This is a genomic window from Wenzhouxiangella indolica, from assembly GCF_042310355.1.
GTDB lineage: Bacteria > Pseudomonadota > Gammaproteobacteria > Xanthomonadales > Wenzhouxiangellaceae > Wenzhouxiangella.
The window spans coordinates 115,344-230,686 of the sequence record NZ_JBHJMR010000003.1 but is presented as its reverse complement, the minus strand read 5'-3'; the positions used below and the strand labels follow the sequence as shown (position 1 = coordinate 230,686).

General features: G+C 64.9%; 99 protein-coding genes and 2 tRNA genes (2 of these 101 cut by a window edge). 41 read left to right on the top strand and 60 right to left on the bottom strand.

Annotated features, from left to right (window positions below; all coding sequences use genetic code 11):
* From ACDC67_RS06110 to ACDC67_RS06100, 3 genes are all read right to left on the bottom strand, one after another.
* Positions 1-905, bottom strand: the 5' portion of a protein-coding gene (locus ACDC67_RS06110) for a vWA domain-containing protein (protein ID WP_376691485.1). It extends 883 nt beyond the left edge of the window; the window shows 905 of its 1,788 coding nt (coding positions 1-905); it begins with the start codon at positions 903-905; the stop codon falls past the left edge of the window.
* A 69-nt stretch (positions 906-974) separates the two neighbouring features.
* Entirely contained in the window at positions 975-1,487 is a 513-nt protein-coding gene (locus ACDC67_RS06105; protein WP_376691484.1) for a class IV adenylate cyclase, read from the bottom strand.
* A gap of 5 nt (positions 1,488-1,492) precedes the next feature.
* Entirely contained in the window at positions 1,493-2,440 is a 948-nt protein-coding gene (locus tag ACDC67_RS06100; RefSeq protein WP_376691482.1) for a YihY/virulence factor BrkB family protein, read from the bottom strand.
* A 162-nt stretch (positions 2,441-2,602) separates the two neighbouring features.
* On the opposite strand from ACDC67_RS06100, the gene ACDC67_RS06095 reads away from it, so the two are divergent.
* Positions 2,603-3,040, top strand: a complete 438-nt coding sequence (locus tag ACDC67_RS06095) for a hypothetical protein (RefSeq protein ID WP_376691481.1) — start codon at positions 2,603-2,605, stop codon at positions 3,038-3,040.
* A gap of 175 nt (positions 3,041-3,215) precedes the next feature.
* On the opposite strand, the gene ACDC67_RS06090 is transcribed toward ACDC67_RS06095, so the two are convergent.
* Positions 3,216-5,009 carry a 3-hydroxybutyrate oligomer hydrolase family protein gene (locus tag ACDC67_RS06090; protein WP_376691479.1) on the bottom strand — a complete coding sequence of 598 codons (1,794 nt, stop codon included), beginning with the start codon at positions 5,007-5,009 and terminating at the stop codon, positions 3,216-3,218.
* Positions 5,010-5,161: 152 nt separating this feature from the next.
* Here ACDC67_RS06090 and ACDC67_RS06085 point away from each other — a divergent pair, with 152 nt between their 5' ends.
* The 4 genes from ACDC67_RS06085 (at position 5,162) to ACDC67_RS06070 (ending at position 9,872) form a co-directional block, all read left to right on the top strand.
* A complete protein-coding gene (locus ACDC67_RS06085) occupies positions 5,162-5,932 on the top strand; it encodes a 3-hydroxybutyrate dehydrogenase (RefSeq protein ID WP_376691478.1) in 771 nt (256 codons plus the stop codon).
* 134 nt (positions 5,933-6,066) lie between these two features.
* Entirely contained in the window at positions 6,067-6,732 is a 666-nt protein-coding gene (locus tag ACDC67_RS06080; RefSeq protein ID WP_376691477.1) for a response regulator, read from the top strand.
* Positions 6,733-6,822: 90 nt separating this feature from the next.
* On the top strand, positions 6,823-7,383 hold the full coding sequence (locus ACDC67_RS06075) for an ECF-type sigma factor (protein WP_376691475.1): 561 nt from the start codon (positions 6,823-6,825) through the stop codon (positions 7,381-7,383).
* Between the two features lie 8 nt (positions 7,384-7,391).
* Positions 7,392-9,872, top strand: a complete 2,481-nt coding sequence (locus ACDC67_RS06070; RefSeq protein WP_376691473.1) for a protein kinase domain-containing protein — start codon at positions 7,392-7,394, stop codon at positions 9,870-9,872.
* A gap of 17 nt (positions 9,873-9,889) precedes the next feature.
* On the opposite strand, the gene ACDC67_RS06065 is transcribed toward ACDC67_RS06070, so the two are convergent.
* The 3 genes from ACDC67_RS06065 to ACDC67_RS06055 all read right to left on the bottom strand — a co-directional run bounded on the left by ACDC67_RS06065 (position 9,890) and on the right by ACDC67_RS06055 (position 12,415).
* On the bottom strand, positions 9,890-11,014 hold the full coding sequence (locus ACDC67_RS06065; protein ID WP_376691472.1) for a M14 family metallopeptidase: 1,125 nt from the start codon (positions 11,012-11,014) through the stop codon (positions 9,890-9,892).
* Between the two features lie 212 nt (positions 11,015-11,226).
* A complete protein-coding gene (locus ACDC67_RS06060) occupies positions 11,227-11,931 on the bottom strand; it encodes a pseudouridine synthase (protein WP_376691471.1) in 705 nt (234 codons plus the stop codon).
* A gap of 10 nt (positions 11,932-11,941) precedes the next feature.
* Positions 11,942-12,415, bottom strand: a complete 474-nt coding sequence (locus tag ACDC67_RS06055; protein ID WP_376691470.1) for a MarR family winged helix-turn-helix transcriptional regulator — start codon at positions 12,413-12,415, stop codon at positions 11,942-11,944.
* Positions 12,416-12,506: 91 nt separating this feature from the next.
* Between ACDC67_RS06055 and hppD the strand changes: the two genes are divergently transcribed.
* The 10 genes from hppD to ACDC67_RS06005 all read left to right on the top strand — a co-directional run bounded on the left by hppD (position 12,507) and on the right by ACDC67_RS06005 (position 22,306).
* Entirely contained in the window at positions 12,507-13,553 is a 1,047-nt protein-coding gene (gene hppD, locus ACDC67_RS06050; protein ID WP_376691468.1) for a 4-hydroxyphenylpyruvate dioxygenase, read from the top strand.
* A gap of 119 nt (positions 13,554-13,672) precedes the next feature.
* Complete coding sequence (locus tag ACDC67_RS06045; RefSeq protein ID WP_376691466.1) at positions 13,673-14,800, top strand: homogentisate 1,2-dioxygenase; 1,128 nt, start codon at positions 13,673-13,675, stop codon at positions 14,798-14,800.
* 263 nt (positions 14,801-15,063) lie between these two features.
* The gene (locus ACDC67_RS06040) at positions 15,064-16,050 is read left to right on the top strand and encodes a fumarylacetoacetate hydrolase family protein (protein WP_376691464.1); all 987 of its coding nucleotides are present in this window, start codon (positions 15,064-15,066) and stop codon (positions 16,048-16,050) included.
* Between the two features lie 246 nt (positions 16,051-16,296).
* Positions 16,297-16,938: a maleylacetoacetate isomerase gene (gene maiA, locus ACDC67_RS06035; protein ID WP_376691462.1), complete on the top strand. Its 642-nt coding sequence runs from the start codon at positions 16,297-16,299 to the stop codon at positions 16,936-16,938.
* A gap of 30 nt (positions 16,939-16,968) precedes the next feature.
* Positions 16,969-17,364 carry a DUF4398 domain-containing protein gene (locus ACDC67_RS06030; protein ID WP_376691461.1) on the top strand — a complete coding sequence of 132 codons (396 nt, stop codon included), beginning with the start codon at positions 16,969-16,971 and terminating at the stop codon, positions 17,362-17,364.
* A complete protein-coding gene (locus tag ACDC67_RS06025) occupies positions 17,361-18,359 on the top strand; it encodes an OmpA family protein (RefSeq protein WP_376691459.1) in 999 nt (332 codons plus the stop codon). Before ACDC67_RS06030 ends, ACDC67_RS06025 begins: the two co-directional genes overlap by 4 nt.
* Positions 18,360-18,602: 243 nt before the next feature.
* A complete protein-coding gene (locus ACDC67_RS06020; RefSeq protein WP_376691457.1) occupies positions 18,603-18,821 on the top strand; it encodes a YdcH family protein in 219 nt (72 codons plus the stop codon).
* A gap of 145 nt (positions 18,822-18,966) precedes the next feature.
* The gene (locus ACDC67_RS06015) at positions 18,967-20,340 is read left to right on the top strand and encodes a pyridoxal-phosphate dependent enzyme (RefSeq protein ID WP_376691456.1); all 1,374 of its coding nucleotides are present in this window, start codon (positions 18,967-18,969) and stop codon (positions 20,338-20,340) included.
* 13 nt (positions 20,341-20,353) lie between these two features.
* Positions 20,354-21,604 carry a cystathionine gamma-synthase gene (locus tag ACDC67_RS06010; RefSeq protein WP_376691454.1) on the top strand — a complete coding sequence of 417 codons (1,251 nt, stop codon included), beginning with the start codon at positions 20,354-20,356 and terminating at the stop codon, positions 21,602-21,604.
* Positions 21,605-21,901: 297 nt separating this feature from the next.
* Positions 21,902-22,306, top strand: a complete 405-nt coding sequence (locus ACDC67_RS06005; protein WP_376691452.1) for an FHA domain-containing protein — start codon at positions 21,902-21,904, stop codon at positions 22,304-22,306.
* A gap of 106 nt (positions 22,307-22,412) precedes the next feature.
* Here the strand turns inward: ACDC67_RS06005 and truD are convergent, their stop codons facing one another.
* The 5 genes from truD to dapE all read right to left on the bottom strand — a co-directional run bounded on the left by truD (position 22,413) and on the right by dapE (position 26,336).
* Positions 22,413-23,441, bottom strand: coding sequence for a tRNA pseudouridine(13) synthase TruD (gene truD, locus ACDC67_RS06000; protein ID WP_376691451.1), 1,029 nt, complete (start codon positions 23,439-23,441; stop codon positions 22,413-22,415).
* A complete protein-coding gene (locus ACDC67_RS05995) occupies positions 23,438-23,866 on the bottom strand; it encodes a hypothetical protein (RefSeq protein ID WP_376691449.1) in 429 nt (142 codons plus the stop codon). The genes truD and ACDC67_RS05995 overlap by 4 nt, the downstream gene beginning before the upstream one ends.
* Positions 23,867-23,993: 127 nt before the next feature.
* Positions 23,994-24,869: a winged helix-turn-helix domain-containing protein gene (locus ACDC67_RS05990; protein ID WP_376691448.1), complete on the bottom strand. Its 876-nt coding sequence runs from the start codon at positions 24,867-24,869 to the stop codon at positions 23,994-23,996.
* Between the two features lie 13 nt (positions 24,870-24,882).
* Complete coding sequence (locus tag ACDC67_RS05985) at positions 24,883-25,167, bottom strand: septum formation initiator family protein (protein ID WP_376691446.1); 285 nt, start codon at positions 25,165-25,167, stop codon at positions 24,883-24,885.
* Positions 25,152-26,336 (bottom strand): succinyl-diaminopimelate desuccinylase, encoded by a 1,185-nt coding sequence (gene dapE, locus ACDC67_RS05980; protein WP_376691641.1) that lies wholly within the window; start codon positions 26,334-26,336, stop codon positions 25,152-25,154. The genes ACDC67_RS05985 and dapE overlap by 16 nt, the downstream gene beginning before the upstream one ends.
* Positions 26,337-26,708: 372 nt before the next feature.
* Between dapE and ACDC67_RS05975 the strand changes: the two genes are divergently transcribed.
* On the top strand, positions 26,709-27,464 hold the full coding sequence (locus ACDC67_RS05975; RefSeq protein WP_376691444.1) for a M90 family metallopeptidase: 756 nt from the start codon (positions 26,709-26,711) through the stop codon (positions 27,462-27,464).
* A 36-nt stretch (positions 27,465-27,500) separates the two neighbouring features.
* On the opposite strand, the gene ACDC67_RS05970 is transcribed toward ACDC67_RS05975, so the two are convergent.
* The gene (locus ACDC67_RS05970) at positions 27,501-27,881 is read right to left on the bottom strand and encodes an MGMT family protein (RefSeq protein WP_376691443.1); all 381 of its coding nucleotides are present in this window, start codon (positions 27,879-27,881) and stop codon (positions 27,501-27,503) included.
* The gene (locus ACDC67_RS05965; protein WP_376691441.1) at positions 27,853-28,617 is read right to left on the bottom strand and encodes an RNA methyltransferase; all 765 of its coding nucleotides are present in this window, start codon (positions 28,615-28,617) and stop codon (positions 27,853-27,855) included. The genes ACDC67_RS05970 and ACDC67_RS05965 overlap by 29 nt, the downstream gene beginning before the upstream one ends.
* Positions 28,618-28,732: 115 nt before the next feature.
* Between ACDC67_RS05965 and ACDC67_RS05960 the strand changes: the two genes are divergently transcribed.
* Complete coding sequence (locus ACDC67_RS05960) at positions 28,733-29,560, top strand: inositol monophosphatase family protein (RefSeq protein WP_376691439.1); 828 nt, start codon at positions 28,733-28,735, stop codon at positions 29,558-29,560.
* A gap of 16 nt (positions 29,561-29,576) precedes the next feature.
* On the opposite strand, the gene ACDC67_RS05955 is transcribed toward ACDC67_RS05960, so the two are convergent.
* From ACDC67_RS05955 to ACDC67_RS05920, 8 genes are all read right to left on the bottom strand, one after another.
* Positions 29,577-31,004: a hypothetical protein gene (locus ACDC67_RS05955; RefSeq protein WP_376691437.1), complete on the bottom strand. Its 1,428-nt coding sequence runs from the start codon at positions 31,002-31,004 to the stop codon at positions 29,577-29,579.
* 95 nt (positions 31,005-31,099) lie between these two features.
* Positions 31,100-32,296, bottom strand: coding sequence for a BaiN/RdsA family NAD(P)/FAD-dependent oxidoreductase (locus ACDC67_RS05950; RefSeq protein WP_376691640.1), 1,197 nt, complete (start codon positions 32,294-32,296; stop codon positions 31,100-31,102).
* 10 nt (positions 32,297-32,306) lie between these two features.
* Positions 32,307-33,194, bottom strand: coding sequence for a tRNA pseudouridine(55) synthase TruB (gene truB / locus ACDC67_RS05945; RefSeq protein ID WP_376691435.1), 888 nt, complete (start codon positions 33,192-33,194; stop codon positions 32,307-32,309).
* A 104-nt stretch (positions 33,195-33,298) separates the two neighbouring features.
* Positions 33,299-33,649, bottom strand: coding sequence for a 30S ribosome-binding factor RbfA (gene rbfA, locus ACDC67_RS05940; RefSeq protein ID WP_376691433.1), 351 nt, complete (start codon positions 33,647-33,649; stop codon positions 33,299-33,301).
* Positions 33,649-36,222: a translation initiation factor IF-2 gene (gene infB / locus ACDC67_RS05935; protein ID WP_376691431.1), complete on the bottom strand. Its 2,574-nt coding sequence runs from the start codon at positions 36,220-36,222 to the stop codon at positions 33,649-33,651. The genes rbfA and infB overlap by 1 nt, the downstream gene beginning before the upstream one ends.
* A gap of 20 nt (positions 36,223-36,242) precedes the next feature.
* Complete coding sequence (nusA, locus tag ACDC67_RS05930) at positions 36,243-37,748, bottom strand: transcription termination factor NusA (protein WP_376691429.1); 1,506 nt, start codon at positions 37,746-37,748, stop codon at positions 36,243-36,245.
* Between the two features lie 38 nt (positions 37,749-37,786).
* Entirely contained in the window at positions 37,787-38,269 is a 483-nt protein-coding gene (gene rimP / locus ACDC67_RS05925) for a ribosome maturation factor RimP (RefSeq protein WP_376691428.1), read from the bottom strand.
* A 68-nt stretch (positions 38,270-38,337) separates the two neighbouring features.
* Positions 38,338-38,414: transfer RNA gene (locus tag ACDC67_RS05920), tRNA-Met, on the bottom strand.
* A gap of 390 nt (positions 38,415-38,804) precedes the next feature.
* Here ACDC67_RS05920 and ACDC67_RS05915 point away from each other — a divergent pair.
* The 4 genes from ACDC67_RS05915 to ACDC67_RS05900 all read left to right on the top strand — a co-directional run bounded on the left by ACDC67_RS05915 (position 38,805) and on the right by ACDC67_RS05900 (position 44,867).
* The gene (locus tag ACDC67_RS05915) at positions 38,805-40,457 is read left to right on the top strand and encodes a hypothetical protein (RefSeq protein WP_376691426.1); all 1,653 of its coding nucleotides are present in this window, start codon (positions 38,805-38,807) and stop codon (positions 40,455-40,457) included.
* A gap of 84 nt (positions 40,458-40,541) precedes the next feature.
* Positions 40,542-42,908 (top strand): S9 family peptidase, encoded by a 2,367-nt coding sequence (locus ACDC67_RS05910; RefSeq protein WP_376691425.1) that lies wholly within the window; start codon positions 40,542-40,544, stop codon positions 42,906-42,908.
* A gap of 6 nt (positions 42,909-42,914) precedes the next feature.
* Positions 42,915-43,628, top strand: a complete 714-nt coding sequence (locus tag ACDC67_RS05905; protein WP_376691423.1) for an SDR family NAD(P)-dependent oxidoreductase — start codon at positions 42,915-42,917, stop codon at positions 43,626-43,628.
* 228 nt (positions 43,629-43,856) lie between these two features.
* Positions 43,857-44,867, top strand: a complete 1,011-nt coding sequence (locus ACDC67_RS05900) for a hypothetical protein (protein ID WP_376691422.1) — start codon at positions 43,857-43,859, stop codon at positions 44,865-44,867.
* A 96-nt stretch (positions 44,868-44,963) separates the two neighbouring features.
* On the opposite strand, the gene ACDC67_RS05895 is transcribed toward ACDC67_RS05900, so the two are convergent.
* The 9 genes from ACDC67_RS05895 to ACDC67_RS05855 form a co-directional block, all read right to left on the bottom strand.
* Positions 44,964-46,298, bottom strand: coding sequence for a sensor domain-containing protein (locus ACDC67_RS05895; protein ID WP_376691420.1), 1,335 nt, complete (start codon positions 46,296-46,298; stop codon positions 44,964-44,966).
* 129 nt (positions 46,299-46,427) lie between these two features.
* On the bottom strand, positions 46,428-47,351 hold the full coding sequence (locus tag ACDC67_RS05890; protein WP_376691418.1) for a hypothetical protein: 924 nt from the start codon (positions 47,349-47,351) through the stop codon (positions 46,428-46,430).
* Positions 47,352-47,787: 436 nt separating this feature from the next.
* Positions 47,788-48,207 carry a Fe-S cluster assembly sulfur transfer protein SufU gene (gene sufU / locus ACDC67_RS05885; protein WP_376691416.1) on the bottom strand — a complete coding sequence of 140 codons (420 nt, stop codon included), beginning with the start codon at positions 48,205-48,207 and terminating at the stop codon, positions 47,788-47,790.
* A gap of 34 nt (positions 48,208-48,241) precedes the next feature.
* On the bottom strand, positions 48,242-49,702 hold the full coding sequence (locus tag ACDC67_RS05880; protein WP_376691414.1) for a multicopper oxidase family protein: 1,461 nt from the start codon (positions 49,700-49,702) through the stop codon (positions 48,242-48,244).
* Positions 49,703-49,846: 144 nt separating this feature from the next.
* Complete coding sequence (locus tag ACDC67_RS05875) at positions 49,847-51,094, bottom strand: aminotransferase class V-fold PLP-dependent enzyme (protein WP_376691412.1); 1,248 nt, start codon at positions 51,092-51,094, stop codon at positions 49,847-49,849.
* A 113-nt stretch (positions 51,095-51,207) separates the two neighbouring features.
* On the bottom strand, positions 51,208-52,425 hold the full coding sequence (locus ACDC67_RS05870; protein WP_376691410.1) for a SufB/SufD family protein: 1,218 nt from the start codon (positions 52,423-52,425) through the stop codon (positions 51,208-51,210).
* Positions 52,426-52,707: 282 nt separating this feature from the next.
* Positions 52,708-53,463, bottom strand: coding sequence for a Fe-S cluster assembly ATPase SufC (gene sufC, locus ACDC67_RS05865; protein WP_376691408.1), 756 nt, complete (start codon positions 53,461-53,463; stop codon positions 52,708-52,710).
* A 125-nt stretch (positions 53,464-53,588) separates the two neighbouring features.
* Positions 53,589-55,034, bottom strand: coding sequence for a Fe-S cluster assembly protein SufB (gene sufB / locus ACDC67_RS05860; RefSeq protein WP_376691406.1), 1,446 nt, complete (start codon positions 55,032-55,034; stop codon positions 53,589-53,591).
* Complete coding sequence (locus ACDC67_RS05855; protein WP_376691405.1) at positions 55,031-55,495, bottom strand: SUF system Fe-S cluster assembly regulator; 465 nt, start codon at positions 55,493-55,495, stop codon at positions 55,031-55,033. Before ACDC67_RS05855 ends, sufB begins: the two co-directional genes overlap by 4 nt.
* Before the next feature lie 205 nt (positions 55,496-55,700).
* Between ACDC67_RS05855 and ACDC67_RS05850 the strand changes: the two genes are divergently transcribed.
* Positions 55,701-56,693, top strand: a complete 993-nt coding sequence (locus ACDC67_RS05850) for an aminoglycoside phosphotransferase family protein (RefSeq protein ID WP_376691403.1) — start codon at positions 55,701-55,703, stop codon at positions 56,691-56,693.
* 36 nt (positions 56,694-56,729) lie between these two features.
* Here ACDC67_RS05850 and ACDC67_RS05845 read toward each other — a convergent pair whose 3' ends face one another.
* The gene (locus ACDC67_RS05845; RefSeq protein WP_376691401.1) at positions 56,730-57,926 is read right to left on the bottom strand and encodes a GGDEF domain-containing protein; all 1,197 of its coding nucleotides are present in this window, start codon (positions 57,924-57,926) and stop codon (positions 56,730-56,732) included.
* A 337-nt stretch (positions 57,927-58,263) separates the two neighbouring features.
* On the opposite strand from ACDC67_RS05845, the gene murU reads away from it, so the two are divergent.
* Entirely contained in the window at positions 58,264-58,926 is a 663-nt protein-coding gene (gene murU, locus ACDC67_RS05840) for an N-acetylmuramate alpha-1-phosphate uridylyltransferase MurU (RefSeq protein ID WP_376691638.1), read from the top strand.
* On the opposite strand, the gene ACDC67_RS05835 is transcribed toward murU, so the two are convergent.
* Positions 58,899-60,470, bottom strand: coding sequence for an alkaline phosphatase (locus tag ACDC67_RS05835; RefSeq protein ID WP_376691399.1), 1,572 nt, complete (start codon positions 60,468-60,470; stop codon positions 58,899-58,901). The genes murU and ACDC67_RS05835 overlap by 28 nt on opposite strands.
* A 77-nt stretch (positions 60,471-60,547) precedes the next feature.
* Between ACDC67_RS05835 and ACDC67_RS05830 the strand changes: the two genes are divergently transcribed.
* Together ACDC67_RS05830 and ACDC67_RS05825 are read left to right on the top strand one after the other, a co-directional pair.
* The gene (locus ACDC67_RS05830; protein ID WP_376691397.1) at positions 60,548-60,673 is read left to right on the top strand and encodes a hypothetical protein; all 126 of its coding nucleotides are present in this window, start codon (positions 60,548-60,550) and stop codon (positions 60,671-60,673) included.
* Between the two features lie 188 nt (positions 60,674-60,861).
* Complete coding sequence (locus ACDC67_RS05825) at positions 60,862-62,577, top strand: hypothetical protein (RefSeq protein ID WP_376691395.1); 1,716 nt, start codon at positions 60,862-60,864, stop codon at positions 62,575-62,577.
* A gap of 465 nt (positions 62,578-63,042) precedes the next feature.
* Here the strand turns inward: ACDC67_RS05825 and ACDC67_RS05820 are convergent, their stop codons facing one another.
* Genes ACDC67_RS05820 through ACDC67_RS05800 form a run of 5 tightly spaced genes read right to left on the bottom strand, consistent with a single transcriptional unit; the run spans position 63,043 to position 67,653 of the window.
* Complete coding sequence (locus tag ACDC67_RS05820) at positions 63,043-63,738, bottom strand: HdaA/DnaA family protein (protein WP_376691394.1); 696 nt, start codon at positions 63,736-63,738, stop codon at positions 63,043-63,045.
* A 10-nt stretch (positions 63,739-63,748) separates the two neighbouring features.
* The gene (locus ACDC67_RS05815; protein WP_376691392.1) at positions 63,749-64,324 is read right to left on the bottom strand and encodes a CDP-alcohol phosphatidyltransferase family protein; all 576 of its coding nucleotides are present in this window, start codon (positions 64,322-64,324) and stop codon (positions 63,749-63,751) included.
* A complete protein-coding gene (locus tag ACDC67_RS05810) occupies positions 64,321-65,361 on the bottom strand; it encodes a DUF2066 domain-containing protein (protein WP_376691390.1) in 1,041 nt (346 codons plus the stop codon). Before ACDC67_RS05810 ends, ACDC67_RS05815 begins: the two co-directional genes overlap by 4 nt.
* A 34-nt stretch (positions 65,362-65,395) precedes the next feature.
* Positions 65,396-65,926 carry a hypothetical protein gene (locus ACDC67_RS05805; protein ID WP_376691389.1) on the bottom strand — a complete coding sequence of 177 codons (531 nt, stop codon included), beginning with the start codon at positions 65,924-65,926 and terminating at the stop codon, positions 65,396-65,398.
* Positions 65,923-67,653, bottom strand: coding sequence for an OPT family oligopeptide transporter (locus ACDC67_RS05800; RefSeq protein WP_376691387.1), 1,731 nt, complete (start codon positions 67,651-67,653; stop codon positions 65,923-65,925). The genes ACDC67_RS05805 and ACDC67_RS05800 overlap by 4 nt, the downstream gene beginning before the upstream one ends.
* Positions 67,654-67,846: 193 nt before the next feature.
* Between ACDC67_RS05800 and purM the strand changes: the two genes are divergently transcribed.
* The 4 genes from purM (at position 67,847) to ACDC67_RS05780 (ending at position 71,626) form a co-directional block, all read left to right on the top strand.
* Positions 67,847-68,878, top strand: a complete 1,032-nt coding sequence (gene purM / locus ACDC67_RS05795; protein ID WP_376691385.1) for a phosphoribosylformylglycinamidine cyclo-ligase — start codon at positions 67,847-67,849, stop codon at positions 68,876-68,878.
* 1 nt (position 68,879) lies between these two features.
* Positions 68,880-69,578: a phosphoribosylglycinamide formyltransferase gene (gene purN, locus ACDC67_RS05790; RefSeq protein WP_376691384.1), complete on the top strand. Its 699-nt coding sequence runs from the start codon at positions 68,880-68,882 to the stop codon at positions 69,576-69,578.
* Positions 69,568-70,254, top strand: coding sequence for a DUF3108 domain-containing protein (locus ACDC67_RS05785; protein WP_376691383.1), 687 nt, complete (start codon positions 69,568-69,570; stop codon positions 70,252-70,254). Before purN ends, ACDC67_RS05785 begins: the two co-directional genes overlap by 11 nt.
* Positions 70,255-70,342: 88 nt before the next feature.
* Positions 70,343-71,626 (top strand): M48 family metalloprotease, encoded by a 1,284-nt coding sequence (locus ACDC67_RS05780; protein ID WP_376691382.1) that lies wholly within the window; start codon positions 70,343-70,345, stop codon positions 71,624-71,626.
* Positions 71,627-71,868: 242 nt separating this feature from the next.
* Here the strand turns inward: ACDC67_RS05780 and ACDC67_RS05775 are convergent, their stop codons facing one another.
* On the bottom strand, positions 71,869-72,744 hold the full coding sequence (locus ACDC67_RS05775; RefSeq protein WP_376691380.1) for a DMT family transporter: 876 nt from the start codon (positions 72,742-72,744) through the stop codon (positions 71,869-71,871).
* Positions 72,737-73,228 carry a queuosine precursor transporter gene (locus ACDC67_RS05770; RefSeq protein WP_376691379.1) on the bottom strand — a complete coding sequence of 164 codons (492 nt, stop codon included), beginning with the start codon at positions 73,226-73,228 and terminating at the stop codon, positions 72,737-72,739. Before ACDC67_RS05770 ends, ACDC67_RS05775 begins: the two co-directional genes overlap by 8 nt.
* A gap of 128 nt (positions 73,229-73,356) precedes the next feature.
* Here ACDC67_RS05770 and ACDC67_RS05765 point away from each other — a divergent pair, with 128 nt between their 5' ends.
* Both ACDC67_RS05765 and ACDC67_RS05760 read left to right on the top strand, forming a co-directional pair.
* Positions 73,357-74,310 carry an alpha/beta fold hydrolase gene (locus ACDC67_RS05765; RefSeq protein WP_376691377.1) on the top strand — a complete coding sequence of 318 codons (954 nt, stop codon included), beginning with the start codon at positions 73,357-73,359 and terminating at the stop codon, positions 74,308-74,310.
* A gap of 68 nt (positions 74,311-74,378) precedes the next feature.
* The gene (locus ACDC67_RS05760; protein WP_376691376.1) at positions 74,379-76,703 is read left to right on the top strand and encodes an AAA family ATPase; all 2,325 of its coding nucleotides are present in this window, start codon (positions 74,379-74,381) and stop codon (positions 76,701-76,703) included.
* A 97-nt stretch (positions 76,704-76,800) separates the two neighbouring features.
* Here ACDC67_RS05760 and ACDC67_RS05755 read toward each other — a convergent pair whose 3' ends face one another.
* On the bottom strand, positions 76,801-77,484 hold the full coding sequence (locus ACDC67_RS05755; protein ID WP_376691374.1) for a 3-deoxy-D-manno-octulosonic acid kinase: 684 nt from the start codon (positions 77,482-77,484) through the stop codon (positions 76,801-76,803).
* 36 nt (positions 77,485-77,520) lie between these two features.
* Between ACDC67_RS05755 and ACDC67_RS05750 the strand changes: the two genes are divergently transcribed.
* A complete protein-coding gene (locus ACDC67_RS05750; RefSeq protein ID WP_376691373.1) occupies positions 77,521-78,567 on the top strand; it encodes a glycosyltransferase family 9 protein in 1,047 nt (348 codons plus the stop codon).
* Here the strand turns inward: ACDC67_RS05750 and ACDC67_RS05745 are convergent, their stop codons facing one another.
* The 4 genes from ACDC67_RS05745 to rpsO form a co-directional block, all read right to left on the bottom strand.
* Positions 78,568-80,910 (bottom strand): OmpA family protein, encoded by a 2,343-nt coding sequence (locus tag ACDC67_RS05745; protein WP_376691372.1) that lies wholly within the window; start codon positions 80,908-80,910, stop codon positions 78,568-78,570.
* A gap of 100 nt (positions 80,911-81,010) precedes the next feature.
* Complete coding sequence (locus tag ACDC67_RS05740) at positions 81,011-81,400, bottom strand: DUF6165 family protein (protein WP_376691370.1); 390 nt, start codon at positions 81,398-81,400, stop codon at positions 81,011-81,013.
* Between the two features lie 192 nt (positions 81,401-81,592).
* Positions 81,593-83,704, bottom strand: a complete 2,112-nt coding sequence (gene pnp, locus ACDC67_RS05735; RefSeq protein ID WP_376691369.1) for a polyribonucleotide nucleotidyltransferase — start codon at positions 83,702-83,704, stop codon at positions 81,593-81,595.
* A 94-nt stretch (positions 83,705-83,798) separates the two neighbouring features.
* Positions 83,799-84,068: a 30S ribosomal protein S15 gene (gene rpsO, locus ACDC67_RS05730; protein ID WP_376691367.1), complete on the bottom strand. Its 270-nt coding sequence runs from the start codon at positions 84,066-84,068 to the stop codon at positions 83,799-83,801.
* A gap of 341 nt (positions 84,069-84,409) precedes the next feature.
* On the opposite strand from rpsO, the gene ACDC67_RS05725 reads away from it, so the two are divergent.
* The 4 genes from ACDC67_RS05725 to ACDC67_RS05710 all read left to right on the top strand — a co-directional run bounded on the left by ACDC67_RS05725 (position 84,410) and on the right by ACDC67_RS05710 (position 90,604).
* Positions 84,410-86,017 (top strand): carboxyl transferase domain-containing protein, encoded by a 1,608-nt coding sequence (locus ACDC67_RS05725; protein WP_376691365.1) that lies wholly within the window; start codon positions 84,410-84,412, stop codon positions 86,015-86,017.
* An 83-nt stretch (positions 86,018-86,100) separates the two neighbouring features.
* The gene (locus ACDC67_RS05720; RefSeq protein ID WP_376691363.1) at positions 86,101-86,895 is read left to right on the top strand and encodes an enoyl-CoA hydratase-related protein; all 795 of its coding nucleotides are present in this window, start codon (positions 86,101-86,103) and stop codon (positions 86,893-86,895) included.
* A 326-nt stretch (positions 86,896-87,221) separates the two neighbouring features.
* Positions 87,222-88,556 carry an MBG domain-containing protein gene (locus ACDC67_RS05715; protein ID WP_376691361.1) on the top strand — a complete coding sequence of 445 codons (1,335 nt, stop codon included), beginning with the start codon at positions 87,222-87,224 and terminating at the stop codon, positions 88,554-88,556.
* A gap of 74 nt (positions 88,557-88,630) precedes the next feature.
* A complete protein-coding gene (locus ACDC67_RS05710; protein WP_376691360.1) occupies positions 88,631-90,604 on the top strand; it encodes an ATP-binding protein in 1,974 nt (657 codons plus the stop codon).
* 61 nt (positions 90,605-90,665) lie between these two features.
* On the opposite strand, the gene ACDC67_RS05705 is transcribed toward ACDC67_RS05710, so the two are convergent.
* Entirely contained in the window at positions 90,666-90,842 is a 177-nt protein-coding gene (locus ACDC67_RS05705) for a hypothetical protein (RefSeq protein ID WP_376691359.1), read from the bottom strand.
* A gap of 147 nt (positions 90,843-90,989) precedes the next feature.
* Between ACDC67_RS05705 and ACDC67_RS05700 the strand changes: the two genes are divergently transcribed.
* The 3 genes from ACDC67_RS05700 to ACDC67_RS05690 all read left to right on the top strand — a co-directional run bounded on the left by ACDC67_RS05700 (position 90,990) and on the right by ACDC67_RS05690 (position 95,229).
* Positions 90,990-93,317 (top strand): Tex family protein, encoded by a 2,328-nt coding sequence (locus ACDC67_RS05700; protein ID WP_376691358.1) that lies wholly within the window; start codon positions 90,990-90,992, stop codon positions 93,315-93,317.
* A gap of 114 nt (positions 93,318-93,431) precedes the next feature.
* On the top strand, positions 93,432-94,298 hold the full coding sequence (locus ACDC67_RS05695) for a DUF3014 domain-containing protein (protein ID WP_376691357.1): 867 nt from the start codon (positions 93,432-93,434) through the stop codon (positions 94,296-94,298).
* 85 nt (positions 94,299-94,383) lie between these two features.
* Positions 94,384-95,229, top strand: a complete 846-nt coding sequence (locus tag ACDC67_RS05690) for a DUF6279 family lipoprotein (RefSeq protein ID WP_376691356.1) — start codon at positions 94,384-94,386, stop codon at positions 95,227-95,229.
* Between the two features lie 437 nt (positions 95,230-95,666).
* On the opposite strand, the gene ACDC67_RS05685 is transcribed toward ACDC67_RS05690, so the two are convergent.
* Positions 95,667-96,899, bottom strand: coding sequence for a helix-turn-helix transcriptional regulator (locus ACDC67_RS05685; protein WP_376691354.1), 1,233 nt, complete (start codon positions 96,897-96,899; stop codon positions 95,667-95,669).
* 106 nt (positions 96,900-97,005) lie between these two features.
* Here ACDC67_RS05685 and ACDC67_RS05680 point away from each other — a divergent pair, with 106 nt between their 5' ends.
* On the top strand, positions 97,006-99,276 hold the full coding sequence (locus ACDC67_RS05680) for a C25 family cysteine peptidase (RefSeq protein ID WP_376691352.1): 2,271 nt from the start codon (positions 97,006-97,008) through the stop codon (positions 99,274-99,276).
* A 52-nt stretch (positions 99,277-99,328) separates the two neighbouring features.
* On the opposite strand, the gene ACDC67_RS05675 is transcribed toward ACDC67_RS05680, so the two are convergent.
* The 4 genes from ACDC67_RS05675 to ACDC67_RS05660 all read right to left on the bottom strand — a co-directional run bounded on the left by ACDC67_RS05675 (position 99,329) and on the right by ACDC67_RS05660 (position 106,645).
* Positions 99,329-101,353 (bottom strand): IPTL-CTERM sorting domain-containing protein, encoded by a 2,025-nt coding sequence (locus ACDC67_RS05675; RefSeq protein ID WP_376691351.1) that lies wholly within the window; start codon positions 101,351-101,353, stop codon positions 99,329-99,331.
* A 568-nt stretch (positions 101,354-101,921) separates the two neighbouring features.
* Entirely contained in the window at positions 101,922-104,081 is a 2,160-nt protein-coding gene (locus ACDC67_RS05670) for a sulfatase-like hydrolase/transferase (RefSeq protein WP_376691636.1), read from the bottom strand.
* A gap of 2 nt (positions 104,082-104,083) precedes the next feature.
* Positions 104,084-105,859, bottom strand: a complete 1,776-nt coding sequence (locus ACDC67_RS05665) for a peptidylprolyl isomerase (protein WP_376691349.1) — start codon at positions 105,857-105,859, stop codon at positions 104,084-104,086.
* A gap of 24 nt (positions 105,860-105,883) precedes the next feature.
* Entirely contained in the window at positions 105,884-106,645 is a 762-nt protein-coding gene (locus ACDC67_RS05660) for a hypothetical protein (protein WP_376691347.1), read from the bottom strand.
* A gap of 269 nt (positions 106,646-106,914) precedes the next feature.
* Here ACDC67_RS05660 and ACDC67_RS05655 point away from each other — a divergent pair, with 269 nt between their 5' ends.
* A complete protein-coding gene (locus tag ACDC67_RS05655; RefSeq protein WP_376691345.1) occupies positions 106,915-108,639 on the top strand; it encodes a peptidylprolyl isomerase in 1,725 nt (574 codons plus the stop codon).
* Here ACDC67_RS05655 and ACDC67_RS05650 read toward each other — a convergent pair.
* The 9 genes from ACDC67_RS05650 to ACDC67_RS05610 all read right to left on the bottom strand — a co-directional run.
* Positions 108,633-109,001 carry a hypothetical protein gene (locus tag ACDC67_RS05650; RefSeq protein WP_376691344.1) on the bottom strand — a complete coding sequence of 123 codons (369 nt, stop codon included), beginning with the start codon at positions 108,999-109,001 and terminating at the stop codon, positions 108,633-108,635. The two genes, ACDC67_RS05655 and ACDC67_RS05650, sit on opposite strands and share 7 nt — an antisense overlap.
* Before the next feature lie 21 nt (positions 109,002-109,022).
* Complete coding sequence (gene parC, locus ACDC67_RS05645) at positions 109,023-111,272, bottom strand: DNA topoisomerase IV subunit A (RefSeq protein WP_376691343.1); 2,250 nt, start codon at positions 111,270-111,272, stop codon at positions 109,023-109,025.
* Positions 111,273-111,382: 110 nt separating this feature from the next.
* On the bottom strand, positions 111,383-111,940 hold the full coding sequence (locus ACDC67_RS05640) for a BLUF domain-containing protein (protein ID WP_376691342.1): 558 nt from the start codon (positions 111,938-111,940) through the stop codon (positions 111,383-111,385).
* A 76-nt stretch (positions 111,941-112,016) separates the two neighbouring features.
* A complete protein-coding gene (locus ACDC67_RS05635) occupies positions 112,017-113,099 on the bottom strand; it encodes a helix-turn-helix domain-containing protein (RefSeq protein WP_376691341.1) in 1,083 nt (360 codons plus the stop codon).
* Positions 113,100-113,235: 136 nt separating this feature from the next.
* Complete coding sequence (locus ACDC67_RS05630; RefSeq protein ID WP_376691340.1) at positions 113,236-114,036, bottom strand: class I SAM-dependent methyltransferase; 801 nt, start codon at positions 114,034-114,036, stop codon at positions 113,236-113,238.
* Positions 114,037-114,040: 4 nt separating this feature from the next.
* Positions 114,041-114,688 carry a tRNA (guanine(46)-N(7))-methyltransferase TrmB gene (gene trmB, locus ACDC67_RS05625; protein WP_376691339.1) on the bottom strand — a complete coding sequence of 216 codons (648 nt, stop codon included), beginning with the start codon at positions 114,686-114,688 and terminating at the stop codon, positions 114,041-114,043.
* A 22-nt stretch (positions 114,689-114,710) separates the two neighbouring features.
* Positions 114,711-114,785 (bottom strand) — tRNA-Lys (locus ACDC67_RS05620).
* Between the two features lie 41 nt (positions 114,786-114,826).
* Positions 114,827-115,207, bottom strand: coding sequence for a hypothetical protein (locus ACDC67_RS05615; RefSeq protein ID WP_376691338.1), 381 nt, complete (start codon positions 115,205-115,207; stop codon positions 114,827-114,829).
* 28 nt (positions 115,208-115,235) lie between these two features.
* Positions 115,236-115,343, bottom strand: partial view of a bifunctional acetate--CoA ligase family protein/GNAT family N-acetyltransferase gene (locus ACDC67_RS05610; RefSeq protein ID WP_376691337.1) — the end only. Its footprint extends 2,562 nt past the window's final position; 108 of the gene's 2,670 nt are visible here — the last part of the coding sequence; the start codon falls outside the window, past its right edge — the gene reads right to left on this strand; the stop codon is at positions 115,236-115,238.

Genomic DNA, 115,343 nt, shown 5'->3' with positions numbered 1-115,343 from the left:
CCGTTGGTGCGCCCGCCGGCCTTGAGCTGGTCCAGCGCGCTGCGAATCTTGACCGACTCGTTACCCGGCGTGGATTCCAGCACCACGCCGGTGGCTCCGGCATAGACCACCATGGCCACGCGATCGTCGCCGTCGAGCTGGCCGGTGAGCATCTTCAGCGCGTTCTTGAGCAAGTCCAGCTTGTCGGGCGAATGCATCGAGCCGGATACGTCGACCAGGAAGACCAGGTTGGCCGGCGGAACATCTTCGGGCGCGGGCTCGTAGCCCTTGATGCCGATCTGCAGCAGGCGCGTGTTGGCGTTCCAGGGCGTGGCTGCCTGGTCAACCACCACGTTGAACGGCCGCGAGCTGTCTTCCGGCGGCGGGTAGTCGTAGTCGAAGTAGTTGATCATCTCCTCGATGCGCACCGCAGCCTCCGGCGGCAAGCGCCCGGCATTGAGCAGGCGCCGGACGTTGGCATAGCTGCCGGTGTCGACATCGACGCTGAAGGTCGAAACGGGCTGTTCTTCGACTCGGTGGATCGGGTTGGGGTCGAGTCCGGCGTAGTTCTCGCGGTCGATCGGGCGATCGGGATGGCGCAGCTGCGCCAGCGGGTCGCTCGAAGGCGACGCAGGCCGGGACGTGAGGCCCATTGCCTCGCCGGCAACGGCTCGATCACCGGCGACCTGCCCGGCGACTTGTTCGACGATCGCCGGCCTCATGCGCTGCCGGCGTTCGGGCTCGGGTGCCGTCTCGATGGCCACCCTGTCCAGGTCCAGTTCCGTCCGGGTCGCCGGATCGGCCCGAGTGGCGCGTTCGTCTTCCGTTTCCGGGGACGGTGAAACGCAGCCGACCGTCAGCGCAAGCGCGCCGATCACGGCGGCGGCCAGGGTGTGTTGACTCGAATTGCGGGTAGCGATATTCATCGTGCTCTCCATGTGTAGGGCTTGCATGGAAAACAACGAGCGAACTCGCCCGACGGGGTTAAAGGTGATTCATGAATCGGCCAGCAGGTCGACGTAGGCCACCTCGACCAGGTCCGCGTCGGCGATGCGCAGTCGCTCCATCAGGTACTGTGCTTCGGCTTCGCCTGTGGCCGATCGTTCACCATCGGCCAGCACGACTTCGAGCTCGACAAAGTCGCCCAGGCCCTCGACCCGGTCGAGGTGGATACGCGTGCGCCCGGTGAGAAAGAGGGTGCGCTGCTTGCGGACCCGTCCGCTAATCCCCAGCGCATCGGCCAGTACCGCACGCAGGCCCTCGGGATCTTCGGTCGGCGTGATGCGATATTCCGACTGACCCGGGCCAGCCTGGTCGGGTCGGCGATAGAAAATCAGCTCGGCATTGCCGTTGCCGAAATCGCGCAGCTTCAGGCGGCCGTCGGCGCAGCCGAAAAAGGTGTCGTCCTGTTCAATCGTCCAGGGCCCCTCTTCGGCGATCCGGGATGCACGCTCGGCCATGTTCTCGGGGTCGGCCACGCGGGCCTTGATCTCGATGTTTCTCGCCATGCCGGTCAGGCCCCTTTCTGCGGGCTCGCGTCCTCGATCAACTCACGATGCACCCGCACGGCCGTGTTGCGCGGGCGAATCTCTCGCTCATCGGCTTCCAGTCGAGCGCGACAGATGGACGCGCCAAACAGCAGGATCAGCGACGAGTAGTTGACCCAGAGCAACAGCAGCACGAGCGAACCGGCCGCGCCGTAGGCCGAGGCCGCCGCCGTGTTGGCAAGGTACCAGGCGATCAGGGAGCGCCCGAGCGTGAACAGCAAGGCGGTGATGAACGCACCGGCCAGTACATCGGACCAGCGCAGCACGACGTCCGGCAGAATCCGGAATATCGCCGCGAACAGCATCGTGACCACGGTCAGGGAAAGCAGGATCTCGATGCCGACCATCGACCAGCCGGGAATCGGCAGCCACTGCTCGGCATGTGCCATCACCCCACGCACCAATACGCTGAGCAGCAGCGAGACGAGCAGGACGAAGCCGATCGCCAACACGATGGTCAACGACAGCACGCGTGTCTTGATGAACAGCCAGATGCTGTTGCGCGACGGCCGCGGCGCCACATCCCAGATCTGGTTGAGCGACTTCTGCATCTGGGCGAAGACCGTCGTCGCACCCACCGCGGTGGCCGCGATGCCCGCCAGGGTCGGCCACATTCCGCTGCCCTCGATCTGGGAGTTCTGGATGGCGGTCTCGACCGCGCCCGTGGCCTGGGCACCGAGCACCGCTTCGACCTGGCTCATCAGTTCGATCCTCGCGGTTTCCTCGCCCAGGACCACGCCCACCAGGGCGACGATCACGATCATCACCGGCGCGATGGAAAAAACCGTAAAGAACGCCAGGGCCGCGGCGTAGATGAAGGCATGGCTGTCGAGCCAGTTCTTGCCCGAAGCCTTGAGAATGGCGGCCCAGCGGCGCAGAAAACCAGATGCGTTTTCAAGCAGATTGGACATCATTCGATGATCATACCGGACAGTGCGTGTGGACACGCTGTCCAGGCCACAGGATCCGGAAGCCCGCCCTTTGGGCAAGGGCAAGAACGGGCTTGCCGTGGGCGACTCCCGGGCGCAATAATGCGACCGATAATGAAAACAACCAATTCGAGGGAGGGAACCACCATGAACGACACACCCGCTTCCCGGCCACCACTTCACTTCTGGATCATCGCCGTGGTCGCCGTGCTATGGAACGCGGTCGGCGCCTTTGATTTCCTGGCGACCCAGATTCGGCTGGAACCTTACATGTCGGCCTTCAGCGAAGAACAACTCGCCTTTTTCTATGGCATCCCGGCCTGGGCGGTGATTACCTGGGGCTTTGCCACCTGGGGCGCACTGCTCGGCTCGCTGGCCATGCTGGGCCGCCTGCGCTGGGCCTACCACCTGTTCATCATTTCCTTCGTGGCCATGCTGGCGACCTCGTTCGAGAATTTCGTGCTCTCCAACGGCGCCGAAATCATGGGCGCCGCCGGCCTGATATTTTCCGGCGTGATCGTCGCCATCGGAATTTTCCTGATTCTCTATAGCAGGGCGATGCTTCAACGTGGCGTTCTAAGATAAGCAACCACGGAAGGACAGACAGTCAGTTGCGCGGGCGCCGACGTATAGCGCCCTCGATTGACCGTTTGGGCAATTCGAATTTCGATCATTCGAATTTGTTTGGTACTTGGTGCTTGAGATTTGAAAATTTACCAGCTCCGCCCTTCTTCCGAAGTCGACGCGTAAGCAGATCGCCTTAAAGCCCCAAGTCACTCCACCGCAGCGGTTCACCAGCCGGGGCGGGGTCGGGGTCGATCACCCGGTCTTCGCCCAGGGCGCCGCTGCCGTCGAGCAGCTCGCCCAGTTGTTCCAGGGCGCGCCAGCCATAAGGCAGCAGCGGCACGTATTGCCCGGCCACGCCGGGCGCTCCGAGCAGCGCATCGAAGTGCTGGGCACGCTCGATTTCCCAGAACACCACGTTGCCACCAGCTGATTGGGCCTGTTCGACCCAGGGGCGGCTGCTGAGTGCGACGGGAATGAGACCGTCGTCGCGGCCGTGAATCACGATCACCGGCTTGTCGTCCGGGAGCTCGGCCGTGGCCCGCGTCGCTTCGACTGCTTGGCGCAGCTGCCGGGCGTCTTCGCTGTCTCCGCTCCACAATTCGCGCAGGCACATCAAACCGTCGAACTGGCGATCCTGGCCGCTGCCGGCGGCATCGCCCAGCTCGATCCCCTCCGCCGGCCCGACGCCGGAGTGCATGGCCCACCACCCGTGACGCTGGGCCGCGGTCGCTTCGCTCGCGCGGTAGGCATACCCGCACGGCATGTCGAAAGATCCTCGCTGCAGGTAGGCCGAGGCATAGCTGGCGGCGATCGCTCGCCACAGTCCAAGCGCGACGTTCACAGCCGACTGGCTCAACGCCGCGTCCTCGAAACCGGACTCGACGAGACGCGCGCGCGCCGCATCGGCCTCGGGTTCGTCGATCAGGCCGGCCCGCACCAGCGAGGCGCAGCGCACCCGCCCCATGGCGGCGAGCGCCGGATTGCCCAGCGGCATGTCGCCAACCGCGTCCAGGTCCGCCAGCAGGCAGGGCTGGTAGAGGGCGGCGGCCGTGGCATAGTCGAACAGCGGCCGGGCTTCGGGTGCGGACACGTTGGGCGAAACGGCCACCACGGCGTCAAGCAGCCCGGCGTCGTCGAGCTCGGCGGCACGCAGTACGGCACCGCCCCCGTTGGAGAGGCCGGCCGCGAGGATCCGGGTATTGGCCTGGGAATAGTCACCGTCGAGCGTCATGGAGAGGACTTGCAGCCCGAACTCCGCGGCCCTCAGGACGTGCCGACCCCAGTCGGCCTCCGGGTGATCCCCCGAATGCACGTGCCGCAGCGCGACCGCATCCGAATCGCCATCCTCGGGCATTGCTTCGGGCTCGAAACCGAGGGGCCCGGCGCCGCGCGCTTCGCGCGTGCCGTCGAGGGCGACGCCGGTGTCGGTCGCGTAGTCAAAGAAATCCGTCCCTGCACCCTTGTCGGTGTAGGCGACCGCGCAACCGGCCGGCAGTGCCCAGGGACCCACCAGGGCGATGGCGCCATAGACGCCGCGCGATCCCGAGGCGGGGGCGACAACCAGGCACGGCCGTTCGGCGTCGAAGTCATCGGGCAACTGCACCAGCATGCGGCTGGGGTGGACCGCATCGCCGACGGTCACGAAAGCGTGGAATTCCCGGCCGGGCACGGACGGCACATCGCTCAGCAAGCCGCCGAGGCCGCCGGCCGGCGTGAAGGATTGGATGCCGGTCCAGGACTTGTAGATGGCCAGCCGACGCAACTCCGCAGCGGTCGGCTCGGCCGGGTCCGAAGGCTCGGGTGCCGCCGAGGACAGCCCTTCGATGCCGAGTCCGGCGCTCAGCAGATCGTCCTCGGCGCGGTGCTCGGTGGTCCGGATGGTCAGGTCCAGCCCGGACAGACTGGTCTCCTGCTGCGGCGATTCGCTCTGTTGGCAGCCGGCGAGAAGCGCTCCGGCAAGCCCGACGGCAAGAATGAACTTGAACATGGGGTCGGTTTTCACGCTGACTTGGAGAGGTCGACACTTTATCAGGGCCCAGGCGGCCGATCACCATGGACTTTGGTACAGCAGCCGCCTTGTCGAGGCTTTGCTAGTCTTACCATCGTTTCCCTCGAACCGTCCGGGAGCTCCACGCGACCATGAACGACCGTCCCCTGCGTATCCTGATTACCGGCGCCGGCAGCGGCATCGGTGCCGGCATTGCGGCCGACCTGGCGAAGGCCGGCCACAGCATCCTGGCCACCGACCTGAACGCCGACGCCGCCGATGCCACCGCCGCATCGATCAACGAGGCCGGCGGCAAGGCCCGGGGAATCGCCCTGGACGTTACCAGTGACGAAGACGTCGCCGGACTGGTGGCCGGGCTGGACGGCCCGGTCGATGTGCTGGTCAACAACGCCGGGCTGCAGCACGTCTCGCGCCTGGAGGATTTTCCCATGGACAAGTGGGATCAGCTGGTGCAGGTGATGCTCACCGGCACCGCCCGCCTGACCCGCGCCCTGCTGCCCGGCATGCGCGAGCAGGGATTCGGACGGATCGTCAATATCGGGTCGATCCATGCCCTGGTCGCCAGCCCGTTCAAGAGCGCTTACGTCGCCGCCAAGCACGGCCTGACCGGTTTTTCCAAGGTGCTGGCGCTGGAAACCGCCGACACCGACATCACCATCAACACGGTCTGCCCGACCTACGTCAGGACCCCGCTGGTCGACAAACAGATCGCCGCCCAGGCAGAGACGCACGGCATCTCCGAAGATCGCGTGGTCGAAGAGATCATGCTCAAGCCGATGCCCAAGGGCGTGTTCATCTCGTTCGAGGAACTGGCCGGGATCTGCGCGTTTCTGATGGGCCCGGCGGCGCGTAATGTCACCGGGCAGTGTATCGTTGTCGACGGTGGTTGGACGGTTCAGTGAAGAACGGTTTACGGTTTACGGTCAACGGTTAACGGAAGATCCGAACAATTCCCGCCGGAAACCGGAAACCGGAAACCGGAAATCCGTAATCCGTAATCCGTAATCCGTAATCCGTAAAGCGTAACCCGTATCCCATGCCTATCCGTGTTCTCATCGCCGACGACCACCCGCTCTTCCGGGCCGCCCTTGTGCAGGCCCTGGGCGCGTGCCTTGACGATGTGGAGATTCTCGAGGCTCGCGACTTGCCCGAGACAACCGCGCTGCTGGAGGAAGACGAAACCGTCGACCTGGTCCTGCTCGACCTGCACATGCCCGGCAGCCACGGCCTGGCCGGGCTGGCATCGATTCGCTGCAACCATCCGGCCGTCGCGGTCGTCGTGGTATCGGCCAACGAAGACCCGCGCGTGATCCGCCGGGTGATCGACCACGGGGCGGCGGGCTTCATTCCCAAAAGCTCGGGCCTCGAAGACATGACCGCCGCGCTCGATGCCGTACTCGACTGCCGCGAATGGGTTCCGCCGCATCTGGAGCGGGCGGTGGCCGAACTCGACTCCGACGACGAGGACCTGATCCTGGCCGAGCGCATCGCAGCGCTCACGCCGCAGCAGTTTCGCGTGCTGGCCCTGGTTGCCGACGGCTGGCTCAACAAGCAGATCGCCGGGGAGCTCGGCATCCAGGAGCGCACCGTCAAGGCGCACATGAGCGAGATTCTTCAGAAGCTCGACGTACGCAACCGCACCCAGGCCGGCGTGGCCCTGCGCCGACTGGAACTGGTCGACCCGGCCACCCGGATCGCCTGAATCGAAGTGCCGTGCCGAAGGACGGGCTGACAACGCCCCCGCGATCGGACAGAATGTTCGCCTTAGACAATCGAGGGAGCGGCTCGGGCCATGGTCGAGGGATCCGACTCGAAGCTGGGGTTTGAATCGCTCGCGGACACGAACGCGGGCGGCGAAGATCTCGAACGCTTACGTCAGCTCTACCAGGAGCTGCGCCGGATCGCCCGACGCGAGCGGCAGCTCATTCCCTCGGCCACGCTCAATACGACCGCGCTGGTCCATGAAGTCTGGCTGCGGCTGGCTGCGGGAGACAGCGACTTCCGCGACCGGCGGCACTTCCTGGGCGTGGCGTCGGTGGCCATGCGCCGCATGGTCGTGGACTACGCCCGCTATCGTCTTGCTCAGAAGCGCGGCGGCGACGTCGTCCAGGTCTCGCTCGGCGATGACGACGCCGCCACCTTGACCGATATCGACCGCATCCTCGACATCGACCAGGCGATCGGAGCGCTCGAGCAGTTGGACCCCAGGCTGGGTCGCCTGGTCGAGCTTCGCTTCTTTACCGGGCTGTCGAACGAAGACGCCGCCGAGGTGCTCGATATTTCTCCCCGCACGGCGGCACGCGACTGGAAGCGGGCGCGCGCCCTGCTCGCGGCCACCCTCGAGGCGCGCTGAGCAAGGCGATGAAAATCAGCGCATCGGACTGGGCGGCCATTGCACAACACTTCGACCGCCTGGCCGAGCTTGCTCCCGATGATCGATCGCAGGCACTGAACGCCCTCGCTCTCGACGACCGGCAACGACGACAGCTCGAACACCTCCTCGGTCAGCACGACCGGGCCGACGCACTGGGCCTGGACACCGGCGCGCCCGAACGCCTGGGTCTCGATCGCGACGCCGGCCAGGAGAACGACGAGCCGCTCGCTCACTGGCAGGGTCAGCGGCTGGGCCCCTGGCAAGTCGACGAGATCATCGGCACTGGCGGCATGAGCGTCATCTATCGCGGGCATCGCGCCGACGGTCGCTTCGACAAGAACGTGGCCATCAAGGTGCTCAACCGCGCCAACCTGATCGGCGACAGCAAGCGGCTGGACGAAGAAGTTCGCATCCTCGCGCGCCTCGAGCATCCCGGCATCGCGCGGCTGATCGACAGCGGCACCAGCGAGGCCGGGCACAGCTACCTGGTCATGGAACTGGTGCACGGCCGGCCGGTCGATGCGCACTGTCTCGAACGAAGCGCCCCGCCGACCGAAGCGGTGGACCTGGCGATCGAGGCGGCACGCGCACTCGAGTACGCGCACCAGCGCCAGGTGGTGCATTGCGACATCAAGCCCGCCAACCTGCTCGTGCGGGACAACGGCCGATTGTGCGTCGTGGATTTCGGCATCGCCGCCTTGCTCCAGCGCCAGTCCGACGCCGGCGGACGCTTGTACTGCTCTCCCGCCTACACCGCTCCGGAACGATTCCAGCGCGCACCGCCGGATACCAGCCAGGACGTTTTTTCCCTGGGCGCCGTCTTGCGGCAACTGCTCGGCGAGCGCGCCGACCGCGACCTGTCGGCCATCTGCGACAAGGCAAGCGCGCGCGATCCCGATCAGCGCTACCCGGCCATGACGGCGCTTCGCACGGAACTGGAGGCCTGGCGGGCGAAGCGTCCGGTGGAAGCACGCAACGGCGGGCGCATCTACAAGACAAGCCGATGGCTTCAGCGGCATGCCGTGGCCGCCACCCTGGGCGTCCTGCTGCTGACCAGCCTGGCCACCGGCGTGGCCGCGGCGTTGTGGCAGGCCAGCGAGGCGCGCAGCGAGGCGGCTCGTGCTGTCGCCGCGCGCGACTTCCTCATCGGTATCTTCGAGGCCGCCGACCCGGTGCTCTCCCGGGGCGAGGATCCACCGGCCTCCGAACTGCTCCGCCGAGGCGCCGAGCGCGTTCGCTCGGCCATGGCTGAGCAGCCGCGACTGCTGTCGGAAATGCTCCATGTCATCGGCCGGACCCAGCTCGAGCGTGGCTTGATTGCCGATGCCGCCAGTTCGCTCGACGAAGTGCTGTCGCTCGAGGCGACCCGTGGCATGCCCGCTCTGCATATCGCCGCGTTGTCGGATCGCGGCTTGACCGCCTACGAACAGGGCCGCTTCGGATCGTCCGTGCAGTTTCTCGAGGCGGCGCGGGAACTTGCCCTCGACCAGGGTCTGGACGGCGCCGAGCTCGATCGCATCGAGGTGCGCCTGGCGGACATGCTCCTGATCGACGAACAGGCGGAGCGCTCGCTGGCGCTCATCGAGACCGTGCTCGCCCGGTTGCCGGATGACGACCCGGGCCGGATCGACGCCATGCGGGTTTACGGCGCGGCCCTGCACGAGAACGGCCGCCTCGACGAAGCCCGACGGGTGCTCGAAAGGGCGCTGGCGCTGCAGGAGGCCCTGGACGACGACGACATCCTGCTCGCCAAGATCGAAAACGACCTGGGCGTCCTTCACTGGGACCTGCGGAACCTGGATGCCGCCGCGGCTGCTTTTGAACGATCCCTGGTTCACAAGCAGGCCGTATTCGGCGATCACCACCCGCAGACCATCTCCACGCTCGGCAATCTCGCCGGCGTCAACATGGCGCGCGGCGACCCCGCCGGCGCGGAGTCCGCCTGGCTGCGATCACTGGAGGCGCTGCGCGTCGTATACCAGGGCCCGCACCCGGACTTCGCCTACACGCGGGGAATGCTCGCCTGGTCGCACTACATGCGCGAGGATTTCTCCGGCGCCCTCGACCACGTCGAAGCGGCCATGGCCCACCGGGACGCCCTGCCCGACTCCGGGCTGTCCATGCTGGCCTGGCTGACCCCGCTGCGCGCACTGCTGCAACTGGAGCTCAACCGGCCGGTGAAGCTCGGGGAACTGGTGCAGCCCGGCCAGCCGTGCACTGAACTGGCCGACCTGAGCCAGCTGCAGCAGCGCTTCTGCATCGCCCGGCGGCTGATCGAAACCGATCCGCCGGCGGAATGCGACGCGGAATCCGTCCCTTCAGCCCCCGAGGGGGTAATGAACCAGCTGCCCGCCCGATGGCAGATGGCGCACGGGCTCCTGCGGCAGCGCTGCGCCGGCATCGAGCCCGGCCCGGTCGACGACGCCCTGCCGGGGTGGCTCGAGGACCGAGCCTCGCCCGCATCCTGAACGCACGGGGTTCCCGTTCAGAGCTCCGGCAGGATCCGCCAGAAGGCGTCGACGCAGGCGCTTCCCAGGTGTTTGCTGCGCTCCGGCGACCAGCCCACTTCCGGCATCGGCAGGTCGGCGTTGTCCTTGAACGGCATTTCCAGGGTCATCGCCAGGCAGTCGAAGGTTTCGGCCGTGTAGTCGGTGTTCTTCTTGAGATCCGAGCTGTTGGGCGCGTCAACCTCGTAGCCGACTTTCGTCTGGAAGTCCGGGCTGATCCGTGCAAGCAGATCCTCGAAGTTGTCGAGCTGCAGCTGTTTCTTCTCGTTCCACGACGGAGTGCCCTCGGCGCCGGCGATGAAGTTGTACGGCAGGGCCTCGTCGCCGTGGACGTCGAAGGCCATGTCGACGCCGGTGGCGTGCATTTTCTGGCGCGTGTAGTAGACCTCGGGCGAGTCTTCCTCCGACGGCTCGGCCCATTCGCGGTTGAGGTTGCGACCCTTCGCGTTGCAGCGCAGGTGCCCGCGCACCGCGCCGTCGAGGCACATGTTGGGCACCAGGTAGACGACGGCCTGTTCGAGCAGCTTGCGGGAGACCGGCTCCTCGGTGTCGAGCAGGCGTTCGAGGAAGCCCTCGACCCACCATTCCGCCATGGTTTCACCCGGGTGCTGCCGAGCGATGACCCAGATCTTCTTGCGGCCCTCGTCCGGGTCGCCGATGCGCAGCATGGTGTGCGCGCGTCCATCCGGGGTGGAACACAGTACCTCGGCGCGCACCCTCGGATCGACCAGCGCGGCGGCGATCAGGTTCTCGTGCTCGAGCTGGGAATACGGCGCGAAATAGGCGTAATAGACGATGTCGCTGTCGGGCCGGTGCTTGATCACCAGCTGCTTGCCGTCGAACTCGGTCGGCACGCGGAACCAGTTGACGCGGTCGGTGCTGGCCACGGCGTGGTAGTCCTCGAAACCGTCGGGATACGAGACGTCGCCGGCGTTCTCGATCGTCATCCGACAATCCGCGTCCCGCGCGCCCGAGAGCTGAAAGTGGAACCACTGCATGTGCTCGCCCCCGGCGTCGGGGCGGATCTTGAGGCGGATATTGTCGGGGCTGTCGGCCTCGAGGACTTCGATGTTGCCGCTGTCGAACTTGGAATGGATGTGCATGGGGGCTCCGGGGGTCAGGTTTAAGGTTTAAGGTTTAAGGCGGCATCGTGCGGGCGTTGCGGGGCGGCTTTGCCGCGTTGTCGTATCGACGCCCGCGTAGGTCGCGGTCGCATCCGCGACGGACGACCTGGCCGGTTTGATCACGCATCGCTCATGTGTGTAGAGATCCGAATCGTCGACCGTCGGCGATGCACGGAAGTCTATCGCAGACGTCAATCCGACACCCCCTCCTCATTCCAGCCGAAAGCTTCCGCGGCTACGCGCGCAAACTCCGCTTCCAGCGGCGCCGTCAGCTTGAGCCGGCGGCCTTCCCACGGATGATCCAGCGACAGCCGGCTGGCGTGCAGCAGCATTCGGTGGCAGCGCAGGTGTTGCCGGAACAGGCGGTTGTGGCGGCCGTCGCCGTAGGTGGTGTCGCCGATGAGGTGGTGGGATATGTGCTTGAAGTGCCGGCGAATCTGGTGGCGACGGCCGGTTTCGGGCATCGCCTCGATCAGCGCATAGCGTGCCGCTTCGAAGCCACCCACCGGAATCGGCAGCTCGCAGCTCGCCAGTCGCCTGTAGCGTGTCCTGGCCTCGCGCGGCTCGGCTTGCTTGTGCCGGGCCAGGGGATGATCAATCACGCCGTCTTCGTCGGTCCAGCCGCGCACGACGGCGCGATAAGCCTTGTCGACGCGCCGATCCATGAACGCCTGGCCGAGTTCCCTGGCGGTGTCGGAATCGAGCGCGAACAGCAGCACGCCCGAAGTCGCCCGGTCGAGGCGGTGGACCGGCCAGACGTGACGGCCGAGCTGGTCGCGCAGCCTGTGCATGACGAACACCCGGTCGGTGCCGATGCTGCTGCGGTGGACCATGATGCCCGGCGGCTTGTTGATCGCGCACAGCCATTCGTCCTGGAAGAGGATTTCGAAGGGCACCCTGCGATGCTCAGGCGTGTCGCTCGGCGGCTTCGGCGAGGCGCTCGAGGCTTTCGAGGAAGCGGCGCCGCTCTTCGGGTTCCAGGGCCTCGAGCAGGTCGCGCTCGTAGGCCAGGGCCGCCGGCACGATGGCGTCGTGAATGGCCTCGCCCTCGCCGCTCAGGTAAAGACGCTTGGCGCGACGATCCGCGTGGTTGTCGTGGCGCTCCAGCAGCCCGGAATCGAGCAGGCGGCTGACCGCACGGCTGACGGCCACCTTGTCCATGGCGGCCCGCTCGGCCACTTCGGTGGCGGTCACGCCTGGGTAGCGGCCGACGATCGCGATCACGCGCCATTCGGTCACGCTCAGCCCGAAGCGCTCCTCGTAGGTGCGCGCGATGCCGTTGCTGATGCGATTCGACAGCACCGACAGGCGATAGGGAAGGAATTGTTCGAGATCGAGCATGGTCGAATGAGGCGTGGGCCGGCTTGAAAACAGTTTCAAATGTAACTAATATCAGGGGTCTCAGGCAAGCCCGTTGCCGAATGACCACCGTATAGCCTTTTCGTTTGCAAGTCTGAAAGGAGACCGAATCATGAGCCAGTTACATCCCAATCCACTCGGTGTCGAGCAGTTCGAGTTCATCGAATACGCTGCGCCGGAGCCTGCCCTGCTGCACGACCTGTTCCAGCAGCTCGGTTTCACCGCCGTGGCGCGCCACAAGTCGCAGCCGGTCACCCTGTACCGTCAGGGCGGCATCAGCTTCCTGGTCAATGAATCGACCGACTCCTTTGCCAGCGATTTCGCGGCCGCCCACGGTCCCTGCTGCACCGGCTTCGCCATGCGCGTGTCCGACCCCGAGGCCGCCTACGAAGCCGTTCGCGCCAAGGGCGCCAAGGATGTGGAGAACAAGGCCGACACGCTGCCCATTGAAACCCCCTGCATCGAGGGCATCGGCGGTTCGGTGCTGTACCTGACCGGCGGCGAGGAAGACCTCGACAAGCATTTCGATTTCGACCCGGCGGTGGACCGTCACCCGAAAGGGGTGGACATGACCTTCATCGACCACCTCACCCACAATGTCTACAACGGCAACATGAAGCAGTGGTCGGATTTCTACGAAGACCTGTTCGGTTTCTTCCAGGTCAAGTACTTTGACATCAAGGGCAAGGCCACCGGCCTGAAGTCCAAGGCCATGAACGCCCCGAACGGCAAGATTGCCATTCCGATCAACGAGTCGGAAGACCCCAAGAGCCAGATCAACGAGTACCTCGACGAGTACAAGGGTGAAGGCGTTCAGCACATCGCGCTCTACACCGACAGCATCTACGAAACCGTCGAGTCGCTGCGCGAGAAGGGCGTCGAGTTTCTCGACACCCCGGAGACCTACTACGACGTCATCGACGAGCGCATTCCCAATCACGGCGAAGACGTCGAGCGCATGCGCAAGAACAAGATCCTGATCGACGCCGATCCCAACGACCCGGACAAGCAGCTTCTGCAGATCTTCACCAAGACCAATATCGGTCCGATCTTCTTCGAGATCATCCAGCGCAAGGGCAACGAAGGCTTTGGCGAGGGCAACTTCACGGCCCTGTTCGAAGCGATCGAACGCGACCAGGAAAAGCGCGGAGTTCTTTAGGAAAAGGTTTCAGGGTTCAGGGTTCAGGTTTCAGGGGCGGGCCTCGCCGGCTCCCGGAGCCTGGCCCGGACCTGGAGTCTTCGACGAGGAAGCATCAAGACAGCCGATCGGAGGCAAGTATGAAGAAATGGATCAGTCATTCGAAAGTCGAGGGCAAGGCGAGTCGGCAGGCGCATACCAACCTGCCCGAAGGCACCTACGAGCGCGAGATGGGCAAGGAAGGGTTCTTCGGCCCGGCCACGCACTTCTACCACGCGCACATGCCCACCGGCTGGAGCGACTTCGAGGGGCCGCTGCAGCCGCGCGCCTTCGACACCACGAAGCTCGAAGACCAGGTCGGCTCGCCGTGGCAGGCCGCGGAGTTGCTGAGCAATGCCCACTGCAAGTTCCGCTGCTGGCACTCGGACGGCAGGATGGATCACCTGGTACGCAACGGTGACGGTGACGAACTGCTGTTCATCCACGACGGCGCCGGTGAGCTGTTCTGCGACTTCGGTCACCTGAGCTTCCGCGACGGCGACTACATCATGCTGCCGCGCGGCACCATGTGGCGCATCGAGTCCGACTCACCCGTCGAGATGCTGCTGATCGAGGCGACCAACTCCAGCTACATGCTGCCCGAAAAAGGAATGGTCGGCCCGCACGCCATCTTCGACCCGGCCATGCTCGACACGCCCGAGATCGACGAGGCATTCCGCGCCCAGCAGGGCGAGGACGAGTGGAAAGTGCAGGTCAAGCGCCGCCAGCGGATCTCGACCATCACCTATCCGTTCAACCCGCTCGACGCGGTGGGCTGGAAAGGCGACCTGATGCCGGTGCGCATCAACTGGCGCGACATCCGGCCGCTGATGAGCCACCGCTACCACCTGCCGCCGTCGGCGCACACCACCTTCGTGGCGCACCGCTTCGTCATCTGCACCTTCACGCCGCGCCCGTTCGAATCCAGCGACGACGCGCTGAAGGTACCGTTCTTCCACAACAACGACGACTACGACGAAGTGCTGTTCTACCACGCCGGCAACTTCTTCTCGCGCGACAACATCCACCCCGGCATGATGACCCACCATCCCTGTGGCTTCACCCACGGCCCGCATCCGAAGGCGATGAACAACGCCTTCACGCCCAAGACCGACAAGACCGAGGAAGTGGCCGTCATGCTCGACACGCGCGATGCGCTCGATGTCACCGACGAGGCACAGAAGATCGAGTGGACGGGGTATGTGGATAGCTGGAAGCCGAAAAACTGACGTTCTCTTTTAGGTTTCAGGTTTCAGGGTTCAGGTTTCAGGCGGCAACCGCCGAAATTGCGGGGCGGCTTCGCCGCGATTGGCTTGTGCCAAACAGTCAGTGTGCTGAACTGTCGGGTCGCAATATCGTGTCGCGGCGAAGCCGCCCACCATTGCCTTGCGGTCGCCGACCTGAAACCTGAAACCTGAACCCTGAAACCTTTTTTACCATCCGAAGCCGTTACCCTGAACGCAAAACCCAAATCATCGAAAGTGATAAAACCATGAAACTAGCAACCCTGAAACAAGGCGGACGCGACGGGACGCTGGTCGTCGTCAACCGCGACCTGACCCGCGCGGTCGCCGCCACCGACATTGCCCCGACGCTCCAGGCCGCCCTAGACGACTGGGATGCGGCGGCGCCGCGCCTGGCCAGCCTGTTCGAAGACCTGATGGACGGCAAGGCCGAGGGCAGCTTCGACCTGGACGTCCAGGAACTCGCCTCGCCCCTGCAGCGCTGTTACCAGTTTGTCGATGGCTCGGCCTACCTGCCGCACGTCGAACGCGTGCGAAAGGCGCGCGGCGCCGAGGTGCCGGAGAGCTTCTTTACCGACCCGCTGATGTACCAGGCCGTGTCCGACGGCTTCCTCGCCCCCTATGACCCCATCGCCATGGCGTCGACCGAGTGGGGCATCGACTTCGAATCCGAGATCGGCGTGATCACCGACGATGTACCGATGGGCGCCTCGCCCGATGAGTGCGCCGACCACATTCAGCTGGTCACGATTCTCAACGACGTGTCGCTGCGCGGCCTGATCCCGGGTGAACTGGCCAAGGGTTTCGGCTTTCTGCAGTCCAAGCCGCGCTCGGCGCTGGCCCCGGTGGTCGTCACGCCGGACGAACTGGGCGACGCCTGGCAGGACACCAAGCTGCACCTGCCGCTCCTGACTCACTACAACGGCGACCTGTTCGGCGAACCCGAAGCCGGCGAGGACATGCAGTTCTCCTTTGCCGAACTCGTGGCCCACGCCGCCAAGTCCCGCCCGCTGGCAGCCGGTTCGCTCGTCGGCTCGGGCACCATCGCCAACCAGGACACCAGCCGCGGCGCCTCCTGCCTGGCCGAGAAACGCATGCTCGAGATCATCGCCGACGGCGAGGCCAAAACACCCTTCATGCAGTTCGGCGACGTGGTTCGCATCGAGATGAAGACGCGTGAAGGCGAGTCCATCTTCGGGGCTATCGAGCAGAAGGTGGTTCAGTACGAAAGATGAAGGAAGGTTTCAGGTTTCAGGGTTCAGGTTTCAGGTCATGACCGGGGCGCAATGGTGGGCGGCTTCGCCGCGATCCGGTATTGCCACCCGAGAATCAGCACGCTGTCTGTTTGGCACAGGCGAATCGCGGCGAAGCCGCCCCGCAATGTCGGCAGTTGCCGCCTGAAACCTGAAACCTGAAACCTGAAACCTAATTCCCAAATCCCCAAGAGCCCGAGAGCGAACAGAATGCCCCAACCCCGAAAGATGATCCTATATTCGTATTGGCGCTCCTCCACCAGCTACCGGGTGCGCGTGGCGCTCAACCTCAAGGGGCTGGATTACGAGATCCGGCCGGTGCACCTGGTGCGCGACGGGGGCGAGCAGTACGCCGAGGACTACACCGCGCTCAATCCCCAGCAGCTTGTGCCGACGCTGGTCGACGGCGAGACCGTCATCACCCAGTCAATGGCCATGCTCGAGTACCTCGAAGAACGTCATTCCGAGCCGGCCTTGCTGCCAACCGACCCTGTGGAACGTGCCCGCGTGCGCGCCATCTCGCAGGCCATCGCCTGCGAGATTCACCCGCTCAACAACCTGCGGGTGCTCAAGTACCTCACCGGCACCGCCGGCCTCGACGACAAGGCCAAGCTGGCCTGGTACCGGCACTGGGCGGAAGCCGGCCTGGCGGCGGTCGAGCGGATGCTCGACAGCCCGGAAACCGGTCACTTCTGCCATGGCGATGAACCGACGCTCGCCGATTGCTGTCTGTTACCACAGGTCTATAATGCCGAGAGGTTCGATTGCGAAATCGAGCCGTTCGAACGTATTCGCGGCATTTGCGACGCGCTCCGGGTTCTGGAGCCCGTTCGCGAGGCCGCCCCGGAAAACCAGCCGGACGCGGACTGACGCGCGTCCCTACCCGACAACAGGATGCCCGTGACCGACCCGACAAGCACCAGGACTCGCCTGATCGCCGGCGCCGCGCTGCTGGCACTGCTCTCCGCCTGCGCGACGACGCCGCCCGACCCGTCGATCCTCGACAACGCCCGCAACGCCATCGAACAGGCCGAATCCGCCCAGGCCGAGGAGTACGCGCCGATCGAGCTGCGCTACGCCAACGAACGCCTGGCCAGCGCCAGACAGGCACTCGAGAACGAGCGCCCCGACGATGCGCGCCGCCTGGCCGACCAGGCCGAGATCGAGGCCCAGCTGGCCGTGGCCCGCACGCGCGCCGCGCTGGCGCGGGCGGACCTGCAGCGCAAGCAGGAGGATCTCGATCAGATTCGCGCCGACCTGGTCGAGATCTTCGGCGAGGAGGCGATCGAGCGATGAAGGCGATACAACGACTGACCCGCAACATCGGCTGGGTGGTTCTGCTCGCAGCACTGACCGGCTGTGCCGTCCAGCAGCCGCGCGACAACGCCGCCCTGCGCAACCTTCAAAGCGACCTGGAAGAATTCCGCGCCAACACCGAGCTGTCCGACCGCGTGCCGCTGGCCCTGTCCGACGCCGAGCGCGCGGTTCGCGCCGCCGGCGCCGAAGGCCTGTCCGAATCCGAGCTGTCGCATCGCATCAACCTGGCAGCCAAGCGCATCGAGATCGCCCGGGCGGAGGCTTTTCGCGCCCAGGCCCGTGAACAGATCGACGAGGTCGAGGCCGAGCGCACCCGGCTGTTGCTGCGAGCCAGTCGCCTGGAAGTTCAACAGGCCCGCCGCGAGGCCGAGCGGGCCATGTTGCAGAGCGAGGCCGCGCGCGAAGAGGCCGACCGGACCCGCATGGAGGCGATGACGGCCGAGGAACTGCGCGAGGAGGCCGCCAGGCGCGAGGCCGACGCGCGCGAAGAAGCCCAGGCAGCGCGACGCCTGGCCGAGGCGCAGGCCAGCGAGATCGAGCTGGCGCGCCGCGAAGCCGACCTGGCCACGGAAGCCGCCGAGTCGATGCGACGCCGACTGGAGTACCTGGAGTTGCGCGAAACCGACCGCGGCGTAGTCGTCACGCTCGGCGACGTTCTGTTCGAAAGCGGCGACACTTCCCTGGAGCCTGAAGCCCGCGACCAGCTCGACGACGTCGTCAGGCTCGTCGAGGGCGAACCCGACAAGCAGATTCGAATCGAAGGGCATACGGACTCGACCGGCTCCTCAAGCGCCAACATGCGCATTTCGCGACTGCGAGCCGAGTCGGTGCGTGACGCGCTCGTCGAGCAGGGTATCGACGTCGACCGAATCCAGGCCCTGGGCATGGGCGAGGACTTCCCGATTGCCAGCAACGACTCGGCCGACGGAAGGCGCAAGAACCGCCGCGTCGACGTGATTCTGCTCAACGACTGATCGTTTTCCCGCCGACTCTTGAAGTGCGAAGGGGTCGGCGCTATAAAGTAGGTGTGATGGTTGAATTCTCGAGCGCTTCGCTCGCAGCACTTGGCCGATGCAGGCACGACGCTGACCAGCGCGTCCCGCAGGGCCGCAATTCCACCCCGAGTACACACGGGCCGCCCAAGTGCGGCCCGTTGTTCTATGCGCGGGCCGAACACCCGCGCGTATTCATGGACCCAACCCAAAAGGAGCCTGCCCATGTTCGAGAAACAGAAGGATCAGATGGAAATCCTGCTCAAGAGCAACGATGACTTCCGTCGCCTTTACAACCACCATCAGCAACTCGAGAAACGGGTCATCGCCGCCGAGAACGGCACCGCACCGATGGAAGATATGGCGCTCAACCAGCTCAAACGTGAGAAACTCCAGACCAAGGACCAGCTTACGCGAATGATGGAACAGGCACAGGCCGCCTGAGTTCCGCGTTCTTTCGTTTCCACAGACGCCCGGCTCCGCTGCCGGGCGTTTGCTTTTGCGTCCCAGAGGCTGCCACGCCTTGCTCCGAACCTTCCATTTGAGCTATCGTGGCCGGCTGGCAATCCAACCCGACCAGAGCCCCGCGATGAGCGTTTTCAACAACACCCTCGAGCTGATCGGCAATACGCCGGTCGTGCGCGTGAACAAGCTCGACACCGGCCCCTGCGAGCTCTACCTGAAGCTCGAGAGCCAGAACCCGGCCGGCTCCATCAAGGACCGCATCGCCCTGAAGATGATCGAGGCGGCGGAGCAGCGCGGTGACCTGCAACCCGGTGCGACCATTATCGAGGGCACCGCCGGAAACACCGGCCTGGGCCTGGCCCTGGTCGCGGCTCAGAAAGGCTACCGCCTGGTCCTGGTCATTCCCGACAAGATGAGCCGGGAGAAGATTTCCAACCTCAAGGCCATGGGCGCCGAGGTGGTCATCACGCGATCCGACGTCGGCAAGGGCCATCCCGAGTACTACCAGGACCTGGCCGAAAAGCTGGCCGAAGAGACCGAGAACAGCTACTTCATCAACCAGTTCGGCAATCCCGACAACCCGAAAGCGCACGAAGAGGACACCGGCCCGGAAATCCTCCGACAGATGGACGGCGATCTCGACGCCATGGTCATCGGCGTCGGCTCGAGCGGCACGATCACCGGCCTGTCGCGCTACTTCTCGAAGGCCGCGCCCGAGCTGGAGCTGGTGCTGGCCGATCCGGAAGGTTCGATCCTGGCCGACTACATCGCCACCGGCCATGTCCGCGACGACGCCGGCGGCTGGCTGGTCGAGGGCATCGGCGAGGACTTCCTGCCGAGCATCAGCGATTTCTCGCGCGTGAAGAAGGCCTACTCGATCTCCGACAAGGAAAGCTTCCTGACCGCACGGCTGCTGCTCGAGAAGGAAGGACTGTTCGGCGGTTCGTCGACCGGCACCCTGCTGGCCGCCGCGCTCAAGTACTGCCGCGAGCAGACCGAGCCGAAGAAGGTGCTCACCTTCGTCTGCGACACCGGCAACAAGTACTTGTCGAAGATGTACAACGACACCTGGATGCGCGAGCACGGCTTCCTCGACATCGACGAGCGCGGCGACCTGCGCGACCTGATCGCGCGCCCGGCCGCCACCCGCGACGCCATCACCGTGGGCCCGAACGAGCCGCTGTCGAACGCGTACAAGCGCATGAAGCTCTATGACGTGTCGCAGCTGCCGGTCGTCGACGGCAAGCGCATCGTCGGCATCATCGACGAGTCCGACCTGTTGATGGCCGTCTACGACAGCGAGGCGCGCTTCGCCGACCCGGTTTCCAGCGCCATGGTGAGCAAGCTCGAATCCGTGCAGGTCGACGGCAGCATCGACGACCTGCTGCCGATCTTCAACCGCGACCTGGTCGCCATCGTCCTCGACGGCGAGGAATTCATGGGCCTGATCACGCGCGTCGACCTGCTGAACTACCTGCGCCGACGCGCGGATCGGTAATTGTGTTCGCTGGTTGGCTTGTTCGCTGGTTAAAAGATGCCGGAACCAGGCGCACGAGCCAACCAGCCAACCAGCCAAAGAACCAACGAGCCAACGAGCCAACGAGCCAACGAACATGAAAAAACTCGCAACCCGCGTCATCCACGCCGGCCAGGCGCCGGATCCGTCGAACGGGGCCATCATGACCCCGATCTACCAGACTTCCACCTACGTGCAGGCAAGCCCGGGCGATCACCAGGGCTTTGAGTACTCACGCACGCACAACCCCACCCGCAAGGCCTGGGAAGCCTGCATCGCCGACCTCGAGGGCGGCAGCCACGGCTTTGCCTTCGCCTCGGGCATGGCCGCGGTCGATACGCTCATGCACCTGCTCGAGCCGGGTGACCATGTGCTGGCCATGCACGACCTATACGGCGGCACCTGGCGGCTGTTCGAGCGCGTGCGCCGTCGCTCCTCGGGGCTGGAATTCAGCTTCGCCGACCTGGCCGACGTCGACGCCGCGCGCGCGGCGCTGACCGACAGGACGAAGATCATCTGGGTCGAAACCCCGACCAACCCGATGCTGCAGCTGGTCGACATCGCCGCCATGGCCGAGCTCGCCCGCGAAGTCGGCGCGATGCTGGTCGTCGACAACACTTTCGCCACACCGATGCTGCAGCTTCCCATCGAGCTCGGCGCCGATATCGTGCTGCACTCGGTCACCAAGTACCTCAACGGCCATTCCGACATGGTCGGCGGCGCGCTGGTCGTCAACGACGACAAGCTGGCAGCAGACATCCACTTCATCCAGAACTCCGCCGGCGGCGTCCAGGGCCCGTTCGATTCCTTCCTGGTGATGCGCGGGGTCAAGACCCTGGCGCTGCGCATGAAGGCCCACTGCGAGAATGCCGGGCGCATCGCCGAGTGGTTGGACGAGCACCCCAAGGTCGAGAAGGTCATCTACCCCGGGCTGGACAGCCACCCGCAGAAGGCCCTGGCCGAAAAGCAGATGAGCGGCTTCGGCGGCATGGTCAGCTTCGACATCGGCGGCGACCTCGACCGCGCCCGGCGCTTCCTGGAAAACACCCACCTGTTCGCCCTGGCCGAGTCGCTGGGCGGCGTGGAATCGCTGGTCAACCACCCGGCCATCATGACCCACGGCTCGGTGCCGAAGGAAAACCGCGACAAGCTCGGCATCACCGACACCCTGATTCGCCTGTCGGTCGGCATCGAGGACGTCGACGACCTGATCGAAGACCTCTCGACCGCGCTCGACCACGTCTAGTCGGGCGCGTGCTCTTCAGAGATCTCGTCAGGCCTCTCGCAAAGGCGCTAAGGTCGCCAAGGGAATCAATACGGAAGATAGGAAGTGCCTCGGAGAACCTCGCTACTGGCAACTTGCTTTCGTCTGTTTTCTTTTCATCCTTTCATTGCGACCTTTGCGCCATAGCACAGGCTGTAGTTCAAGTGCGGCTTGCCGAAGGCAAGAAGCGCTTGAATGGAAGCCGGCCGTGCGTGCCTTTGCGAGAAGCTCTTCCCGGAGCGCTAGAATACCCACCGGATCCCGAAACCCGAGGCACCCATGCAATTTCGCCTTAAAGCCGCCTCCGGCCCGCATACCGGCCAGAACTTCCCGCTCGAGGACGAGGACACGTCGATCGGCTCGGCCGACGACGCCGACATTTCTCTCGACGGCCTGATGGAGCGTCACGCGCGCATCGTCTTCGACGGCGAGACCCTGATGCTCGAACCGGCCGGCAAGGCCTGGGTCAACGGTGAGCCGGTGCAGCGCCGACCGCTGAAGTCCGGCGACGAGATCCGCCTGGGCGAACACCGCTTCGTGCTGCAGGCGCCGGGGCTGAGGCCGCCCAGCGTACTCAAGGAGGCCGGGCCGCAAAAGAGCCGGGCCTGGTTGTGGATCTCGCTGGGCGTCATCGCCGCCGGCGGCTTAGCGGCCACGGCCTACTACTACTGGCCGCTGTCGTAAGTTCGCCGAACAGAAAACATGAAACCACCGAAAACACCGAACTCACCGAAGAATGCTCTCGTTTCGGTGTATTCAGTGTCTTCGGTGGTTACATGGGTTTGACCGCTCACCGATAGTCGATGAGCTCGCGCAACACCGACGTGGCGTAGCTGCCGGTTCCCAGTGAAAACGCCAGCTTCAGGGTTTGATCGTCGGGGAAGGCCCACTCGAGCTCGCCCACGCGCATGCGCAAGGGCCGGCGCTCCTGCTTCATGCCGAACTTGGCCAGGCCGTCGACCAGCTCGCGATGCGCCTCGAACTGCCGGTTCTCGATCGCGGCGGCTTCGCCCCCGGCCGGGCTATCGCCCTGCCCCGGCAACGGGCCGCTGGGATGGATGTCCTGCTCGTCGCAGCGGCGCAGCTGATCGGCATCGCCCGGATCGGCGGCAAAGAACGAACGGCTGCCGTCGAGTATGACCAGGTCGCCGTCGATCAGCCGGTTCCAGTCGCCGCGGGCGATCCGCTCGGCCAGCACGTGGTTGAACACCAGGCTGCGCGCGGCCGACAGGTAGAAGCCGCGCTTGGTCTTCGAGGGCTTGCGCCGCATTTCGCCGCGAAAAAGGGCATGCGCCCGGGCAATATTGTTGCCTCCGAAGCGCTGCTCACCGAAGCCGTTCGGCACCCCGTGATCGCGCACGGCGGCAAGTCGTTGCTCGAGCGCGGCAAGGTCGCCCGTCAGGTCGCGCACGAGAAGCTCGAATCGATTGCCGCGCAGCCGCCCGCGCCTGATCTTCCTGGAACTGCGCTCGGCCGACTCCACGGTAACGCCGTCGATCGACCAGGCCGACCAGTCCGGCGACTCCGTGCCGGGCAGGTGGATGGAGAAATACTGGCGAGTCACGGCGTTGCGATCCTTCAAGCCGGCGAAACCCACCTGGCGGATATGCACCTCGGCCGCACGCGCCAGGTCGGCGGCCACATCCACGGTATTGCGCTCGCGCTTGGTAACCCATAACCACAGATGCTCGCCCTCGCCATCCGGTTCGTGCCCGAGGTCTTCCTCGACCACGAAATCCTCCGGCTCGACACGGATTCGCCCGGCGACGGGCGGCCCGCCCCAGGCGAATCCGGGTTGCAAGGCCTTCTCGTCGGTCACTTGCGATCCTCGACGCGATAGACCACGGTGTTGTAGGGCCGGCGACGGTCCTTGCCGGTGAAGTGGGCGCCGATGTAATAGGTCTTGCCCGCCTCGACCACGACTTCGATTTCATTGATGTCGTCGTCCTCGCGCAGGCGACCGCGCATCGAACTCAGGCCGCCGGGATTGGTGATCTCGGCCGAGACCGTGAGCACGTACTTGCCCGGCTCGATCCAGAAAACCTCGCGCGGAATGATCTGCTCGCCGTCGATGGCGACGATCTTGACCGGGTAGATATCCCGGGCAGGCTGACCCGGCGTGCCGACGATGGAGCCGGCATCCTCGCCGGGGTTGGCGAACGGCTGACCGGCCGCGGCCGGCAGCGCCATCAGGCCGATCGCGAGACCGGACACCAGGCCGAATAACGTCTTTCTTGCTTGCATGACAACCTCCTTGGGCTTTGTCCTGTTCATCGATCCACCGTCAGGATGGGCTCGCACGGGCATCCACACCATGGAACTTGCCTGAAATTCTTCTGAAATTGCCCTGAAAGCGGCCAAAGCGCCGAACTCAATCCTCGGCCCGCACCCCGTCGTCGAACAGGGTCGGCCAGGCTTCGACCAGATCGGCCGCCATGGCGTCGGCCACGGCGCGCACTTCGAGCGACGTTCCGGGCTCGCCCCGCACCGTCGTCGACCACAGGATCCGTCCCGGCGGCACGGAAAGCAGTCGCAGCTCCGCCCGCCAGCCTTCCTCGGCGTTCCCGGTGACGGCCCCTTCGATCAGAAGCTCGACACCGAGATCGGCCGCCACCGAGGACACGACATCCTCACGATCGACATAGGGGCGCAGGCTGGTCCGCCCGATCAATTCCAGGCCGGCGACCGGCCGGGTCAGAAGCTCGGCCAGCAGGGTATCGGCCATGAGCAGCCCGACGTGTTCGGGCAAGTCGGCGCTCTCACCGTAAGTCTCGAAGGGCAGGATGGCAAGGCTGTAGTCGCCCGCTCGTTCGGGTGGGGCATCCTCCTGCGCCGCCAGCCAGACGCCGTAGCCGACCGCGATGAACAGCGGCAGCAGGGCGGCGAGGATAACCCCGACCAGCCAGCCGGGACCACGGCGACTCGCGCGAATCGGCGCGGCGTCGATGCGGTAGCCCCGCCGCGGCACGGTTTCGATCAGGCCGTCAGGGCCTCCGGCCGAGCGGATGGCCTGCCTAAGCTCGCGCATCAGCGCGGCCAGGCCGGCCTCGAAGTCGACCACCGCGTCCTCGCCCCAGACAGCGTCGTGCAGCTGCTCACGCGGCACGACCTCGCCGGCGTGGTCGAGCAGTTGCCGCAGCAGCCGGGCCGCCTGCGGCCGCAGGCTGACCGCCTGCCCGCCGCGCTCGGGACGCAAGCGCCCGTCGTCGAAGCTGAACACCAGGTTGGCAAAGCGATAGGTATGCATTCGGCCGCCGCGATCAGCCCTGGGGCTCGGCGTCCTCGGGATCGACGATCAGAAAGAATGCCTCGCCCTCCCGGATCAGGCCCAGCTCGGAGCGGGCCCGCTCCTCGATCGCATCCAGTCCGGCGCGCAGGTCCTCGACCTCGGCGGCAAGTGCCTCGTTGCGCTTCTCGAGCTCCGCGTTCTCGGCCCGCTGATCCTCGACCAGTTCCCGCAGGCTGCGCATTTCGCTGAACTGGCGCCACAACTGAACCTGGAAGAACAGCAGGATCACCAGCAGGGCAATCAGGATGATGCGCATGCGCCCTCCGCGGCAGTCAGCATGCCTTCGATGATGCGCCGGTAGAGTCCGGGCAGCAAGACCAGATCGTCGACGGCGATACATTCGTCGACCTGGTGAATCGTGGCGTTGACCGGGCCGAGCTCCACCACGGGAATGCCGCGCGGACCGAAGAAACGGCCGTCGGAGGTGCCGCCACCCGTATCGGCCAGTGCGTCGATGTCGAGTAATTCACGGCAGGCTTCCGCGACCACGCCCGGCAACGGCCCGGTTGCCGGCCCGAATGGCTCGCCCGAGACGCGCCACTCGAGTTCCCAGCGCCCGGGGTCGTGGCGCTCGACCAGCTCGCGCAGCTGCGATTCGAGTTCGTCCGAGCGGCTGTTGGGGTTGTTGCGCAGGTTGAACCAGACCTCGAGCACCCCGGGCGTGACGTTGTCGGCACCGGTTCCGGCGCGAACATTGGAGATCTGCAGCCGCGTCGGCGGAAAGTAATCGTCGCCGTCGTCGAATTCGAGCCGACCCAGCGCGGCCAGCAGGGGACCGGCCCGGTGCACCGGATTCTCGCGCGGATCGGCGTAGGCGGTGTGGCCCTGTATGCCGTGGACATGCAAGCGCCCCTGAATGGAGCCGCGACGACCGATCCGGATCACGTCGCCCAGGCGCTCGCGGCTGGACGGCTCGCCGACCAGGCAGGCGTCGGGCATCAGGCCACGATTCTCGAGCTTGGGAACCACCGCCCGCACGCCGTGGCGAGCCGGACCTTCCTCGTCGGAAGTCAGCAGCAGGGAGATCGTCCCGGCGTGGTCCGGATACTCGGCCAGGAAGGCCTCCAGCGCCAGCACGAAGGCCGCCACCGAGGACTTCATGTCCGCCGCACCCCGGCCGTAGAGCGCGCGGTCGCGGATTGTCGGCTCGAAGGGCGGCGAGGCCCAGTTCGCTTCCGGCCCCGGCGGCACGACGTCGGTATGCCCGACCAGCATCAGGTGCGGCGCGCCGTCGCCGTGGCGCGCGAACAGGTTTCGAACCTCCTCGACATCGATCGACTCGACCGTCATTCCGGCGCGCTCGAGCCGGTCCGCGATCAGCGGCTGGCAGCCGGCGTCCTCGGGGGTGACCGACGCGCGCGCGATCAGCTCGCGTGCCAGGTCCAGTACGGCATCGTGTTCAGCTTGTGAGGAGGCAGTCGCCATGGGGGTGAAGCTTACCGTATTCACCGACATTCATCGGAAGCACCAAATCCGAAATCTCAAATCCGAAACAAATTCGAAATTCAAATGTTCAAATGATCGAAACAACATCGTTCTGGCCCAGGTGACCTCTGCCCCGCCCGGAATGCAGGCATAGACGACACTATTTCGACCGCCATTCGGTGCATATGTATGCCCCACGTTCGGACCGTGAACACGCATAGTGCCCGGCGGAGGAATTTTGGTCATTTGAACATTTCGATTTTGAATTTGTTTCGGATTTGAGATTTCGGATTTGGTACTTCTTGCATTGGAGCCTGCCACTGCCCGAAAAATGGCCGATAATCCCCGCAATCTCCCGCAGTTTTCTACCGCATGCTCAATAAATGGCGCCAACGACGCTGGCAGCGCAAGGTCGAGGCCGCGATGCCTTCGCACGAGGATGTTGCGGTTGTTGCAGGGCATTTTCCGATCCTGGCGGCGATCAAGGGTGAGGGCGCCGAACGGCTGCGTTGCCGCGCCGCCGAGATCCTGGCCGGCAAGACCTTTCTCGGCGCCGGCGGGATGGAGCCGGAGTACCTCGACTGCCTCGCCATCGCCTTGCTCGCCGCCCGACCGATCCTCAACCTGGGCATCGGTGCCTACGGCGACTTTCACACCTTTATCCTCTACCCCGACGAGTTCATCGCCGAGGAAGAATACGAGGACGAGGCCGGCGTGGTCAGCCACGGCCGCGACCTGCGCGCGGGCGAGGCCTGGGCGCGCGGCCCGGTGGTGCTGTCGATGGCCGACGTGATGGACTCCGCCCAGGGCCAGGGTTTCGACGTGGTCGTCCACGAACTCGCCCACCAGATCGACCAGCTCAACGGCGACATGGACGGGTTTCCGCCCCTGCACCCGGGCATGGATGCCCAGGAGTGGTCGCGCACCTTTTCCGAAGGCTTCGAACGGCTCAGCAGTTCACTCGACCGCGACGAGGAACCGGCCATCGACCCGTATGCTGCGGAGTCGCCCGCGGAGTATTTTGCCGTCACCAGCGAGTACTTCTTCGATGCGCCACAGTGGCTCGAGCGTCACGAAAGCGGAGTCTTCAGGCTTTTGCAGGCGTTTTACCGGGGTGGGAGCGTCTGAGAAGGCGCCCTGAGTGTGGAAATTCGAAATTCGAAGTCACTCCACCCCCGGCCCCCACAGCATCCGATCCAGCGCCCGCTCGGGACTGAATCGTTCCAGGTCGATTGCATCGCCCTCGAACTCGACGCCCTCCTCTTCCAGCCGTCGGCGCTGTTCTGCGGCCTTGGCACTTTCTTCGGGAAAGGAGATCTTCCCCTGCGCATTGACCACGCGGTGCCAGGGCAGCGCCATTCTCTTCGGCGCGCGGCCGAGCGCCATACCGACCAGGCGTGCCCGCCCGGGCAGGCCGGCCAGGCGCGCGACCGCGCCGTAGTTGAGCACGCAGCCGCTGGGGATACCGGCCACCGCGTCCCAGATGCGCTGGTAGCGGTCGGCATCGGAGACCGGGTCAGTCGTCTTTTTCTTCTGGTCGTTCATTCGAACGCTCTCGAACGATTCCGAGTGTGTGCGAGACGATGCCATTGAGGATATTGAGCTCGTTCTCGTCCGGTCTCGCGCGCAGGTACAGACGCCGCAGGCGCTGCATCAGGCGCTTGGGCTGGCGCGGGTTGAGGAAGCGGATGGCCAGCAGGGATTCCTCCAGGCGCTGGAAGAAAAACTCCAGGCGCTCGGGCTCGACCGGCTCCCAGTCCGGCGGCGGCGTCTCGCCCGGCCCGCCACCGAGCAGGGCCAGGTGCACCTCGTAGGCCAGTATCTGCACCGCCTGGGCGAGGTTGAGCGAGGAGTACTGCTCGCTCGTCGGGATATTGACCAGCCAGTGGCAGTGGCGCACCTCCTCGTTGTTGAGCCCGCTCTTCTCGCGCCCGAACACCAGCGCGACCTCGTGCTTGCCGGCCTCGACCACGGCCTTCCCGGCGGCTGTGCGCGGGTCGAACAGCGGCTGCGGCAAGGAACGCAGGCGCGCGGTGGTGCCCAGTACCAGGGGGCAGCCGGCGATGGCGTCCATGAAGTCATCGACCACCACGGCATCGGCCAGGACGTCGTCGGCGCTGGACGCCATGGCGGTGGCCTCGCCGGACGGGAACTTTGACGGCGAGACCAGGTAGAGGCGCTCGAGCCCCATCACCTTCATCGCCCGCGCCGTCGCGCCGATATTGCCCGGATGCGTCGTGCCGACCAGCACGACCCGGATGTTGCTCGCTGGATTCGTCATGGGCCAGATTCTACCGCCTGAGCTTCATCGCGCATGCAGCAAGTGGCTTCTCGAATCGGCAGAACCTGGGATAATCCTTTATCCTTACGGGTTTGGCACTTCAGTTGCTCCCGCGATGAATAACCCCTATCTCAATATTGCTTCCGAGGCCGCGCGGCGCGCCGGTGATATCGCGCTGCGATACCGCTCGCGCCTGGAAGGGATTCCAGTCGAGCGCAAGGCCCGGCACGACTACGTCAGCGACGTGGATCGCGCCTGCGAACAGGTCATCCGCGAGCACATTCTCAAGCTCCATCGCGATCACGCGATCCTGGGTGAGGAAGGCGGTCATACCGGCGACAGCGACCACGTCTGGATCGTCGACCCCATCGACGGAACCAGCAACTACCTGCGGGGCATTCCGCACTTCGCCATCTCGATCGCCCTGCAGATCAAGGGCCGCCTCGAGGCCGGCGTGGTCTACGATCCGATGCGCGAGGAATTGTTTACCGCCAGCCGCGGCCAGGGCGCCTTCCTCAACAGCCAGCGCATACGAGTTTCCGGGCGCAAGGAATTGGCTTCGGCCGTGGTGGCCACCGCCTTCCCGTTTCGCCAGCGACGCCTGATGGACGCCTACCAGGGCATGTTCAACGCCATGTTCGACAAGGTGGAGGATTTCCGCCGCGCCGGCACGGCCTCGCTGGACCTGGCCTACGTCGCCTGCGGCCGCCTGGACGGCTACTGGGAGCTCAACCTCAAGCCCTGGGACATCGCCGCCGGGGCCCTGCTCGTCCAGGAAGCCGGCGGCGTGGTCATGGACGTTGCCGGCGGCGACCAGTGGTTGCATTCCGGCCATATCCTGGCCGCCCCCTTCAAGCTGATCACGCCGATGCGCGCGGCGATCGAGCCGCACGTCACCGAAGGCATCAGGGCGCGGGTCAACAAGAAGGCCGCCGAGGAATAATCCTCCCCGCTTCCGATCAACCGTCGCAACTGCCCGGCACGATCTTTTCGACATCCAGGGTCTGGTCTTCGAAGCCGGGCAGCGCCGACTCGACCTGGATCGTGGCGTTGTTGCAGTCCTCGATCGTCACCTCGATGGCGCCGAAAAACTCGCTGTCGACGTCTCCGGGCCGGAAGCGCCCGCCGAAGTCCGCGCCCCCGGTGATGTTGACTTCGGGGAAGACCAGGGTGTCGCCGAAACGATCGCCGAGCCCGAGCAGCCAGGCCTGCTTGCCGCCCTGGTAGGTGTAGTAGGTCAGCACGAACTGCCCTTCTTCCCAGGCCAGCTGGAAGCCTTCACCGCTGCGCGCGGGGTCGTACCAGTTGCCGGTGATCGCGCGGTTGTTCGCCGACGGGCCGCCGTTCCCGCATTGCGTGGGCACGATGCGCTGCATCTCCACGACGAACGGTTCGAAGCCATCGACGACCGGCTCGATGTCGAGAACCGCTCGGTCGCAGTCGATGAACACCATTTCGATCGAGCCCCAGTCGGTGTATTCGACGTTGTCGGGGTCGAAGGCGCTGCCGTAGTCCGCGCCCTGCGTGATCGACATTTCGTCGAAGAGGATGCGCCCGTCGGACAACGAGCCGATGCCGATCAGCCAGACCTGTTCGCCGTCGATGTAGGTGTAGTAGGTCAGAACGAAAGTCTCGCCGTCGTTCTCCAGGGTTAGCTGGATGCCCTCACCCGAACGCGCGGGATTGAAGAAGTTGCCATAGGCCTCTTCGCGAAGCTGCGCATCCGTCGGCACCTCGTCGCCCGGACCGTCACCCGGCTCGGCTTCACCATTGGCAATCGGGCCGTCGGTGGAGAAGCGGTTCAGGGTGACATGGCCGCTGGCGCCGTTGATGCTCCCAATCGTGATGAGGATGTTGTCGACCCGATCCCATTCCAGCGGCGTCGGCGTCATTGAAATGAACTGGTCGAATGGAATGACGAGCTCCCCCGGGGTCGGTGACTCGACGAACGCAATCGCGTTGTTCGTGTCCGGCCCGGTGACCGACACCTGCATTACAGCGCCGCCACCGACCGACTCGACATCAATCTCGAATGCACTCGAGCCGGTCAGGTCGAACAGCGGACCGTCACTGCGATCATAGCCGCTTCCGCATCCACCACCGCTATCGGAGCCGCCCTCGGGCAGGTTGATCTGGCAGGTGAACTCGCCCCCGGCCACGCCCGCCGTCACGGTAGAGCCCGACGGCGCCTCGTCGTCCAGCGCCGGGACGAGGATCCGGAAACCACCCAGCACGCTGGCGGTCACCAGGATCCCGTCGTCCTCGGAAGTTTCTTCTCCCGGTCCGACCGTAAACGGCCCCTGGCCGACGGAGAAATCATCGATCAACTCGGCGCTGGCCGCCTGGACCGCGCACAGGAGCATGGCTGCGAGGATAGTTCGTGACATGGGAGCCTCTCGTTTGGTTTGTCGGATCAACCGGCGATGACTTCCTATACGAGAAACGTTCATAAACCTGGACAGGGGCGGGTCAACCAATCAACTCAGGCGACCGTCCCGGCCGCGTGTCCGGACGCCCAGGCCCACTGGAAATTGTGCCCGCCGAGATGGCCCGTCACGTCGACCACTTCACCGATGAAGTACAGCCCCGGATGATTCCGACACGCCATCGTCTTCGAGGACAACGCGCCGGTGTCGACGCCACCGAAGGTGACTTCCGCCGTGCGGTAGCCCTCGGTACCCGATGGCCACACGCGCCAGGGCTTGACGTGACGCTCCACCTGCTCGATATCGGCATTCGAGAGTTCCGCGATGGGCTTGTCGGCCAGCCACAGCTCGCACCAACGTTCAGAGACGCGGCGCGGCAGGAGCTCGGCGAGGGCATTCTTGAGGTTGAGCTTCGGTCGCGTACGACGCAGTTCGCGAAGATGTTCAGCCAGGTCGATCCCGGGCAGCAGGTCGATCGCAACCGGTTCGCCGGGATGCCAGTACGAAGAGGTCTGCAGCATGGCCGGTCCGCTCAGGCCGTGGTGGGTGAACAGGATGTTCTCTCGGAAGCCCGTGCCGCCGGCTTCGCTGTAGGTATCGATCGACACGCCGGCCAGGTCGTGAATCTGCTCGAGCTTGCGGCCTTCGAACACGAAGGGCACCAGGGCCGCGCGCGTCGGCTGTACTTCCAGTCCCAGTTCCCGCGCCAGGTCGAAGCCGAACCCGGTCGCCCCCATTCTGGGAATGGAATAGCCGCCGGTGGCAATCACCAGGGATTCGCATCGAATCCCACCACCCGGACCGGTCAGGAGATGCGGCGGGCCGAGTTGGTCGATGCTGACCGGCGAGTGGGTGCGCACTTGCGCGCCAACCGCTTCGCACTCGTCCAGCAGCAAGCGCACGATGTCCTTCGAGGAACGATCGCAGAACAACTGTCCGAGCTTCTTCTCGTGGTAGGGAATCTCGTGTTTCTCGACCAGGGCGATGAACTCCCAGGGCGTGTAGCGGCTGAGCGCGGATTTGCAGAAATGCGGGTTGGCCGAAAGAAAGTTCTCGGGCCCGGAGTACATGTTGGTGAAGTTGCAGCGCCCGCCGCCGGACATCAGGATCTTCTTGCCCACCTTGTTGGCATGATCGACCACGAGCACGCTGCGCCCGCGCCGACCGGCCGTGATGGCGCACATCAGGCCCGCAGCACCGGCGCCGATGACCACCACGTCTGAATATTCACTCGATGCGCGAGACGACGGCACCTCGGACAATCTACATCACGCCCGTAGCGAACAGCCGAACGGGCTTGAGATGGCCCGCGCCATCCATTTCGCCCACGCCCATGAAGGCAGCGGGACCGTAGATGCGCACCTGTCCCGAATGCGACGCGCGCAGGCCGGCAAGGCGCTGGCCCTGGGCCATCCGCGAGGCCTGTTGCTCGTCGAGCTCGACGGCGGGAAGGTGCTGCAGGGCGTGGTCGGGCGGCGCCAGCAGTGCGCGCGCCTGTTCGCGCGTCAATGATTCCAGCGCCTCGAGTTCCACCGAGTCGCGAATGTCGAAGGGTGCGCTGGCCGTCCGGCGCAGGCCGGAAAGATGCGCCCCGCAACCCAGCGCCTCGCCGATGTCGCGGGCCAGGGACCGGATGTAGGTTCCCTTCGAGCAGGTGACTTTCAGCCGCAAGGTTTGCTCGTCACGATCAATCAGTTCGAGCTCGTGTATTTCGACTGCGCGCGGCGGGCGCTCGACGACTTCGCCCTTGCGCGCAAGATCGTAGAGCCGCTGCCCCTTGTGCTTGAGCGCCGAGTGCATGGGCGGGACCTGCTCGATGGGGCCCCGAAAGCGTTCGAGGACTGCTTCGATCCGCGCGTCGTCGAGCGCCGGCACCGGCTTGCGTTCGAGCACCTCGCCCTCGGCATCTTCGCTGTCGGTCGTCACGCCCAGCCGGACTTCGGCCTCGTAGGCCTTGTCGGCATCGAGCAGGAAGCCGGCCACCTTGGTGGCCTGGCCGAAGCACAGCACCAGCAGGCCGGAGGCCATCGGATCGAGCGTGCCCGTATGCCCGGCCTTCTTGATCCCGATGGTGCGCTTGACCCTGCCCAGGGCCGCATTGGAGGTGATACCGCGGGGCTTGTCGAGAAGGAGGATGCCGTCGGTGCTCATCTATTCAAAGGCTTCGTAAATGGTGAATCGCAAATCGTGAATCGAGGGGAACCGTGCCCTAGCACCGTTCCCTGGAACAGCACGTTCGATTTACGATTCACGATTCACGATTTACCTCTTTTGGCCGCAGCCAAAAGTTTCTCGATGCGATCGCCGGTCTCGGATGAAGTATCGTGCAGAAACTTCAGGCCGGGCGTCAGGCGCAGGCGAATGCGCTTGCCCAGCTCGTGGCGAACCCGGCCGGCGTGCTCGTTGAGGAATTCGATGATCTCGGGCGCCTGCTCGATCTCGAGCACGGCCACGTAGACCTTCGCATGCGACAGGTCGCGCGCGACCTCGACGTCCGTGAGGCTGATCAGCCCGCGCGGAATGTCGTACTCGAACTCGCTATGCAGGATGTCTGCCAGCTCGCGCCGCAGGAGTCCGGCGACACGTTCTGAACGCGGCGTACTCACTAGTCTTCCAGGGTACGCTGCACTTCGAATCGCTCGAAGCACTCGATCTGGTCGCCCGGCTTGACGTCGTTGTACTGCTTGACGCCGATGCCGCACTCGGTACCGGCCTGAACTTCGCTGGCATCGTCCTTGAACCGCCGCAGCGATTCGAGTTCACCTTCGAAGATGACCACGTTGTCGCGCAGCACGCGGATCGGGTTGGCGCGCTTGACCACCCCCTCGACAACCAGGCAGCCGGCGATCGCGCCCAGCTTGGACGAGCGGAATACATCCTTGACCTCGGCCAGGCCGATGATCTCTTCCTTGGTCTCGGTACCCAGCAGGCCGGAGATGGCCTTCTTGACGTCGTCGATGGCGTTGTAGATGACGCTGTAGTAGTTCAGATCAAGGTCGGCTTCCTGGATGATCTTGCGGGCCGAGGCGTCGGCGCGCACGTTGAAGCCGATGATGATCGCACCGGAGGCCTGCGCCAGGCTGGCATCGGACTCGGTGATACCACCCACGCCCGAGGCAATGACGTTGACCTTGACCTCGTCATTGGACAGGCGGGTCAGGGAGTCCTTGAGCGCCTCGACCGAGCCCTGGACATCCGCCTTGATGACCAGGTTGACGTTCTGCTGTTCCTCGCTGCCCTCGCCCATCTGATCGAACAGGCTCTGCAGCTTGGCGGCCTGCTTCTCGGCGAGTCGACCTTCGCGCGCGGACTGTTTGCGCTGCTCGGCAGCCTCGCGCGCCTTCTTCTCATCGGCCACGGCCAGGACATCGTCCCCGGCATTGGGCACGCCCGACAAGCCCAGCACTTCGGCCGGGATCGAGGGCCCGGCTTCGTCGATCGCCTTGCCGGTTTCGTCGAACATGGCGCGAACACGGCCAAATTCTTCGCCCGCCAGGATGGTGTCGCCGCGACGCAGCGTGCCGTCCTGAACCAGGATGGTCGCGACCGGGCCGCGGCCCTTGTCGAGCGAAGACTCGACCACGACACCGCGGCAGCGCTTGTTCGGATTGGCCTTGAGTTCGAGCACTTCCGACTGCAGCAGGATGGACTCGAGCAGGCGGTCGATACCGTCGCCGGAGATCGCCGAGACGGGCACGAAGATCTCCTCCCCGCCCCAGTCTTCGGCAACGACTTCCTCGGCCGCCAGCTCCGACTTGACGCGGTCGGGGTCGGCCTCGGGCTTGTCCATCTTGTTGACGGCCACGATCAGCGGCACCCCGGCGGCGCGGGCATGCTGAATGGCTTCCTTCGTCTGGGGCATCACGCCGTCATCGGCGGCCACGACCAGGATGACGATATCGGTGGCCTGGGCACCGCGGGCACGCATGGAGGTAAACGCCGCGTGGCCGGGCGTATCCAGGAAGGTAACCACGCCGTTGTCGGTTTCGACATGGTAGGCGCCGATGTGCTGGGTAATACCGCCTTCCTCGCCGGACGCCACCTTGGCGCGGCGAATGTAGTCGAGCAGGGAGGTCTTGCCGTGGTCGACATGACCCATGACGGTTACCACCGGCGGACGTGAAACCATCTCGGATTCGTCGCCCGCTTGCTCTTCTTCGGCGACCAGCTCCTGCTCGATATCCTTGTCCTCGGCCGGCTTGGCCGTGTGACCCATCTCCTCGACCACGAGAATGGCGGTGTCCTGGTCCAGCGGCTGGTTGATGGTGACCATGGTGCCCATGTTCATCAGCACCTTGATCAGCTCGCCGGCCTTGACGGCCATCGACTTGGCCAGCTCGCCGACGGTAATCGTGTCGGGCACCTCGATCTCGCGCTTGACCGGCGCGGTCGGGCGCTGGAAACCGTGCTCGCCGCTGGCGCTGCTGGCCACGCGAGCGGCGCGGGCGCCGCCCTTGCGCTTGGGCTTGCGGCGCTTGGACTTCGGCGCAATGTGAAGCTCCTCGCGGCCGTAGCGCGTGCTGGCATCGGCCTTGCCCTTGGAAGCCTTGCGCTCGGCTTCTTTCTGCGCGGCCTGGCGGGCGACCTTTTCCTCGACCTTCTTGAGCGACTCGGCCTCGGCGCGCAGACGCGCCTCTTCCTTGAGCCGTTCGGCTTCCTCGGCTTCGGTCTTCTTGCGCGCTTCCTCTTCCTGGCGCGCCTGCTCCTCGGCTTCGCGCTGGCGCCGCTCGGCTTCTTCGCGCTCGGCCTGCTCGGCTTCCTCGCGCTGACGCTTGGCCTCTTCGAGGGCCTTGGCGGCTGCTTCGCGTTCGGGATCGGTTTGATCCTGTTCGGCGATCTCGCCGCGCTTGACGTAGGTGCGGCGCTTGCGCACTTCCACGTTCACCGTGCGCGAAGGCACGGCACCGCGCGAACGCGTCCGGCCGGCACCGCCGGTGGGCACCTTCAGTTCGCTGACGCTCTTGCGGGTCAGCGTGACCTTGCGCGGCTGCGTGCTGTCGTCGGTTTCACCCTTGCCGTGGCTCGAGCGGAGGTAGGTGAGCAGCTTGATCTTGTCCTCATTGGTCACCGCGGCATCGGGGTCGCTGACCTCGATACCGGCCTCGTTGAGCTGGATGATCAGGCGCTTGACGTCAACGCCCAATACGTCAGCGAGTTGTGTAACAGTGACCTGAGACATGTATATTCCTTGTACCTCGATTATTCCTCGGCAAACCAGTGCGCGCGCGCCGTCATGATCAACTCGGCGGCCAGCTCGGGAGCGAGATCCTCGATCTCCTCGAGTTCATCGACCGCGCACTCGGCGAGATCGTCGCGCGTACGGATGCCCTTCTCGGCCAGGCGATAGGCAATCGTATCGGTCATGCCTTCCAGATCAAGCAGATCCTGCTCCGGCTTGTGCTCCTCGAGCTGTTCCTCGGAAGCGATCATCTGCGTCAGCAGGGCATCGCGGGCGCGCTGGCGCAGTTCGGCGACAACGCCCTCGTCGAACTCCTCGACCTCGAGCAGCTCGCTCTCCGGCACGTAGGCGACTTCCTCGATGTTGGTGAAGCCTTCCTGCACCAGGATATTGGCGACTTCCTCGTCGACGTCGAGCTTGGTCTTGAACATCTCGAGGACGGTGCGGGCCTCCGTTTCGCTTTTCTGCTCGGCTTCCTCGATCGTCATGACGTTGAGGTTCCAGCCGGTCAGCTCGGAGGCCAGGCGCACGTTCTGTCCGCCGCGACCGATCGCCTGCGAGAGATTCTCCTCCTCGACGGCGATATCCATGCTGTTGGTGTCCTCGTCGACCACGATCGAGTGGACTTCGGCCGGCGCCATCGCGTTGATCACGAACTGGGCCGGGTTTTCGTCCCACAGGATGATGTCGATGCGCTCGCCGGCCAGCTCGTTCGAAACGGCCTGGACGCGCGAACCGCGCATGCCGACACAGGCGCCGATCGGATCCGTGCGCGAATCCAGCGCGTGGACGGCGATCTTGGCGCGCCGACCCGGGTCGCGGGCCGCGCCCTTGAGCTCGAGCAGGTCCTGGCCGATCTCGGGCACCTCGAGCTTGAACAGCTCGATGAGAAATTCGTTCATGGTGCGGCTGACAAACAGCTGCGGACCGCGAACCTCCGGGCGTACCTCGTAGAGGTAGCCGCGCACACGGTCGTTGATGCGCGCGGTCTCGCCGGGGATGGTGTGGCGCGACGGGATGAAGGCCTCGGCGTTTTCACCGAGGTCGAGCATGATGCCGCCCTTCTCCATGCGCTTGATCTGGCCGCTGATCAGTTCACCCACGCGCTCCTCGAAGGCTTCGACCACCTGGGCGCGCTCGGCCTGGCGCACGCGCTGGACGATGACCTGCTTGGCGGCCTGGGCGGCGATGCGACCGAACTCGGGCGGCTCCATCTGCTCTTCGATGAAATCGCCGACCTCCAGGTCCGCATCGTGCTCCTTCGCGTCGGTCAGCCGAATCTGCCTGTCCTCGGACTCAAGCTCGGCTTCTTCCTCGTCGTCGGAAATCACTTCCCAGCGGCGGAAGGCCTCGTAGTCGCCCGTGTCGCGGTCGATCGCCACGCGCACTTCGATATCCTCGGGGTGACGGCGTCGCGCAGCCGAAGCCAGCGCGGCCTCGATCGCCTCGAAGATCGTCTCGTGCGTCAGGCCCTTCTCGTTCGAGACGGCCTCGACCACCTGCAGGATTTCCTTGCCCTTGCTCATGATTGCCAAGTTCCGCAATAAGTCATAAGAATCCGTTCCTAATGTCGCTTCTCCGCCAGCAAGGCGTCCACGTCCGGCGCCAGATGGGCGCGCTGGATATCGGCGACGGTCAGCGTGAAATGCTCGCCATCAACATCCAGAACCACTTGTTCATCGTCGGCACCGACGATCAGGCCCTTGAACTTGCGGCGCCCGTCCATCGGCACGGCCAGCATCACCTTTGCCATCTCGCCGACAAACCGGGCGAAATGCGCGCCGGTAAACAGCGGCCGCTCGATTCCGGGGGAAGAGACTTCCAGCGTGTACTGGCCACTGACCGGGTCTTCGACGTCCAGCAGGGCCGACACTTCGCGGCTGACGCGCTCGCAGTCCTCGATTCCGATGCCGACTTCCGGCCGGTCGATGTAGAGCCGGATCAGCCGATTCTTGGGGTTGGACTGGTACTCGATGCCGACGAACTCGTAATCGAGATCTTCGACCAGCGGTGCCAGCAACGCTTGCAACTTGTCGCTTACTGCCACGACTGAGACTCCGGCCCTGTAACAAAAAAAGCCCCTTTGACCAGGGGCTTTTTTCATCTCCAAAAACCTGGTAGCGGGGGCAGGATTCGAACCTGCGACCTTCGGGTTATGAGCCCGACGAGCTGCCAGACTGCTCCACCCCGCAATCGAATTCGCAATTATAGGATCGACTCCGATTTTATGCAAGCCCGATCCCGAAAAATCGCTTTCCGGCCGGAGATCAGCCGTCCCGATCCCGCCTCTGGCGCGACCGGGGACGAGAGACTATCACGAAGACCACCCACGATGTAAAGACTCCCGGTTGTGGCAACGGCGAGTGGAATCACCCACCCTCGAATCGACACGGCCCTCGAGTACCCGGAGAATCCTACACAGTCGGGAACCGGGCTTGAATTATCGGCCAACCGAGGCGAACATTCGGCGGTGCTCGTACAGCGCGGCGTGGGGACGGCCGCGCGAGCCGAAGCCGCGCGACGCGCGATGTGCGCGCGCTCATGAAACAAGGGGTCCACCAGCACGACCGGAGCCCGAAACAATGATCCGAACGCTCGTCAGCATCTCACTTTTCTCAATCGCCTTTTCGGCGATGCTCGGCACGCCGCTCATTACATCTTCCGCGGCCGGCGAAATGCCCGGGGACTGGCGCCTTCCTGGGGACTACCGCGCCGAGGCGAGGATGCCGATGCACCTGGTCCACCCGCGCAACGCCGAATCAGCCGAATGGGCCATCGGCAAGAACGCCCACCCCGGCGTGCGCTGGGAGATTCCCGTCGTCGTCCAGGGCGGCGCCTGGCCGTTTCGCTACGAGATCATCGACAACGGCGGCGCCGAAGGCCTGGCCATCGGTGGCGAACTCGAGCGCGTGCGTGACGACGGTTTCATTCTTCACCGCGTGACCGACGACTACGGCCGCGTGTGGTGGAACGATCCGCAGGCCGGGCAGTACGAGATCCTGCTGCGGGTGACCGACCAGGCGCTGAACACCATCGACGTGCCGATTTCGTTGACGGTGGGCACCGATGGCTGGGTATTCGTCGACGCCGACACCGGCGACGACGCCAACGACGGCTCGGTCGACGCGCCGTTCCGGACGGTCCAGCGCATTCACGACGGCGGCGCGCAGTTCGAAGACCATCGCGTCTACCTGGCCGGGACGGTCGGCATGGACGGCAACCGAACCAACGGCAACCTGCGCATCGCCGCGGGCAGTGGCGACGACACACCCGCACCCGCGGTGTGGGTGGGCTGGCCCGGTCGCGGGGGCGTGCTCGAAGCCTACGAGGGCAACCTGGTGATCGACCACGAGGACTTCTACCTGGGCAACCTCGAGCATCGCCACCGTGCCGACTTCTTCCAGGACGAGGGCGAGCCCATCCACATGATGACCGCCTGGAGCGGCACCGACCGCCTGACCCTGCACGATGTCCACTTCAGCCGATTCCAGGGCAACGCCAGCAACGTCGGCCTGGGCAACTCCTCGATCATCATGTTCACCGATCCCGACTTCTTCCGGGACAACGTCGCGGTCGTCAACAACCGCATGAGCGGCGACAACGGGATATTCACCAGCGCCTACCGGCTACGCCATGCGGTGTTCGAGAACAACCGCGCCGCAGGCGCCCATTTCAACACCGGCGACAGCGCCACCTGGGCACTGTTCTGGATGAAACGCTACAACGAGAACATCACGCTTCGGGCCAACCACTTCGGCGCCGACAACCAGTGGGGCGGCCAGGGCAACCTCGCCGGCGCGCTCGGCCTGAGTGCCTCGCGCAGCATCGAGTTCGCCTTCAACACCCTGCATAGCCCCTACGACCCCGAAAGCAGCCGCGGCGGCGCGCTCAAGATGTTCACCAACGGCTCCTTGTCGTACTTCACCTGGACCGAGGAGACGCCCGTCTGGCTGTACCGCAATTCACTGCGACAGGGCGTCGACTACGAGGGCGGCAACCTCGCCAACATGCCCGGGGGCAACATCTTCACCCAGCGCAACGTATCCTCGCCCGCGCCCTGGCCGCAGCACGTTTACCTGTCCAACAGTGACAACCTGGACGGGGACGACTACTTCGACGCCGGGATGAACCTGAAACCGCCCCACCGCGAACCCTACCTGGGCCGTTACGGGGCGGAAATCGCCGAGCCCGACATCGGGCAGGTCTTCCGGGATCGATTCGAGTCGGGCTGGTAGCCGTGATGGGCTTACCACCGAGCCGAAGCACCGCGCCATCCGTGTAGAATCCGGGGTCGGAAATCAAGACAGCGCAAGGATCCGATGAAGCGATTTTTCTGTGCAGCCGCCGTGCTGCTGGCCGGCAGTGCATCGGCCCAGACGCCCGACCTCGATCAGATCATGGCCGACCCGCAGTGGATTGGCCCGCCAGTCGAGGAAGCCTGGTGGCAGCTCGACGGCGAGGCCGTCTACTACCGCGTCGAGCGCGACGATAGCGAGCTCCAGGACATTCACCGCATCGACCTGGACAGCGGCGAGGACAGCGTGGTCGAGTATGCCGCCCAGGCCGACATCGACGGCGCCGACCCGGTCGTCCACCATCAGACGGGGCGCGTCGTGTTCGTGCGCGACGGCAACCTGTTTGCCCGACTACCCGAGCGCGACGAACTGGTGCAGCTCACGCGCAGTACGGAGTCCGACGCACAGCCGGCCTTCGGCCCCGAAGGCGAACGCGTTGTCTTCCGCCGCGGCAGCCAGTGGTGGGTCCATGACCTGGCCGATCGCCTGAGCTGGCCGGTGACCGACCTGCGCTTCGAGGACAAACCCGCCGCCGAACCCGAAGACGATCTGGCCCGGATGCAGCTACGCTTGTTCGAGAGCCTGCGCGACCAGCGCGAGGACCAGCTCGAGGCCCACAGCGAAGCCGAGAAGGCGGCTGCCGAGGATCCCAGCCGATCGGTCGCGCCCTGGTACCTGGGCAAGGGCATGGAGCCGGGCGCTTCAAGCCTCTCACCCGACGGCCGCTGGCTGCTGCTGGCCGTCCAGCCGGCCGGCCACGCCGAGGGTCAGGACGGCCGGATGCCGCAGTACGTGACCCAGTCGGGCTACATTGACGTCAAGGATGTGCGCACGCGCGTCGGCCGCAATGCGCCGGCGCCGAGCAAGCTGTGGCTGCTGGACCTCGAGAAACGCGAAAAGCATGAGCTCGGCTTCGAGGGCCTGCCGGGCATCGACACCGATCCCCTGGCCGAGCTCAAGCAGGAACAGGATATCGAGCCGCTGGGCGAGGACGAACTGCGCGAAGTCAGCGTCAACGGCCTCGAATGGCACCCGGACGGCGAGCTGGCCGCGGTGCAGCTTCGCGCCATCGACAACAAGGATCGCTGGCTGGCCGTGGTCGACACGGCCGCCGAAGAGCCGGCCCTGGACAACCGCCACCGCCTGACCGACGAAGCCTGGATCAACTGGTACTTCAACGATTTCGGCTGGCTGCCGGAATCCGAAAGGCTGTGGCTGCTGTCGGAGGAATCGGGCTACAGCCACTTCTACACCGTCGGCGCGCGCTCGGGTGAGCGGGAGCAACACACCCGCGGTGATTTCGAAGTCTTCGAACCATCGGTCCGGCAGGACGGCGAATCGGTGCTGATGCTTACCAACCGCTCGCACCCGAGCGAGTATGACCTATTCCGCCTGACGCTCGCCGACGGCGAACTCGAGCGCATCACCCAACACCGGGGCGTCGAGTCATTCACCGCCCGCCCGGGCGACGACGAGCGCGTGCTGGTCCGTTTCTCCGAGTCCTACCTGCCGCCGCAGGTCGGGCTCGTGGATCTCGACTCCGGCGAACTCGAACCGCTGACCGACACCCGCTCCGATCAATTCAGGGCCGTCGAGTGGCAACAGCCCGAGATCGTCGGCGTGCCCTCGAGCCACGTCGACCGCCCGGTCTGGTCCAAGTTCTACCCGGCCCGCGCCGAGCCGCCTCACGGCGGCGAGAAACACCCGGTGGTGCTGTTCGTCCACGGCGCCGGCTACCTGCAGAACACCTGGCTGCGCTATCCCAACTACTTCCGTGAGCAGATGTTCCACAACCTGCTGACAGAGCGCGGCTATCACGTGCTCGACATGGACTTTCGCGCCAGCGCCGGCTACGGCCGCGACTGGCGCACCGCCATCTACCGGCAGATGGGCACGCCCGAACTGGAGGACCTGGTCGATGGCGTCGACTGGCTGGTGGAAAACCACGATGCCGACCCCGGGCGCGTCGGCGTCTACGGCGGCTCCTACGGCGGCTTCATGGCCTTCATGGCGATGTTCAACGCGCCCGAAGTGTTCGACGCCGGCGCGGCGCTGCGGCCGGTCACCGACTGGGCCCACTACAACCACTTCTACACCTCGAACATCCTCAACACGCCCGAGGTGGACCCGGAAGCCTACAAGCGCAGCTCACCGATCGAGTTTGCCGAGGGCCTGGAAGGCCACCTGCTGATCGCCCACGGCATGCTCGACGACAACGTCTTCTACCAGGACTCGGTGCGGCTGGCACAACGGCTGATCGAGCTGGAAAAGAATCACTGGGAAATGGCGTCCTATCCGATGGAGGGGCACGGATTCACCCGTCCGGATAGCTGGCGCGACGAATACTGGCGTATCCTGAATTTATTCGAACGTACGATCGGGAGGAAGTAAACCACAATGAACGTTTTCATCACCGGCAACAGCAGCGGCCTGGGCCTGGGGCTGACCGAAGCGCTGCTCGAGCGTGACGCCATCGTCTGGGGTATGAGCCGGCGAGGCTGCCCCCTGGCCGAGCACGACGACGAGGGCATCCGCGACCGCAAGCAGGACATCGGCAACCTCAACCACCTGGAGGAGGGCCTCGACCGATTGCTGTCCGACTGCCAGCGGCTCGACCTGGTCGTGCTCAACGCCGGCATGCTCGGACGCATCCAGGAAATCTCGAATACCGACGTGCACGACCTCGAGCACATGATGCGCGTCAACGTATGGGCCAACAAGCTGATCCTGGACTGGTTCATCGAGCGACAGATCCCGATCGACCAAGTCGTGGCCATCTCCTCGGGCGCGGCGGTCAACATGAACTACGGCTGGGGCGGGTATTCGCTGTCCAAAGCCGCGCTCAATAACCTGGTCAAGCTCTACGCCCCCGAAATGCCCGACACGCACCTGATTAGCCTGGCGCCGGGCCTGGTCGAGACCGGCATGCAGGACTACATCCGCGACGAGGTCGATGGCGAGGAGTTTCCCTCGGTGCAAAAGCTCAAGGAAGCTCGCGGCACCGAGAACATGCCCAAGCCGCGCGAGGTGGGTGAAACGATTCTCGACCTGCTCGACGACCTGAGGAAAAACCACGAGTCGGGCGACTTCGTCGACCTCCGTAACCTTTAAACCCCGACACCCCGCCGCGCCGAGCCCTCGGGGCCGGCGCGCGCGGGTCGGCAGCGCATCCCCGAGCCCGCGCTGCCCGCAGTACCTTGTCGCGCGCGGCAATGCTGCCCCGCGATCCCAACGTACGGAACCAAAACACCCAAAAACCAAAGAACCACCTGGCACGATCCATCCCGTTTTCCCGTAATATCAGACACAATCAACCAGCTGCGAACGAGGGATTTCCCAATGATGGACTTCAAGATCGGCGAAGTGCTCGGCCTGATGGCCAAGACCATGCCGTTTCTGATCTTCCGCTTCCTGATCTACTTCGGCATCACGCTGGCCTACGTGCTGGTGACCGGCGTCGGCGCGGGAATCGGCTATTTCATCGGCCATATTGGCGACGATCCCGGCGCGTTCAGCGTCTGGGGCGGCCTGGTCGGCTTCGGCATCACGTCAACCATCATCTACTTCCTGCGCGAGTACCTGCTCTACATGGTCAAGGCCGGCCACATCGCCGTGCTGGTCGAGCTGCTCGAAGGGCGGGAACTGCCCGGCGGCAAGGGCCAGATCGACTACGCCCAGGGCATCGTGCGCGAGCGTTTCGTGGAATCCTCGGTGCTGTTCGGCATCGACCAGCTCATCAAGGGCGTACTCAAGGCCTTCAACCGGGCGTTCTTCACCATCACCGCCTTCATTCCGATTCCCGGCCTGCAGGGCCTGGTCAAGTTCGTCAACACGATCGTCAACCTGTCGCTGACCTACCTCGACGAGGTGATCCTGGCGCACAACATGCGCACCAAGTCCGACAACCCCTGGCGCTCGGGCCAGACCGCGCTGGTTCTCTACGCCCAGAACTACAAGACCTTTCTGAAGAACGCCTTCTGGCTGGCCTTCTTCATCTGGGCCATGACCTTCCTCGTCTTCCTGGTGGTGCTGCTGCCGGTCGCCGGCCTGGTCTCGCTGTTCCCGGGCACCGCCGGCTTCCTGACCCTGGTCATCGCGCTGGTTTTCGCCTGGGGCATCAAGCAGGCCGTGATCGAGCCGATCGGCATGACCGCCCTGATGCAGGTCTACTTCAAGGTCACCGAGGGTCAGCAGCCGAATCCCGAGTGGGACGACAAGCTCAGCAACGTCTCCAAGAAGTTCGGCGAGATGAAGACCAAGGCCATGGACTGGGATCGCGAAAAGGGCACCAAGCCCCAGGCGGCCGACGAACCGCCCCAGGGCGGCACGCCGCAGCCCGACCAGGGCTGATCGTCACGCACAACAAAAGCGATGTACCCGCGGGGCGGCGCCCTGCAACAACAAGAAAACGAACTGCCCCGCCACCTCCGGTTGCGGGGCTTTTTTTCATGCGCTGCGCACGCCTCGCTTCTTTCCGTACATGTCGGCGTCGGCGTGGCGCACCAGGCTGGCCGCTTCCATGCCGTCGTCCGGATAGACCGCGACGCCAACACTCACGGAAAGTTGCAGAGCCTGACCTTCCACCTGAAAAGGAACCGCCATTGCCTTTTGTATCTTCTCGATCACGACCCCGGCGCTACCGGCATCGGCCACGTTCGTGAGCAGTACGGTGAACTCGTCGCCACCCATCCGGGCGACGGTGTCCGAGGCACGCATGCATTCCTTCAATCGGGCGGCCAGCTCCTGCAGCAAGCGATCGCCCACTTCGTGACCCAGGGTGTCGTTGACCTTCTTCAAGTTGTCCAAATCCAGGTAAAGCAGGGCCAGGTACTCGTTGTCGCGGCGGGCGCGACGAAGCGCCATGTCCAGTCGGTCGTAGAACAGGGCTCGATTGGTCAACCCGGTGAGCGCGTCATGATGCGCCATGTGTACCAACCGCTCCTGCGCCTGCTTGCGCTCGATGGCCGTGGCGACCTGGGTCGAGACAAACTGCAGAAGGTCGAGGTGCTTGTCGGCGTAAGGCTCGTTCCGCGCGTCGTTTTCGAGCACAACCGCGCCCATGACGTCTTTCCCCGACAGCAGCGGCACGCCCAGCCATTGTGCCTTGACCGCCTTCGACTCCGGTCTCGCACCCAGTTCGGAGCGGCCTTCCCCGCGCGTCGCCAACAGCGCTTTACCGGAGCGGATCACATCCGCCAGGGCTGACTCGGGCAGAGGCTCGGCGCCAAGAGGTGCCTGGCGACCATCCGCGAAGTAGGGAAAAGTGATCGTTTCGCTAGCGGGATCGTACAAGGCCACGTAGAACTTGTCGGCGGGAAGTATATCCCCGATCACAAGGTGAATCTCTCGGCACAAGGCCAGCAGGCTGTCGGCAGCATGCGCGGCCTCGGAGATGCGATACAGCGAAGCCCGCACGTTCTCGGCGCGCTTGAGCACTGTCACGTCGCGAGCAACCGCGATTCGAACCCGGTCTGTCTCGGACCAGCGGGCGGACCAGAGTATGTGAACCACCTCGCCGTCCTTGCGGATATAGCGATTCTCGAAGTCAATATGAGAGCCGCCGCTCACGATCCGCTGTCCGGCAGCACGCGTGCGATCGCGGTCGTCCGGATGGACGTAATCAATGATCCAGGTCCCCGCCATTTCCCGCTGCGTATAGCCAAGCAACGTCTCGCAGGCCGGGCTCACGAACACGATTCGCCCCGTTTCATCAACCACGAAGACCGAGTCCAGCAGCAGATCCACCAGCTTGGGAAACAAGGCGTCGAGATCAATGCCCATTAATATGCACTTGAAGTGCTCCAAAGAGGACGTCTGCCGCCATGATGCGTGACGCCCCCCGGGTCCGCAAGTGGCATCAACAACGGTTGACCACCTGGCGACTATTGCGCCAGGCGGTCGGATTTCCGTTTAGCCTCCGTGAGGGTCGTCTTCACCGCAGTTGTCGGGATCTGCGTCACAAGGGTCAGGAATCGGAGGCGGAAGCGGGGGAAAACCTCCTCCTGAATCATCATCGTAGCTCTTGCATTCACAGTAGGGAACACCCGGACCACAACAGGCATACTGGTACTGTGGCATCGAGCACTCGATTTGGCACCCTCCTCCGCCAATCGGACCAATGGTTCCCGGCTGCCAGGAGCAGGATACGGCACCGGGCCCGCCGGCCAGGCAGTAGAGTGCCTGCGTATCCGCTTCGGACGAGGATGACGATACAGGCTTGCGTTCGCGCTCCACAAGCGATCGATTCATGAACTGGCTTATTGCATCGTCCAGACTGCGGACGCCGGGATCCATGTCATGCCGAGCCACGCCGGAAGCGTTTACGACTATCGTTCCTGCTTCGGCTGAGGAGTCTACGCCGCCGAGATCGCAGCCGGACTTATTGACCCTGAAGGCCCAGGTGTGCTGGGCGGAGGATCCCGCCTGGACAAGCAACTCGTAGAAGGCTGGCGAACTCAGTTCGGTAATCGTCACCGGGTCCTGCGCTGTATCCAGTCTTGCCAAAAACTCATCGATTACTTCATCGGGCGTATTCAAGGGCGCAATGCGGAAGAGCACCTCCGCCCCCGACTCATGATCGTTCTTGCCATCGTACTCCCCGACGGCAATAAGGATGTCCCCGTGGTGTCCCCGTTGAGCAACCGCCTTACCCGAGCGCTGACTGGCCCTGTTGACATTGAGCGAGAGCAGGTAGCGGCAAGAGGCATCGGAGTTGGGGTTGCCTCGCGCGGATGCGGGGCTTCCATCCTGACCGTCAGCCCTCTCGGCCCATGACAAACTGCCTGTCGAAATGAGCATCAAAACCAGCAAAGCTTGCACCATTCTAGTTAACATACACATCTCCTTTCTCTACATAGTTACCAACCCCCTCTATGTCAGATTAAAGGCCCTTTTTAAACGAGGCTTTCGTAGTCAACTTGACGCTGATCACCCGTGTGGTAAGCAATCCCCAACGCCGGGCGATATATATCAGTATGAGTGCTTGAAGTAGGGCGAACCTCACCCGGATAACCATTCACCACATCAGCTCCCGCGCTGCCAGACCCGAACATCACCCTCCAAGCTTGCAAGCACTTTTCCCGGGATCATAGCTCGGGCAGGTGCCTGCTCTCAATAGGAATTCGACCCCACCATTTGTAAGAAACCGCTGTATTCATGTAGGAAATTTCTTACTTGCACATTAGGGGAGAGCGGTGAAAAGTGGCCATGTTGTTGGCCGCCCCGAATGCGCTGTCCCGTAAACCCATCGATCCCAAAAAGGCCAATCGCTCTAATGAGTTAGCGCATCGATCGCCGTTCGCCAGGGAAGCATTGCATTGCGAACCCGTGCCGGAAAGCCGCTGACGGCTCGCAGATGATTGATATCGCCCAGATCGGGCAGATCCGGCAACTCCGAATCATGGAGCAGCTGGCTGAAAAGCGTCTCGAATCGAACAACATCTTCGGCGGTGCGTCCCACCAGCCAATCCATCAGCATCGAGGCGCTTGCGGTGGTGATGGCGCAGGCATCTCCGGAAAATGCGGCTGCCTCGATGCTTGTGTCCCCCACGCGCAGCTCGACCAGGATGTCATCGCCACACAGGGCGTCCCGGCCCCTGGCGCTGTGCGTTGCACCTTCCAGGCGGCCGTGGTGGTGCGGGCATCGATTGTGGTCGAGGATGACCTGTTGGTAGAGCTGATCGAGCGCCATGGTCGAAATTCTGACTGTGCGGTGCTATGGCGCTTCAGCCGGACTCGAAACGGTCGGCGAAGATGCCGTCGGCCGGCTGGACCTCGAAGTTCAGCATCATGCCGTGGTCTTCGTGCTCCAGGTTGTGGCAGTGGAACAGGAACAGGCCGAGCTTGTCGAATTGCAGCGCGATGTCGACGGTCTCACCGACGCGCACCAGCACCGTGTCCTTCCAGCCCTGGTCGGTGGGCGTGGCGTCACCGGTCCGGGAAAGCACGCGAAACTGTGCGCCGTGCATGTGCATGGGGTGCGGCTGGGCGCTGTTGTTGGTAAAGCGCCAGATCTCGACCGTATCGACCGGCACGTAGAAGTCCGTGCGATCGATATCGTACTGCAGGCCGTTGATGTAGTGATTCATGCTGTCCTGCGTCAAGTCGAACGGCCGGACCGGCGCACCGGTGCTGTCGATTTCCGGCATGGGCTCGAAGCTGCCGGGAATGCTTCCCGATGGTCCGTCCAGCGGCTGGTTGACATTGAGCGTCATCAAGTCGAATGCCGTGCCCTGGGGCGGCCCGTCGACACCGGGCGGATGGCTTCCGAGCAGACTGAATGCCGCGCTGACGAGATCCAGGCTGCCTCCGTTATCCTCGCGAAGGTCGACCAGGATTTCGATGCGCTCACCCGGCGAAAGCAGCACGCTGTTGACCTGCACCGGCTCGTCGAGGAGCCCGGCATCGGTCGCGACGAGCCAGAAGTCCCGACCATCCGAGAAAGCGGGGTTGAGGATGCGTGCGCTCGACCCGTTGAGCAGGCGCAACTTCAGCACGGCCGGCTCGACCGAGGCCGCCGGTGCATCCTGGCCGTTGACCAGGACCGTATCGCCCAGAAAGCCGACCATTTTCTCCTGGTCGTTGGGGTCGTAGGCCGCCAGTTCGCCTCCGGCCGAGACACGCCGATCCCCCAGCAGCAGCGAGATATCGCGAGACCCGGTCGGCAGGCCACGAGCCTCGTCCTGGCCGTCATCGACCAGCAAGAACCCTGTCATGCCGTAGTAGACCTGCGCCGCGGTGCGGTGATGCGGATGCGGGTGGTACCAGTAAGTCGCCCGCCGATTATCCACCGTGAACTGGTACGGCCGGCTTGTTCCGGGATCGATGACCTGGGTCGGATGCCCGTCCATGTCGGCCGGGGGCGTCAGCCCGTGCCAGTGAATGATCGTGGGCTCATCGAGATCGTTGAACAGGGTCAGGTCGAGATCCTGTCCCTGGGTAATCGAAAGGGTCGGCGAGGGCCACAGGTCGTTGATCAGCATGGCGCCGGGCAGCGGCCCGTCACCCAGGTCGTAGCTACCGAACCCGGCGGTCAGGTCGAATACGCCGCGGGCCTGCAGATCAACCTGCGGCGGAAACTTCAGCGGCAGGGGGCGACGGGACTCGGCCAGAGCCAGACCCGCGCGGGGATGCAGGGCGAGCAGGCCGGCGGCGACGGCCATCGACAGGAAATTGCGACGATTCAAGACAGACTCCCGGGTGTGCGCCGGCGATCGGCAGGTGAGGTCATTCGGTCACCGGTGCTCGAGATGCCCCGGCGTTCATCTTTCCTCCGGCGCAAGATGATAGCGGCTTGCCCCGAACATTGGCAAGGCCGGCGCTACCCTTTGTCAGGCCAGCATCTCCCGGGCCTTGCCCAGGGCTTCGATGAAGGTTTCGATCTCGGTGCGCAGGTTGTAGGGTGCGAACGACACGCGCGCGGTGGCGGGAACGTCGAAGAACTGCATGACGGGCATGGCGCAGTGGTGGCCCGTTCGGATCGCCACACCGTAGTGGTCGACAATGGTACCAATGTCGTTGGGATGGGCACCTTCGAGGGTGAACGAGACCACCGGCCCCTTGCTCTTCGCCGTACCGATAATTCTCAGGCCATCGATGGCCTGCATCTGCTCGGTCGCATACTCGAGCAGGCGTTCTTCCTGCCAGACGATGCCTTCGTAGCCCGTTTCTTCGAGGAACTCCACCGCCTTGCCCATGCCGATGGCGCCGGAAATATTCGGCGTGCCGGCCTCGAACTTGTGTGGCAGGTCGTTGAAGGTCGTGCCATCGAAGCTGACGCGGTTGATCATCTCCCCGCCGCCCTGCCATGGCGGCATGTCCTCGAGGATGGACTCGCGCGCCCAAAGAGCGCCGATGCCGGTCGGGCCGTACATCTTGTGCGCGGAAATGCAGTAGAAGTCGCAGCCCAGGGCTTGAACATCGACGGCCATGTGCGGCGTGGCCTGGGCGCCGTCGACCAGCACCGGAACATCGTGCTGCCTGGCAATCTCGCAAACCGTTTCGACGGGGTTGATCGTGCCCAGTGCATTGGAGACGTGCACCATGCCGATGAGCTTTGTGCGTTCGTTGATCATCGCGGCCAGCTCGTCGACCAGCAGCTCGCCGTCGCGATTGATCGGGGCGACCTTGAGCACCGCACCAGTCTGCTCGCACAGCAACTGCCACGGCACGATGTTGGAGTGGTGCTCCATGTGCGTGATCAGGATCTCGTCGCCTTCTTCCAGGCGCGGTCGCAGGTAGGCCTGGGCGACGAGGTTGATCGCCTCGGTGGTGCCGCGGGTAAACACCACTTCGCGAATCGAGTCGGCATTGAGCAGGCGACGCACGGACTCGCGCGCCCCCTCGAACTGCTCGGAGGCCTCGACGGAGAGCTGATGGACCCCGCGGTGGACGTTGGCGTTGTAGCGACGATAGAAATCGTCCATCGCCTCGATTACCTTCAGCGGACGCTGGGCCGTGGCGGCGTTGTCGAAGTACACCAGCGGCTTGCCGTGCACCTCACGCGCAAGCACGGGGAACTGCTCGCGCAGGGCGATCACGTCCAGTTGGTCCTTTACCTTCGATTCAACCGTTTCCATCGTCAAAATCCAAAACAAACGGAACCACCGAATACACTGAAATCACCGAAGAATCCAACAAGTGCGACTTTGACTTGTTTCGGTGTCTTCGGTGACTTCGGTGGTTTCCTTGGTTATTCACGACTGCGTCGCAAAACCGACTGCAGTTCTTCCAGCAACCAGTCGCGGACCGGTCCGGCGGCGAGTCCCTCCAGCGGTGCGGCGGCGAAGCCGTACTTGAGGAGGCGGTTGGCTTCCTCGATCGGTAAGCCGCGCGAGCGCAGGTAGAACAGGGCGCTGTCGTCTAGCTGGCCGATGGTGGCGCCATGCGAGGCCGTGACATCCTCGGAATAGATTTCCAGCTCCGGCTTGGCGTTGATGCGCGCCTGTTCGCCGAGCAGCAGGTTGGCGGTATTCAGGTCGGAGTGACTGTCGTCGGCATTCTCGTGAATATGAATGCGGCCGTTGAACACGCCCACGCCCGTACCGGCAGCCAGGACCCGGAAAGATTCACGGCTGTTGGTGTGGCCGGTGCAGTGGTCGATCGAGGTGTGATAATCGACGTGCTGCTTCGAGTCGAGCACGACCGTACCGTCGATCTCCCCGACCGAGCCGGCCTCGTTCAGGAAGACGTTGAGATCCTGCCGGCCCAAGCGTGCACCGGTATCGAGCACGAAACTCCGGTACTCGGCATCGCGCACCACGTCGACAGCGGTGCGCGCCACGCGCATCGTGTCACCGCCGGAGCGGCGCATCACGTGGTTGAGGGCCGCGCCCTGCCCCACTCGGATACTGGTGACGGCGTTGATCAGGCCTTCGCCCGCGCCCGACTGAACTTCGACCAGGGTGGCGCGTGCGTTGTCGGCCATCTCGATGAACAGCCGTGGGTGCACGGCCGCCGCGAAGTCCTCCGAGGTTGTTGTTGCCAGCACCAGCGGACGGTGCAGCTCGCCTTCGATCGTGATCCGCCAGGCCTGTCCGAAGCGGGCCAGGTTAAGCCAGGCGAAGGCGTCTTCGCGCCCGCCGTACTCGATGCCTTCGAAATCCTCGCGCCCGGCCCGGGCCAGGGTTACACCTTCAGGCAAGCCGGCCGCGTCGGCTTTCAGGATGCCGTTGTCGAAGTGCAGCACGTGTGCCTCGAAGGGCAGCTCGGGCGCGATCGAGGCCGAGGCCGGCTCGGCCTGGAACTCGCGCTTTTCGAGCAGCTTGATCGGGGTGTACTTCCAGGCCTCGGTCTTGAGGTCCGGAAAGCCGTGCTCCATCAACGCTCGCTGCGCAGTCTGACGCAGGTCGCTGAAATCATCGGCAGCCAGCGCCGATTCGGGGACGAGTCTTTCAGCCAGTTCGCTCATACTGGAACCTCTGAGCACTTAGAAACGGAGCGCGACGGAGTCTTTGCGGGATGACCCGTTGTGGCTTCAGCGAGCGTGGTTTGGTTCACTCCAAATGAGCGAGTTGAAACGCGACGGGTCGCCCGCAAAGGCCCGTCCCTTCGGGTTTCGCCGGAAAAGCCGCATCTCGCGCGTTGCGCCCCTCGGCCGTAGCTAAGGCTACTGTCACTCGGGTCGCACCACACGATCTGCGGCTTTTCCGACTGAAACGCGCTTCGTTTATAAGTGCTCAGAGGTTCCACATCAAGCCTCGGTCGCTTCCGATTTGAGATGCTCGTAGCCTTCCGCTTCGAGCCGCTTGGCCAGTTCTTTGCCGCCGGATTCGATGATTCGACCGTCGGAAAGAACGTGCACATGGTCGGGCGTGAGGTGCTCGAGCAGGCGCTGGTAGTGGGTGATCACCATGAAGCTACGCCCGGGATCCCGGAGGCGATTGATGCCCTCGGCCACCAGCTTGAGCGCGTCGATGTCGAGACCCGAATCGGTCTCGTCGAGCACCGCCAGCCTGGGCTGCAGCACGGCCATCTGCACGATCTCGTTGCGCTTCTTCTCGCCGCCGGAAAATCCTTCGTTGACGGCGCGCTTGAGCAGCGAATCATCCATCTTGAGCTGGCTCAGCGTTTCGCGCACAGTCTTGAGGAAGTTCATCGAGTCGACCGGTTCCTCGCCGCGCGCCTTGCGCTGGGCGTTGAGGGCCGAGCGCAGGAAGTAGGCGTTGTTCACGCCCGGAATCTCGACCGGGTACTGGAAGGCCAGGAAAAGCCCGGCGGCGGCGCGCTCGTCGGGCTCCATCTCGGCAAGGTCCTTGCCCTCGAACTCGATCGAGCCCTCGGTAATTTCATAGCCTTCACGACCGGCCAGCACGTAGCCGAGCGTCGATTTGCCCGAGCCGTTGGGGCCCATGATGGCGTGCAGTTCGCCGGCACCGATTTCGAGGTTCAGGCCCTTGAGGATTTCCTTGCCGTCGATGGAGGCGTGGAGGTTGGTGATTCTAAGCATTAGTGGTCACTGTCGTTAAATGGGGTTTCAGAGTCTGAAGGTTTCAGGTTTCAGGTTTCAGGTTTCAGGAAAGCCAAAACGAAGCCGACCCTGAACCCTGAAACCTGAACCCTGAAACCTTTTCTTTAACCAACGGCACCTTCGAGTGAAATCTCCAGCAACGCCTTGGCCTCCACGGCGAACTCCATCGGCAGCTCCTTGAACACTTCCTTGCAGAAGCCGTCGACGATCAGGGCGACGGCGTCTTCTTCGCCCAGGCCGCGGGAGCGGCAGTAGAAGAGCTGGTCTTCGCCGATGCGCGAGGTGGTGGCTTCGTGCTCGACCTTGGCGCTGGGGTTGAACGATTCGATGTAGGGGAAGGTATGCGCCCCACAGGTCTTGCCGATGAGCAAGGAATCGCATTGCGTGTAGTTGCGTGCGTCCTTGGCGCGGCGAGCCATGCGCACCAGGCCGCGGTAGCTGTTGTTGCTGTGGCCGGCCGAGATGCCCTTGGCGATGATCTTGCTGGTGGTGTTCTTGCCCAGGTGGATCATCTTGGTGCCGGTGTCGGCCTGCTGGTAGTTGCGCGTAAGCGCCACCGAGTAGAATTCGCCCGAGGAACGATCACCGCGCAGGATGCAGGACGGGTACTTCCAGGTGATGGCCGAACCGGTCTCGACCTGCGTCCAGGTGATGCGCGCGTCGTCCTCGCGGCAGTCGCCGCGCTTGGTCACGAAGTTGTAGATGCCGCCCTTGCCGTTCTCGTCGCCCGGGTACCAGTTCTGGACCGTCGAGTACTTGATGTGGGCCTTTTCCTTGGCCACCAGCTCGACCACGGCGGCGTGCAGCTGGTTCTCATCGCGCATGGGCGCCGTGCAGCCTTCGAGGTAGCTGACATGGCTGCCCGGTTCGGCGATGATCAGCGTGCGCTCGAACTGGCCGGTGTCGCGCGCATTGATACGGAAATAGGTCGACAACTCCATCGGGCAGCGCGTGTTCTTCGGGATGTAGACGAAGGACCCATCGGTAAAAACAGCCGAGTTCAGCGCGGCAAAATAGTTGTCGGTGTGCGGCACGACCGAACCCAGGTACTCGCGCACCAGGTCGGGGTATTCCTGCACCGCCTCGGAGAAGCTGCAAAAGATGACGCCGGCTTCCTTGAGCTCCTTCTGGAACGTGGTGCCGACCGACACCGAGTCGAACACGGCATCGACGGCCACGCCGGCCAGGCGTTCGCGCTCGTGCAGCGGCACGCCCAGCTTGTCGAAGGTCTCGAGCAGCTTGGGATCGACCTCGTCGAGGCTCTTGGGCCGATTTTCCTGCTTCGGCGCCGAGTAGTAGTGGATCTTCTGGAAATCGATCGCCGGCAGATTCAGGTGCGCCCAGTTTGGACCGACCATCTTCTGCCACTGGTGAAAGGCCTTCAGGCGCCACTCCAGCAGCCACTCGGGCTCGTTCTTCTTGGCCGAGATCATGGCGATGGTCTCTTCGTTAAGGCCGGCCGGCACGCGATCCTCGTCGATGTCGGTGTAGAAGCCGGCCTTGTAGCGCTGCTGGATGTAGTCCTGAACTTGTTCGGTGGTCTGACTCATGACAATTCTCTTTGCGATTCACGCAAGCTGGTTTCGGCGCGGATGGCAATGCGGCGCGACGAGGGCTCGGCCAGGTCAGCCAGGCTCAGTCCCGCCAGGGCGCTTTCGACCGCCTGGCCGATCTTCTGCCAGTTGCCCCGCAGGCTGCAGTCGGACTCATGCGAGCAAAGCCCGGGTTCGAGCCCGCATTCGGTCAATGCAATCGGCCCTTCCATGGCGCTGACGATACCGGCCACCGAGATGTCCTCCGGTGGCCGGGCGAGCCGGTAACCTCCGTTGACGCCCCGGATCGAGTTGACCAGACCGGAACGCGCCAGGGTCTTGAGCACCTTGGAAACGGTCGGCGGCTCCAGGCGCGTCAACTCGGCCAGGCGACTGGCGGGTACGCACTCCTCCGGGCGATGCGCCAGGGCTGCCAGAAGGACCGTCGCGTAATCCGTCAGTTTGCTGATTCGAAGCATGTTCCGGGCCTTGCAATGCCTACTTTCCATTATGGCGTCGCAGCCGACTGGAAACAAGACCATTTCGGTATTGTTTTACCGCGCCGGGCTGCTCGACTGCTAGACTTAACCTCCCGACCCGACCGCCTGGCGCTGCGGGAGAGAGGCCATCTGCTTCTCCGGGTCGCCCCCTGACTGGAACCGACAAACGCCTGGAGAATCACGCTTGAACGAACGCGACGAACGAAGACATCAGGCCGAAGCCTGGGCGGCCGCCGAGCTGGGCTGGTCGAGCTGGGACAGTGACGCGATTTCCAGCGACGCCAGCTTCCGGCGGTATTTCCGTCTCGCTCATCACGACACCACCCGGGTCGTGATGGACGCGCCACCCGACATCGAGGATACCCGGCCGTTCGTCGACATTGCGGCAAGGCTCGACAAAGCCGGCGTTCACGTACCCGAGGTGCTGGCCGATGACCCGCAGCGCGGCTTCGTCTTGCTCGAGGACCTGGGCTCGAAGCCCTATCACCACGTACTCGATGACGACAATGCCGACGACTTGCTCGGCGATGCCGTCGGCGCGCTGATCCGCTTCCAGCTCGAAGCCGACACGGACGGACTGCCGGACTACGACCCGGCCCTGCTGATGCGCGAACTCGGACTGTTCCCCGACTGGTTTCTCGCCCGCCACTGGCGCGTCGAGCCCACCGATGACGAACTCGATGCCTGGGACATGGTCTGCGCGACGCTGATCCGCTGGGCGCTGGATCAGCCGCAGGTGTTCTGTCACCGCGACTACATGCCGCGCAACCTGATGGTGGCCGAGCCCAACCCCGGCATCATCGACTTTCAGGACGCCGTCCGAGGCCCGCTCAGTTACGATCCGGTCTGCCTCTACCGCGACGCTTTCCTGGGATGGTCGCCCGATCGCGTCGATGCCTGGCTCGAGGACTACCGCCGCCGGGCCCTGGCGGCCGGGCTGCCCGCACCCGAGGATCCCGACCTGTGGCGACGCACCTGCGACTTCATGGGCGCACAGCGCCACCTCAAGGTCATCGGCATTTTTGCCCGGATTCATCACCGGGACGGCAAGCCGAAGTACCTCGAGGACGCCCCGCGCTTTTTCGACTACCTCACGCAGGCCATTGCCCGCAACCCGGAGCTGGGCGAACTCGGTCGCCTGCTGGAAGGCTGGCGCAGTCGCGCCCGATCGGAGTAGTTCCGCCGACCCCGGGCGTGATCGGAAAGGCCACTTTCAGGCCGCTTGAGTCGCATCGGAGAGGTTGACGACGCGGTTACGACCGCCGCGCTTGGCCTCATAGAGAGCGGCGTCGGCCCGTCCGACACAGTCGTCCCAGCTCATCCGATCCGGGAAACACTCGAGCACACCGACGCTGACACGCAGCTGGATGGGTCGATCACCGATGCGAATATCGACGCGCCCCATTTCCTCGCGCAAGCGCTCGGCCACCTGCTCGGCCTGGACGCTGTCGGCGCCGGGCAGCAAAACCATGAACTCCTCGCCACCGTAGCGGAAGGCGATATCGCTGTCGCGAATGACTTCCTCGATCAGGGTCGCGGCCCGACAGAGCACGCGATCGCCGGCCTGGTGCCCAAATCGGTCATTGATTTCCTTGAAGTGGTCCAGGTCGATGAGCAAAAGCGACAGCGGTGAATGCTGATCGAGCGCGCGCTGCATCTCGCGCTCGGCGATCTGATCGAGCGACAGCCGATTGAACACGCCCGTGAGCGGATCGAGCTCCGCCAGGTCGGAAAGCTCCACCTGCTTCTCACGAAACAGCACCAGCACAAGCGCCATGGTCAGCGCATAGCCATAGACCATCGAGACGACGAACATGCCGATCTGGAACGGATCCTGGACAAAGGACGTTGTCAGCGCGGGGCTGATGAGCGCGTAGGCGAAGCGCATGGCCAGCAGGGCGGCATAGCCCAGGATGACCGCCGCGGCCGCCCGGTGAAAACGTCGCATCCCCGGTCGGCGCGCCCGCCACAGCAACCAGCCGGCGTAGAAGCCGAAAGCGACGTAAAAGCCGGACTGGAAGATCACGCGCCAGCGCAGGCTCTCGCGCAGTTCCGGGACCAGGCACGCCGCGAGGAACATGGCGACCACGACAAGCACGACCGGACCCATCCAGCTTCGATAACCCAGATAGCGCTGGACACCGACCAGCACCATGCCGTGACCGAAGCCGATCAGGGCATTGGCCAGCGATGCCGCCACCCAGGTCGCTACCGGCACTTCCAGGGTCTGCAGGATGTGACCGAGCAGATAGCCCAGCCCGAAACCGAGCCCCGCCAGCGCCCAGTCGATCAGCGCGCGCGAGCGCATGCCGGCGGCGTAGATGCCGGCCATGGTGACCGCCATGAGGAAGCCGCTGACGCTCGAGGCGAAAGCCAGGGTGCGGACATCCAGCATCAGCAACTCAAGCATACGCCCCCCCCTTCGATCAATTTCGCGCCGTCGAAGTGTATCTGCAATTCCTGCAATCCTGTTCAGTGCACAGACTTAAACCTGCAAGAAACGGGCCATTCAAGGCGGCACGAGGCAGGTTCGACAAATATCAGGTGAAGCGGCGCAGGCGCGCACGTTCACGGACCAATCGCCCGGCCCTCGGGCGACGGGAACCGACCAATGCGATCAGCGCGAGCTCGACACGATCCCGCCCCGCCCGCTTGGCGCGGTAAAGCGCCTGACCGGCTGCCTTCGAAAAGCGTAGACTGTGGCCGCACCCATCGGCATCCAAGAGTAGGCAACCATCTTGCGCGCCATGATCCTGGCGGCCGGCCGCGGCGAGCGGCTGCGACCGTTGACCGACAGCACGCCCAAACCGCTGATCGAAGTCGGCGACAAGCCCCTGATCGTCCACCATATCGAGCGCCTGGCGGCCGCCGGCTTCGAGGAAGTCGTGATCAACCTCGGCTGGCTGGGCGAGCAGATCGCCGGGTTCCTGGGCGACGGTCGTGCATTCGGCGTGCGGATCCGCTATTCGCGGGAACCGCCGGGTGCCCTGGAGACGGCCGGCGGCATCGTCCAGGCCCTGCCCCTGCTCGGCCCGTCACCGTTCCTGGTCGTCAGCGCCGATATCTTGACCGACTACCCCTTCGCTCGGCTGCGCGAGACGACGCCGACCCGACCGGCTCACCTCGTGCTGGTCGACAACCCGCCGCATCATCCAGAAGGCGACTTCGCGCTGGACCGGGGCCGGGTTCGAGCCGGTGGCGACGACCGACTGACTTTCAGCGGCATCGGGCTGTTCGACCCGGCACTGTTCACCGGGCTGAGCGCGGGACGGCGAGCCCTGAGGCCGGTTCTGGAGAATGCCATCACAGCCGGACGGGTGAGCGGCGAACGCTACAGCGGCTACTGGGCCGATATCGGCACGCCGCAGCGGCTTGCAGCGGCTCAGCAGTCCTTCGCGGACGACGCCTGAGCGCGGCAGGCCAGGCGATCGAAGTCCGGCAGCACGCCCTCACCGGACAGTGCCTCGGCCGTCTCGCGTAGCGGGGCCATGGCTTCGACGATGGCGTGGAAGACGGCGTTCTGCTCGAACACGCCGTGAACGACTTCCGCACCCGGCCCCTGGGCATAGACCGGCACATCCTCGCCGGCGTGCGTGGCCGACCACAGGCCCACCGCCGACTCCTGCAGGTAGTCGGGGGCGCTCGGGTCGACTTCCTCGAAGTCGGGACGCTTGCCGCCGCGATAGCCGGGACCGTTGGCGTATCCGAGCACGGTGATCGGTCGATCGTTTTCGTCGCGCATCAGCCGCGGCTCGCCACCGTCCTTGCCCGGTCGCTCGGCCAGCCCGGTAATGGGATTGCCGCGCTTTCCGTAGCCGCCGAAGGTCAAGGCATGGCCGTGATCGGCTGTGACGATGATCAGCGTGTCGTCGCCGCTCATGTCGTCGGCACGCTCGACCGCTTGCGCGAATGCGATCGCGTCGGTCAGGGCCCGCCAGGCATTGTTCGCATGATGGGCATGATCGATGCGACCGCCTTCGACCATCAGGAAGAAGCCCCGCCCGTCGTCAGCCAGCAACTCGAGCGACTTGGCCGTCATGTCGGCCAGGGAGGGTTCGCCGGCGGCGTCTTCGGGCCGGTCGTGCTCGTAGTTCATGTGGCTGGGCTCGAACAGTCCCAGCACCGGACCGTCGCCGCGCTCCAGGGCTTCGAATCCTTCCCGGTTCCAGACGTAGCGACCGTGGTCGTGCATCGATTGCCACTCGTCGATCAGGTTGCGTCCGTCGCCGCGATGACCGCGCTGGTCGGGATCTTCCGGATCGGTCTCGCTGGCGGGCAGAAAAGCCCGTCGGCCGCCGCCGAAGACAACGTCGATGGTGCCGAAGGGGTATTCGATCAGCTGACGGGCGATGTCACGGCATCCGGCGTCGCGCTGGGAGGGCGGGATGCCGCGGTCGGTCTCCCAATCGCGATCGACCGAGCGCGAAAAAAGCGCCGCCGGCGTGGCGTGGGTGATGCGGGTGGTGGTGACGATCCCGGTGCGCAGTCCCCCGACCGCGGCCAGGTCGAGTAGCGAGACGCGCTCGTTTCCCGCCATCGAGGCGCAGTTCCCCCGCGTGGCGTTCTGGTCGACGGAAATCGCGCCGGCGAAACTTTTCACGCCCGTGACCATGGCCGTCATGGTGCCGGCCGAGTCGGGGGTTTGCTGATCGGTGTTGTAGGTTTTGGCAAACGCGGTATGGCGAAAGCGCTCGAAATGGAGCAGATTGCCCTCGCCGCTTTCTCCGCGCAGCTGCCCTTCCAGGATGCGCGAGGCGGCCACCGTGGCCAGGCTCATGCCATCGCCGACGAACAGGATGACGTTGCGGGCCTGGCCGGGATCATCCATCGCCGCGCGGCGGTCGGCAACCAGGGTCTTTGCGTCCTCGTACCAGCGGGCCGGGCTTTCCCCGGCGAAGGCGCCGGCAGCAAGGATCACCGTGAAAAAGACAACGGAAATGCGGGAGGAAGTCACGATAGTCATTCTGCCAATTTTAGGTCATTCGGATGACGCGCAGGTTGCAAGGCGGCCAAGCTGGAACCAAAACTCAATTGAACGAGCAGGCTGTGACCGGCTACACTCTTTTGCTGTTCTTCGAGGACAACACCCGCATGCTCTACGGCGACGCGCAGAAAGTGGCGCAGGCTTTGATCAGCGGCGTTAAATCACCCGGATGAGTCAATGTTACGGATCGCTGATCCAGGGCACATCGCCGCTTTGCAGAATCAATGGCAAGCAGCTATCGAGCAACTAGCGAACGAGCCAACAAGCAAACTAGCCAACCCGAAGAACTTGACAAGTGTGTTGGTGTTGTATAACACTAGTACCACAAACTGACTATTAGTCCCCCGGGAGGGAATGAATCATGATTCGCAAGATTGCCGTACTCGGCTTTTGTACTCTGCTCGTCGCCGGCTGCGGTCGCGACGAAGCGGAGTCTCCGGTGCCGGGCGATACCGCCTCCGACGCCGGCACCGGCTCCGCCGACGCCACCAATACTCTGTTCAATCGCATCGACGCGGACACCGCCTGGCTGATGGCCAACATCGAGACGATGCCCGAGGATCTCAGCGAGAAGCTCTGGGCGCCGCTGCAGTCGATGGCTGACCTCAACCGCGAGACCTACAACACCATCGCCGACGAGCTCGACGAAGCCCCGGTCGCGGCCGCCATCTTGCGCGAGTTCGCCCAGATCGACAGCCGTGAGGCTTTCGTCGAACGCGGGCTCGAACCCAACGGCCACTGGGCGATCCACGCCGTTTCCCTGTATCCGTTCGTGCATTGGGAGCTGTCCGACCCGGAAGCCTTTCGCGCCACCCTGGATCGAATCGCCGCCGAGGCCGAGACCGAGCTGACCTGGCGCGAGGTCGAGGACGTGGAAGTGCTGTGGGCGGAAATGGAAGATGTCGGTCTGGCCCTGTCCTACGACGATCACTTCGCCACGGTGGCCATCGTGCCCGAGAACGACGCCCTGCTGCGCCGCGTGGCCAACCTGGACCAGCCGGCCACGGCCTACGACTCGGACGATCTCGAGCGCTTCGCCAGCGATCGTGGCTACACGCCCTACGCCAGTGGCTACATGGAATTCGGCCGCATCGTCGATCAGCTTCTCGACGGCGACGACGCCATGCTGGCGGCCGCTCGTGAATCTTCGCCGCTGGGCGCAATTGCCGGCAACGAAGCCTGCCGCGCCGAGCTCGACGCCCTGGTCGATCTGTTCCCCCGCGCCACCCTGGGCTACACGGATGTCAGTGAAAGCTTCATGGCCTTCGACATGACCGTCGAAGCCGACGCCGAATTCGCCGAGCGGATGCAGGTCATCGCCGACACCCCGGTCGATCTCGACCGGGAAGACGCCGGCGTGCTCGAATTCGGCCTCGCGCTCAACATCGTCGGCGCCCGCGACTTCGCGCGCGAAATCGTGGCCAGCTGGGTCGAAACGCCGCCGCAGTGCGAACTGTTCGAAAGCATTCGCGCCAACGCCGAAGACTGGCAGATGGCTCTCAACCAGCCGATTCCGCCGGTCGTGACCAACTTCAACGGCCTGCGCATGAACCTCGAGCGCATCAGCCTGGACGACAATTCCAACGTCGAGTCCGCCGAAGGCTCGCTGGCCCTGTTCATGCGCAATCCCCAGATGATGCTGGGCATGGCGCAGATGTTCTCGCCGGAACTGGCCGCTGTGCAGCTCGAGCCCGGTGGCGACCCGCAGCCGCTGCCCGCCAACGTCATTCCGAACATGCCCGAAGGCATTTCGGCCTTCATGGGCCTGGGCGAGGCCGCGCTCGGCCTGGCCGTGGGTGAAGCCGAGAAGGATCGGCTCAACGAGTCCATGGATCCGGGCGAAGGTGGCAACGCCATCCTCAGCTACGGCATCAACTTCGCCGGCTACGCCGACGCGCTCGGCAACGTGATGGCCAACATGCAGGAGCAGCTCGAAGCCATGGGTGAGGAAGCCGCCGCATCCGACCCGTCGGAAGCGATGGCCGCCCTGGCCGAAGTCTACGATTACACCGAGGCGAGCATGCACCTGACCGAGCGCGGCATCGAGTTCCGCAGCACGATGACCCTCAAGGAATAGCCGAAAGGCACAGCTCGCATGTGCTCGATTCTCGGGCTGTTCGAGATCCCCGCAGGCCGCACCGGCCTGCGGGGTTTTGCTTTGGAGGCCTCGCGTCGGCAACGCGACGGTGCCCGGCGGGCCGTCAGTGGCCTGTTCGACACCCGAGGCCCTGGCCTGGGACGGCGCGCTGGCGCAGATGGCCGATCCGTCGGGAAGAGCGGTGAAGGGAGTGCATCGGGAGATGCTACTGAAGAGCAATGATCAAATTCCAAGCACCAAGTTCTAATGACCAATTAGCAAGCACCAATTCTCAAACAAATTTCAATTTTCAATGTTCGAATGACCAAAACGGGTGCCCGCGTCGAGCGGAGAGTCAGGCCGCCGGCTCGTTTTGATCATTGGGTTTTGGTCATTGGTGCTTGTTTGAGAATTGGTGCTTGGAAATTGGTCATTGGTCATTTGACTCTTTTCCGCTGGTCCTTGTCACGCCTCACCCGTCCCCTTTTCCACCCCACTCAGCACCTCCCTGACCAACGGCACCGACAACGTGCGCCGCTCGGTCAGCGCGCGGTGGGCACCGGCCTCGACCAGCTCGGCCATTCGCCCGGCGTTTCTCGGCGCGCGGCTGAGGATGTAATCGACCACCCCGCGGCCGAGCATGACTTCGTGTTCGGCCGCCAGGCCGCGAACCAGTTCAGCCAGCTCGTCCTCCTCGAGCGGCTTGAGGGTCAGGCGCGTGGCCTGGCCCAGGCGCGAGCGCAGGTCGGGCAGCTCGAAGCTGTCGCGGCCCGGCCCGCTCATGAGCACGCCGGTTCGCTCGGAACGCCAGCGATTGAGGGCGTTGAACAGGGCCCGTTCGCCTTCGTCGTCGCCGGCCAGAGCGTCGACATCGTCGATCACGACCCAGTCGCCGTCAGCATGCTCGAGCAGCATGCGTTGCCGCGGCCTGCCGAGCGCGATGAAATGGACTTGCTCGCCGCGCTCACAGCGGTCGGCAAAGAAGGCGGAAACCAGGTGCGAGCGGCCCGAACCGGTCGGACCGGCCAGGAAATACCACCCGCCGGGTTCGACCCCGTGCGCCAGCGTGGCCACCACCGCCTGATTGGGCCCGGCGATGAAATTGCCGAAGCGCGGACGACGCGGCGGCTTGAGCGCCAGGGGCAACTGCGCACGACTCACGCCGGCGACCTCAGGACGTCGAATCGCCGTCGCGGCGTGCGCGGCGCACACGCACGGCTCTGCCGGTCCAGATCCACACGTACTGCACGAGGGTGATGACGGCCATGAAAACAACCAGCCAGACCAGGCCGATCTGCGCCTCACTCGGCAGCGGCAGGCCGGCCAGGCGCAGCAGCACGAACCACATCAGAAACACCTGGCAGAAGGTGTTGAAACGCGAAAGCTGGGTCGGCTCGGCTTCGAATCGTTCGAATCGCGTGTAGTAGATATAGCCGCCGACGACGATGACCAGGTCGCGGGAGATCACCAGGGCGATCAGCCACCAGGGCAGTTCAGCCAGCCAGCCGAGCGTGAGGTAACCGGCCATCATCAGGAACTTGTCGGCCAGCGGATCGTAAATGCCGCCCCAGCGTGTCTGCCAGGAAAAGCGTCGGGCCAGCCAGCCGTCGAGCAGGTCGGAGACGCCGGCGAACACGGCCAGCGCCAGTGCCCACTGGTACTGGCCGATGAGCAGCAGCCAGACCATTGGCGGCACGACCAGCATGCGCGCGACGGTAAGCAGATTGGGCAGAAAACTCAGGTTCAACGCACCAGCCTGAAGTGAAGATGCCGCTCCCCTTCGTGACGCTCGAGTTCGAGCAATCCGCCCAGACCGAGGTAGGTCTCGATATCCTGGCCGCCGGCCAGGACCTCGAAGGTAACCTGCCTGCCCTCGGCCGAGGCGACGCGAACCTCGTCGATCACGCTGAGGTTCTCGAGGTAGCGCAAGACCTCGGCGTACTGGACCTCGTCGACAATGCCGCCGACGGTGATCTGCCAGCGCGCCGGTTCGCCGTCGAGATCGATCACCGCGTAGCGCGCTGCCAACGTCGAGGCCAGCCGGTCGAGACCGCCGCGAATCAGCTGCTCGGAGTCGCCGCCGCTGTGGTTGAGGCCGGTCTCCTGGCCGCCGACACGCCAGCGCCAGCGAGCACTCCACAGCGGATCATCCGGGTCGGGTTCCTGCAGGCGCAGATCGAGCATGGCGATGACGCCGGTTCCATAGCGACTGGCGCTGGCCTCGGCCGAACCGAGGAAGCCGCCGCGAACGTCCTGCAGGGAGATCTCGGCCAGGTCCATGGCGTCGCGCAAGGGCCGAACCACGTCCAGCCCCACGCGGCGCGCCTGATCCTGAATCACCCAGTTCAGACGGGCATTCTCCATGAAACGCGTGCCGTCTTCGTCCTCGACGACGGCCCAAAGCAGGACGGCCGGCCGCTCGCGTCCCCAGCGCGGCAACCCGCTGCGCTTGAGCAACTCGTTGATCGAGGGCTCGTCGAACTCGACTTGCAGGTGGAGGGATTCCCGGGATTCACCCTCGGCGCCGACGACATCACGACGAACCAGTTGCTGGGACAGAACCAGGTCGTCGAGCGTGCCCGCACCCAGGCCGAGTTGATCGACCAGCGAACGATCGAAGCGACCGGTCAGGCGGGCCAGTACCCGGTCGAGCGCCCTAAGCTGCTCCGCCGTGCCGCTGCGCGCGCCGCGCTCGACCTCGACTTCCGCCGTGTACAGCGAAACCGCGTCCGCAGGAGCGGGCAGGACCAGGAACAGCGCCAGAAATGACAGAAATCGAGGCATCACGCCGCAAAAGATAGCACAGGCCCGGGCCGCTTCATCCGCGTTGTTCGGCGAAGGCCTCTCGCGCCTCGGCGAACTGTCGCTGCGCCTTGTCCAGGTAGGCCATGACCTCGTCGATATAGCCGTCGGCCGAAGCGGTCCAGACCCGGTTGATGTAGCGCTCGCCGGCGGCAAAGGCGCTCATGATGTCGGCATAGGCCTGCAGCCCGAAAGCGTGCTGCATCGACTCGCGGGCATCCGCGAATGCGGTGAGATCCTCGCGGAAGTGCCGGTCGATCTCGAAACGGAACTCGTGCGGCGGGACGCGATCACGGCGGCCAACCAATTCATCGAGATTGCGGCAGATGCTGTCCAGTGCCGTCTCGAGGGTACCGAGATTACCTTCGACGTGATGCGCGTCACTCGCGCCGGCATGGTGGCTACGCTTGAGCATGACGATGCCAACGAAGCCCAGGGCAAGGGCCGCCAGGTACGGCAGCCAGGCAACGGTCTCGACCGACAGCACGGTGAACAACGCACCCAGCACGAAGCCGGCGATGATCAGAAAGATAGCAAGTGCCTTCATGCGCCCATCCCCTGGTAGATCTTGGCCATGGCAAAGCCGACGCCGACCAGGGCCTCGCCCACGATCAGCCCGGCAGCCACCGGAATGCCGACATCGTCGGCGAAGCGCTGTCCCAGCTTCCAGTCGCTGATGACGCGAACCAGCGTTCCGATGGCGTAGGTCAGAACGATGGCGAACGGCAGATAGAAGCCCAGGCCGGCCGTGATGCCCAGCCCCGGCGATGCCACGCTCAGCAGGGCGCCCAGACCGGCGCCGGCCAGGTACTTGTCGATCGGCACATCGCCCCCGAGAATGCCCGAAACCATGCTGGCCAGGGCCTGGCCCTGCGGTGCCGGCAGCTTGTCGCTGCCCAGGCCATAAGCCTCGTGCAGGATGAAGATCAGCGACACGATCAGGATCGGCCCCAGCCAGGCGCCGAGGAACTGCCCCATCTGCTGCACGCGGGGCGTGGCACCGATGAGGTAGCCGGTCTTGAGATCGAGCATCAGGTCGGTGGCCTGGCTCATGGCCACGCAGACCGCCGCACCCACCATGATGGCGGCAATGATGGCGGACGAATCGTCCATGCCGCGGGTGATGAAGATCATGATCGTCACCGCGATCAGGGTCATGCCCGACAGCGGCGACCAGTTCGTGCGGCCGATCGCCTCCGACAGGATCACACCGGCAATCCATATCCACAGCGTGCCGACCACGCCCATGGTGATGCCGCGCACCCAGCCGGTCTGTTCGGTGGAGGTCACCGCCATGAACACCAGCAAGACGGTGGCGCCGGCGATGGCGAAGTACAGCAGCTTGATCGGCATTTCATCCCGGGCGAGTGCCGCCTCGGTCTTCGCGGCGTTCTGCATGCTCTTGATAGCGGTCACGATCAGCGGCAGGGCCAGAAGCACGCCGGCGACGGCCCCGCCGATGAGCATGCCGATGCCGACGGGACGATAGAGCAGCCCCTGCAGCATGCCCGGATCGCTCAGCGCCCGGCCGGTTTCGGGGTCGGCCGGCATCAGGCCGCTGAGGTCGAGAAACGGCGCCAGGATCCAGTAGCAGAGAAAGCCGCCGATAATGAAAGCCACGCCGCCCTTGCCGGCGATGTAGGCCACACCCACGGTCAGCAGCGACAGATACCAGACGCCGTTCATGTACTCGGGCATGCCGATGCGGCTGCCCAGGTCGTAGTAGCTGGTGCCGCTCATTTGCACGACGGCGTGAACAGCCGCGGCGAACAGGGCCGCACCGATGAGATACATCGCCTTGCGCATGCCCGCCCCAGGCGACTTGAGGATGGTGGCCACGGCCACCCCGCCGGGATAGGTCAGGCGCTCGTAGTCGATCATCTGTTTCCTGAGCGGAATGATGAACGCGATCCCCAGAAAGGCGCCGGCGATGCAGCCGAAGGTCAGCAGAAGCGGGTCGAAATCGGTTTCGCCGAGGATGAAGAAGGCCGGCACCGAGAACATCAGCCCCGAGGCGGCGCCGTTGACCGCGCTGGCCACGGTCTGGACGATGTTGTTCTCGATGATCGAATTGCGCCGCAGCAGGCCGCGCAGGATGGCGAAACCGAGAATGGCGGCCAACTCCGAGCCCTCGATCGAGAAACCGAGAATCAGGGCGGCATAACCGATACTCACGGCGATGATGGCGCCGAGGAAATAGCCGACCAGGACGGCGGTAACGGTCAGTTCGGGGTAGGGCCCGTGACGAACGACGGGTTCAGCTTTGGCATTCAATGTTTGTTCTCCGCTTGCTGGACGCGGCCGACGCTCACGTCTCCCCGGCATCGGCGCCGGGCAAGCCTAGCGCATAACGCCTGCCGGCTCAACGTGGCCCACCCAAACGGGAGCGGTGTTCGAAGGCGCATTTCAGCGGCTCGGCTTATCCGTCATAATAGTCAGCTTCATTCAAGCCACCCGGCCGTACGCGATGAGCGAGCGCAAGTCCCCATCCCTGAACTACCGCGATGCCGGCGTCGATATCGACGCCGGCAACGCCCTGGTCGACCGCATCAAGCCCCTGGTCGCGGCCACCTCGCGCCCCGAAGTGCTCGGCGGCCTCGGCGGCTTCGGCGGCCTGTTCCACCTGGGCGACAAGTACCGCGACCCCGTGCTCGTCTCCGGCACCGACGGCGTCGGCACCAAGCTGCTGCTCGCACGCCAGCTCGACCGCCACGACACGATCGGCATCGACCTGGTGGCGATGTGCGTCAACGACATCCTGGTCTGCGGGGCCGAGCCGCTTTTCTTTCTCGACTACTTCGCCTGCGGCAAGCTCGACGTCAACGCCGCCTCGGACGTGGTCGCCGGCATCGCCGAGGGCTGCAAGCGGGCCGGCTGTGCCCTGATCGGCGGTGAGACGGCCGAGATGCCGGGCATGTACGGCGACGGGGAGTACGATCTGGCCGGATTCGCCGTCGGCGCGGTCGAGCGCGATGCCATCATCGACGGCTCCGCCATCGATACCGGCTGCGTGGTGCTCGGCCTGGCCTCGAGCGGGCCACACAGCAACGGCTACTCGCTGATCCGCAAGGTCCTCGAACTCAGCGCCGAACCGCTGGACACGCCCGTCGCCGACGTGACCCTGGGCGAGGCCCTGCTGGCCCCGACCCGCATCTACGTTCCGCAGGCAAGCAAACTGATCGGTCGACACGATCTTCGCGGCATGGCCCATATCACCGGCGGCGGACTGACCGAGAACATCGTTCGCGTGCTACCCGATGAATTCGGCCTCGAGATCGACACGCGCGCCTGGCGCGCGCCCGGCGTGTTCGATTGGCTCCAGCAAGCCGGCGGCATCAGCGACGCCGAAATGCGCCGCACTTTCAACATGGGTATCGGCTTCGCACTGATCGTGCCGGCCGACGAGGCCGCGGCCATTGGTGAAACGCTGGGCGAGCCGGCCCCCGTCATCGGCCGCGTCGTCGACCGCGGCGACGGCGAGCGCGTGCGCTACCTCTGACGTGACGGATCGCGAGCTTCCGCGCCTGGTGGTGCTGCTGTCGGGACGGGGCAGCAACTTCCGGGCCATCCAGGCAGCCATCGATGCCGATCGTCTCGAAGCGCGGATCGCCGCGGTCGTGACCGATCGGCCACGGGCGGGCGGCCTGGCCCTGGCTGCCGAGGCGGGCATCGACAGCGTTACCTTAGACCCCACCCGCTTTCCCGATCGCGCGCACTTCGAAGATTGCCTGTCGACGGTCATCGACGGTTTCGAGCCTCGCCATGTCGTGCTGGCCGGCTTCATGCGCGTGCTCGGCGAAGACTTCGTCAACCGGTACCTGGGCCGCCTGATCAACATCCATCCCTCGCTGCTGCCGCGTCATCGCGGGCTGAACACGCATCAGCGCGTGCTCGACGCCGGCGAGCGCGAACACGGCGCCAGCGTGCATTTCGTCACGCCGGCCCTGGATGCCGGACCGGTCATCAGCCGGGTGAGCCTGCCGGTCGCACCAGACGACACCGTCGATACGCTGGCTGATCGCCTGCTGCCGCTCGAACACCGTCTCTACCCCGCCACGCTGGCACTTTTGTGCCGTCACCGAGTCGAACTCAACCATGAATCCATTCGAATCGACGATCAGACACTCGATCGGCCGCTGGAGCTCGGCCGCGATCTGGATCCTGACGGTCGCCTGCTCGGGCGCGGCCATGGCGGCTGAGCCGCCCCCGCTGCCGCCCCACGAGGCGACCTACGAAGTCCTCCGCCACGGCAAGAAAATCGGCGAGCTGTCGGTCAGCCTCGAGCAGCTCGACAACGGCGTGTGGCACTACCGTTCCGACACGCGGGCGACCGCCTGGTGGGTCAAGGCCCTGAACGTCTCCGCCGAGGAATCCGCCCACTTCGTCTGGCGCGGCGACCGCATCGTGATGCTGACCTACCACCACGCCCAGAAGGCCCCGGCCAACAACCGTTTCTTCCAGCACCGCACCGACTGGGATGCCGGCACCACCGAGGTTCGCACCGAGGACGGCCGCCAGACTGTCGAACTGCTCGACAACATGGTCGACCCATTGAGCCTGCGCCTGCAGCTGGCGGTCAACCTGGCCGACGAGGTACAGCGCCGGAAGACACACGACTTCACCCTGCTCGACCGCGACGAGGTCAAGGAAAAACAGTACAGCTTCGACGGCGAAGAGGCCCTTGAAGTCCCCGCCGGCTGCTTCGAGGCCGTGCGCATCCGCCGCATCGAGAATCCCGGCTCGGACAAGCACAACCTGTCCTGGCACGCCGCCGATTTCCACTGGATGCCGGTGCGCATCCTCCGCCAGGAAGACGGCAAGGACAAGCTCGATATCCGGCTGCTGGAGACGGACCTGCCCCTGGATGGATGCTGAGGGACGCAGGGGGCCCGTGCGCCGGCGCACCGACAGACCGCCCGGGCCGCCCGTATAATCAGGCGCATACTTACCGCGGAGACCACCGATGCAACGACTCGCCAGCATCACCGCCGTCCTGCTCCTGCTGGTCGGCTGCGCCACCAACCCCGTCACTGGCGAGCGCCAGTTCAGCCTCTACGGCGAGGACTGGGAGCGCCAGGTCGGCGAGCAGCAGTACGCGCCGATGCGCCAGGCACAGGGCGGCGATGTGGTCATCGACGCGTCCGTGGTCGAATACGTCCAGTCCCTCGGTCAGCGCGTGGCGCAATACGCCGATCGCGAGCTGCCGTACGAGTTCCAGGTCATCAACAGCTCGGTGCCCAATGCCTGGGCCCTGCCGGGCGGCAAGATCGCCATCAACCGTGGCCTGCTGACCGAAATGGGTTCCGAGGCCGAGCTGGTCGCGGTGCTCGGGCACGAAGTCGTACACGCCGCTGCCGGGCACAGCGCACACGCCGCCTCCCGCGCCGCCCTGGCGCAGGGCGCGGTCATTCTCGGCAGCGTCGCCGTCGGAGCCAGCACCGACAAGGATGAGTACACCCAGGTCGCCCTGCTCGGCGGAATGATCGGCGCGCAACTCATCCAGCAGCGCTACTCGCGCGATGCCGAGCGCGAAGCCGACTACTACGGCATGCACTACATGAAGCAGGCCGGCTACGATCCGGCCGCCGCCGTCGACCTGCAGGAGACGTTCGTGCGCCTGTCAGAGAACCGGCAGTCCGGCTGGCTCGACGGCCTGTTCGCCTCGCACCCGCCCTCGCCCGAGCGCGTCGAGAGAAACAGACAAACGGCCGACGAGCTGGGCCGCGGCGGACGCATCGGCCGCGAGGAGTACCAGCAGCAGATGGCCTTCTTGCAAAAGCTCCAGCCCGCCTACAAAGCCCACGACGAGGGACGCAAGGCGCTGCAAGAGGGCAATGTCGACCAGGCGCTTGCCAAGGCCAACGAAGCGCTCTCCATCGAGAATGGCGAGGCGCTGTTCCATGCCCTGCGCGGTGATGCGCTGGCCACCCGAGAGAATTTCAGTGCGGCCGAATCGGCCTTCTCCGAAGCGCTGAGGCGGGATTCGAGCTGGTTCTATCACCACCTTCGCCGCGGCATGGTGCGCGCACAGCGCGATCAGTGGTCCGGTGCCCGCGCCGACCTGAAGGCCAGCCTCGAAATGCTGCCGACCGCCGACGCGCACCTTCACCTGGGCAATGTTGAGCGGGCTACGGGCAACCGGCAGCAGGCCATCGAGCACTACCGCACGGCCGCCCAGTCCGACACCCCCGCCGGCGAACGCGCCCGTCAGCAGCTGGTCGAGATGGGTGCCGTTCAGCAGCAATAAAGAAAAGGTTTCAGGGTTCAGGTTTCAGGGTTCAGGCGGCGCGTTGAACGCTCGGGAGCCGGCATTGCCGGGAAAGGCTTGCGGGGGCGAAACGGTTTTAAGAATTCGGGCTCCGGGGGCCGACGCGCCCCCGGAGACCTTCCAAGCTCCCGGGTGGCAAAGGCCTTGGGATTTTCGACAACATTCTCGCCGCCTACTCCACACGCTCCTGAACCCTGAAACCTGAACCCTGAACCCTTCCTTTAGAACGCCACCATCAATCCCACCCCCGAGAACGTCATCCCGATCCCCGCCACCCGGCGCCAGTTCATTTCTTCCTTGAGGAACAACCAGGCGAAAAGCACGATGAAGGCCGCCGCGGTTTCGTTGAGAACCGAGGCCACCGAGGCCAGCGTCAGCTTGTAACCGGCCAGCCAGAGCATCATCGAGACATAGCTGCCGAGCAAGCTGCCGATGACGATGGTCATCCACGGCTGGGCGGATCGATATTGCGCCATCGAGCGCGACCAGCCGCGGGTTGCGTGCAGGAACAGCAGCATGCCGATCGTTCCGGCGGCCAGCCGCACGCCCATGGTCCACATGAAGGACTCGGTTTCCAGCACCGGTTTGACCATGACGATGCCGACCGCCATCATCAGCACCGCCCCCGACCCGAAGGCGACACCCAGACGGATCGCGCGCAAGGAGACATCACGACGATTCTGCCGCCAAGTCACCAGCAGGATACCGCCAAGCACCAGCACGAAGCCGAAATACTGCCACCAGATCAGGACCTCGCCCAGGAACAGGATCGACATCAGGATGACGAAGGGCGAGTAAAGGCTGGCCACGACCCCGGTGCGCGAGGCGCCCATGAGATTGAGCGCGCGCAGGTACCAGGTATCGGCCACGGCGATGCCGACCACGCCCGAAACCACCACCACCAGCCACTCGCCACCTGAATAGCCCGGCCAGCCAATCCCGTCGACGAGCAGTATGGTCGGCACCATCAGCGCCGTCGCCAGCACGTTCTTGAACAGGTTGAGCTCGAACGCCGGAAGGCTCTCCCCCGAGCGGCGGAACATCACGACTGCCAGTGCCCAGCAGGCCGCACAGGCAACGGAAAAGAACTCACCCACGACGCGACACCATGCGCCAGGGAAGCAGCAACAGGGCCGCGATTGCCACCTTCACCCCGTAGTCCCCCACGGCGAGCGTGACCCAGGGCATGCTCGTTCCGTAGAAGGCCAGCGCGAAGAACAGGGCCGTGTCGACCAGCGAACCGATCACGCTCGAAAACAGCGGCGGCTGCCACCAGGCGCGACGACGCAGGCGATCGAAGATGGCCACGTCCATCAGTTGCGAGACCAGGAATGCCGCGCCCGAAGCCAGCGCGATGCGCGGGCTGGCCAGCCAGATCGAGGCAACGACGGCCAGCGCGAAACCGATATAGACAACCCGGCGAGCCGAAGCGGTCCCGAAACGCCGGTTGGTCAGGTCGGTGACGAAATAGGAGATCGGGTAGGTCAGCGCACCCCAGGTCAACCAGTCGTTGAGCGGGAACTGGACGAGATAGTTGGCACTGGCGACGACCAGCACCATGGCGAGAATCATCAGGGGCATGACGAGCGGGCAAGCGTGATCCGACAGACGGCTATTCTAACGGCCCGAATGGAAGGCCATCGGGGGGAATTACCCGGGGCGATGCGGTATCCTCGCACAGGAGATTCAGGGAGGGACGACGCGCTGTCATGATGAACTGGCTGACCCTGCTCGGCGCCGTGCTCGCGGCGTGGGCCGTATTCTGGCTAATGTGGCCGAAACCGCTGGCGCGACTGTTCATGGCGGCCGAACGGCGGCAGGGGCGTTTAAGGATGCGTCGCGTCGACTGCGACGGCATCGACTGGCACATTCTCGAGGGTGGCCACGGCGAACCGCTCGTCCTTCTGCACGGTTTCAATGGCGACGGCTACCACTTCGCCCGAGTCTCGCGCCGGCTCGGAAAGCACTTCCGGATCATCGCCCCCGACCTGCCGGGCTTTGGACAGACCCGTTTCGACGAAGAACTCGACTACAGCATCGAGGCCCAGGCCGAGCGCGTTCTCGCCCTGCTCGACCAACTGGGCATCGAACGCTTCTACCTCGGCGGCAGTTCCATGGGCGGCTACGTCGCCTGCGCGCTGGCCGCCCGGGCGCCGGAGCGCGTGCGGGCCCTTTGGTTGCTCAACCCCGGCGGCCTGCAGAACGCGCCGCTTTCGCCGCTGTTCGAGGTGGTCTACGCGGGCGGCCACAATGCCCTGGTCGTCCGTGACCGCCAGGACTTCGGGCGGCTGATGGACTATTGCTTCGTGCGCCCACCCTGGCTGCCACGACCGCTCGCGCGCGAACTGGCCGACCGGGCCGGTCGCCATGCCGAACGCGCGGCCGAGATTTTCGAAGCAATCCGGTTTCGCTCCACCCCGCTGGAGGAAATCGCCCCGGCAATCGACCTGCCCACGCTGATTGTCTGGGGCCAGGCCGACCAGGTGCTGCATCCCGGTGGCCTGAACCTGCTCGCCGAGCGCATGCCCGAGGCACGCACGCTGCTGTTGCCCGCGACGGGCCACCTGCCGATGATCGAAAAACCCAGGGCAACCGCGGAGGCCTGGATCAGTTTCGCCGAGTCGACTGCACGCCAGGAGACTCAGGAAGCGGCTCGGGTATAGTATTGTGGCCGATGGGGGAGACATGATTACGGGAGGCTCCATGCACAACAATTCGCGAGGCGCCTGACGTGGTCCGGCACGCCATCCCGCCGGAGCGCTTGCGCTGGCAACCCGACACCAAGGACATTCCCGGCGACTCGACCCGGGACATTCCGGTACTCGACGGCACCCTCGGCCAGGATGCGGCGGCAGAGGCCCTGCAGTACGCCATCGCCAGCCCGGGCCACAACCAGCATGTCTTCCTGCGCGGGCCGCGCGGCAGCGGTAGACGCCGCCTGCTCGACAGCGTCTTCAGCAGCTTGCGGCCCGAGGCGCGCCAGAGCCGTGATTTCTGCTTCGTGCACAATTTCTCCAACCCGGATCGTCCGCGGCTGATCGTTCTTTCCCGTGGCGACGGGCGCCCGTTCCAGAAGCAGATGCATCGCATCGCGCTGTTCGTGCGCGAGCGGCTGCCCGATATCCTGGCCAACGACCCCATTCGCGGCCGGCGCGAGGCGCGACGCGAGGCGGCCGAGCGCGATATCCGCCTGCTGCTCAGGCCGCTGGAAAAGAAGCTCGAGGCCGAGGGCCTGGCCCTGACCCGCAGCCAGGCTGGCCCCAATGCGCGCCTGCAGGTATCGGTCCGCATCATGGGCAAGCCGGTATCGCAGGAAGAGTTCCGCAACATGGTCGCGCGCAAGCAGGCCACCGAAGAAGACCGCAAGAAGTTCGACGAGCGGATCAAGTCCTACGACGAAGAAATCCAGAAGATCTCGCGCCAGATTCGCAAGAAGTGGCAGCAGGCGCAGCAGCACATCGAACAGATCGACATCACCGAAACCGCCCGCATCATGGGCGAAATGACCGCGGAAGTCTCCCAGCGCTTCAAGGCCGACGGCATCGAGACCTTCCTGCGCGAGATCATCGACGACGTCCTGGAAAAGCGGATCGGCCACGAAACCAGCCAGCTGGCCGACCCGACCGTGCTCTACGGCGTCAACGTGCTCAACATGGGCCGGGAGGGCAGCGGCGCGCCGACGGTCTCGACCAGCGCGGTTTCCCCGGCGAGCCTGTTCGGAACCGTCGATCCGGCCTGGCGCAGCGGCGGCCGCGCCGTGGCCTCGTTCCAGGGCATCCGATCGGGCACGCTGATCCAGGCCGACGGCGGTTTTCTCATTCTCGACGCCGAGGATCTCGCCAACGAGCCCGAGGTCTTCCGCCAGCTGTTGCGCATCCTGCGCGCCGGCGAAGTCGCCATCGCGGCGCCGACGGCCGACTGGAGCCAGGCGGCCCAGTCACTGCGGCCCGAAGCGGTTCCCGTCGATGTCGGCGTCATCCTGGTCGGCGACCGGGTCGCCTACGACCGCCTGGAATCGATCAGCCGCGAATTCTCCAGACGCTTTCGGCTGCTGGCGGACCTCGAGGCGAGCGTGGCGCGCGACGCCGAAGGTATCGACCGGACCTGCCGTTTCATTTCCGCGGTGGTTCAGCAGGAACAGCTCCCGCCGCTCACCCGCCCGGCCCTGGCCGCCGTGGTAGAGATCAGCGCGCGGCTGTCCGACCAGCCGTCGCGGCTGACCACCCGCATCGGCCGACTGGCCGAGATCGTCCGCGAGGCCGCGTTTCTGGCGAGCCGGGACGACGAAAGTGAGATCGGGCGCGAGCACGTCGAGTCCGCCTTCGGCCGTATCCGGCGACGCGCCGGCCTGCCCTCGGCGGGCCGGACACAGCAGAGCGTCGACAGCGGCCTGGTCCGGCTCCGCGGGCGCACCGCCGGGCAATTGAACGTGATCACGCGCGAGCGCCTGGCCGAAGAGATTTTCGGCACCCCGGCACGCCTGAGCGTGACCATCGCGCGGGCCCGCAACGCATCCCTGTCGCTCGAAAGCGGCGACCACGAGCTGCCGGTTCGGCAATTCCTGCTGCCCATGATCGCCGAATTGCTGCACCTCGACGAACTGCCCCCACTGCATGCCGCCTTGTCCATCGACCCGGCCATGCAGGCCGACGATGCGGGCGCCACCCTGCTGGCCCAGGTCTGCGGCCTGATCGCGGTCCTGGCCGGACACGCCATCCGTCAGGACCTGGCGGTCATCGGCAGCGTCGATCCGCGCGGCCAGGTCGGCCGGGTGGATTTCGTCAACGAGCGCATCGAAGCCTACTTCGATGCCTGCAGCCAATCGGGCCTCAACGGCCAGCAGGGCGTGATCATCCCCGCCGTCGACCGCGACCGCCTGAGCCTGGACAAGCGCGTCATCCGGGCCTGCACCAACGACCAGTTCCAGGTCATTCCGGTTGCCGGCATTCCCGAAGCCGTCGAGCGCCTGACCGGCAAGACAGCCGGCACCTGGAAGGAAGACGCCTTCCCGGAGGACTCCGTGCTGGGCATGGCCCGCCGGGCCCTGGTGAAGTGAATTAGGCGGCAAGCTCAACCATCCCCGCTGACGAAGTAGGCCTCCACTCGATCCGAATCCAGTCTTGGTTCGGAACGCGTTGAGTCGAAACCGCGCTTCAGTCGAGCCGCGTCACGGCCTCATAGAGCAACGCCCGCTCACCGGTGATGCCGAGCTTGTCGAGCGAGCGTTCGAGGCGTTTGAGCATCGGCTCCGGGTCGACGGGGCCGTTTTCGATGCGGGCCCGATCGAAATCGATGAGGTGCCAGTGACAGTCGCCATCGATCAGCAGGTTGCTGGCATTGAGGTCGGGATGGACGACGCCGGCGCGGAAGAAGCGACCGAGCGTCGCGCCCAGGCGTTGCCAATGCTCGGGCTCGAGAATGTCGGCGGCCTCGGGCAGGCTGATGGCGTTCTCGAGCAACCGCGTCAGGATGGCGGCCCGGTAGGTCGCGCCCCGGCGTTCACAGCTGGCGATCAGCGGCTCGGGCACGGGCAGATCCATCCGGCGCAACCGGTCGAGCACCCGGAACTCGCGAAAGCTGCGGCTGCGCTGGTAGCCGGTAAAGAAATACCGCTCACGGCTGACGCGCGCGATCATGCCGCCGCGGAGGTAGCGGCGCAGCACCGCGGGCCCGGCCCCGGTGGCCACGGCCAGCGCCTGGCCGCGGCCGCCGAACTCGGCCAGCACGGCGTCTCTCAGGCGCCAGAACCCGGGATCGAGCCACTCGGGGCTGACCACGTCAAGTGCGGACGGGTCATATAGAATACGGGTCGAGCCTGCTTGCAGTTCCGTTGGCATATCGCCTTTTCACTTTCGAGTCCGTTTCGCCGTATCGTGCCCGATCCCCAGAAGAACGAGCCGCCCAGCTCCCTGTGCCTGCTGCGCCTGTCGGCGCTGGGTGATGTGTGCAACACGGTTCCGCTGGTGCGCGCCATCCAGCGCGCCTGGCCGGAAACGGCCCTGACCTGGATCGTCGGCAAGGCCGAGTACCGGCTGGTGCACGATCTCCCCGGCGTGGCGTTCATTGTATTCGACAAGCGCGGGCCGTTCGCCGGCTTTCCCGAAGCGAAGGACCAGCTCAAGGGGCGTCGCTTCGACACGCTCGTTCTCGCCCAGGTCTCGCAACGATCGTCCCTGCTGGCCAGCCTGGTGCGCGCCGATCGTCGAATCGGTTTCGACCGGGCGCGTTCGCGGCCCGGGCACGGCCTGGTGACCAACGAGCGCATCGACGCCGTGCCGTTCCAGCACCAGGTCGACGCCTTCCTGGAATTCGCGCGCCACCTCGGCCTGCCGACCGAAGGCGTGGACCGCCGCCTGCCCGTACCCGAGGAAGCCCGCGTATTCGCCCGCGAGCAGCAGCCAGAGGCCGGCCGCGCGGTCATCATCAGCCCGGCATCGAGCCACACCCGGCGCAACTGGCATGCCAATGGCTACGCAGCCGTGGCCGACTGGATCATCGAGGAGACCGGCCGCCCCGTCATTCTGATGGGCGGGCCGGGACCGGCAGAAGAGGCGCTGGGACAGGCGATCGAAAGAACCGCTCGCAACCCGGTGGCCAACCTGATCGGGCGCGACACCATCAAGCAGGCGCTGGCGATGTTCGAGCGTGCCGCCTGCGTGATCGCCCCCGACTCCGGGCCGGTGCACTTTGCCGACTCCATGGGAACGCCGGTCGTCGGCCTCTATGCGGCCACCTGGGCCCGCCGGTCCGGTCCATTCGAAAGCCTGGTGCACACGGTCGACTGCTTCCCGCAAGCCGCCCGGCAGTTCGCGGGGCGGTCGCCGGATCAGCTGCGCTGGGGCAAGCGCCTGGAGCGCCCCGGGGTGATGGATCTCATCACCCCGGAGATGGTCATCGAGAAACTTCGACCGCTCCTCTGACTACCAGTCGGCACACTCCGTGCCGGCGTCTTCCGTTGTGGCACTCGACAGCCGCGTCACCGTGACGTTGGCCTGTGCGGTCGCGCCGGAGGGATCCGAAATCGTGTAGCGGAACTGGTTGCGGCCGTTGCAGGTGTCGCTGACGCGGAAGGTGATGGTTCCATCACCGTTGACCGTCACTTCGGCCGGTCGGCCGTACCACTGCACCACGTCAACGATCTCGAGCGGATCACCGTCGGGATCGAAGTCGTTGGCCAGAACGTCCACGGTCACCGCCTGGCCGGCCGTGGTGGTGGCCGAGTCCGGGTTGGCCACCGGCGCGCGGTTGGCGAAGGCGACGTCGATCACGACCGAACCGGTTGCTTCACCGCCGCGGCCGTCGCTGATCGTGAATTCGAAGCTGTCGCTGCCGACGAACTCGTCATCGGGTGTATAGCGCAGAACGCCGCCCGACTGCGTGACCGTGCCGTTGCCTGGCTGCGTGAAATCGGCCACGCTCAATTCATCGCCGTCCGGATCGCTGGCCTCGGAAAGCACGTCGATATCCACCGGCTGGTTTCGGAGCGTGGCGGCGCTCAGGTCACCCACCACCGGCGGCTGGTTCGTCGACTGCACGGTAACGGTCACGCTGGCACTGGCTTCTCCGCCAAAGCCGTCTTCGACCGTGTAGCTGAAGCTGTCGGTGCCGGTGAAGCCGGCCTCGGGGGTATAGATCACCTGGTCGCCGCTGACCGATGCCTGGCCGTTCGCAGGCTCGCTCACGCCCACGATGCTGAGCGTATCGCCGTCGGCGTCGCTGTCGTTGGCGAGCACGTCGAAGGCGTTGTCGACCGAGTCGGCGTCCACCGTGAACTGGTCGTCGGCGGCCTGCGGCGCCTCGTTGACGAACTCCATCTCGCCCTCGGTCACGTCGACCGTGCTCTCCTGGTAACGATAGTAGTCAACGATGCGCTTGTGGCGGACCGGGTTGCGCAACGCACGGCGGATCCAGGGCGCCTCGACCGGAATTTCGACGCGGCGTACCTCGGTGGCCGGCTCGTCGGGACCAACGGTAATGGTCTCGGTGCTGCGCCGCTCGGTCACGAAACTGATCTCCACGCGACGATTGCGCGCGCGGTTCTCTTCGCTGTCGTTGGGGAAGCGCGGCTCGGTTTCACCTTCGCCCTGCCACTCGATCTCGCCGGCGTCGACACCGCGCGAGGTCAGGAAATCCACGACCGAACGCGCGCGGCGCTCGCTAAGGCCCTGGTTGTAGGCCTCGGTGCCGATATCACAGGTGTGCCCGACAACCTGGATGTCGCCGACGAGGCCGGCATCATCGATCATGGCCAGAACTTCGTCGAGCGTATTCTCGGCCGCCGGCTTGAGCGCGGCGCTGTCGAAATCGAAGGTCGTGCGATCGGTGAGCGTGACTTCGTTGACCGTGACGCGCTCCTCGGTGCGCGGCTCGGCGTCGACTTCGACCTCGACCTCGCGGTACTGCCGCGAGGGCCGGAAAGAGCTGCTGGCGCCGCCAAAGCTGAAGCTGTAGACGATGCTGCCGCGCAGTTCGTTGTCGTCGATGACGAAATCGCCGTCCTTGTGCGCATAGCTGGTGCGCAGGCTCAGGCCGTGCGGCGAGTCGTGGAAGCGCTTGTCGAGCGACAGCGAGGCCGTCAGCTGGGAGGAACTGTGGTCGCCTTCCTCGTAGTCGAGACCGCCCCGCAGGCGGATCAGCGGGTTCTCGAAGAAGCGCTCGGCGCGCAGGCCCAGACCCCAGTCGTAAGGCTCCTCGAACCATTCGGTGACCGTTTCGATGGTATCCACGCGCGAGAATTGGCGGCCGTCGACCTGGTCGGTGACCAGCAACTCCTCGACAGAAGTCGTGATGTCGACCCGGCGCTCGTCGGACAGCGCCGACATGCCGTAACCGGAGAACGCCCAGTTGCGGCCTTCCCAGCCGCCACCGAAGGTCAGCTTGCGGTCTTCGAGCTGGTTCTGGTCGGCGGCGACGAACAGCTTGGCAACGTTGCCGTCGGTGTAGACCGGCCCGTCGGGGCCTTCCTCGGCGGTTTCGTTGATCAGCCAGTGATAGTTGAGCTTGACGCCGCCGGCGCCCTCGCTGCCCAGCCAACCGTCGCCGACAAAGCTCGAGCGCTGCGATTCATACAGGGCCGCTTCGAATTCACCGATGACGTCGAACTCGCTGTCGAGACCGATGCCGATGCGATAGCGATCGCCGATGAAGTGGTAGGTCGGCGTTCCTGCCTGGCCGCGAGCCCTGTCCTCATCCTCGACCTGGGCGACCGCCACGGTGGCGAGCCCCTGTGCGAGCACGAGAGCGAATGTGATTTTGCGAAGCATTGCAGCGCCCCTGCTGTGGGTTGAAGTTGCGCTGCAATTCTACGCCTTCGCCCGCGACAAGGCCACGAAAAATACAGAAATTTCCGACGAGCCGCGCAGTTCAGCGATAGTCGCGGTAGGACTTTTCCTCAACGATTGCCGACCCGAGGATCTCGTTGATGCGCCTTTTCAGCGCGGCGCGCTCGTCGTTTCGCTGATAGACCGAGCGCGCCAGATCGATGAAATCATCGCCAAAGCGCTTGCGGCGTTCTTCCTCCCGGATGGCGTCCTCGATCTCCCACAGTCGCTCGTTGACCGCGCGCAACTGGTCTCGCAAGCGAGCCACCGCCTCATCGCCGAGGCCGGACTCGCGCCAGACGCGCATAAGCAACTCGTGCTCGCGCCGAACGTTGGCCAGCTTGGCCTCGTCGTCGATACGTTCGAGCTTGATCTCGAGGATGGTGAGCTTGTCGAGCAACTCACCGGGAGAGACGGGAATCAGCAGTTCCATAGGACGTCACTGGCCATCATAGTGCGAAACCTAAATGACACAAAATAAAGAAAACCGCGAAGACGCAAAGTTCGCAAAGTCAATGAATGAAAGTTCATCCATTCCCAATCTTTGCGTTCCTGGCCATCTTCGCGGTTAGTCGGTGTTCGGATCAGCGGTTGCCCGGGAGTCCGGGCAACCGCCTGGAGGCGATCAGTTGCTCTCGCCTTCCTTCTCGTCTTCCTTGAGCGACTTCATGCTCAGGCGGATGCGGCCCTGCTTGTCGACCTCGAGCACCTGGACCTTGACCTTGTCGCCTTCGGCCAACTCGTCGGTGACGTTCTCGACGCGCTTGTCGGAAATCTGCGAGATGTGGACCAGGCCGTCCTTGCCCGGCAGGATCGTGACGAAGGCGCCGAAGTTCATGATCTTGGTGACCGTGCCCTCGTAGATCGCGCCCACTTCGACGTCAGCGGTGATCTGCTCGATGCGCTTGCGCGCGTCGTCGGCAGCCGCCTGGTTGACCGAAGCAATGGTGACCGTGCCGTCGTCCTGGATGTCGATGGTGGTGCCGGTTTCCTCGGTGATCTGGCGGATGGTCGCGCCGCCCTTGCCGATCACGTCGCGGATCTTGTCCGGATGCACCTTCATGGTGAACAGGCGCGGTGCGTACTCGCTCATTTCCTCGCGCGGACGCTCGATGACCTGATTCATCTGCTCGAGAATGTGGCCGCGGGCGTCGGTCGCCTGCTTGAGCGCGACTTCCATGATCTCCCGGGTGATACCGGTGATCTTGATGTCCATCTGCAGGGCGGTCACGCCGTCCTTCGAGCCGGCCACCTTGAAGTCCATGTCACCGAGGTGATCCTCGTCACCGAGAATATCGGTGAGCACGGCAAAGCGGTCGCCGTCCTTGATCAGGCCCATGGCGATACCGGCCACGGGGGCCTTCATCGGCACACCGGCATCCATCATCGCCAGCGAGGAGCCGCAGACGGTCGCCATGGAGCTCGAGCCGTTGGATTCGGTCACTTCCGAGACGATACGCAGCACGTAGGGGAATTCCTCGCCCTTGGGCACGACCGCCGCCAGGGCGCGCTTGGCCAGCTTGCCGTGGCCGATTTCGCGGCGCTTGGGACCAAGCATGAAGCTGGTCTCGCCGACGCAGAACGGCGGGAAGTTGTAGTGGAGCATGAACTGCTCCTTGTACTCGCCCTCGATGGCGTCGATGATCTGCGCGTCGCGGCCGGTGCCCAGCGTGATCACGCACATCGCCTGCGTCTCACCGCGGGTGAAGATGGCCGAACCGTGGGTGCGCGGGAAAACGCCGACTTCCATGTCGAGCGGACGCACCGTGGTCAGGTCGCGGCCGTCGATGCGCGGCTTGCCGTCGAGAATCTGGTCACGCACGTACTTCTTCTCGAGCGCGGCAAACTCGTCCTTGACGTCGTCCGCGCTCGGGGCGTTGTCGTCGCCTTCCGGGCACAGCTTCTCGACCACGCTCGCGCGCAGCTCGCTGATGGCCTCGCGGCGAGTCGTCTTGTCGGTGTTCTCGTAGGCCTTGGCCAGGCCTTCGGAGGCCAGGTCGGCAACCTGCTTGTCCAGGCCGGCCGGACGCTCGGGCGCCTGCCAGTCCCACTTGGGCTTGCCGGCTTCGGCCGTCAGTTCCTTGATCGCCTTGATGGCGACCTGCATCTGCTCGTGACCGAAGGTGACGGCGCCAAGCATCTGCTCTTCGGACAGCTGATCGGCCTCGGATTCGACCATCAGCACGGCTTCGGAAGTGCCGGCGACGACCAGATCCAGGCGCGACTCATCGAGCTGGGTGGCCGTCGGGTTGAGCACGTACTCGCCGTCGACGAAACCAACGCGAGCACCGCCGATCGGTCCCTGGAACGGGGCACCCGACAAGGACAAGGCGGCCGAGGCGCCGATCATGGCCGGAATATCGGCATCGACTTCCGGATTGGAAGACATGACCGTGGCGATCACCTGGGTTTCATTGAGAAAGCCCTTGGGGAACAGCGGCCGGATGGGTCGGTCGATCAGGCGCGAGGTCAGGGTTTCCTTCTCGGTCGGGCGCCCTTCGCGCTTGAAGAAACCGCCGGGAATGCGGCCGGCCGAGTAGAACTTCTCCTGGTAGTTGACCGTCAGGGGGAAGAACGCCTGACCGGGCTTGGCTTCCTTGCGGGCCACGGCGGTAACCAGCACCACGGTATCCGCCATGGTGACCAGCACTGCGCCGTCGGCCTGGCGCGCGACATGCCCGGTTTCGAGCGTTACGTCGTGCTCGCCGAATTTGAACGTCTTGCTGAACTTCTTCACTTCACTCACTCCACTTTGCACTTGCAATAGAAAACACCCCGGATCAGCTCGTGAGCCGCCGGGGTGTCGTGTTCAATCGGGCCGGAACCGCGCTTTAACGGCGCAGGCCAAGGCGCTCGATCAGATCGCGGTAGCGCTGGACGTCCTTTTTCTTGACGTAATCCAGCAGCGAGCGACGCTGATTGACCAGCTTGAGCAGGCCTCGACGGGAGTGATGGTCTTTCTTGTGGTGCTCGAAATGCCCGGTCAGGTGCTTGATGCGCGCTGTCAGCAACGCGACCTGCACTTCCGGCGAACCCGTATCACCCTCGGAGAGCTGGTGTTCCTTGACAACCTGGCTCTTTTCTTCAGCGGTCAGAGTCATTCTTCAATTCACTCCTGAAAACAGTACATTAGGGCGACCGGGCTTTTCCAGAAAACCCCCTGGGACGGCCCCAGGCCGGGCTTTGTGCAAAAGCCCCAGTCGCCGGATTTCATTAAGCCCGGCATTATAACCGCGCCCGAGAGGCCGGGGCAACCGGTTTGGGCACCGAAATAGGTGCGTCGGAAGACGGAAGACGGAAGACGGAAGACGGAGGACGGAGGACGGAGGACGGAAACCGGAAACCGGAAACCGGAAGATCGTAGGTCGGGTCCCGACCAGGCGACGAGCCAACCGGCCGGCGAACCCGCTACAATGAAACGCTTTGACCGACTGGAGCCCGCATGCCCCGCCTGGACAGCCACGTCAACCGCAAGGACGCCGATTTCGTCGCGCGTGACGAGCACCATAGAAAACTGGCCGCCGACCTGCGTGACAAGCTCGAGCAGACCGCCCTGGGCGGATCCGAGAAGGCGCGGGAGAAGCACGAGGGCCGCGGCAAGTTGCTGCCGCGCGAGCGCGTGCGTACCCTGCTCGACCCCGGCAGCCCGTTCCTGGAGGTCGCGCCGCTGGCGGCCAACGGGATGTACGAGGATGCCGCGCCGGGCGCCGGCGTAATCGCCGGCGTCGGCCGGGTCAACGGCGTCGAGTGCATGGTGGTGGCCAACGACGCCACGGTCAAAGGCGGCACCTACTACCCCATCACGGTCAAGAAGCACCTGCGCGCGCAGGAAATCGCGCTGGAGAACAACCTGCCCTGCATCTACCTGGTCGACTCCGGCGGCGCGTTCCTGCCGCTGCAGGACGAGGTCTTCCCGGATCGCGACCACTTCGGGCGCATTTTCTACAACCAGGCACGGCTGTCGGCGAAGAACATTCCTCAGATCGCGGTGGTGATGGGCTCATGCACCGCCGGCGGCGCCTACGTGCCGGCGATGTGCGACGAGGCGATCATCGTCAGGGAACAGGGCACGATCTTCCTGGGCGGTCCGCCGCTGGTCAAGGCCGCCACCGGCGAGGAGGTCGACGCCGAAACGCTGGGTGGTGCGGACGTGCACACGCGCCTGTCCGGCGTGGCCGACCATTTCGCCGAGAACGACACCCATGCGGTGGCCATCGCGCGCGAGCTGGTCGGCAACCTCAACCGACCCGAACCGACCTTCGGTCCGAGCGAGGAGTCGCGCGAGCCGGCCTACCCGGCCGAGGACATCTACGGCATCCTGCCCGACGACACCCGCTACCCCTTCGAGGTGCGCGAGATCATCGCGCGCATCGTCGATGGCTCGGAGTTCACCGAGTTCAAGGCCCGCTACGGCACCACCCTGATCTGCGGCTTCGCTTCGATCCACGGCTACAAGGTGGGCATCGTCGCCAACAATGGCATCCTGTTCTCCGAGTCGGCGCTCAAGGGCGCGCACTTCATCGAACTGTGCAACCAGCGCAACATCCCGCTGGTATTCCTGCAGAACATCACCGGCTTCATGGTCGGCAAGAAGTACGAGCAGGCCGGCATCGCCCGCGACGGCGCCAAGATGGTTACCGCCGTGGCCTGCTCGCACGTGCCCAAGTTCACGGTGGTCATCGGCGGCTCCTTCGGCGCGGGCAACTATGCCATGTGCGGCCGCGCCTACCAGCCGCGCTTTTTGTGGATGTGGCCGAACGCCCGCATCTCGGTGATGGGCGGCGACCAGGCCGCCAGCGTGCTCGCCACCGTCAAGCGCGACGCTTTGGAAGCCCGCGGCGAGGAGTGGCCGGAATCGGAAGAAGAGGAATTCAAGTCGCCAATCCGCGACCAGTACGAACACCAGGGACACCCGTACTATGCCAGCGCACGCCTGTGGGACGACGGCATCATCGACCCGACCGACACCCGCCGCGTCCTCGGCCTGGCCATCGCGGCCTCGGCCAACGCGCCGATCGAACAAGGACGCTTCGGTGTATTCCGCATGTAATGAAATAAGGTTTCAGGGTTCAGGAAAACCCTGCCGAAGCCCGCCCTGAAACCTGAAACCTGAAACCTGAACCCTTTGCAACCATGACTGAACTTCTGAAACTGAACATCGACAACCGCGGCGTGGCCACGGTGACGCTCAACCGGCCCGACGTGCACAACGCTTTCAACGCCGAACTGGTGGCCGAGCTATCGCAAACCTTCGACAAGGTGGCCAACGACGGCGCCAGGGTCATGATCCTGACCGGCGAGGGTCACAGCTTCTCCGCCGGCGCGGATCTCAACTGGATGCGATCCATGGCCGAAGGCTCGGAAGCGGAAAACCGCGAAGATGCCAAGCGCCTGGCGGCCATGCTGCGCAAGCTCGACCAGCTGCCCTGCCCGACCATCGCTCGGGTCAATGGTCACGCCTTCGGCGGCGGCGTGGGCCTGATCGCCTGCTGCGACCTGGCCGTGGCGCTCGAAACCGCGAAGTTCGGGCTGACCGAAGTGCGCCTGGGACTGGCGCCGGCAACCATCGCACCGTTCGTCATACCGCGCATCGGCGTCAACAACGCCCGCCACTACATGCTCACCGGCGAGCGCATCGACGCCGAACGCGCCGTTCATATCGGCCTGGTCAGCGACACCGTGCCCACCGGCCAGCTCGACGGGCACGTGGCCGACCTGGTCGACCTGCTGCTCGCCGGCGGCCCGCACGCGCAGGCCCACTGCAAGGAGCTGATCCACACCATCGCCGGCGGCCGGCACGACGAGGCCGAAACCGACCGCCGCACCTCCGAGCTGATCGCTGCCTTGAGAGTTTCCCGCGAAGGCCAGGAAGGCCTCAACGCCTTCCTCGAAAAGCGCAAGCCTTCGTGGATTGCGGGCGATTCCTGAAAAACCTTTTTGTCCACAGATGAACACAGATAAACACAGATTGAAAACAACAAAGAGGCAAGCCTGAAGAGACGGGTGGGGTAGCTATCGCGTCGACGCTCCAGCGCCCGCAACAGGACTTTCCTTTTATCTGTGTTCATCTGTGTTCATCTGTGGACAATTTTATTATCAGGTGACCCTGCTCAAGACCGGCCTGATCGCCGGCCAACGCGCGATTGCCCCCGCATCCTCGCCAAAAAGGCCAGTCCTCAGCCGCGTGCTAGACTTTCCCGGCAAGCTTGATCCAGTCGACAACTAACAAGACCAAAAGCTCGCGGGGACACAATATGAGGAAGGTTCTGCCGATCTGCATCGGCCTGCTGTGGCTGTTTGCCGCCGGCGCCGAGGCGCAGACGACCACGCGCCTGCTGATCGTCGGCGACAGCTGGGCCGAGGAGCAGTGGGAGGATGGCTCTCATGCCCTGGTGTTTTCCCAGAACGGCCTGTCCGACTTCGGCATCTACGGCGAGACCACGACCGAAAGCGGCTCGACCGCCTTCGACTGGAAACAGGCCGCCTACCTTCAGCTCGTCGATGCGGCGCTGACCACCTATCCCGACGTCGATACCGTGCAACTGACCGTCGGCGGCAACGACTTTCTCGATGTGTGGCATACCGGCATGACCGAGGCCGAGATCGAGACCCTGACCAACGCCATCCTGTTCGACCTCGGACTGATCATCGATCACATCCTCGCCCAGGATCCCGGCATTGAAATTCTCGTCAGCCTCTACGATTACCCCAACTTTCGCGACACCCTGGGCGGCCTGGGCGGCTGGTTTGCCTGCGGCCCCCGTCACGACGACATGGGCCAGCCCACACCCCAGCAGCTCAACGAGGCGGCCACCGGACTGGTCGAGTCGATCGCCGCGATTGCCGGCCAGAATGCCCGTATCCACTTCGTCGATCATTTCAGCCTGATGCAGAACCACTACGGCCTGCCCGGCATGCCGCCCGGCAGCATCGACCCGCCGGGCGACATCACCGAACCCAGCCCGGTCGAAGCGATGCGGGAACACTTCTTCGGCCTGGCAACCGACTGCTTCCACCTCAAACCCGAGGGGTACGAGGTCATCGTGCAGAATCTCGTCGACCAGTTCCTCGCCGCCCGGATGAATGGACAAGCCGCGATCGAGCTGGCCCAACTGCAGCACAGCTACGACGGGACGCCGGCATCGGTACAGGTCAGCACCGAGCCGCCCGGGCTGGTCCACTCTCTCAGTTACGACGGCCAGGACCAGCCCCCGGTCGACGCCGGCAGCTACCTGGTGGAGGCCAACATCGACCAGCCCGGCTGGAGCGGCCAGGCGAGTGCTACGCTGGTCATCGAGCCGGCCACGCAGGTAATCGCCTTCGAGCCGCCTGCCGCACTTGCCGCGGATCAGCCACCCATCGCGCTCGACGCGAACGCCAGTTCCGGCTTGTCGGTCGAGTTCACCCTGGTCTCCGGACCGGCCACGATCAGCCAGGGACAGCTCGTCCTCGACGGCCAGTCCGGCACCGTCGTCGTCGAAGCCAGCCAGGCGGGCGATTCCAACTGGCTGGCCGCCGATCCGCTGACGCGAAGCATCGAGATCCTCGACGACGCGCTGTTCCGCGACGCCTTTCTCGACCTGAACTGACCGGCCGGCAGGAACGGGGCGCGGCGCGTCACTCGGCATCAATCCGCCGTGGACGATACGGTAAACTTCCCGGCATGTTTACATCCGTCCTCATAGCCAACCGCGGCGAGATCGCCTGCCGCATCATCGCCACCTGCCGCCGCCTGGGCGTGGAGACCGTGGCCGTCTATTCCGATGCCGATGCCGGCGCCCGGCACGTACGCCTGGCCGACCGCGCGGTGCGTATCGGCGCGGCCGCCGCGCGCGAGTCCTACCTGGACATGGACCGCATCATCGACGCGGCAAAAGACACGGGCGCACAAGCCATCCATCCCGGCTACGGCTTCCTGGCCGAAAACGCCGACTTCGCGCGCAAGCTGCGCGATGCCGGCCTGACCCTGATCGGCCCCAGCCCGGAGACCATGGACCTGATGGGCTCCAAGGCCGCGGCCAAGGCGAAGATGGAAGCCGCCGAGGTACCGCTGATCCCCGGCTACCACGGCGACGATCAGGACGACGGCACGCTCATGGCCGAGGCCGAGCGCGTCGGCTTTCCGCTGATGCTCAAGGCCGCGGCCGGCGGCGGCGGCAAGGGCATGCGCGTGGTGCATTCGAAGGACGACTTCGACGAGGCCTTGAAGGCCGCCCGGCGCGAGGCTTCCGGCGCCTTCGGCGACGAGCGCATGATCCTCGAGCGCTACCTGCCGACGCCGCGCCACATCGAGGCGCAGGTCTTCGCCGACACCCACGGCAACACCGTGCATCTGTTCGAGCGCGACTGCTCGAGCCAGCGCCGCCACCAGAAGATCATCGAGGAAGCCCCGGCGGCGAAGCTCGACGACGGCGTCCGCCAGCAGCTGCTGGCCGCCGCCGTACGCGCGGCCGAAGCGGTTGACTACGTTGGCGCCGGCACGGTCGAATTCCTGGTCGACGACAGCGAGTTCTTCTTCCTGGAGATGAACACCCGCCTGCAGGTCGAGCACCCGGTGACCGAGTGCATCACCGGCCTGGACCTGGTCGAGTGGCAGCTGCGCGTCGCCGCGGGCGAACACCTGCCGCTGGCGCAGGACGACATCCGCGCGAGTGGCCACGCCATGGAAGCGCGCATCTACGCCGAGGACCCGGACCAGGGTTTCGTGCCGTCGACCGGCCGGATCGACGCACTGGTGCTGCCCGACACGGACTGGGTGCGCCGCGACTCGGGCGTGGACGCCGGCGACGAGGTCAGCATGCACTACGACCCGATGATCGCCAAGCTGATCGTCCACGACAGCACGCGCGAGGCCTGCCTGGCCCGGCTCAACCAGGCCCTGGCCGCAAGCTTCGTCGCCGGCCCGACCACCAACCTGGGCTTCCTGCAGGCCCTGGCCGGCTCACAGGTCTTCGCCGACGCCGCGATCGACACCGGCCTGCTCGACCGTGACCTCTCGTCGGTTCTCGACGCCGGCGAGGCCCCGCTGGACATCCTGGTCGCGGCCGCCGGCCGCTGGCTGCTGATGCAGGAGTCACGAGCCAGCGGCAACACGCCCTGGGACAGCTGCGACAGCTGGCGCCTGGGCGAACCGGCCACGCGCTCGCTCGACATTGAAAGCGCGGGCCAGCGCATCACCGTCGAGGCGGCCGGTTTCGCCGGGGAGTACCGCCTGCAGATTGACGACGAGACCCACCCGGTTCGCATCCGGCAGTTATCCGACGCCGACTACAGCCTGACCCTGGACGGCCGGGGCCGCCGCGTGCAGATCCACGCCGCCGGCGAACAGCGCCTGGAAATCTGTCTCGACAACCGTCGCTGGCCGGTAAGCCGCCACGCGCGGTTCGAGGCCGCCGTCGAGACCGGCGCCGGCGACGGCCGCCTGCTCGCTCCCATGCCCGGCAAGATCCTCGAGATCCGCGTCGAAGCCGGTCAGAGCGTCGAGGAGGGAGAAACCCTGCTGGTCATGGAAGCGATGAAGATGGAGCTGGCCATCAAGGCGCCCATGGACGGCGAGGTTTCGCAAGTTGCCGTCGGCGCCGAGGACGTGGTCGAAGCAGATACCTTGTTGCTGGAGATCGAAGCTGCGGATCAGTAGTCCCGCAAGAAAACCAGATCGGGGCAGGCATCAGGAGACACCCCGGACATCGAAATAACTCCTAACCGGAGCCGCGGGTTCCACCCCGGCCCTGATCGGCATCGCCTTCGAGCGCTTTCGCCTTGCGGTTCATCAGCCGTGTCGCCGAGACGACGAGCCTGACCAACAGCACGAGCACTGCTGCCACGAGTACCAGGCCGATGAGCTGGCCGATCAGGGTTCCGGTTGAAAGCTCCATCTGACTGTCCTTCCTTCTACTGCCAGAGGCAAGCCTAGCAGAATCGCCCCGACCGGTGGCTTCCGCCGACAATGTCAATATGGCCGGGACCGCGACATTCGTGGATAATCGCCCGCCTCGAATGCTTCCCACGATTCCTTCTTGCCCATGACCGACACAACAGCCGCTCGCATCGCCCGTCAGATTGCCGAGGAAATCGGCGCCCGTGCCAACCAGGTATCCGCCGCCGTCGACCTACTCGACCAGGGGGCGACCGTGCCGTTCGTGGCCCGCTACCGCAAGGAAGCCACCGGCGGGCTGGACGACACCCAGCTCAGAAACCTCGAAACCCGCCTGGCTTACCTGCGCGAGCTCGAAGACCGCCGCGCCACGGTGCTGGCGACCATCGACGAGCAGGGGCATCTCACCGACGAGCTCAAGGCGGCGATCGAGCGCGCCGATACCAAGGCGCGGCTCGAAGACCTCTACCTGCCCTACAAGCCCAAGCGCCGGACCCGGGCCCAGATTGCCCGCGAGGCCGGCCTGGAACCGCTGCTCGACGCGCTGCTTGACGATCCGGCGCAGGACCCGCAGGCCGTTGCGGCCGGCTATGTCAGCAGCGAGCACAAGGTCAACGACGCCGACGGCGCGCTGGACGGCGCCCGCCAGATCCTGATCGAGCGCGCCGGTGAGCATGCCGACCTGCTCGGCGAGCTGCGCGAGTGGTACGGCGACTGCGCGCGGCTGGTCGCGCGCGTGATCGACGGCAAGGAATCCGAGGGCGCGAAGTACCGCGACTACTTCGAGTACTCCGAGCCGCTCAAGAAGGCACCCTCGCACCGCGTGCTGGCCATGCTCAGGGGTCGCAATGAGGGCGTGCTCAACATCGAGCTGCAGCCCGGCAAGGATCCGGAGGCCGGCCACGAGCACGCGATCGCCCGGGTGGCGCATTTCCTGGGCATCGAGGATCGCGGCCGGTCGGCCGACAGCTGGCTGGCGACGGGTGCCCGCCTGGCCTGGAAGGCGCGCGTGCAGATGAACCTTCAGGTTGAGCTGATGGTGGCCGCGCGCGAGCGCGCCGAGGCCGAGGCGATCCGGATTTTCGGCAACAACCTGGGCGATCTGATGCTGGCCGCGCCCGCCGGCGCGCGCACGGTGATGGGCCTGGATCCCGGCCTTCGCACCGGCACCAAGGCGGTGGTCATCGACGGCACCGGCAAACTGCTCGACACCGCCACGATCTACCCGCTACCGCCCCAAAAGCGCGTCGAGGATGCGCTCGATACCCTGGGCAGCCTTTGCCGCAAGCACGACGTCGCGCTGATCGCCATCGGCAACGGTACGGCCTCGCGCGAGATCGACCAGTTCGTCGGGCACGCCCTCAAGCAACTCGGGCTGCGCGGCATCCAGAAGCTGGTGGTTTCCGAGGCCGGCGCCTCGGTCTACTCGGCCTCCGAGCTGGCGGCGAAGGAGTTTCCGAACCTGGATGTCAGCTTGCGCGGCGCCGTCTCGATTGCCCGTCGTCTGCAGGACCCGCTGGCCGAGCTGGTCAAGATCGAGCCCAAGGCCATAGGCGTGGGCCAGTACCAGCACGACGTCGACCAGTACAAGCTGGCCCGGGCGCTCGACGCTCGCGTGGAGGACTGCGTCAACGCCGTGGGCGTGCACGTCAACACCGCCTCCAGCGCGCTGCTCGCGCGGGTCGCGGGGCTCAATTCAACGGTCGCCGACAACATCGTCACCCACCGCGACGACAACGGCCCCTTCCGTCGGCGCAAGGATCTGCTCAAGGTGCCGCGCCTGGGTGCCAAGGGCTTCGAGCAGGCCGCCGGCTTCCTGCGCATCGCCGACGGCGACGACCCGCTCGACGCCTCGGCCGTACACCCGGAAGCCTACCCGGTGGTCAAGCGCATTCTCGAGAGGCTCGCGAAGCCCGTCACCGAGCTCATCGGGGATACGAAAACGCTCCGATCGCTCAACGCGAAGGACTTCACCGACGAGCGCTTCGGCCTGCCCACGGTGCAGGACATCCTCAAGGAACTCGAAAAGCCCGGTCGCGATCCGCGACCGGAGTTCCAGACCGCGAAGTTCACCGAGGGCGTGGACACGATCAAGGATCTCAGGGCAGGCATGATCCTCGAGGGCACGGTCAGCAACGTCGCCGCCTTCGGCGCCTTCGTCGACCTGGGCGTGCACCAGGACGGGCTGGTCCACATCAGCGCCATGAGCGACAAGTTCGTCCAGGACCCGCGCACGGTGGTCAAGGCCGGCGATGTCGTCAAGGTCAAGGTCATGGACGTCGACCTCGAGCGCAAGCGCATCGCGCTGAGCCTGCGACTGGAAGATCCGCTGCCCGACGAGAGCGACACGCCTGCCAGGAACGAGAGCAAGCCTCCGAAGGCGAAAACCGGAAAAGGGAAGAAAGCGCAGGAGCAACAATCCAGACCCGCAAGCGGCGCCCTGGCGGACGCCTTCGCCAAGGCGAAGAACAAATAGGCCGGCACGGCACTCGGCAACGGCGCAAAGGGAGCATCAAAGTGCAATCGCACCTGCACGAACCACCGGGCAGCACGGCGGTCATAAGTCATACATGCCAATCGGAATACGCCGATGCGCTGGTTCATCAGCATTCTCGTCGTGCTGGCCCTGGTGGCCGGACTGTGGTGGATGGAGCAACAACGGCAGGCGGAACTGAGGCCTGAACCCGATATCGATGTTCCGGCCGAGCCTGCAACGCCCGTGCCACGCTATCCGCTGCCGCAACCCGAGGCCCAACCTGTCCCGCCCACGGGAGAATCCGCTGAGGAAGACACCGAGCCCCAAGGGGAAGAGCCGGCCGATGTCACGCCCGAGCCGCAACCGCCTTTGCCCGATCTTGCCGACAGCGATGCCATCATCCTCGACACAATCGCCGGTCAGCTCGGCAACGGTTTCGTGCAGCAGTGGATCAAACCGGAATTCGTCATCCCTCGCAGCGTGGCGACCATCCACAGCCTGGATGGTTCTGCGCCAGCACTCAAGACAAGGCCGCTTCAATCCCTGGACACCGAACCGCGTACCGCTGAAATCGAAGATCAAGAAGCCCTGCTGTGGACCGAGTCGAACGCCGAGCGCTATGACGCCCTGATCGATGCCCTCGAATCGACACCTCCGGAGCGGGCCGCGGCGCTCTACGGCCGCTACTACTCGCTCTTCCAGCAGGCCTGGGAGGAGTTGGGCGAGGCCGAGCCGTATTTCAACGATCGTGTGATCGGCGTCATCGATCACCTGCTGGCTACGCCCGACGTGGCTCTGCCGTTCGAGGTCGTGCCGCATGAAGGCCGGCTGCACTTCGCCGACGAATCGCTCGAGGAACAGTCCTGGGGCCGGAAGCTGCTGATTCGCATGGGCCCCGATCAAGCCGAACGGGTCAGAACCTGGCTGTCGACATTTAGGGAAGCGGCGACCGGCCAAGCGGGAAACTCGACAGACCCGTGATAGCCGCCGACTACTCGTGCAACCTCAGCCGCTTCGTTGCACGACACTGACGCAAAATTCGCACTGGTCGAGGTAATTTCACGGCATGCAACCGACCCTGCGCCTCCTCCTCCTCGTCTTCCTGGCCGTTTGCCTGCTGACCGGCTGCGGGGTCAAATCGGCCTACAACAACGCCGACTGGCTGGTGATGCGCTGGATCGACGATCGGGTGAGCCTCAACGCGGAGCAGGAGCGGGCTGTCGAGGCGGCGCTCGAACGCGAACTGGCGTGGCATTGCGCCAGCGAGCTGCCAGCCTACGCCGAGTTTCTGCAGGAAGTGAGATCCGATATCGCCGCGGATCGCATCACGACCGCCACCCTGGAGAACCACGGCGAGCGGGCCAGCGACTTCGGGCTGCGCCTGCTGTCCCGAGTCCGCCCCACCCTGATCGACTTGCTGGCCAGCCTGGATGACGATCAGGTCGATCAGCTCATGGAAAGCTTCGAAGAGCGCAATCGCGAGCTCGCCGAAGAAGCCGAGCGCAGCGACAAGGAACTGCAGCGCGAGCGCGCTAAGGGCATGGAGAAAGGCATGCGCCGCTTCACCGGCCGACTGACGAGCGAGCAGCGCGACATGCTTTCAGACTGGGCAGCCAAGCTCGAACCCACCGCGGAAATTGCCCTGGAGCGGCGCCTGGCCTGGCAGGCCGAGTTCGAGCAAGCCCTGTCGATCCGGCACGACCGGCAGGCCTTTGAAACGGCCGCAATGAGGCTGCTCGACCCTGCTGCTCTCCAATCGGACGCTTACCGCAGCCGGGTGCAAACCCACCGGGAACGCACTCTCGAGACGCTGGTCGACATTCACCACAGCGCACCGGAACGACAGATCGAACGCGCCGGGAAACGCCTGACGGGCCTGGCCGAGGATCTGAAGCAGATTGGCTGCGGATAGACAACCAAGGCCAAGACGGCGCCGTGAATCAAACACCGCCACGCTCCGCTTGTTTGAAAGAATTTCACGAGCACCCAATCTATCGCTCGAGATTCTTCCGGGTAGTTCTGGCGCCGGCCTCTCCCGGGCACACTAGTTTCGCCCCGCCATTAGCCCGGAGGCAATATACTGATGCCGGGTTAAGAACTGGTGCCGTATCCCTGGCGGCAGCCAGTCATCCCCGAACCCTAGGTCATTCGCCCTTTAGCCAAACCCTCGAAGAAGCGCGCCCCCGCTACTGCCGCCCGGCAGCAAGCCGAACTAGTCAATTCCACTTGCGATCAAGCTTAGCAGGGCGGCTCTTCAACGACTTCCCCCAAATGGGTTAGATCGGCAACGCAGCCCTCGATCACCGGTCTGCTCCGAGCGCCGGGTTTCTCTCGCCTGCTGTACCGGCGTTATGCGCGAAACAAGTCGGCTGGCAACAATAGCCGAAGAACATCGGAAATCATCTCCCCCTGCCGGCGCCAGCCGTTCTTGCGCATGGCGTTCTTGAGGTGGGCGCGGGCCGTCTCGTAGCGGATCTCGCGTTCGCCGGCAATCGTTCGCAGCGCCTTTCCGGCAAGGAGGGCGTCGACCAGGTCGGCCTCAGCCACGGTCAGGTCGAAACGCACACGCAGAGCCGGCTTGAGGTCTCCCGCTGCAGCCTTCGGATCAGTCATGATCAGGGCGATGCGATTTTCGCTCAGTCGATAGAGGGTGACCAAGGGTTCGCATGCACCGGGAGGCGCGGTGCCCGCGAGGCTGATCACATCGCCCTGGCGCTCAAACACGCGCTTGACGGCTTGTTCCAGGACCGCGCGACGCGCGCACGGGGCCAGATGGAGTCGCCCGAAGCGATCGCTCCACTCCGAACCCGTCGCCAGGCGCGCTTCGGCCGCGCGGTTGGCAAACCGGATCCGCATCCCCCCGTCAATCACGATGACCGCGTGCGCGAAACAGTCCCACATGCTGGTCAGGGTGTTCAGCGAATCCTCGATTCGCTTCAGGTGGCTGTAGCCGGCCCAGGCCTGCTGCAAATGGGGCACCAACGCACGAACACACTGGACATCGCGGTCGGTATGATCGCCGGCGTCAATCGCCTTCATGAAGCTGAACTCGACGATCTTCGAGTCTTTGACCTCCACTGCCGCCCCACAGGCGTAGCGGATCCCCATGGGGTGGTAGACGTGGTGATAAAGATCGCTTCGCAGCAGCTCGCGCTGGGAAATGAAGTCACTGGTTCTCAGCACCTTCCCGACCCGATAAAGCGACGCGCCCGCCTCGATCTGGAAATTGCCGTGCCCGAACTCGCGGTTGTACGCTTCGATGGAGGGATCGGGAACGACATTGGCGGCGAGCACCTGACCCGCGTGGGTTTCCAGATCGTAGGTATCGAGCGTCAGCACCTGGCTATGCGCAAGTCCGCCCAGCGCATCCAGGGCTTCCGGCCAGGCGCCCGTCCCCATCGCAGCGGCATATAGCGACTCAAGCGCCGCTTCACGGGTTGCTCCCATACAACCCACCTCCCTCGTGAAACTTCTGAGCCATTGTTCCACAGCGATCCGGGCCATACAAATCGCCCGCCAAGGCGGCGTCACGATCCGGTCGGGCAGCCAAAGCGAGCGGCCTTGCCCCGGCGCCTGTATCATTCAGCCGGGTGTTTCCAATCGAGTGCGCCGGGCAATTGCCGGGCCACGGGGCCCGAATACCGGGCACCAACCAGTGGCCCCGAGTGGTCAATCGAAGGAGTACTTCTTGAGTTCGAAGCGCCGTATTACCTGCCTTTTCTCCCGCTCTGTCCTGCTTGCAAGCCTGACCGCCGTGATCTGTCCGGTCGCAGTCGCAGAAGGCCAGCGCTTTCGGATGCAGGTCGCTGAAGACGGTGTCTACCGGGTGCACTACGAGGATCTGCACAAGGCCGGATTGGCCGCCCCGTTTCCAAGCGAGCGATTGACGGTCGAGAATCGGGGAGAGTTGGTAGCTGTCCACGTCGACGACGGCGGGGATCGGACCTTCGGGCCGGGCGACAGCCTGACTTTCGTCGGCAGTCACCTCCGCGGCAAGACCAGTCACTACCTCGAGGATTCGCCGTTCAACGTCTATGTTCTCGCAACGGACTCCGACGGGACGACCCGCCGGATGGACGGAGCGAGCCCGACACCGAGCGCCCGTTCCGGTCCGGCAGTAAGGCTCAGCCAGACCATCCATCTCGAGCGCGACCTTTTGAGAGCGCCGCTGTCCGGGCCGACCGCCTTCTTCGGCGATGAGACGCTGTGGTACTGGATGCGGCTGAACCACCTGGCATCGGAACCGACCCGGGTGCCAATCGACCTTTCTCACATGCGCACCGAGACTGGCTCGACCTTCAGCCTGAAGGTGAAGTTTCTAGGATGGTCCGAGGGCTCGAACGCTCCGGACCTGGCGGACCACTCGGTCGAGATCTCGCTCAACGGCACCCCGATCGGGCGCGGCGAGTGGTCCGGGCGCGAAACCCATCGGGTGGACATGCCCGCGATCCCCGCCTCGCTCGTTCAGCCGGAAGGCAATGAAATCGGAATTCGTGTTCCGGCCCGACGGGATAGCGAAAACGGCGACCCGGTCATCGACGTCGTCTACCTGGACTGGATCGAGGCGCAGTTCCCGCGCGACCGGCTCGTGGCTGATCGGCAGCAGCTATTGCAGCTGGACGCCGGCAGGGAAGACAGGTTGCTACGCCTGGTGCCGCCGGGCCCGGACGACGCAAGGGAGCAAATCCACTTCTTCGGCGAGAACGGCTTCCAGGCGAGCGCCCGGCGCAAGGAAGCAGAGTCAGGTAGCGCGGCCGGACAGCATGTCTACGAGCTGTCCGTACCCGAAGACCATGACGAGTTGTGGGTCGTGCCGGACGCTCGCTTCAGGCAGCCGCCGGTCATAGAGCTCGACCACCCCTCCAACCTGGCCGAAACGACGGATCAAACCGACTATTTCATCATTGCGCATGGCAGCCTTGTCGAGGCTGTCGCCCCGCTCGCGGACTTCCATCGCAAGCGAGGCATGCGCACCGAGCTCATCGACGTTCAGGACGTCTACGATGAGTTCAATTTCGGCATCGAGCACCCGCGCGCCATTCGGGATTTTCTCGCCCATGCCGTACGAAACCGCGACGCGCCCGCACCCGGCGACGTGCTCCTGGTGGGAGATGCCAACTGGTACGCCGACCGTCACGCTGACGCAGGCGGGGGCGAATCGAACAAGGGGTCAGGCCGTATCCCGACATGGCAGCTGCGCACACGCGACGGCCCTGCGGCCAGCGATCACCCCTTCGTCACCCTGTCGGGAAACACGGCGGACCCCGCCCTGGCGATCGGTCGATTTCCCGCCAGCACGGCATCCGGCATAAGTTCGATGGTCGAAAAAACGATCGCCTACATGGAACGCCCGCCTGGCGGCGACTGGCGCTCACGCGTTCTTCTGGTCAGCGACCGCGAGAACAACCTGTCGGCACGCAACCAGCGTTTGAAAGAGCTCGCGGAGGAAAACGGACTGGCGGCCACGGAGCTGTTGTCCAGCCCTGACCAGTCGGGCGAACAGCATCAGCGGCAGCTACAGGAGCAAATCGACGAGGGCATGCTGGTGCTGCACTTTTTCGGTCACGGCGGCCGGTTCATGTGGCAGACCGCCCCGTCACGCGGTGGCGATGCCAGCAATCTTTTCGACATGGAAGACCTCGACCGGCTCGAACCCGGCGAGCGCCTGCCGATCGTTCTGAGCATGTCCTGCAACACCGGCCCCTTCGATCATCCCGCTGCCGACTCGCTGGCGGAGAAATTCCTGCGCCTGGAAGGGCGTGGCGCGGTGGCCGTCCTGGCTGCTTCGGCCCGCAACAGTCCGTCCCTGAAGTTCACCGACGCCGTGATGGAAGGCATTTTCCAGGAAGCCAGCCTGGGGGAGGCGATCAGGCTCGCCAAGCGCCTGCGCCAGCACCCCGATGCCGCGCTGCTCTACAACCTGTTCGGAGACCCGGCGCTGGCGCCCGCGCTTCCCTGAACCGGCGGCCGCGCTACCGGGCGCGGCCGCCGTTCATCGTTGAAGCCCGGCTTCAGTTCAGCCGGCGACGGATGTTCACGAAGCCGAACAGCGCCAGCAGCCCGGCCATGACCAGGATCATCCAGCTACCGAGGGTCGGTACGGCGATCGGTGCGAAGAGCATCGTGTCTCCGTCGGTGGCGCTGTTGTCGCCTGGAACCGGGTCGGTAGCGCTGGGCGAACTGATGGTCGCAGTATTACTCAGCGTGCCCGAGGCAAACGGACTGACATCACAGACGATGTCGTAGGTCACCGAGGAATCCACCGGAAGATCGAGCGTGTCGTTCAGATCACCATCGGCACTCGAGTTCCCCGTCGCGCCGCCGCTGGCCGTACTGGTCCAGCTGCAATTTTCCAGGGGCGCCTGGAATTGATCCGTGACCTCGGCGTCGCTGACGGCAGAGGGGCCCAGGTTTTCGACCACGATAACGTAGTTGATCGGCGTCCCCGGCAAGTGCTCGGTCGTGTTGTCCGTCTTGCTGATCGTCAGGTCAGCCGACGGCTGCACGGTATCCGTCTCCGTCGAACTGTCGTTGCCAGGCTCGGGGTCGGTCACCGACGCCGATGCAATCGTCGCCGTATTGCTGACGCTGCCGCTCGCTGAGGCTTGGACGTCGCAGGTGATCTCGTAGGTCACGCTGGAGTCGACCGGCATATCGAGCGTGTCGCCGAGATCGCCGCTGCCATCGGTGTTGCCGGTCGCACCGCCGGCAGCAACGCTGGTCCAGCTGCAGTTCTCGAGCTCCGCCGGGAAGGAATCGGAAACAACGGCATCGTCGACCACCGACGGACCGGCGTTCTGCACCAGCACCGTGTAGGAAACCTGCTCCCCGGGGGTCACCGAGTCCACCTCATTGGACTTGGAGACGGACAGATCCGCCGAGGCCTCCAGGGAACTGGTGTCGGTGGCGCTGTCGTTGCCGGGCTCCGGATCGGGAATGGTAGCCGAGGCAATGCTGGCCGTGTTGCTCACGCTGCCGGTGGCCGACGCATCGACGTCGCAGTTGACATCGTAGGTCACGGTCGATCCGACCGGCATGTCGAGTGTGTCGCTCAGGTCACCGCTGGCATCGCTGTTGCCGCTGGCACCACCGGTGGCCGCGCTGGTCCAGCTGCAGTTCTGCAGCGGCGCCTGGAAAGTGTCGGTGACGACTGCATCACTCACCGCCGAGGGCCCGATGTTCTCGGCAACAATGATGTAGTTGATGGGCGTACCCGGCGTGTGCTCGGTTTGGTTGTCGGTCTTGCTGATCGACAGGTCGGCCGAGGGCACCAGGGTGCTGGTGTCGGTCGCGCTATCGTTGCCGGGCTCCGGATCGGAAACAGTGGCCGAGGCAATGCTGGCTGTATTGCTCAGGCTACCGGTCGCGGATGGGTCGACATCACAGCTGACATCGTAGGTCACGGTCGAGCCGACCGGCATGTCGAGTGTGTCGCTCAGATCGCCGCTGGCATCGCTGTTGCCGCTGGCACCACCGGTGGCCGCGCTCGTCCAGCTGCAATTCTGCAGCGGCGCCTGGAAGGTGTCGTCAACCACGGCATCACTCACCGCCGAGGGCCCGAGGTTCTCAACCACGATCACATAGTCAATCGGCGTACCCGGCGTGTGCTCGGCCTGGTTGTCGGTCTTGCTGATGGCCAGGTCGGCGGACGGCTCGAGTGTATTGCTGTCCGTCGCGGAGTTGTTGCCGAGATCGGGATCAATGATTGGCGCATCAGCCGCGACCGTCGCCGTGTTGCTCAGGCTGCCCGTGGCTGTCGCATCGATGTCGCAGGTTGCGGTGAAGGTGACATCACCGCCGGCCAGAATCGTGACGATATCGTTGATGTCCCCGGAACCGTTCGCCGTACAACTCGAACCCGTTGATGCCGCGCATGTCCACGTGCAACTCAACGCCGCCGGAAACAGGTCCTCGACGACGGTATTGGGCACATCATCGGGACCGGCGTTACTGGCAACGATGGAATAGACGATCTGAGTGCCGGGGGTCGAGGAGGTGGCGCCGTCGTCCTTCGTGATCGCCAGATCAGCGTTCATTGTCCCGGCCTGTACATTCCAGGCGGCCAGGATCGAAATCGCGGCCAGACAGACCGCAAGACAGCTAGGGAACCTCTGAACAACTCTGCGCGGGCGCGACGGGTCTTTGCGGGAGGCTCCGTTCCGGCTTCGGCGATCGTGGTTTGGTTGTTCCAAATGAGTGAGCCGAAACGGGGCGGAGACCCCGCAAAGGCCCGTCCCGAAGGGTTTTGCCGGAGAAGCCGCATCTCGTGCGTTGCGCCCCTCGGCCGTAGCTACGGCTACTGTCGCTCGCGTCGCACCACACGACCTGCGGCTTCTCCGACAAAACGCGCTCCGTGCAGAGTTGTTCAGAGGTTCCCTAGGCTTGTTCATTATTGTTCCTCCCTTTGAAGCGGAATGTCGGACGCGAGGCGTCCCCCCCGGAATCGAGCACGGCAATCATTTGCTGGTCACGATGGCCTGTCACCCTCCACCATCGGCCATTCGATGCTGCCGGCAGTCGGAACGCTATCGAATACGTTTGTTGGTCGACGAGTATAGGGTGCCACACCCCTTAAGTACAGCGCCGGACCGAGCAACCGCAAGCTCAAGACTCGCCCAAGAGCTCGGCCGCCAGCGCCGCTTCCTGGCTGTCCGGGGCGATTCGTTCCAGCGCTTGCAGGGCCGCCAGCGCCTGCTCGCGGTCACCGATCGAGACCTGGACGGTCACTCTCGCGAGATGCGCCTTCACGTAACTGGGCGAGAGCTCCAGCGCCCGGCGAAAGTATCGATCGGCCTCGTTCAATTGGCCGTTCTCGGCCAGGAATGCGCCGTAGTTGTAGCTGGCCCTGGGGTAGTAGGGATCCTGTTCCAGCGCCAGTCGGAACTGGGATCGCGCCTGGTCCGGACGATTCGTTCTGGCCCAGTGCACGGCCATGTCCACCCGCGCCGGGACAAACTCCGGCTCGAGCTCCAGCGCCCGCTCCAGCGCCTCGAGCGAAGCGTCCTCGCGCTGCATGCGCTTGTGCATGCTCGATAGCAGCCAGTATGCCCTTGCACTCTTGCTGCGAGCCGAATACCGCTCGAGGAATTCCACCGCCGACGATCGTTCCAGCTGTTCGAAGCGGTGCGCGGCGAGCCGGAGGATCAGGCTCTCCGAAACCATCCCCGTGGACTGAAGTTCCCGGGCGATCTCCCATGCTTCCTCGAGGCGCCCGACGCCGGCCAGGGCCGCGGCGTGCAGCTCCTGATACACGGGACTGTCGCCACCGGTTTGAATCAGCTTGCTCGTATAGACCAGTGCGTCGGCCGGACGCCCATCGAACAGCAGGTGCTTGGCCGCGCTCATCCGGTTCAGGTCGGTCACGCGATCCTGCGGCGCAATGCCGTCATCGATCAGCTCCTCTCGGACTTCCACGCCGCCTTCGCTGCTGCCGTGAAGGTAACCGAGCGACTGCAGCCGCTGGATCAGTTCCGGATCCAGTTCCTGCGTGGCCGTCGCCTCTTCGGCGGCGTGGTCTTTGATGAACTCGGACAGGGCAGCGCGCATTCGCCCGGCCTCGGCGGGGTTGGCCGCGGCCAGGTCGTTGAGCTCGCCCGGATCCACGGCCAGATCGTAAAGCTCGGGACGCGGGCCGTGAATGTACTTCTTGTCACCCTCGTAGAGCACCCGGAGCTCGCCCCAGCCGTGGGTGAGCCGGGGTGAAAGGTTTTCCGCGTAGTAGCGGGGGCTGTAACGCGTTGCGCCATCCTGGCCGTCACCGTTGTTTGCCCACATCGATGCGAGGGAATGCCCGTGCAGGTGATCGGGGACGTCCAGGCCAAGCAGGTCCAGTATGGTGGGCACGATGTCGACGATACCGACCCGGTCTTCGACCACGACCCCGACCTCCGACCCCATCCCGGGCGGCCGAATGATCAAGGGGACGTGCAGAGTGGAATCGTAGGCCAGCACCGCGTGGGTGAGTTCGTTGTGCTCACCCAGGCCTTCTCCGTGATCGGCGGTCATGACGATCAGGGTGCGATCCAGTTCACCCATCCGTTCGAGCTCACCGAGCAGATGCCCGAGGCGCGAATCGGTGTAGGCGATCTCGCCGTTGTAGAGATCGGCGGCGTAGAGCTGATCGTAAGGCGGCGGCGGCTCGAAGGGCTGATGCGGATCGAAGTAGTGAACCCAGGCGAAGAACGGCTGATCGGACTCGGCCGTGTGCCGTTTCAGCCAGGGCAGCACCGCCTCGTTGACCTGGGCGGCGCGACGCTCGTCGAAGAACAGTTCCTCCTTGGGAGTGGATCTGTCGCCCAGATAGTCTTCGTACATGCCCGTGAGGTGATCGTCGAACAGATCGAAGCCCTGGTCGAAGCCAAAGCGGGAAACCACCGGGAACGCACCCACGGCAGCCGCGGTTGCGTAACCTTGATCGCGAAGCATCTCGGCCAGCGTCAGATGGCGATCGTCCAGCACGAAAAGTCCGTTGTCGCGGAAGCCATGCGCCGTGGGGTACAGGCCGGTCAGGATGGAGGAATGGGAAGGTGCGGTGATGGGGGCAACGCTCATCGCGTTGGCGAACCGAACCCCATCGCTCGCCAGCCCGTCCAGAGTCGGCGTGCCGATCGCATCGTTGCCGTAGCTACCGATGCGGTCGGCGCGGGTGGTGTCGAAGGTGACCAGCAGGACGTTCCAGGGCCGTTCTTCACTGCAACCGGCGAGCACGAGGGCAAGCAGGCCCAGCATGGCCGGACGAAGTACCGGATGCGGGCGCGAATGCATACTCACGAACCGCTCAACAGCGCGTCGAGCTGCTCGACGGTGATCTCCGGCTCCGGCGGAATGACCTCGCGCAATCGGTCGAGGCGCTCTGGGAACAGTTCGAACCCTGCACTGTCGAGCAGCTCCGACTCGACTTCGGCATACACCTCGCTTGTGTACTGCCGAAGATACGCCGCAACCACCGCCTCGAATACATCCTCGAAGGGCCGGGGTTCGAATTCCTTGCGCCCCGTGACCTCGTAAAGCTCCAGCTGACCGCGAGCACGCAATGGCGCAACCAATTCGCCTTCCTTCACGGACGATACGAGCTGAGCCAGCTTGGAATTGATCTGGCGTATCTGCGGCAACGTGTTCCAGCCCAGGGGCTCGACTTCTCCGCCCAGTTCCTGCTGCAACGCGTCCAGGCCGACCCCGCCCTCGTCGACCGCTTCTTCCAGGCGCGCCATCCGGCTCCTGGCCTCCTGCGGACGATCGAGCCCAAGACTCAGACGCGTCAGGTTCCACTGCACCGGCGGCGTGTACTGCCCGATGTTGCTCCGGTAGTAGAGTTCGAGCCGGTCTCGGTCATCCGCTACCCGCTCACGCAGCAGCCGCTGCCGCATCTCGCCGACCAGTGCACGCTCTTCCCAGGCGCTCAACTGAGCCGCCACGGTCTCGCCGGAAAACAAGGCCTCGCGGCCGCAATACTCGTAAGCAAGCTCCTGGCGAAACTGCCGATTCAGGAACTGCCAGGCGAAGTCCATGGGAATCCGGTCGCCAAGACTCTCCAGCGTCCCGTCTTGCGTTGCGAGAACTCCCCTGAGCCGTGCGCGCAAGTCCTGCAGGCGCAGGGTGTAGTCCTCGGCAACCAGCACGGCTTCCTGCTCGGCGCCCGCTTCAACCAATTGTTCCAGATCCGCCTGGCTCACGATGCGCGCCGACGGTGACGTGTTCTTCGCCGCCAGCTCTTCGATCGCCGCCTCCAACTTCTCCGAGCCGAGTTCATTTCTCAGCACGGGCACGGCCTCCCGCCGGGAAAGCCGACGCTCGGGGAGAATATCGTCAACCTGGAACATGTGAACACCGTCGGCGGTAACCATCGGTTCACTGGGCACGCCCTCATCCAGAGAGAACACCAGACGATCAAAGGCCTGCGGCAACTCGCCAGGCGTCACCCAGCCGATGCGGCCTTGCACATGTCGACTCTCGGAATCCGACTCCGCCCGGGCCACACGCTGAAAATTCTCGCCGCGCAGGATGCGTTCGCGAAGCGCGCGCATTTCGGATTCCAGATCGTCGATTTGTTCGCCGGACTCGCGCCGAAGATAGATGTGAAACGCCGCCCGTCGCTCCGGCGCCTGAAACCGATCAAGGCGCTCGGTATAGGCCTGGTCCAGTTCCTCGTCCGACAGCCGGAGCGAGGCCGGCGCGACCTGCGCCAGGCAGGCACGAACGGCAAGCTGCCGCTCCATCATGGCTCGCGACCGGCGGAAACCCTCACTCTGCGCCACTTCGGCCCGGCTGGCCCGCTCGAGCAGTATCCGCTCGACCGCCAGCTCGCGAATCAGGTCCGCATACCAGGCGTCGAGCCGAGTACCCGGCGTCGGCCGCTCATCAGCGGGAAGGGCGAGAATACGAGCGTCAACGTCGGCCAGTGAGACCTCGCCACCGGCGTAACGGGCCAGCACGTCAGGGGCGGCAGGCGCGCCCGAAGCGGCCTCGGGATCGCCCTGCTCGACGTCCTGGCACGCGCAAAGCAGCCCCAGTGCGCCGAACAGCAGCGCAATCGACCTTGCCATGGAAACGATCAGCCTTGCTCGAGTTTACTCGACCCCGAACTCCATCAGCTCGACCGGGAGAATATTGCCGGTGGCGCGGATCAGGCTGTTATAGACATTGCCCAAATTGAAAGTGCCGGTGAAATCAGGTGACTGTCCGCCGGTGTAGCCGACCAGGCCGTGATAGCCCTGGCCATTGGTCGTTCCCTGACCGAAGGTCGGAACATAGCCGGTGTTGGCATCATCAAACAGCACAAAGAAACTGTCGCCGGGGTAATTGGCGCCAATGCCGGTAAAAGTCACCGTGGCGGTCGCGCCCGTCAGCCCGGTAATGGCGGTGCTGAAAATGGCTGTGGCGCCACCGCCTGCCGTCTGCTGCCCGTACACGGCGAAAAAGGCCGTATCCGTTGCAGCAGCGGCAGTGCCGGCCTCGAGAACGGCCATCACGGTGTCCACCGTGCCGCTGGCCACGACCGGCACGCCGGTGTTCGTATCGAAACGGTTACCGACCAGCGCCCCACCGCCAAAGCTCGTGCTGCCCACACCGTCGTCGTAGGTAATCGTCCCCATATCCCTGGATCCGGCACGGGCGCTCGCCGTGGGGTTCGACTCGCCGCCGCCTGACTCTTGCGACTGAACGGCATTGCGGTAGAAGCCGTCGACGGGCTGTGCATCTTCCCGCTCCGCCCGATTCATCTGCTTGACCTGGAACCACAGCTCCTTGCGCTCCTCCGGATTCATGGCCTGAAGCGCCGCCTGGCGCTCCGAAGCGTTCATTGCCCGCAGTTCGGCAATGCGCCCGTCCATGTCGGCGTCCTGCGCCCAGGCCGGTGCAAACGTCACGGCGAAACACGCGGCTGCGGCAAATATTCTGATCTTCATGATTCATCCCCTTGTTTGAGCCCGGGAGCTGTCGAGCGGACAGGCACGCTGGAAAGTGGCTTGGTCGAAACACCCAGCATTGCGGCGAACCGGGTCTGACTCGCAAATCTAGCCCACGGGTATACCCCTGTCAATGTTGCGCCCGGGCCCGATCCATGAAGCGCCCAAGCGCCACGCAAAGAAGCATCGTGGACATGCGCTCAATCGCGTATATTCGCAGCGTGTCATTCGATACCTCTTTCATTGCCGGGGGACGCTGCTCCCAGGGCTCGGCGGCCAAGGCCACGAAGCATCGCACGTTGACCCGATTTTCAATCTTCGCTGCAGCGGCCGCGGCGGCTTCGCTTCTTTTTGCCTGCGCCAACGCACCGAGCAACAGTCAAGCGGTTGCCGTATGGGACGGCGGCCGGCTCGAACGCGACGACTACGAGGCCTGGATCGCCTGGCAGCAGCTTGCACCGTCTTCCGAATCGGTTCGCGAACTGGCGTTGATCGAGTCCATGGCCGATTCGGCTCGAGCGCGCGGCAAGGCCGATAGCCCGGAGGTCCAACTGGCCGCCGAAGCCGCGCGCCAGAAAATTCTGCTGCCGGCGCTCCGGAAACACCTCGATGCGCAGGTCGCGATCACGGATGATGATATCGAGGCCCTGCAGGCCGTCCATCCCGACGCCTTCGTCCAGCCACGAAAGCTTTTCCTGCGCGGCATCTACAAGCGCCTGTCGGACAATGAAGCAGAACGAAATGATGTTCGCCAGCAGATGCAGGACCTGCGAGCGCAAGTGCTGGATGGCGCCGACCTGAAGGAACTGGCAGCCCGGGAATCCGAATCCCAAAGTCGTTATCGGCAAGGAAGTATCGGCTTCGTGGATCCCGATGTTCTGCCGCCGGCGGTACGCGAGGGTGTCAAAGACCTGGAGGTGGGCGACACGAGCCCGTTGATCGAACATGGCAACGGCCTTGCCTTCTACGCCTGTGAACGGATCAGGCCGGCCGTCCACCCCGAAGAAGACGAGGTTCGCCACAGGCTAAGGCAGAACCTGTTCCGCCAACGCAAGGCGGCACTGACCCGGGAACTGACGGAGAAGCTGGAAACGCGGGTCGAAGTGACCGCGAGCCAGGACCGCGCACTCACCGTCGGCGACTACACGCTGCCAGCCGGCTGGATCGAAGCGCTGATCAGCAAGCGGCGGCCCGAACGCAACCCCGAGGACCTGAACACGCAGCAACGGCAGCAGCTGCTACGCGAGTGGGGCCTGCGTATCGCCATGGCCGATCACGCCGAATCCCTGGGCCTGGCCCGGTCCGAGCCCCACGCGACCGCTCTGCGCTGGCGCCACCGCCAGGCCCTGGCAACCAACGAACTGCGCCATCGTGTCGACGCACGACTGCACGCGCCGAGCGAGGAGGAGCTCCGCCGGCTCTTCGATCAGCGCAAGCACCGTCTGCGCAACCCGCCCGCCTACCGCGTTGCCGCCATCCAGTTTGCGGACGCCGAAGGACTGCGGACGGCAGCGACGGTCGAGCGTGCCCGCGACACGGTTGCGCGAATCCATGCCGGGCAAATGGATTTCACGCGGGCCGCGCGGGCGTTTTCCATCCACGCATCGGCAAAGCGGGGCGGCGTCCTGGGCTGGCTGACGCCACAACAACTCGGATCCCTGGGTGTCCGACTGGTCAAACCGGTGCGCCAACTGGCGCCGGGAGAAGACACCGGACTGCTGCGCCTGCAAAGCGGCCTTTGGGCGGTGAAACTGCTCGACCAGCGCGAAGCGACCCCGATGACCTTCGAGCAGGCAAGGGAACAACTGGGCGAGACGCTGAGGCAGTCGCAAATCGAGCGCCTGCAAGCGTCGGTTCGCGAACGGCATCTGGAAGAATTGAACCTTCGGATCTTCGAGGGCGAACTCCGAACTCAGTGATCGGAGGGGTACTTGGGCGGCGCGCGCATCACGGGCGTAAAGCGCTTGCGCTCACCGCTGAGCGAAATGCTCTCGACGTAGTAGAAGTATTCCTGGCCGCTCTCGATATCGTCGTCCACGAAGCGGTAGTCGCGTGGCAAGTCGGTGGTGCCGCCGCCTTCCAGCGGCTGCTCGGTGATGCGCTCGAAGCGACCGTCACGGCGCTCCGACCGATGGACATCGAATCCGAAGTTGTCCGATTCGCTCGCCGTTGACCAGGTCACCGTGTTGCTCAGCTCGACCTGCCCTGCCTCGGGAGCGACCGCGCAGCCGGCCATTACCGCGACCGAAGCGGCCGCCAGCAGCCTGCCCAAAGTCAGCATTCCCGCCATCGCTTTGCTGCCCTACTCCGCCAGCGACAGACGGGTCACCTTCTGGAACCCCCGCGGCAGCTTGCGGCCGCGCTGGGCGCGTTCGCCCCAGTAGTTCTCGGTATCAGCCCAGCTGAGCCTGAGATAGCGCTGCCCGGCCCACACCAGGCAGTCCTCGCCGGCGGCGATGACGATCGCGCCGGCCACCTTCTCGCCGGCCTTTTTCGCCTTGGGCGGGATGTTGATGAGCTTGTTGCCCTTGCCCTTGGACAGCTCCGGGACTTCGCTGAGGTAGTAGGCCAGCAGGTAGCCTTCGGTGGTGGCGCAGACGATGACGGCTTCTTCATCTTCGGTCACCGGGGAGATGGGTAACGCGTCGTAGCCGGCCGGCACCGTCAGCATCTGCTTGCCCGCCTTCTGGCGGGTGTGGAGGTTTTCGAGCCGGGTGACGAAGCCGTAGCCGGCGTCCGAGGCCAGCAGCGCGCGATCCTCGCTCGCGCCGATCGCCAGGCTGCGGAAGACGGCGTCGGGCTTGGGACTGAAGCGGCCGGTCAGCGGCTCGCCCAGGCTGCGCGCCGAGGGTAGTTCGTGGGCGATCAGGGAATAGCTTCGGCCGGTTGAATCGAGGAAGCAGGCCGTCTGGGTGCTGCGCCCGCGCGCGGCGGCCAGGAAGCCGTCGCCGGCGCGGTAGTTGAGTTCCTCGGGCTTGATATCGTGGCCCTTGGCTGCGCGCACCCAGCCGTTGTCGCTCAGGACCACGGTGACCGGCTCGGAAGGCACCAGGTCGGTTTCCTTCAGGGCCTGGGCGGCAGAACGCTCGACGATCTGCGAGCGGCGCTCGTCGCCGTAGGCCTCGGCGTCCTCCAGCAATTCGTCGCGGATCACGCGCGTGAGCTTTTTCGGCGAAGCCAGGATCGCCTCGATCTGCTTGCGCTCGTCTTCGAGCTTGTCCTTTTCACCCTGGATCTTCATCTCCTCGAGCTTGGCCAGGTTGCGCAGCTTGAGTTCGAGGATGGCCTCGGCCTGGGTGCCGGTCAGGCCGAAGCGCGCCATCAGGACGGGCTTGGGCTCGTCCTCGGTGCGGATGATGTGGATGACCTCGTCGATGTTGAGGTAGGCGATCAGCAGGCCGTCGAGGATGTGCAGTCGATCGACCACCTGGTCAAGGCGGTGCTCCAGGCGCCGGGTGACGGTCTGGCGACGGAACTCGAGCCATTCGACCAGCAGGTCCTTGAGGTTGCGCACGCCGGGCCGGCCGTTGAGGCCGATGACGTTGAGGTTCATGCGCGCGCTCTTTTCCAGGTCGGTGGTCGCGAACAGGTGGTCCATGAGCTGCTCGAGATCGACGCGGTTGCTGCGCGGCACGATCACCAGGCGGGTGGGATGCTCGTGATCGGACTCGTCCCTGAGATCGGTCACCCAGGGCAGCTTCTTCGCCTGCATCTGGCCGGCGATCTGCTCGAGCACCTTCGCCGGCGAGACCTGGTGCGGCAGGGCGGTGATGATGATCTCCTCGCCTTCCTTCTCCCACTTGGCGCGCTGGCGGATGCCGCCGGATCCGGTCTCGTAGAGGTTGAGCAGGTCTTCGCGCGAGCTGACGATTTCCGGACCGCCGGGAAAGTCCGGCGCCGGAATGTGCTCGCACAGCTCGGCCACGGTCGTTTTTTTCGGCGCCTCGAGCAGGCGAATGCAGGCCGAGACCACCTCCCTGAGGTTGTGCGGCGGAATATCGGTGGCCATGCCCACGGCGATGCCCTGGCCGCCGTTGAGCAGCACGTTGGGCAAGCGCGCCGGCAGCAGCTTGGGTTCCTTGAGCGTGCCGTCGAAGTTGGGCACCCATTCGACCGTGCCCTGCCCCAGCTCGGCCAGCAGGGTCTTGGCATACGGCGCCAGGCGCGACTCGGTGTAGCGCATGGCCGCAAAGGACTTGGGATCGTCGGGCGAGCCGAAATTGCCCTGCCCGTCGACCAGCGGGTAGCGATAGGAAAACGGCTGTGCCATCAGCACCATGGCCTCGTAACAGGCCGAGTCGCCGTGCGGGTGGAACTTGCCGATCACGTCGCCGACCGTGCGGGCCGATTTCTTGTGCTTGGACGCGGCCGAGAGCCCCAGCTCGCTCATGGCATAGACGATGCGCCGCTGTACGGGCTTGAGACCGTCGCACACGCTGGGCAGGGCGCGGTCGAGCACCACGTACATGGCGTAGTCGAGGTAGGCGCGCTCGGCGTAGGTGCGCAGGGGTTGCTGTTCGAAGTCGCCGGAAACGGGTTTGATTTCACTCATGGCGGGGGATTGTCGCCCAAGACGGGCGACCTTGCCACAGCGATGAAGCCGGATTGGTCGCGAGCACCGTCGCCCGGCGCTCGCAGCGGGTCAGGTGGCCGCCGATCGGCTCAAAGCAACAGCCAGGCGATGACCGCGAAGGTCAGCAGGACACAACCGGCGGCAAGGGTGTACACCTTCACCGGCGTCGCGTCGCCGGGAGACTTCGGCGCGGGTCGATCACCCTGGGGCGCCGGTGCCTCGGTCGATTCCTTGAGGACGTCGAGCACTTCGTCGGTGGTCTCGTCGTCGAAGTTGAACGGGTCGAAGCGATCGTGACCGCGGCGCTGCAGGCGTTCGCGCAGCCCCCGGTCCAGCGTGAGGTATTTCATGGCCCAGAGCTTGAAGCGGCGGCGCTCGATCGGGCGCTTGCGCAGCAGGGTGACTTCGCGGTGACGCGAGTCGTCGTGGAGCTTGTTGTAGAGCTTCTCGACGGCCTCGCGCTCGCCCTCCAGGCACTGGAAGAAGATGTCGTTGCCGAAGCACAGCACGCCGCCGATTTCCTTGGGCTCGTTGTTGCGCCGCGACTGGGTGAGAATCCGGCCGATCTCGGGCTCGACCCCCAGCCCGCCCCTGTTGCGCTCGACGTTGGAACGGCTGGCATAGACCAGTTCGATCAACTCCGACATGTACGAATCCCCTGTTGAATGATTGAAACCAGCAACAGGTTACGCACCGCCGAGTCGGCGCGGGGTGAAGGCCGGGTCAGTTGGCCAGGTCGACGTCGCGCCGATCGCTATCCAGCCAGGCGATCACCGCACCCTCGTGCAGGAACTCGATCCGGCTGTTGGCGGGGTTGTAGCGCAGGGCAATGCCGGCCTGGCCGTCGAGTTCCAGCGGGACACCGCCGTCCATGCGTATGGAGTTCGAACCCAGATCAAGTCCGATATCGAACTGTCCGCGCATCCAAAGGCCGCGCCGACCGTGCGTGTGCCGATCGAATTCGATGCCGGTGCGGTAGTAGCCGGCCTCGGACGTTCCGGCCAGGCGCAGACCGGCCAACCAGCTGCCGTCCATACCCGGCGACCACCAGGGATGGTCTTCCGGCAGCGGGCCCGTCTGGACCTGCAGCGCGGCAGCGCCCTGGTGCGCCTTGTTCTGGATGTTGAGGCCGACGAGGTAGGAGCGTTCATCGCCCATGTCATAGGTCTCGATACTGCTGCCGATCGCCGCACCCGGGCCGTGGGCGAACACGTCGGCATGGTAGGCGGCCGCCCAGCCGGCCCCGCGCTTGTGGAGATTGACGATGCTGCCGACGGCATCGCCGCGATCATGGTTGGTGTCGAGATTGAGGAAGAAAGTCCAGGGAAACGACGTGGTGTCGGGCGGCACGTCGTTGTGCTGCTGCAGACCCATGAGCGAATGGGTGTAGCCGGCATCGCCGGGATTGGGGGCGTTGTTGTGGCGACGGTAGTCCAGCGGCGCATTGACCGGCAGGAACTGATCGGGGTCGACATTGTCCGCATCCGATGGGTCGACGAACAGGGCTTCGCGCGGACCGATCTCCAGGTGGTCCCAGTCGGGAAACGGAAAATCGACCGCAGCCCAGGCCAGGCCGGCAAAAAGGGTCGTGGCGACTACCACCGCGCGCCACGGCAAGCGCCGCGACAGCCCCTGGCTGCCCTGGTCCCGGACAAACCGATCCAGATCACGTCCGAGAATGCGTCGATGCTGCCCGATCTTCATCGCGACCAGGCGACCGGCCGCGACTTCCGCTTCGATATCACCCACCGGAACACGGAGGAGTTCGGCGGCCTGGTCCAGGGTCATGACAGACGGTGATTTCATGGCACTCGGCTCCGTTTGCGATCCAACACGAAACCAGAGTGTACGCCGGTCTGTCGTCCCGGCCAATTCGTCGGAGCGGTCCCGGATCGGGGCTGCACCCCGACCGGAACTTCAATTCATACTGTTCTCGATGGCATCAACGCTTGACGAATTTCAGGGTGAAGCGGTCGCTTTCGCCGATCTCCCGGTACTTTTCTTCATCCTCGCCCTCGGGCACGCGCAGGCTCGGGGGCAGGGTCCACACGCCGTTGGGGTGGTCGGCGGTGTCGTCCGGGTTGGCGTTGATCTCGGCCGCCTCTTCGAGCACGAAGCCGGAGGATTCGGCGATGCCCACCACCCAGCTTTGCTTGACGTAGCCGGTGCGCGGATTGCTCTCGGCGTCCTCGGGCAGGCGGTGGCCGACCACGCCGAACACGCCGCCTTGCTTGAGGACCTCGGCGGCCGCCTCGGCCACATCGCGGAAGGTGTCGTCGCCGGCATAGCTGTGCACGTTGCGGAAGGTCAGCACCATGTCGGCCGAGCCGGGTTCACCCAGGTCGAGCATCTCGGGCGGGTCGAAGGCGATGACCTCCACCTCGCCGAAGCGCTCGGCCGAAATCCGTTCCCGATAGGTCGCCATGCCGGGCTCGTAGTAGCTCGGCGCGTCTTCCTTGTCCATGTTCCAGTGGGCCGCCACCAGCTGGCCCGCCTCGGCCAGGTACGGCCCCAGGATCTCGGTGTACCAGCCGCCTCCGGGTGAGATTTCCACCACGGTCATGTCCGGCTCGATGCCGAAGAAGGTCAGCGTCTCGTAGGGGTTGCGGTACTGGTCGCGCTCGGCCTCGGCCGCCGGGCGCTCGTCGCTTTCGATGATGCGCTTGAGTTTTTCGTCGGCCAGGGCCGGGACGGCCAGCATCAGGGCCGAAATCGCGAGACTGCTTGCACGCAGTGCATTCATGGTGTCACTCCAGTATTGCCGTGAGTTGGAACAACCGGTGCCCGCTTTGCGCGTACTTGCGCTCGAACGGACTGACCGGCTCGTCAACCTGAAAAGATACCACTTTCACGTCAACGACTCCCGCCAGCGCCAGGGCGCGCGCGAACTCATCGACGTAGAGCTCGAAGTTGCTGCGCAGCACCAGCCGGCCGCCCAGGGCCAACAAGTCGGGAAATGCCGGATGACCGTGCCAGCGGCGCTTGAGATGACCGGGTTTGGGCCAGGGATTGGGATAGAGCAGGTAGTGATGCGCGGGCCGCCAGCCGGCCTCTCCCATCAAACGCCAGATATCGGCGAGTTCGGCGCGGACCAGGCGGGCATTGGCCGGCCGTTCCGGCGCTTTGCCCAGGCGGGCCAGGCTCTTGTCGACGCCAACGACCAGGCAGTCGGGGTGCGCATGCGCCAGCCGCGCCGTGGATTCGCCCGTGCCGCATCCGGAATCCAGCACCAGCGGGCGATCAGGATCGCGCGATTCGGCCAGTCGAGCGAAGGCTTGCAGGCTGTAGTCGTGAATCGGCGACTGCCATCGGTGGCGCAAATGGCGCGACACGGTCTCGCCGAGCCGCCGGTGCGGTCCGGCCTGCGAAGTCCGGGGCGTGCGCGAGTCAGCCATGGTCTATGGCCTGGGAAAGGAATGGTGGGCCGTGAAGGACTCGAACCTTCAACCAATAGGTTAAAAGCCTACTGCTCTACCATTGAGCTAACGGCCCGAAAAGCGAGCCGCGTATGATACCCCCACATGGCCGGGCGCTCAACAGTCCGAACCCTCCGATTCGTTGCGGTAGACCTCGAACGGCCGCTCCGCCTCCTGCATGACCGCCTCGCCGTCGCGCTCGATCGGCACGGCAACGACGCGCACGCTGCAGGCTTCCGGCATGTCTTCGCCCTCGCCGGCCGGGATGTACCCCACCGCCACGCGGACTCCGGCCCCCACCGGCAGGCTGCGCTGCCCGGGCAGGCTGAAGCCCTGTCCGCCTTCGAGCACGAGCACCAGGTGATCGCCGCCACCGAGCTGCGAGGCGTCGAGCAATTGCACGCTCTGGACGACGCCTTCGAGCGTTTCTTCTCCAAAAGCCTGCCCCAGGGGCATGATCAAGCCCAGGAGCAGGCCGGCCATCAATCGTCGGGGCATTTCCATTCCTCTTGCTGATTGAGCGGGTTCACTGTTGTTCCGACAGATCCAGTATGACTTCGTGAATGCCGTCCTCGTCGGCGGGCTCGACACGAAAACCGAGATCGCGCGAGAGGCCGAGCATGCGCGTATTGTG

What these genes read in the sequence shown, in the direction of transcription:
- ACDC67_RS06105 (WP_376691484.1), bottom strand. Translation starts at nt 1,487, where the DNA reads ATGGCGAGAAACATCGAGATCAAGGCCCGCGTGGCCGACCCCGAGAAC.
- ACDC67_RS06100 (WP_376691482.1), bottom strand. Translation starts at nt 2,440, where the DNA reads ATGATGTCCAATCTGCTTGAAAACGCATCTGGTTTTCTGCGCCGCTGG.
- ACDC67_RS06095 (WP_376691481.1), top strand. Translation starts at nt 2,603, where the DNA reads ATGAACGACACACCCGCTTCCCGGCCACCACTTCACTTCTGGATCATC.
- ACDC67_RS06090 (WP_376691479.1), bottom strand. Translation starts at nt 5,009, where the DNA reads ATGTTCAAGTTCATTCTTGCCGTCGGGCTTGCCGGAGCGCTTCTCGCC.
- ACDC67_RS06085 (WP_376691478.1), top strand. Translation starts at nt 5,162, where the DNA reads ATGAACGACCGTCCCCTGCGTATCCTGATTACCGGCGCCGGCAGCGGC.
- ACDC67_RS06080 (WP_376691477.1), top strand. Translation starts at nt 6,067, where the DNA reads ATGCCTATCCGTGTTCTCATCGCCGACGACCACCCGCTCTTCCGGGCC.
- ACDC67_RS06075 (WP_376691475.1), top strand. Translation starts at nt 6,823, where the DNA reads ATGGTCGAGGGATCCGACTCGAAGCTGGGGTTTGAATCGCTCGCGGAC.
- ACDC67_RS06070 (WP_376691473.1), top strand. Translation starts at nt 7,392, where the DNA reads ATGAAAATCAGCGCATCGGACTGGGCGGCCATTGCACAACACTTCGAC.
- ACDC67_RS06065 (WP_376691472.1), bottom strand. Translation starts at nt 11,014, where the DNA reads ATGCACATCCATTCCAAGTTCGACAGCGGCAACATCGAAGTCCTCGAG.
- hppD (WP_376691468.1), top strand. Translation starts at nt 12,507, where the DNA reads ATGAGCCAGTTACATCCCAATCCACTCGGTGTCGAGCAGTTCGAGTTC.
- ACDC67_RS06045 (WP_376691466.1), top strand. Translation starts at nt 13,673, where the DNA reads ATGAAGAAATGGATCAGTCATTCGAAAGTCGAGGGCAAGGCGAGTCGG.
- ACDC67_RS06040 (WP_376691464.1), top strand. Translation starts at nt 15,064, where the DNA reads ATGAAACTAGCAACCCTGAAACAAGGCGGACGCGACGGGACGCTGGTC.
- maiA (WP_376691462.1), top strand. Translation starts at nt 16,297, where the DNA reads ATGATCCTATATTCGTATTGGCGCTCCTCCACCAGCTACCGGGTGCGC.
- ACDC67_RS06025 (WP_376691459.1), top strand. Translation starts at nt 17,361, where the DNA reads ATGAAGGCGATACAACGACTGACCCGCAACATCGGCTGGGTGGTTCTG.
- ACDC67_RS06020 (WP_376691457.1), top strand. Translation starts at nt 18,603, where the DNA reads ATGTTCGAGAAACAGAAGGATCAGATGGAAATCCTGCTCAAGAGCAAC.
- ACDC67_RS06015 (WP_376691456.1), top strand. Translation starts at nt 18,967, where the DNA reads ATGAGCGTTTTCAACAACACCCTCGAGCTGATCGGCAATACGCCGGTC.
- ACDC67_RS06005 (WP_376691452.1), top strand. Translation starts at nt 21,902, where the DNA reads ATGCAATTTCGCCTTAAAGCCGCCTCCGGCCCGCATACCGGCCAGAAC.
- ACDC67_RS05995 (WP_376691449.1), bottom strand. Translation starts at nt 23,866, where the DNA reads ATGCAAGCAAGAAAGACGTTATTCGGCCTGGTGTCCGGTCTCGCGATC.
- ACDC67_RS05990 (WP_376691448.1), bottom strand. Translation starts at nt 24,869, where the DNA reads ATGCATACCTATCGCTTTGCCAACCTGGTGTTCAGCTTCGACGACGGG.
- ACDC67_RS05985 (WP_376691446.1), bottom strand. Translation starts at nt 25,167, where the DNA reads ATGCGCATCATCCTGATTGCCCTGCTGGTGATCCTGCTGTTCTTCCAG.
- dapE (WP_376691641.1), bottom strand. Translation starts at nt 26,336, where the DNA reads ATGGCGACTGCCTCCTCACAAGCTGAACACGATGCCGTACTGGACCTG.
- ACDC67_RS05975 (WP_376691444.1), top strand. Translation starts at nt 26,709, where the DNA reads ATGCTCAATAAATGGCGCCAACGACGCTGGCAGCGCAAGGTCGAGGCC.
- ACDC67_RS05970 (WP_376691443.1), bottom strand. Translation starts at nt 27,881, where the DNA reads ATGAACGACCAGAAGAAAAAGACGACTGACCCGGTCTCCGATGCCGAC.
- ACDC67_RS05965 (WP_376691441.1), bottom strand. Translation starts at nt 28,617, where the DNA reads ATGACGAATCCAGCGAGCAACATCCGGGTCGTGCTGGTCGGCACGACG.
- ACDC67_RS05960 (WP_376691439.1), top strand. Translation starts at nt 28,733, where the DNA reads ATGAATAACCCCTATCTCAATATTGCTTCCGAGGCCGCGCGGCGCGCC.
- ACDC67_RS05955 (WP_376691437.1), bottom strand. Translation starts at nt 31,004, where the DNA reads ATGTCACGAACTATCCTCGCAGCCATGCTCCTGTGCGCGGTCCAGGCG.
- truB (WP_376691435.1), bottom strand. Translation starts at nt 33,194, where the DNA reads ATGAGCACCGACGGCATCCTCCTTCTCGACAAGCCCCGCGGTATCACC.
- infB (WP_376691431.1), bottom strand. Translation starts at nt 36,222, where the DNA reads ATGTCTCAGGTCACTGTTACACAACTCGCTGACGTATTGGGCGTTGAC.
- nusA (WP_376691429.1), bottom strand. Translation starts at nt 37,748, where the DNA reads ATGAGCAAGGGCAAGGAAATCCTGCAGGTGGTCGAGGCCGTCTCGAAC.
- ACDC67_RS05915 (WP_376691426.1), top strand. Translation starts at nt 38,805, where the DNA reads ATGATCCGAACGCTCGTCAGCATCTCACTTTTCTCAATCGCCTTTTCG.
- ACDC67_RS05910 (WP_376691425.1), top strand. Translation starts at nt 40,542, where the DNA reads ATGAAGCGATTTTTCTGTGCAGCCGCCGTGCTGCTGGCCGGCAGTGCA.
- ACDC67_RS05905 (WP_376691423.1), top strand. Translation starts at nt 42,915, where the DNA reads ATGAACGTTTTCATCACCGGCAACAGCAGCGGCCTGGGCCTGGGGCTG.
- ACDC67_RS05900 (WP_376691422.1), top strand. Translation starts at nt 43,857, where the DNA reads ATGATGGACTTCAAGATCGGCGAAGTGCTCGGCCTGATGGCCAAGACC.
- ACDC67_RS05895 (WP_376691420.1), bottom strand. Translation starts at nt 46,298, where the DNA reads ATGGGCATTGATCTCGACGCCTTGTTTCCCAAGCTGGTGGATCTGCTG.
- ACDC67_RS05890 (WP_376691418.1), bottom strand. Translation starts at nt 47,351, where the DNA reads ATGTTAACTAGAATGGTGCAAGCTTTGCTGGTTTTGATGCTCATTTCG.
- sufU (WP_376691416.1), bottom strand. Translation starts at nt 48,207, where the DNA reads ATGGCGCTCGATCAGCTCTACCAACAGGTCATCCTCGACCACAATCGA.
- ACDC67_RS05875 (WP_376691412.1), bottom strand. Translation starts at nt 51,094, where the DNA reads ATGGAAACGGTTGAATCGAAGGTAAAGGACCAACTGGACGTGATCGCC.
- ACDC67_RS05870 (WP_376691410.1), bottom strand. Translation starts at nt 52,425, where the DNA reads ATGAGCGAACTGGCTGAAAGACTCGTCCCCGAATCGGCGCTGGCTGCC.
- sufC (WP_376691408.1), bottom strand. Translation starts at nt 53,463, where the DNA reads ATGCTTAGAATCACCAACCTCCACGCCTCCATCGACGGCAAGGAAATC.
- sufB (WP_376691406.1), bottom strand. Translation starts at nt 55,034, where the DNA reads ATGAGTCAGACCACCGAACAAGTTCAGGACTACATCCAGCAGCGCTAC.
- ACDC67_RS05855 (WP_376691405.1), bottom strand. Translation starts at nt 55,495, where the DNA reads ATGCTTCGAATCAGCAAACTGACGGATTACGCGACGGTCCTTCTGGCA.
- ACDC67_RS05845 (WP_376691401.1), bottom strand. Translation starts at nt 57,926, where the DNA reads ATGCTTGAGTTGCTGATGCTGGATGTCCGCACCCTGGCTTTCGCCTCG.
- murU (WP_376691638.1), top strand. Translation starts at nt 58,264, where the DNA reads ATGATCCTGGCGGCCGGCCGCGGCGAGCGGCTGCGACCGTTGACCGAC.
- ACDC67_RS05825 (WP_376691395.1), top strand. Translation starts at nt 60,862, where the DNA reads ATGATTCGCAAGATTGCCGTACTCGGCTTTTGTACTCTGCTCGTCGCC.
- ACDC67_RS05810 (WP_376691390.1), bottom strand. Translation starts at nt 65,361, where the DNA reads ATGCCTCGATTTCTGTCATTTCTGGCGCTGTTCCTGGTCCTGCCCGCT.
- ACDC67_RS05805 (WP_376691389.1), bottom strand. Translation starts at nt 65,926, where the DNA reads ATGAAGGCACTTGCTATCTTTCTGATCATCGCCGGCTTCGTGCTGGGT.
- purM (WP_376691385.1), top strand. Translation starts at nt 67,847, where the DNA reads ATGAGCGAGCGCAAGTCCCCATCCCTGAACTACCGCGATGCCGGCGTC.
- ACDC67_RS05785 (WP_376691383.1), top strand. Translation starts at nt 69,568, where the DNA reads ATGGCGGCTGAGCCGCCCCCGCTGCCGCCCCACGAGGCGACCTACGAA.
- ACDC67_RS05780 (WP_376691382.1), top strand. Translation starts at nt 70,343, where the DNA reads ATGCAACGACTCGCCAGCATCACCGCCGTCCTGCTCCTGCTGGTCGGC.
- ACDC67_RS05770 (WP_376691379.1), bottom strand. Translation starts at nt 73,228, where the DNA reads ATGCCCCTGATGATTCTCGCCATGGTGCTGGTCGTCGCCAGTGCCAAC.
- ACDC67_RS05765 (WP_376691377.1), top strand. Translation starts at nt 73,357, where the DNA reads ATGATGAACTGGCTGACCCTGCTCGGCGCCGTGCTCGCGGCGTGGGCC.
- ACDC67_RS05755 (WP_376691374.1), bottom strand. Translation starts at nt 77,484, where the DNA reads ATGCCAACGGAACTGCAAGCAGGCTCGACCCGTATTCTATATGACCCG.
- ACDC67_RS05745 (WP_376691372.1), bottom strand. Translation starts at nt 80,910, where the DNA reads ATGCTTCGCAAAATCACATTCGCTCTCGTGCTCGCACAGGGGCTCGCC.
- ACDC67_RS05740 (WP_376691370.1), bottom strand. Translation starts at nt 81,400, where the DNA reads ATGGAACTGCTGATTCCCGTCTCTCCCGGTGAGTTGCTCGACAAGCTC.
- rpsO (WP_376691367.1), bottom strand. Translation starts at nt 84,068, where the DNA reads ATGACTCTGACCGCTGAAGAAAAGAGCCAGGTTGTCAAGGAACACCAG.
- ACDC67_RS05725 (WP_376691365.1), top strand. Translation starts at nt 84,410, where the DNA reads ATGCCCCGCCTGGACAGCCACGTCAACCGCAAGGACGCCGATTTCGTC.
- ACDC67_RS05720 (WP_376691363.1), top strand. Translation starts at nt 86,101, where the DNA reads ATGACTGAACTTCTGAAACTGAACATCGACAACCGCGGCGTGGCCACG.
- ACDC67_RS05715 (WP_376691361.1), top strand. Translation starts at nt 87,222, where the DNA reads ATGAGGAAGGTTCTGCCGATCTGCATCGGCCTGCTGTGGCTGTTTGCC.
- ACDC67_RS05710 (WP_376691360.1), top strand. Translation starts at nt 88,631, where the DNA reads ATGTTTACATCCGTCCTCATAGCCAACCGCGGCGAGATCGCCTGCCGC.
- ACDC67_RS05705 (WP_376691359.1), bottom strand. Translation starts at nt 90,842, where the DNA reads ATGGAGCTTTCAACCGGAACCCTGATCGGCCAGCTCATCGGCCTGGTA.
- ACDC67_RS05700 (WP_376691358.1), top strand. Translation starts at nt 90,990, where the DNA reads ATGACCGACACAACAGCCGCTCGCATCGCCCGTCAGATTGCCGAGGAA.
- ACDC67_RS05695 (WP_376691357.1), top strand. Translation starts at nt 93,432, where the DNA reads ATGCGCTGGTTCATCAGCATTCTCGTCGTGCTGGCCCTGGTGGCCGGA.
- ACDC67_RS05690 (WP_376691356.1), top strand. Translation starts at nt 94,384, where the DNA reads ATGCAACCGACCCTGCGCCTCCTCCTCCTCGTCTTCCTGGCCGTTTGC.
- ACDC67_RS05685 (WP_376691354.1), bottom strand. Translation starts at nt 96,899, where the DNA reads ATGATACAGGCGCCGGGGCAAGGCCGCTCGCTTTGGCTGCCCGACCGG.
- ACDC67_RS05675 (WP_376691351.1), bottom strand. Translation starts at nt 101,353, where the DNA reads ATGAACGCTGATCTGGCGATCACGAAGGACGACGGCGCCACCTCCTCG.
- ACDC67_RS05670 (WP_376691636.1), bottom strand. Translation starts at nt 104,081, where the DNA reads ATGCATTCGCGCCCGCATCCGGTACTTCGTCCGGCCATGCTGGGCCTG.
- ACDC67_RS05665 (WP_376691349.1), bottom strand. Translation starts at nt 105,859, where the DNA reads ATGGCAAGGTCGATTGCGCTGCTGTTCGGCGCACTGGGGCTGCTTTGC.
- ACDC67_RS05660 (WP_376691347.1), bottom strand. Translation starts at nt 106,645, where the DNA reads ATGGACGGGCGCATTGCCGAACTGCGGGCAATGAACGCTTCGGAGCGC.
- ACDC67_RS05655 (WP_376691345.1), top strand. Translation starts at nt 106,915, where the DNA reads ATGCGCTCAATCGCGTATATTCGCAGCGTGTCATTCGATACCTCTTTC.
- ACDC67_RS05650 (WP_376691344.1), bottom strand. Translation starts at nt 109,001, where the DNA reads ATGCTGACTTTGGGCAGGCTGCTGGCGGCCGCTTCGGTCGCGGTAATG.
- parC (WP_376691343.1), bottom strand. Translation starts at nt 111,272, where the DNA reads ATGAGTGAAATCAAACCCGTTTCCGGCGACTTCGAACAGCAACCCCTG.
- ACDC67_RS05640 (WP_376691342.1), bottom strand. Translation starts at nt 111,940, where the DNA reads ATGTCGGAGTTGATCGAACTGGTCTATGCCAGCCGTTCCAACGTCGAG.
- ACDC67_RS05635 (WP_376691341.1), bottom strand. Translation starts at nt 113,099, where the DNA reads ATGAAATCACCGTCTGTCATGACCCTGGACCAGGCCGCCGAACTCCTC.
- ACDC67_RS05630 (WP_376691340.1), bottom strand. Translation starts at nt 114,036, where the DNA reads ATGAATGCACTGCGTGCAAGCAGTCTCGCGATTTCGGCCCTGATGCTG.
- trmB (WP_376691339.1), bottom strand. Translation starts at nt 114,688, where the DNA reads ATGGCTGACTCGCGCACGCCCCGGACTTCGCAGGCCGGACCGCACCGG.
- ACDC67_RS05615 (WP_376691338.1), bottom strand. Translation starts at nt 115,207, where the DNA reads ATGCCCCGACGATTGATGGCCGGCCTGCTCCTGGGCTTGATCATGCCC.